Source organism: Cupriavidus alkaliphilus (assembly GCF_014191175.1).
In the GTDB taxonomy this organism is placed as follows: Bacteria; Pseudomonadota; Gammaproteobacteria; order Burkholderiales; family Burkholderiaceae; genus Cupriavidus; species Cupriavidus alkaliphilus.
In genome coordinates, this window is record NZ_JACHWE010000002.1 from 111,309 (window position 1) to 222,975 (window position 111,667).

Annotated in this window: 105 protein-coding genes and 1 pseudogene (1 of these 106 running past the window's edge); 56 read left to right on the forward strand and 50 right to left on the reverse strand. The window is 68.0% G+C overall.

Features of this window, described 5'->3' with window-relative positions:
• The 9 genes from FHX60_RS07145 to FHX60_RS07185 form a co-directional block, all read left to right on the forward strand.
• Positions 1-976, forward strand: partial view of a tripartite tricarboxylate transporter substrate binding protein gene (locus FHX60_RS07145; protein ID WP_260163643.1) — the 3' portion only. Its footprint begins 32 nt before the window's first position; only the last 976 of its 1,008 coding nucleotides appear in the window; the start codon falls outside the window, past its left edge; the stop codon is at positions 974-976.
• A 202-nt stretch (positions 977-1,178) separates the two neighbouring features.
• Complete coding sequence (locus tag FHX60_RS07150; protein ID WP_116297966.1) at positions 1,179-1,502, forward strand: hypothetical protein; 324 nt, start codon at positions 1,179-1,181, stop codon at positions 1,500-1,502.
• Between the two features lie 2 nt (positions 1,503-1,504).
• Positions 1,505-2,299, forward strand: a complete 795-nt coding sequence (locus FHX60_RS07155; protein ID WP_183282913.1) for an AadA family aminoglycoside 3''-O-nucleotidyltransferase — start codon at positions 1,505-1,507, stop codon at positions 2,297-2,299.
• Positions 2,300-2,406: 107 nt separating this feature from the next.
• On the forward strand, positions 2,407-3,294 hold the full coding sequence (locus tag FHX60_RS07160; protein ID WP_183282914.1) for a LysR substrate-binding domain-containing protein: 888 nt from the start codon (positions 2,407-2,409) through the stop codon (positions 3,292-3,294).
• Positions 3,295-3,463: 169 nt separating this feature from the next.
• The gene (locus FHX60_RS07165; RefSeq protein ID WP_183282915.1) at positions 3,464-4,213 is read left to right on the forward strand and encodes an SDR family NAD(P)-dependent oxidoreductase; all 750 of its coding nucleotides are present in this window, start codon (positions 3,464-3,466) and stop codon (positions 4,211-4,213) included.
• Between the two features lie 84 nt (positions 4,214-4,297).
• On the forward strand, positions 4,298-5,626 hold the full coding sequence (locus tag FHX60_RS07170; protein ID WP_112775075.1) for an MFS transporter: 1,329 nt from the start codon (positions 4,298-4,300) through the stop codon (positions 5,624-5,626).
• 50 nt (positions 5,627-5,676) lie between these two features.
• Positions 5,677-6,522, forward strand: a complete 846-nt coding sequence (locus FHX60_RS07175; RefSeq protein ID WP_183282916.1) for a transketolase — start codon at positions 5,677-5,679, stop codon at positions 6,520-6,522.
• Positions 6,519-7,535: a transketolase family protein gene (locus FHX60_RS07180; protein WP_183282917.1), complete on the forward strand. Its 1,017-nt coding sequence runs from the start codon at positions 6,519-6,521 to the stop codon at positions 7,533-7,535. The genes FHX60_RS07175 and FHX60_RS07180 overlap by 4 nt, the downstream gene beginning before the upstream one ends.
• Positions 7,536-7,654: 119 nt before the next feature.
• Positions 7,655-8,251, forward strand: coding sequence for a hypothetical protein (locus tag FHX60_RS07185; protein WP_183282918.1), 597 nt, complete (start codon positions 7,655-7,657; stop codon positions 8,249-8,251).
• A gap of 18 nt (positions 8,252-8,269) precedes the next feature.
• Here the strand turns inward: FHX60_RS07185 and FHX60_RS07190 are convergent, their stop codons facing one another.
• Genes FHX60_RS07190 through FHX60_RS07205 form a run of 4 tightly spaced genes read right to left on the reverse strand, consistent with a single transcriptional unit; the run spans position 8,270 to position 12,273 of the window.
• On the reverse strand, positions 8,270-9,340 hold the full coding sequence (locus FHX60_RS07190; RefSeq protein WP_183282919.1) for a VWA domain-containing protein: 1,071 nt from the start codon (positions 9,338-9,340) through the stop codon (positions 8,270-8,272).
• Positions 9,337-10,350 (reverse strand): DUF58 domain-containing protein, encoded by a 1,014-nt coding sequence (locus FHX60_RS07195; RefSeq protein WP_112775080.1) that lies wholly within the window; start codon positions 10,348-10,350, stop codon positions 9,337-9,339. Before FHX60_RS07195 ends, FHX60_RS07190 begins: the two co-directional genes overlap by 4 nt.
• Positions 10,331-11,341, reverse strand: coding sequence for an AAA family ATPase (locus FHX60_RS07200; RefSeq protein ID WP_092312951.1), 1,011 nt, complete (start codon positions 11,339-11,341; stop codon positions 10,331-10,333). Before FHX60_RS07200 ends, FHX60_RS07195 begins: the two co-directional genes overlap by 20 nt.
• Positions 11,342-11,352: 11 nt before the next feature.
• Positions 11,353-12,273 carry a S1C family serine protease gene (locus FHX60_RS07205; protein WP_112775081.1) on the reverse strand — a complete coding sequence of 307 codons (921 nt, stop codon included), beginning with the start codon at positions 12,271-12,273 and terminating at the stop codon, positions 11,353-11,355.
• A gap of 74 nt (positions 12,274-12,347) precedes the next feature.
• Between FHX60_RS07205 and FHX60_RS07210 the strand changes: the two genes are divergently transcribed.
• A complete protein-coding gene (locus FHX60_RS07210; protein WP_183282920.1) occupies positions 12,348-13,409 on the forward strand; it encodes a vWA domain-containing protein in 1,062 nt (353 codons plus the stop codon).
• Positions 13,410-13,550: 141 nt separating this feature from the next.
• Here the strand turns inward: FHX60_RS07210 and FHX60_RS07215 are convergent, their stop codons facing one another.
• Together FHX60_RS07215 and FHX60_RS07220 are read right to left on the reverse strand one after the other, a co-directional pair.
• Positions 13,551-14,525, reverse strand: a complete 975-nt coding sequence (locus FHX60_RS07215; RefSeq protein ID WP_112775083.1) for a Bug family tripartite tricarboxylate transporter substrate binding protein — start codon at positions 14,523-14,525, stop codon at positions 13,551-13,553.
• Between the two features lie 73 nt (positions 14,526-14,598).
• Positions 14,599-15,588, reverse strand: coding sequence for a LacI family DNA-binding transcriptional regulator (locus FHX60_RS07220; protein ID WP_311728075.1), 990 nt, complete (start codon positions 15,586-15,588; stop codon positions 14,599-14,601).
• Between the two features lie 268 nt (positions 15,589-15,856).
• On the opposite strand from FHX60_RS07220, the gene hpsN reads away from it, so the two are divergent.
• The 10 genes from hpsN to FHX60_RS07270 all read left to right on the forward strand — a co-directional run bounded on the left by hpsN (position 15,857) and on the right by FHX60_RS07270 (position 26,091).
• A complete protein-coding gene (gene hpsN, locus FHX60_RS07225) occupies positions 15,857-17,167 on the forward strand; it encodes a sulfopropanediol 3-dehydrogenase (protein WP_183282921.1) in 1,311 nt (436 codons plus the stop codon).
• Positions 17,168-17,178: 11 nt separating this feature from the next.
• Positions 17,179-17,955 (forward strand): (S)-sulfopropanediol 2-dehydrogenase HpsO, encoded by a 777-nt coding sequence (gene hpsO / locus FHX60_RS07230; RefSeq protein ID WP_183283408.1) that lies wholly within the window; start codon positions 17,179-17,181, stop codon positions 17,953-17,955.
• Between the two features lie 97 nt (positions 17,956-18,052).
• Positions 18,053-19,417, forward strand: coding sequence for an MFS transporter (locus tag FHX60_RS07235; RefSeq protein ID WP_183282922.1), 1,365 nt, complete (start codon positions 18,053-18,055; stop codon positions 19,415-19,417).
• Between the two features lie 106 nt (positions 19,418-19,523).
• Positions 19,524-20,537 (forward strand): alcohol dehydrogenase catalytic domain-containing protein, encoded by a 1,014-nt coding sequence (locus tag FHX60_RS07240; RefSeq protein WP_183282923.1) that lies wholly within the window; start codon positions 19,524-19,526, stop codon positions 20,535-20,537.
• A 117-nt stretch (positions 20,538-20,654) separates the two neighbouring features.
• Positions 20,655-20,936: a UxaA family hydrolase gene (locus tag FHX60_RS07245; RefSeq protein WP_092312927.1), complete on the forward strand. Its 282-nt coding sequence runs from the start codon at positions 20,655-20,657 to the stop codon at positions 20,934-20,936.
• A gap of 71 nt (positions 20,937-21,007) precedes the next feature.
• Positions 21,008-22,183, forward strand: a complete 1,176-nt coding sequence (locus FHX60_RS07250; protein WP_183282924.1) for a UxaA family hydrolase — start codon at positions 21,008-21,010, stop codon at positions 22,181-22,183.
• Positions 22,183-23,118 carry a hydroxyacid dehydrogenase gene (locus FHX60_RS07255; RefSeq protein ID WP_183283409.1) on the forward strand — a complete coding sequence of 312 codons (936 nt, stop codon included), beginning with the start codon at positions 22,183-22,185 and terminating at the stop codon, positions 23,116-23,118. Before FHX60_RS07250 ends, FHX60_RS07255 begins: the two co-directional genes overlap by 1 nt.
• Positions 23,115-24,137, forward strand: a complete 1,023-nt coding sequence (locus FHX60_RS07260) for an Ldh family oxidoreductase (RefSeq protein ID WP_183282925.1) — start codon at positions 23,115-23,117, stop codon at positions 24,135-24,137. The genes FHX60_RS07255 and FHX60_RS07260 overlap by 4 nt, the downstream gene beginning before the upstream one ends.
• Positions 24,138-24,194: 57 nt before the next feature.
• The gene (locus tag FHX60_RS07265; protein WP_183282926.1) at positions 24,195-25,217 is read left to right on the forward strand and encodes a Bug family tripartite tricarboxylate transporter substrate binding protein; all 1,023 of its coding nucleotides are present in this window, start codon (positions 24,195-24,197) and stop codon (positions 25,215-25,217) included.
• Between the two features lie 133 nt (positions 25,218-25,350).
• A complete protein-coding gene (locus FHX60_RS07270) occupies positions 25,351-26,091 on the forward strand; it encodes a GntR family transcriptional regulator (protein WP_183282927.1) in 741 nt (246 codons plus the stop codon).
• 50 nt (positions 26,092-26,141) lie between these two features.
• Here the strand turns inward: FHX60_RS07270 and FHX60_RS07275 are convergent, their stop codons facing one another.
• A complete protein-coding gene (locus FHX60_RS07275; protein ID WP_183282928.1) occupies positions 26,142-26,999 on the reverse strand; it encodes an alpha/beta hydrolase in 858 nt (285 codons plus the stop codon).
• A 138-nt stretch (positions 27,000-27,137) separates the two neighbouring features.
• Here FHX60_RS07275 and FHX60_RS07280 point away from each other — a divergent pair, with 138 nt between their 5' ends.
• The 6 genes and pseudogenes from FHX60_RS07280 to FHX60_RS27670 all read left to right on the forward strand — a co-directional run.
• On the forward strand, positions 27,138-27,923 hold the full coding sequence (locus FHX60_RS07280) for an AraC family transcriptional regulator (RefSeq protein ID WP_183282929.1): 786 nt from the start codon (positions 27,138-27,140) through the stop codon (positions 27,921-27,923).
• A gap of 149 nt (positions 27,924-28,072) precedes the next feature.
• Positions 28,073-28,537 (forward strand): RidA family protein, encoded by a 465-nt coding sequence (locus FHX60_RS07285; protein WP_183282930.1) that lies wholly within the window; start codon positions 28,073-28,075, stop codon positions 28,535-28,537.
• Positions 28,538-28,540: 3 nt separating this feature from the next.
• Positions 28,541-29,917: an adenylosuccinate synthetase gene (locus FHX60_RS07290; protein ID WP_183282931.1), complete on the forward strand. Its 1,377-nt coding sequence runs from the start codon at positions 28,541-28,543 to the stop codon at positions 29,915-29,917.
• A complete protein-coding gene (locus FHX60_RS07295; RefSeq protein WP_181486993.1) occupies positions 29,914-30,540 on the forward strand; it encodes a pyridoxamine 5'-phosphate oxidase family protein in 627 nt (208 codons plus the stop codon). Before FHX60_RS07290 ends, FHX60_RS07295 begins: the two co-directional genes overlap by 4 nt.
• 295 nt (positions 30,541-30,835) lie before the next feature.
• Positions 30,836-32,209: an MFS transporter gene (locus tag FHX60_RS07300; RefSeq protein ID WP_183282932.1), complete on the forward strand. Its 1,374-nt coding sequence runs from the start codon at positions 30,836-30,838 to the stop codon at positions 32,207-32,209.
• Positions 32,210-32,266: 57 nt separating this feature from the next.
• Positions 32,267-32,459 (forward strand): annotated as a pseudogene (locus FHX60_RS27670) (cupin domain-containing protein); the annotation flags it as partial.
• Here the strand turns inward: FHX60_RS27670 and FHX60_RS07305 are convergent.
• The 3 genes from FHX60_RS07305 to FHX60_RS07315 form a co-directional block, all read right to left on the reverse strand.
• Positions 32,460-32,960 (reverse strand): Ohr family peroxiredoxin, encoded by a 501-nt coding sequence (locus FHX60_RS07305; protein ID WP_112775096.1) that lies wholly within the window; start codon positions 32,958-32,960, stop codon positions 32,460-32,462.
• A 15-nt stretch (positions 32,961-32,975) separates the two neighbouring features.
• Entirely contained in the window at positions 32,976-33,734 is a 759-nt protein-coding gene (locus FHX60_RS07310; protein ID WP_092312897.1) for an SDR family oxidoreductase, read from the reverse strand.
• Positions 33,735-34,099: 365 nt separating this feature from the next.
• On the reverse strand, positions 34,100-36,076 hold the full coding sequence (locus FHX60_RS07315) for an aconitase family protein (protein ID WP_183282933.1): 1,977 nt from the start codon (positions 36,074-36,076) through the stop codon (positions 34,100-34,102).
• 183 nt (positions 36,077-36,259) lie between these two features.
• Between FHX60_RS07315 and FHX60_RS07320 the strand changes: the two genes are divergently transcribed.
• Both FHX60_RS07320 and FHX60_RS07325 read left to right on the forward strand, forming a co-directional pair.
• Positions 36,260-37,171: a LysR family transcriptional regulator gene (locus tag FHX60_RS07320; RefSeq protein ID WP_183282934.1), complete on the forward strand. Its 912-nt coding sequence runs from the start codon at positions 36,260-36,262 to the stop codon at positions 37,169-37,171.
• Between the two features lie 106 nt (positions 37,172-37,277).
• Positions 37,278-38,264, forward strand: coding sequence for a Bug family tripartite tricarboxylate transporter substrate binding protein (locus FHX60_RS07325; RefSeq protein ID WP_183282935.1), 987 nt, complete (start codon positions 37,278-37,280; stop codon positions 38,262-38,264).
• A 29-nt stretch (positions 38,265-38,293) separates the two neighbouring features.
• On the opposite strand, the gene FHX60_RS07330 is transcribed toward FHX60_RS07325, so the two are convergent.
• The 6 genes from FHX60_RS07330 to FHX60_RS07350 all read right to left on the reverse strand — a co-directional run bounded on the left by FHX60_RS07330 (position 38,294) and on the right by FHX60_RS07350 (position 42,883).
• Positions 38,294-38,452: an RraA family protein gene (locus FHX60_RS07330; RefSeq protein WP_183282936.1), complete on the reverse strand. Its 159-nt coding sequence runs from the start codon at positions 38,450-38,452 to the stop codon at positions 38,294-38,296.
• 76 nt (positions 38,453-38,528) lie between these two features.
• Positions 38,529-38,666, reverse strand: a complete 138-nt coding sequence (locus tag FHX60_RS07335; RefSeq protein WP_183282937.1) for an RraA family protein — start codon at positions 38,664-38,666, stop codon at positions 38,529-38,531.
• 9 nt (positions 38,667-38,675) lie between these two features.
• The gene (locus tag FHX60_RS27675; RefSeq protein ID WP_260163660.1) at positions 38,676-38,798 is read right to left on the reverse strand and encodes a hypothetical protein; all 123 of its coding nucleotides are present in this window, start codon (positions 38,796-38,798) and stop codon (positions 38,676-38,678) included.
• Between the two features lie 71 nt (positions 38,799-38,869).
• Positions 38,870-39,403: a nuclear transport factor 2 family protein gene (locus FHX60_RS07340; RefSeq protein WP_221209943.1), complete on the reverse strand. Its 534-nt coding sequence runs from the start codon at positions 39,401-39,403 to the stop codon at positions 38,870-38,872.
• Between the two features lie 175 nt (positions 39,404-39,578).
• A complete protein-coding gene (locus tag FHX60_RS07345; protein WP_260163662.1) occupies positions 39,579-40,481 on the reverse strand; it encodes an alpha/beta hydrolase in 903 nt (300 codons plus the stop codon).
• 518 nt (positions 40,482-40,999) lie between these two features.
• Positions 41,000-42,883, reverse strand: coding sequence for a CocE/NonD family hydrolase (locus FHX60_RS07350; RefSeq protein ID WP_183282938.1), 1,884 nt, complete (start codon positions 42,881-42,883; stop codon positions 41,000-41,002).
• 587 nt (positions 42,884-43,470) lie between these two features.
• On the opposite strand from FHX60_RS07350, the gene FHX60_RS07355 reads away from it, so the two are divergent.
• Positions 43,471-44,340: a helix-turn-helix domain-containing protein gene (locus FHX60_RS07355; protein ID WP_183282939.1), complete on the forward strand. Its 870-nt coding sequence runs from the start codon at positions 43,471-43,473 to the stop codon at positions 44,338-44,340.
• A 257-nt stretch (positions 44,341-44,597) separates the two neighbouring features.
• On the opposite strand, the gene FHX60_RS07360 is transcribed toward FHX60_RS07355, so the two are convergent.
• A complete protein-coding gene (locus FHX60_RS07360) occupies positions 44,598-45,533 on the reverse strand; it encodes a LysR substrate-binding domain-containing protein (protein ID WP_092312884.1) in 936 nt (311 codons plus the stop codon).
• Positions 45,534-45,667: 134 nt separating this feature from the next.
• Between FHX60_RS07360 and FHX60_RS07365 the strand changes: the two genes are divergently transcribed.
• The 5 genes from FHX60_RS07365 (at position 45,668) to FHX60_RS07385 (ending at position 53,156) form a co-directional block, all read left to right on the forward strand.
• A complete protein-coding gene (locus tag FHX60_RS07365) occupies positions 45,668-49,237 on the forward strand; it encodes an indolepyruvate ferredoxin oxidoreductase family protein (protein ID WP_183282940.1) in 3,570 nt (1,189 codons plus the stop codon).
• A 146-nt stretch (positions 49,238-49,383) separates the two neighbouring features.
• Complete coding sequence (locus tag FHX60_RS07370; RefSeq protein ID WP_183282941.1) at positions 49,384-50,277, forward strand: LysR family transcriptional regulator; 894 nt, start codon at positions 49,384-49,386, stop codon at positions 50,275-50,277.
• Between the two features lie 115 nt (positions 50,278-50,392).
• Positions 50,393-51,172, forward strand: coding sequence for an aldolase (locus FHX60_RS07375; RefSeq protein ID WP_112775101.1), 780 nt, complete (start codon positions 50,393-50,395; stop codon positions 51,170-51,172).
• A 41-nt stretch (positions 51,173-51,213) separates the two neighbouring features.
• Entirely contained in the window at positions 51,214-52,536 is a 1,323-nt protein-coding gene (locus FHX60_RS07380; RefSeq protein WP_183282942.1) for an MFS transporter, read from the forward strand.
• Positions 52,533-53,156, forward strand: coding sequence for a 2-hydroxychromene-2-carboxylate isomerase (locus FHX60_RS07385; protein ID WP_183282943.1), 624 nt, complete (start codon positions 52,533-52,535; stop codon positions 53,154-53,156). The genes FHX60_RS07380 and FHX60_RS07385 overlap by 4 nt, the downstream gene beginning before the upstream one ends.
• A gap of 34 nt (positions 53,157-53,190) precedes the next feature.
• Here the strand turns inward: FHX60_RS07385 and FHX60_RS07390 are convergent, their stop codons facing one another.
• The 4 genes from FHX60_RS07390 to FHX60_RS07405 are packed head-to-tail and all read right to left on the reverse strand — an operon-like array spanning position 53,191 to position 56,063.
• Complete coding sequence (locus FHX60_RS07390; protein WP_260163664.1) at positions 53,191-54,189, reverse strand: NADP-dependent oxidoreductase; 999 nt, start codon at positions 54,187-54,189, stop codon at positions 53,191-53,193.
• Positions 54,190-54,194: 5 nt separating this feature from the next.
• Positions 54,195-55,073 (reverse strand): SDR family NAD(P)-dependent oxidoreductase, encoded by an 879-nt coding sequence (locus FHX60_RS07395; protein WP_183282944.1) that lies wholly within the window; start codon positions 55,071-55,073, stop codon positions 54,195-54,197.
• Positions 55,070-55,729: a Dabb family protein gene (locus tag FHX60_RS07400; RefSeq protein WP_183282945.1), complete on the reverse strand. Its 660-nt coding sequence runs from the start codon at positions 55,727-55,729 to the stop codon at positions 55,070-55,072. Before FHX60_RS07400 ends, FHX60_RS07395 begins: the two co-directional genes overlap by 4 nt.
• Positions 55,719-56,063 (reverse strand): hypothetical protein, encoded by a 345-nt coding sequence (locus tag FHX60_RS07405; RefSeq protein WP_183283413.1) that lies wholly within the window; start codon positions 56,061-56,063, stop codon positions 55,719-55,721. Before FHX60_RS07405 ends, FHX60_RS07400 begins: the two co-directional genes overlap by 11 nt.
• 203 nt (positions 56,064-56,266) lie before the next feature.
• Between FHX60_RS07405 and FHX60_RS07410 the strand changes: the two genes are divergently transcribed.
• The 4 genes from FHX60_RS07410 to FHX60_RS07425 all read left to right on the forward strand — a co-directional run bounded on the left by FHX60_RS07410 (position 56,267) and on the right by FHX60_RS07425 (position 61,329).
• A complete protein-coding gene (locus FHX60_RS07410; protein WP_112775107.1) occupies positions 56,267-57,235 on the forward strand; it encodes an AraC family transcriptional regulator in 969 nt (322 codons plus the stop codon).
• Positions 57,236-57,413: 178 nt separating this feature from the next.
• Entirely contained in the window at positions 57,414-57,956 is a 543-nt protein-coding gene (locus tag FHX60_RS07415) for a (2Fe-2S)-binding protein (RefSeq protein WP_112775108.1), read from the forward strand.
• Positions 57,953-59,053 carry an FAD binding domain-containing protein gene (locus FHX60_RS07420; protein WP_183282946.1) on the forward strand — a complete coding sequence of 367 codons (1,101 nt, stop codon included), beginning with the start codon at positions 57,953-57,955 and terminating at the stop codon, positions 59,051-59,053. The genes FHX60_RS07415 and FHX60_RS07420 overlap by 4 nt, the downstream gene beginning before the upstream one ends.
• Positions 59,050-61,329: a xanthine dehydrogenase family protein molybdopterin-binding subunit gene (locus FHX60_RS07425; RefSeq protein ID WP_183282947.1), complete on the forward strand. Its 2,280-nt coding sequence runs from the start codon at positions 59,050-59,052 to the stop codon at positions 61,327-61,329. The genes FHX60_RS07420 and FHX60_RS07425 overlap by 4 nt, the downstream gene beginning before the upstream one ends.
• A 15-nt stretch (positions 61,330-61,344) precedes the next feature.
• Here the strand turns inward: FHX60_RS07425 and FHX60_RS07430 are convergent, their stop codons facing one another.
• From FHX60_RS07430 to FHX60_RS07440, 3 genes are all read right to left on the reverse strand, one after another.
• Positions 61,345-62,253 carry a DMT family transporter gene (locus tag FHX60_RS07430; protein ID WP_183282948.1) on the reverse strand — a complete coding sequence of 303 codons (909 nt, stop codon included), beginning with the start codon at positions 62,251-62,253 and terminating at the stop codon, positions 61,345-61,347.
• Between the two features lie 75 nt (positions 62,254-62,328).
• Positions 62,329-63,648 carry a type II toxin-antitoxin system HipA family toxin gene (locus FHX60_RS07435; RefSeq protein ID WP_183282949.1) on the reverse strand — a complete coding sequence of 440 codons (1,320 nt, stop codon included), beginning with the start codon at positions 63,646-63,648 and terminating at the stop codon, positions 62,329-62,331.
• Positions 63,645-63,932 (reverse strand): helix-turn-helix domain-containing protein, encoded by a 288-nt coding sequence (locus FHX60_RS07440; RefSeq protein ID WP_181486995.1) that lies wholly within the window; start codon positions 63,930-63,932, stop codon positions 63,645-63,647. Before FHX60_RS07440 ends, FHX60_RS07435 begins: the two co-directional genes overlap by 4 nt.
• Positions 63,933-64,232: 300 nt before the next feature.
• On the opposite strand from FHX60_RS07440, the gene imuA reads away from it, so the two are divergent.
• The 5 genes from imuA (at position 64,233) to FHX60_RS07465 (ending at position 71,996) form a co-directional block, all read left to right on the forward strand.
• Positions 64,233-65,153, forward strand: a complete 921-nt coding sequence (imuA, locus tag FHX60_RS07445; RefSeq protein ID WP_183282950.1) for a translesion DNA synthesis-associated protein ImuA — start codon at positions 64,233-64,235, stop codon at positions 65,151-65,153.
• Entirely contained in the window at positions 65,086-66,648 is a 1,563-nt protein-coding gene (locus FHX60_RS07450; RefSeq protein WP_183282951.1) for a Y-family DNA polymerase, read from the forward strand. Before imuA ends, FHX60_RS07450 begins: the two co-directional genes overlap by 68 nt.
• Positions 66,645-70,106 (forward strand): error-prone DNA polymerase, encoded by a 3,462-nt coding sequence (locus FHX60_RS07455; protein ID WP_183282952.1) that lies wholly within the window; start codon positions 66,645-66,647, stop codon positions 70,104-70,106. The genes FHX60_RS07450 and FHX60_RS07455 overlap by 4 nt, the downstream gene beginning before the upstream one ends.
• Before the next feature lie 271 nt (positions 70,107-70,377).
• Positions 70,378-71,331: a 5'/3'-nucleotidase SurE gene (locus tag FHX60_RS07460; protein ID WP_092312820.1), complete on the forward strand. Its 954-nt coding sequence runs from the start codon at positions 70,378-70,380 to the stop codon at positions 71,329-71,331.
• Positions 71,332-71,342: 11 nt separating this feature from the next.
• Positions 71,343-71,996, forward strand: coding sequence for a YajG family lipoprotein (locus FHX60_RS07465; protein WP_183282953.1), 654 nt, complete (start codon positions 71,343-71,345; stop codon positions 71,994-71,996).
• An 18-nt stretch (positions 71,997-72,014) separates the two neighbouring features.
• Here the strand turns inward: FHX60_RS07465 and FHX60_RS07470 are convergent, their stop codons facing one another.
• Positions 72,015-72,494 (reverse strand): hypothetical protein, encoded by a 480-nt coding sequence (locus FHX60_RS07470; protein WP_112775118.1) that lies wholly within the window; start codon positions 72,492-72,494, stop codon positions 72,015-72,017.
• 2 nt (positions 72,495-72,496) lie between these two features.
• Positions 72,497-72,673, reverse strand: coding sequence for a hypothetical protein (locus FHX60_RS07475; protein WP_183282954.1), 177 nt, complete (start codon positions 72,671-72,673; stop codon positions 72,497-72,499).
• Between the two features lie 225 nt (positions 72,674-72,898).
• Here FHX60_RS07475 and FHX60_RS07480 point away from each other — a divergent pair, with 225 nt between their 5' ends.
• A complete protein-coding gene (locus FHX60_RS07480) occupies positions 72,899-73,339 on the forward strand; it encodes a helix-turn-helix transcriptional regulator (protein ID WP_183282955.1) in 441 nt (146 codons plus the stop codon).
• A gap of 69 nt (positions 73,340-73,408) precedes the next feature.
• Positions 73,409-73,819, forward strand: a complete 411-nt coding sequence (locus tag FHX60_RS07485) for a VOC family protein (RefSeq protein ID WP_183282956.1) — start codon at positions 73,409-73,411, stop codon at positions 73,817-73,819.
• 110 nt (positions 73,820-73,929) lie between these two features.
• On the opposite strand, the gene FHX60_RS07490 is transcribed toward FHX60_RS07485, so the two are convergent.
• The 7 genes from FHX60_RS07490 to FHX60_RS07520 all read right to left on the reverse strand — a co-directional run bounded on the left by FHX60_RS07490 (position 73,930) and on the right by FHX60_RS07520 (position 78,543).
• Positions 73,930-74,808, reverse strand: a complete 879-nt coding sequence (locus FHX60_RS07490) for an NAD(P)-dependent oxidoreductase (protein WP_183282957.1) — start codon at positions 74,806-74,808, stop codon at positions 73,930-73,932.
• A 57-nt stretch (positions 74,809-74,865) separates the two neighbouring features.
• Positions 74,866-75,489 carry a TetR/AcrR family transcriptional regulator gene (locus tag FHX60_RS07495; RefSeq protein ID WP_112775122.1) on the reverse strand — a complete coding sequence of 208 codons (624 nt, stop codon included), beginning with the start codon at positions 75,487-75,489 and terminating at the stop codon, positions 74,866-74,868.
• A gap of 117 nt (positions 75,490-75,606) precedes the next feature.
• On the reverse strand, positions 75,607-76,527 hold the full coding sequence (gene rocF, locus FHX60_RS07500) for an arginase (RefSeq protein WP_112775123.1): 921 nt from the start codon (positions 76,525-76,527) through the stop codon (positions 75,607-75,609).
• Between the two features lie 126 nt (positions 76,528-76,653).
• Positions 76,654-76,872, reverse strand: a complete 219-nt coding sequence (locus FHX60_RS07505; protein ID WP_092312796.1) for a DUF2188 domain-containing protein — start codon at positions 76,870-76,872, stop codon at positions 76,654-76,656.
• Between the two features lie 38 nt (positions 76,873-76,910).
• On the reverse strand, positions 76,911-77,366 hold the full coding sequence (locus tag FHX60_RS07510; protein ID WP_183282958.1) for a universal stress protein: 456 nt from the start codon (positions 77,364-77,366) through the stop codon (positions 76,911-76,913).
• Between the two features lie 172 nt (positions 77,367-77,538).
• Positions 77,539-77,913, reverse strand: coding sequence for a VOC family protein (locus FHX60_RS07515; RefSeq protein ID WP_112775125.1), 375 nt, complete (start codon positions 77,911-77,913; stop codon positions 77,539-77,541).
• 54 nt (positions 77,914-77,967) lie between these two features.
• Entirely contained in the window at positions 77,968-78,543 is a 576-nt protein-coding gene (locus FHX60_RS07520) for a cysteine hydrolase family protein (RefSeq protein WP_183282959.1), read from the reverse strand.
• Positions 78,544-78,739: 196 nt separating this feature from the next.
• Between FHX60_RS07520 and FHX60_RS07525 the strand changes: the two genes are divergently transcribed.
• Positions 78,740-80,971, forward strand: a complete 2,232-nt coding sequence (locus FHX60_RS07525; RefSeq protein ID WP_183282960.1) for a TonB-dependent receptor — start codon at positions 78,740-78,742, stop codon at positions 80,969-80,971.
• 46 nt (positions 80,972-81,017) lie between these two features.
• On the opposite strand, the gene FHX60_RS07530 is transcribed toward FHX60_RS07525, so the two are convergent.
• From FHX60_RS07530 to hppD, 8 genes are all read right to left on the reverse strand, one after another.
• On the reverse strand, positions 81,018-82,019 hold the full coding sequence (locus FHX60_RS07530; RefSeq protein WP_092312782.1) for a Bug family tripartite tricarboxylate transporter substrate binding protein: 1,002 nt from the start codon (positions 82,017-82,019) through the stop codon (positions 81,018-81,020).
• A gap of 173 nt (positions 82,020-82,192) precedes the next feature.
• Complete coding sequence (locus FHX60_RS07535) at positions 82,193-83,065, reverse strand: MipA/OmpV family protein (protein WP_183282961.1); 873 nt, start codon at positions 83,063-83,065, stop codon at positions 82,193-82,195.
• 134 nt (positions 83,066-83,199) lie between these two features.
• Positions 83,200-85,407, reverse strand: a complete 2,208-nt coding sequence (locus FHX60_RS07540; protein ID WP_183282962.1) for a xanthine dehydrogenase family protein molybdopterin-binding subunit — start codon at positions 85,405-85,407, stop codon at positions 83,200-83,202.
• The gene (locus FHX60_RS07545) at positions 85,404-86,402 is read right to left on the reverse strand and encodes an FAD binding domain-containing protein (protein WP_112775130.1); all 999 of its coding nucleotides are present in this window, start codon (positions 86,400-86,402) and stop codon (positions 85,404-85,406) included. The genes FHX60_RS07540 and FHX60_RS07545 overlap by 4 nt, the downstream gene beginning before the upstream one ends.
• 8 nt (positions 86,403-86,410) lie before the next feature.
• A complete protein-coding gene (locus FHX60_RS07550; RefSeq protein WP_112775131.1) occupies positions 86,411-86,983 on the reverse strand; it encodes a 2Fe-2S iron-sulfur cluster-binding protein in 573 nt (190 codons plus the stop codon).
• Between the two features lie 275 nt (positions 86,984-87,258).
• Positions 87,259-88,455 (reverse strand): amino acid aminotransferase, encoded by a 1,197-nt coding sequence (locus tag FHX60_RS07555; RefSeq protein WP_112775132.1) that lies wholly within the window; start codon positions 88,453-88,455, stop codon positions 87,259-87,261.
• Positions 88,456-88,561: 106 nt separating this feature from the next.
• Positions 88,562-89,956 carry an amino acid permease gene (locus tag FHX60_RS07560; protein ID WP_092312764.1) on the reverse strand — a complete coding sequence of 465 codons (1,395 nt, stop codon included), beginning with the start codon at positions 89,954-89,956 and terminating at the stop codon, positions 88,562-88,564.
• 182 nt (positions 89,957-90,138) lie between these two features.
• Positions 90,139-91,218, reverse strand: coding sequence for a 4-hydroxyphenylpyruvate dioxygenase (hppD, locus tag FHX60_RS07565; protein WP_183282963.1), 1,080 nt, complete (start codon positions 91,216-91,218; stop codon positions 90,139-90,141).
• Positions 91,219-91,455: 237 nt separating this feature from the next.
• On the opposite strand from hppD, the gene FHX60_RS07570 reads away from it, so the two are divergent.
• Complete coding sequence (locus FHX60_RS07570) at positions 91,456-91,929, forward strand: Lrp/AsnC family transcriptional regulator (protein WP_025581629.1); 474 nt, start codon at positions 91,456-91,458, stop codon at positions 91,927-91,929.
• 10 nt (positions 91,930-91,939) lie between these two features.
• Here FHX60_RS07570 and FHX60_RS07575 read toward each other — a convergent pair whose 3' ends face one another.
• Positions 91,940-93,898: a PAS domain-containing hybrid sensor histidine kinase/response regulator gene (locus FHX60_RS07575; RefSeq protein ID WP_183282964.1), complete on the reverse strand. Its 1,959-nt coding sequence runs from the start codon at positions 93,896-93,898 to the stop codon at positions 91,940-91,942.
• 493 nt (positions 93,899-94,391) lie between these two features.
• Between FHX60_RS07575 and FHX60_RS07580 the strand changes: the two genes are divergently transcribed.
• From FHX60_RS07580 to FHX60_RS07590, 3 genes are all read left to right on the forward strand, one after another.
• Positions 94,392-95,015: a response regulator transcription factor gene (locus FHX60_RS07580; protein WP_092312752.1), complete on the forward strand. Its 624-nt coding sequence runs from the start codon at positions 94,392-94,394 to the stop codon at positions 95,013-95,015.
• Between the two features lies 1 nt (position 95,016).
• Complete coding sequence (locus FHX60_RS07585; RefSeq protein WP_311728128.1) at positions 95,017-95,745, forward strand: Hpt domain-containing protein; 729 nt, start codon at positions 95,017-95,019, stop codon at positions 95,743-95,745.
• A gap of 195 nt (positions 95,746-95,940) precedes the next feature.
• On the forward strand, positions 95,941-96,447 hold the full coding sequence (locus FHX60_RS07590) for a hypothetical protein (RefSeq protein ID WP_183282966.1): 507 nt from the start codon (positions 95,941-95,943) through the stop codon (positions 96,445-96,447).
• Between the two features lie 25 nt (positions 96,448-96,472).
• Here FHX60_RS07590 and FHX60_RS07595 read toward each other — a convergent pair whose 3' ends face one another.
• From FHX60_RS07595 to FHX60_RS07605, 3 genes are all read right to left on the reverse strand, one after another.
• Positions 96,473-97,072: a TetR/AcrR family transcriptional regulator gene (locus tag FHX60_RS07595; RefSeq protein ID WP_183282967.1), complete on the reverse strand. Its 600-nt coding sequence runs from the start codon at positions 97,070-97,072 to the stop codon at positions 96,473-96,475.
• A gap of 116 nt (positions 97,073-97,188) precedes the next feature.
• On the reverse strand, positions 97,189-98,091 hold the full coding sequence (locus FHX60_RS07600) for a patatin-like phospholipase family protein (RefSeq protein ID WP_183282968.1): 903 nt from the start codon (positions 98,089-98,091) through the stop codon (positions 97,189-97,191).
• Positions 98,092-98,296: 205 nt separating this feature from the next.
• Positions 98,297-99,028, reverse strand: a complete 732-nt coding sequence (locus tag FHX60_RS07605; protein WP_183282969.1) for a YceH family protein — start codon at positions 99,026-99,028, stop codon at positions 98,297-98,299.
• Between the two features lie 207 nt (positions 99,029-99,235).
• Here FHX60_RS07605 and FHX60_RS07610 point away from each other — a divergent pair, with 207 nt between their 5' ends.
• Positions 99,236-100,972 carry an FAD-dependent oxidoreductase gene (locus tag FHX60_RS07610; RefSeq protein WP_183282970.1) on the forward strand — a complete coding sequence of 579 codons (1,737 nt, stop codon included), beginning with the start codon at positions 99,236-99,238 and terminating at the stop codon, positions 100,970-100,972.
• A 13-nt stretch (positions 100,973-100,985) separates the two neighbouring features.
• Here the strand turns inward: FHX60_RS07610 and ada are convergent, their stop codons facing one another.
• Both ada and FHX60_RS07620 read right to left on the reverse strand, forming a co-directional pair.
• A complete protein-coding gene (ada, locus tag FHX60_RS07615) occupies positions 100,986-102,068 on the reverse strand; it encodes a bifunctional DNA-binding transcriptional regulator/O6-methylguanine-DNA methyltransferase Ada (protein WP_183282971.1) in 1,083 nt (360 codons plus the stop codon).
• A 7-nt stretch (positions 102,069-102,075) separates the two neighbouring features.
• A complete protein-coding gene (locus FHX60_RS07620; protein WP_260163686.1) occupies positions 102,076-102,852 on the reverse strand; it encodes a 2OG-Fe(II) oxygenase in 777 nt (258 codons plus the stop codon).
• A 222-nt stretch (positions 102,853-103,074) separates the two neighbouring features.
• On the opposite strand from FHX60_RS07620, the gene FHX60_RS07625 reads away from it, so the two are divergent.
• Positions 103,075-103,554, forward strand: coding sequence for a nuclear transport factor 2 family protein (locus tag FHX60_RS07625; protein ID WP_183282972.1), 480 nt, complete (start codon positions 103,075-103,077; stop codon positions 103,552-103,554).
• A 55-nt stretch (positions 103,555-103,609) separates the two neighbouring features.
• Here the strand turns inward: FHX60_RS07625 and FHX60_RS07630 are convergent, their stop codons facing one another.
• Entirely contained in the window at positions 103,610-105,382 is a 1,773-nt protein-coding gene (locus FHX60_RS07630) for a dipeptidase (RefSeq protein WP_183282973.1), read from the reverse strand.
• Between the two features lie 254 nt (positions 105,383-105,636).
• On the opposite strand from FHX60_RS07630, the gene FHX60_RS07635 reads away from it, so the two are divergent.
• The 3 genes from FHX60_RS07635 (at position 105,637) to FHX60_RS07645 (ending at position 108,581) form a co-directional block, all read left to right on the forward strand.
• Positions 105,637-106,368: a glutathione peroxidase gene (locus tag FHX60_RS07635; RefSeq protein WP_112775142.1), complete on the forward strand. Its 732-nt coding sequence runs from the start codon at positions 105,637-105,639 to the stop codon at positions 106,366-106,368.
• A 154-nt stretch (positions 106,369-106,522) separates the two neighbouring features.
• Positions 106,523-107,923, forward strand: a complete 1,401-nt coding sequence (locus tag FHX60_RS07640) for a dihydrolipoyl dehydrogenase (RefSeq protein ID WP_183282974.1) — start codon at positions 106,523-106,525, stop codon at positions 107,921-107,923.
• A 109-nt stretch (positions 107,924-108,032) separates the two neighbouring features.
• Positions 108,033-108,581: a TetR/AcrR family transcriptional regulator gene (locus FHX60_RS07645; RefSeq protein WP_183282975.1), complete on the forward strand. Its 549-nt coding sequence runs from the start codon at positions 108,033-108,035 to the stop codon at positions 108,579-108,581.
• A 15-nt stretch (positions 108,582-108,596) separates the two neighbouring features.
• Here FHX60_RS07645 and FHX60_RS07650 read toward each other — a convergent pair whose 3' ends face one another.
• Both FHX60_RS07650 and FHX60_RS07655 read right to left on the reverse strand, forming a co-directional pair.
• Positions 108,597-108,938, reverse strand: a complete 342-nt coding sequence (locus tag FHX60_RS07650) for a BrnA antitoxin family protein (protein ID WP_116310626.1) — start codon at positions 108,936-108,938, stop codon at positions 108,597-108,599.
• A complete protein-coding gene (locus tag FHX60_RS07655; RefSeq protein ID WP_260163691.1) occupies positions 108,922-109,173 on the reverse strand; it encodes a BrnT family toxin in 252 nt (83 codons plus the stop codon). The genes FHX60_RS07650 and FHX60_RS07655 overlap by 17 nt, the downstream gene beginning before the upstream one ends.
• Before the next feature lie 275 nt (positions 109,174-109,448).
• On the opposite strand from FHX60_RS07655, the gene FHX60_RS07660 reads away from it, so the two are divergent.
• Positions 109,449-111,659, forward strand: a complete 2,211-nt coding sequence (locus FHX60_RS07660; protein ID WP_183283415.1) for a TonB-dependent siderophore receptor — start codon at positions 109,449-109,451, stop codon at positions 111,657-111,659.
• Positions 111,660-111,667 lie beyond the last annotated feature (8 nt).

Sequence of the window (111,667 nt, forward strand, 5' to 3'; positions counted from 1 at the left end):
TTTGCTATCGGTCGTGGCGAGGGCCATGGCGGCACTGGCGGTCTGCGCGGCGGCAGCGCCGGTCGCGATGGCGGCGACATCGGCGGGCGATTTCCCGGCCAAGCCCATCGAGTTCTGGATTCCGTTCCCGCCCGGCGGTCCCACCGACGGCTCGCTGCGCACGCTGCTGGCAGCCGCCGGCAAGGAACTGGACCAGCGCGTGGTGCCAATCAACAAGCCGGGTGCGGGCGCCACGCTCGCGGCCCAGGTGATGTCCCAGACGGCGGCGCCGAATGGCTACACGCTGTCGATGGTCGCGGCCAATATCTTCCGCATGCCGCACCTGCAAAAGACGCCATACGACCCGCTCAAGGACTTTACCTACATCATCGGCCTGACCAACTACCGCTATGGCCTGGTGGTCCGCGCCGACGCGCGCTGGAAGACGCTGGAAGAATTCCTTGCCTACGCCAAGGCGAACCCGGGCAAAGTGACCTACGGTGCGGTCGGCATCGGCAGCTCGGGGCATATCTCGATGGAAAAGCTCGGCCGTGCCGCCGGCGCCAGATTCACCTTCGTGCCCTACAAGGGCGGCGCCGAGGAAATGATGGCGTTGATGGGCGGCGACATCGACGCAGTGCTGGACCCGGGCTGGGGACAATTCGCCGTCGCCGGCAAGGTGCGGCCACTGGCCATCGTCGGCGACGCGCGCTTTGCGCGCTTCAAGGATGTGCCGACCCTGAAGGAGCGGGGCTACGACATCACCGCCAGCTCGCTGGTGGGCATCGTCGGCCCGCGCGGCATGGATCCGGCGGTGGTCAGGAAGCTGCACGACGCGTTCTTCCGCGCCGCGCAGGACCCGGCCTACCTGCGCTCGCTCGAGGCCATCGACCTGGAGCCGGTCCACCTCAACAGCGCGGACTACACCAGGTTCGCGGCCGAACAGTTCGAGCGCGAAAAGCGCGTGGTGCAGCAGCTCGATATCAGCCTGCAGTGATCAGCGCGCGATCACCGCGCGCTATTGGCTGCACTGGGCTGCACTGTCTTAGTGCGGCCAGGCATGCAGGGGCATCCTCGGCTCGGGTTAGCGCCGCTTCTTTGGTACGCTGGTGGTATGCCTGCCGCTGCCATCGCCGCTTGCGCCCCGAGCGTGGGTGAATTCCGCACTCCCCCGGCTGGCAGCGGCCAAAGGAGTGATCATGCAAGAGCTGAGCTTTAGCGCCCTGCTGTACCGCTATTTCTTCTTCGGCTGGCTGTTCCGGGACGCCAGCCGCGGCAACCGCGCCGAACGCACGCGCGCCTGGCACTTCAACCAGGCGCGCGCGCATTGGCTGCTGACCTACATGCGGCGCTGGCTCTGGTGCGGCGTGTTTTTCTACGGGCTGGGCGGCGCGGTCGAGCTGGTGCTGTCCGCGCCGGCGCTGTCGGCGCTGTTCTACGTGCCCGGCGCGCTGTGCGTGCCGGTCAACGTTGTCATCGGCGTATTGTGGCTGGGCCTGAAGACGCTGCCGGGGCCGCTGTGAGCATGGCGGCCCCATCCCTGCCCGCCGACATCGCGCAGCAGGTCCGCGTGGCCCAGGCCGTGATCGCACGGCACCTGGCCGGGACACTGCTGGGCGTCCACCTGTTCGGCTCGGCGCGCGATGGCGGGCTGCGGCCGCTCAGTGATATCGATTTGCTGGTGACCACGCGCGACCTGCCCGGCGACGCCGCGCGGCGAGCGCTGCTGCGCGACCTGCTGGAGGTCTCGGCCCCGCCAGGCAGCGGTGGGCCCTGGCGGCCGCTGGAGGTCACCGTGGTGGCGCACGGCGAAGTGGTGCCCTGGCGCTATCCGGCCACGCGCGAACTGCAGTTTGGCGAATGGCTGCGCCAGGACATCGAGGCCGGCGTGTTCGAGGGCCGGATGCCGGACCACGATCTCGCCATCCTGGTGACCCAGGTGCGCCAGCACGGTATCGCGCTGCTTGGCCCGCCGGCCACGGCCTGCTTCGAACCCGTGCCCCGGCCAGACTTCATCGCCGCGCTTACCGATACCGTCGCGCAATGGCGGATCGAAAGCGACTGGGCCGGCGACGAGCGCAACGTGGTGCTGGCAATGGCGCGGGTCTGGTACAGCGCCGCCAGCGGCCGGATCGCGCCGAAAGACGTGGCCGCGGCGTGGGCGCTGGAACGCCTGCCTGGCTCGCACCGGCCGCTGATGGCAGCGGCGCGGGCGGCGTACCTGTCGGGGGGGCCGGATGATCCGGCGCTGGGTGGCGCGGCGGTCGGGGCGTTCATGCAATACGCGCGCACCGCGGTCAGTAAGCTGTTGACGGAGTAGCGGAACGTCGGCGCCCGCGGGCCGCCGAAGTAGAATCCGGGCATGTTCCTGACCGCGATCGGGAGGGAGGGTGTCCCGGCGCGCTCCCGCGCCGATCCTTGCCGCCCATGCGAATTCCACCGGTGAAGGCGATCATCGCCTTCGAGAGCGTTGCCCGAACCAAGAGCGTCAGCCGCGCCGCCGGGGAGCTGGGTTTGACCGCATCCGCGGTCAGCCACCAGATCAGCAACCTGGAAGAGGCGCTGGGGCAGGCGCTGTTTTTCCGCCAGGGTCGCGGGCTGGCGCTGACGCCGGTGGGGCAGCAATACCTGCGCGATATCACCGGCGTGCTGGCGGACCTGAACCGCGCCACCGAGCGCGCTTCCAGCCCGGCCAGCATCGAGATCCTGCGGGTGCATTCCAGTCCCAGCTTCGGCCTGATGTGGCTGCTGCCGCGGCTGGAATCGTTCCAGGCCGACAATGGCGACATCCAGCTCAACCTGTCGTGCTCGTATGAAGACGTGTCGTTCACCAGCGGCTACTACGACGTCGATATCCGGCATGGCTATGCGCACTGGCGCGACCTGCAGGTGAAAACGCTGCGGCGCGAGACGATCGCGCCGCTGGCCTCTCCCGCCTATCTCGAAAAGCATCCGATCCGAACACCGGAGGATTTGCTCGCGCAGCGGCTGATCTATTCCGAAACGCCGCTGGTGCAGTGGCAACAATGGTTCGCGCGCTTCGGCGTGCCGGCGTCGCACAAGACCTTCGACTTCAGCTTCGACCGCTCCTACATGTCGCTGGAGACGGCCGCACTGGGGCTGGGCGTGGCGCTGGAAAGCACGCTGCTGGCATCGGTGCAGATCCGCAAGGGCGCGCTGGTGCCGGTGTTCGACGACAGCCACGCGCTGGAGGTGGGCAGCCACCACGTGGTCTGCCCGGCGCAGAACGCCGGACTGCCGCGCGTGGCGCGCTTCCTGGCCTGGCTCGAGCGCCAGTTGCCGGCTTCGCCCTGAACGCGCGCCACCCGGGCATGGCCGGCAAAGTGACCGGGGCGGCGCCCGTTGAGGCGCCCGTCGCCGACGTTTGAAAATTTCTCAGCAATAGCTGAGGCAGACCGCGTTGATCGCCAGGCCGCCAGCGACAACACTCGACACATCCCAAGTCCAATTGCAGGAGACAAAGATGCTGGTCGAGAACAACGTAGTCATCATCACCGGCGCCGCCTCGGCGCGCGGCATCGGCAAGGCCACCGCCAGGGCCTTCGCCGCGCAGGGCGCCAGCGTGGTCATCCTGGACTTGCGCCTGGAAGAGGCGCAGGCCGCCGCCGGCGAACTGGGCGACCGGCACCTCGGCCTGGCCTGCGATGTGACCGACAAGGCCGCCTGCGAGCGCGCGGCGCGGGCCGTGCTGCAGCGCTATGGGCGCATCGACGCGCTGGTCAACAATGCCGGCATCACCCAGCCCGTGCGCACGCTCGATATCCAGGCCGCCAACTACGATGCCGTGCTCGACGTCAACCTGCGCGGCACGCTGTACATGTCGCAGGCGGTGCTGCCGCAGATGCGCGAGCAGAAGCGCGGCAGCATCGTGTGCATGTCGTCGGTGTCGGCGCAGCGCGGCGGCGGCATCTTCGGCGGGCCGCACTACAGCGCCGCCAAGGCCGGCGTGCTGGGCCTGGCGCGCGCCATGGCGCGCGAGTTCGGGCCCGACGGCATCCGCGTCAATTCAATCACGCCGGGCCTGATCCAGACCGACATCACCGGCGACAAGCTCACCCCCGAGATGCGCGCCGACATCATCAAGGGCATCCCGCTGGGCCGCCTGGGTAACGCCGCCGACGTCGCCAATGCCTGCGTGTTCCTGGCCAGCGACATGTCCGCCTACCTGACCGGCATCACGCTCGACGTCAACGGCGGCATGCTGATCCACTAAATTCGAACCAAGCCGCCCGACCGAGGCGGGACCCGAGAACAGCCGGTGCGCCGCCGCGCGGCGCCGCCAGGCAGGAGACAACAGATGAAGACCAAATACGCGGCTTCGCCCATTGGCGGCGAAGCGACGCTGCACGCCGATTCCGCCACCTTCGAGACCCGCACCTACGCCAAGGTGGTGAAGCGGCTGATCCCGTTCCTGATGCTGTGCTACCTCGGCGCCTACCTGGACCGGGTCAATGTCGGCTTCGCCAAGCTGCAGATGCTGAGCGACCTGCAGTTCAGCGAAACCGTCTACGGCCTCGGTGCCGGCATCTTCTTCCTCGGCTATTTCATCTTCGAAGTGCCGAGCAACGTGATCCTGCACCGGGTCGGCGCCAAGCGCTGGCTGGCGCGCATCATGCTGACCTGGGCGGTGATCTCGGCGTGCTTCGCCTTTGTCACCACGCCGACCCAGTTCTACGTGCTGCGCTTCCTGCTGGGCGTGGCCGAGGCCGGCTTCGCGCCTGGCGTGATCCTCTACATGACGTACTGGTTCCCGTCGGAGCGGCGCGCCAAGGCCTTGTCGATGTTCTTCATGGCGATCCCGCTGGCCGGCATCGTGGGCGGGCCGCTGTCGGGCTGGATCATGCATGCCTTCCACGGCGTGGGCGACCTGGCCGGCTGGAAGTGGCTGTTCCTGATCGAGGCGCTGCCGTCGCTGTGCCTGGGCGTGGCGATCCTGTACTACCTCGACAACGGCATCGACCAGGCGCATTGGCTTACCGACGCCGAGAAGGCGCTGCTCAAGCGCAATATCGAAGGCGACAACGCGCAGAAGATGGAGCACATGTCGATCCGCTCCTTCATGGCCGACCGCCGCCTGTGGCTGATGGCAGCGATCTACTTCTGCGTGGTGCTGGGCCAGTACGGGCTGACCTTCTGGCTGCCGACGATCATCCGCAAGGCCGGCGTGGCGGACCCGCTGTGGGTCGGCATCTATACCGCGCTGCCATACCTGTGCGCCATCGTGGCGCTGCCGCTGGTGGGCATGAGCGCCGACCGCCGCCGCGAGCGCCGCTTCCACCTGATCGTGCCGATGGTGGTCGCCGCCGCCGGCTTTGCCACCTTGCCGCTGCTGGGCAGCGTGAGCGCCTCGCTGGTATGCCTGTGCATCGCCGCCGCCGGCATCCTGGCCTCATCCTCGCAGTTCTGGGCGCTGCCCACCGCGCTGCTGGGCGGCATGTCCGCCGCCGCCGGCATCGCCGCGGTGAACTGCGTGGCCAACCTGGCCGGTTTCTTCTCGCCCGCCATCGTCGGCTGGCTCAACGACCTGACCGGAAAGTCCACCGCGGGGCTGGCGTTCATCTCGGCCACCGTGGTCTTCGGTGCCGTGCTGGTGCTGATGGTGCCGGCCAGGTCCGTGAACCGCTGAAGCCGCTTCCTTTTCCTGAAATGCTGATCCAACCGATTGCTGGAGACACCATGCAACAAGCCACCACCGACAAGGACGTGTCCTTGCGGGAACGCGCCTGCCGCATCCGCCGCAACGCCTTGCTGATGGGCGAGGTCCAGGGCCAGGGCTATATCGGCCAGGCGCTCGATATCGCCGACGTGCTTGCCGTGGCCTACTTCGACGCCATGCGCTACCGCCCCGCAGACCCGCAATGGGAAGGGCGCGACCGCTTCCTGCTGTCCAACGGCCATTACGCCATCGCGCTGTACGCGGCGCTGCTGGAAGCCGGCATCCTGCCCGCCGAAGAGCTGGAGACCTATGGCAGCGACGACAGCCGCCTGCCGATGTCGGGCATGGCCAGCTACACGCCCGGCATGGAAATGTCCGGCGGCTCGCTGGGGCAGGGCCTGACCATCGCCGTGGGCCGCTGCCTGGGCCTCAAGCGCAAGGGCTCCGGCAACTTTGTCTATACGCTGTTCTCGGACGGCGAGCTGGACGAGGGCGCGGTCTGGGAGGGCATCCTGTCGGCCGCGCACTGGAAGCTGGACAACCTGATCGCCATCGTCGACGTCAACAACCAGCAGGCCGACGGCCCGTCCACGCAGATCATGGCGTTCGAGCCGCTGGTGCCCAAGCTGGAAGCGTTCGGCTGGTTCACCCAGCGCGTCGACGGCAACGACATCGACGCCGTCGCCGCGGCCTTCCGCGCGGCGCGCGAGCACCGCGGCGCGCAGCCGCGCATGATCATCTGCGATACGCGCATGGGGTGCGGCGTGCCGTTCCTCGAGCAGCGCGAGAAGAACCACTTTATCCGCGTCGATGCCGACGAATGGCAACTCGCACTGCAGGCCCTGGAAGCCGGGAGACAAGCATGAGCAATACCATCGCCACCGCCACCACCGCTGCCAAGCCGAAGCTGAAGACCTCGGCGATGATCGCCTCCATCGCCGGCGAAGGGCAGGCCACCCGTTCCGCCCCGTTCGGCCACGCGCTGGCCGAGCTGGGCCGCCACAAGCAGAACGTGATCGGCATGACCGCCGACCTCGGCAAGTACACCGACCTGCATATCTTTGCGCAGGCGTTCCCGGAGCGCTATTACCAGATGGGCATGGCCGAGCAGTTGCTGATGGGCGCCGCCGCCGGCTTCGCGCATGAAGGGGCGCAGCCCTTTGTCACCACCTACGCGGTGTTCGCGACCCGGCGGGCCTACGACTTCATGCACCAGGCCATCGCCGAGGACAACCTCGACGTGAAGATCGTGTGCGCGCTGCCCGGGCTGACTACCGGCTACGGCCCCAGCCACCAGGCCGCCGAAGACCTGGCGCTGATGCGCGCCATGCCGAACATGACCGTGATCGACCCGTGCGATGCGGTCGAGATCGAGCAGATGGTGCCGGCCATCGCCGCGCACACCGGCCCGGTTTACGCGCGTCTGCTGCGCGGCAACGTGCCGGTGGTGCTGGACCGGTACGACTACCAGTTCGAGCTCGGCAAGGCCAGGCTGCTGCGCGACGGCGCCGAGGTGCTGGTGATCTCGTCGGGCATCATGACCATGCGCGCGCTGGAAGTGGCCAAGGCGCTGGAGCAGGACCGCATCGGCGTGGCGGTGCTGCACGTGCCGACCATCAAGCCGCTGGATACCGATGCCATCCTGCGCGAGGCCCGGCGCACGGGCCGCCTGGTGGTGGTGGCCGAGAACCATAGCGTCATCGGCGGCCTTGGAGAAGCCGTGGCAACCACGCTGATGCGCGCCGGCGCGTGCGTGCCCTTCCGCCAGGTCGGGCTGCCGGATGCGTTCCTGGATGCCGGGGCGCTGCCTACGCTGCACGATCGCTACGGTATTTCAGCGAACGTGATGGCGGACACCATCAGGGGCTGGCTCGCCTAGCCCGGGGGCGCGGCCGACAGACTGCCTTTCCCTCTGCTATGGTTAACAGGCCTTTCCGTCACGCGCGCCGGCCCCTTGCCGGCATCGCGCACGGCAACCTTGGAACCAGGGAGAACGGCATGAAACCCGGCAAGCTCATCGTGGCGGCGGCGCTTGCCGCCGCGTCCCTCGCGCCCGGCATGGCGATGGCGCAACCCGAGACCCGCGTCGACTCGGTTTCCGGCGTGGGCGCGTCGCGCACCACCGGCACGGTCAAGGCCACGGCCACGGTGGCGGCCATCGATACGGCCACGCGCACCATCACCCTCAAGGACGAGCAAGGCAAGCTCACCAACGTGCAGGTCGGCGACGATGTGCGCAATTTCGCGCAGCTGCGCGTGGGCGATGCGGTCACGGCGGAATACACGCAGGCCTTGTCGGTGAGCCTGAACCGCCAGAGCGGCATCCGCTCCAGCAGCGAGCGCGAGATCACGCAGCGCGCCGCGCCCGGCGCCAAGCCGGGCGGCATGGTCGGGCGCGAAGTCACGGTCACCGCGGACGTGGTGGCGGTCGACACCAAGACCGGCATGGTGACGCTGAAGGGCCCGCAGGGCCGGATGGTGGACGTGCATGTCGCGGATCCGAAGCAGCTGAAGGCGGTCCGCGCCGGCGAACAGGTACAGGCGGTCTATACCGAGGCGATCGCGATCTCGGTCACGCCGCGCAATGCGCGCTGAGTTGCCGGCCGCTGCCCGCTACATCACGCGTCCGAACCACCACAGCGACAACAGCCCCGCGCCGGCCGCCAGCAGCGCGCCCAGCGCGGCGAACAGCGCGGTGATCTCGACCTGGCTGCGCTTGTCGAACGCCAGCCGCGCGTTGAGCGCCCGGTACACCCGCTTCAGTTGGGTGGCATCCTCCAGCCGGAAGTATTCGGCACTGGTGGCGTCGGCGACTTCCTTCAGCACCTTCTCGTCCAGCCTGACGCGGGCCGACCAGCCGTCGACCGAGAGCACCACGCCTGCGGGGGTGCCCACGCCCACGGTATAGATGCGCACGCCGTGCTCGGCGGCAAGCTGCGCCGCGCGCATCGCGGCCGGGCCGGCGTTGCTTTCGCCGTCGGAGAACACCACGATCGCGCCGGCGGTATAGGAGCCCGGCTGCACCGGCTCGCTGTCGCCGGACGGATTGGCCAGGGCCCGTGGTCGTCTTGGCGGCGGAGTGTCGTCGTTCATCAGCCGCTCGGCATCGGGCGTGAGCTGCGGCAGCAGCGTGGTCAGCGCAATCAGCATGCCGTTGCCCAGCGCGGTGCCGCCCTGCGGCTGCAGGCGCTCGATCGCGGTGGCAACGGCCTCCCTGGAGCGGGTGGGCGCCTGCGCCACGGCGGCGGTGCCGGCCATGGCCACCACGCCGACGCTGACGCCCGCGGGTTGCGCCTCCAGCAGGGTGGTGGCCGCCCGCTGGGCGGCGCCCAGGCGGCTGGGCTTGACATCCTGGGCCCGCATGCTGCCCGACAGGTCCATCACCAGCACCACCGTCTCGATGCGCGAAGGCAGCATCATCACGGCCTGGGGCCGCGCGATCGCCGCGATCAGCGCGGCCAGCGCCAGCAGGATCAGCACCGGCGCGACGTGGCGGCGCCAGCCGCCGCCGCCACGGGTGGCAATGCCCGCCGTCTTCAGCGCCGGGTAATGCACGGCCGCGTGCCGCCTGCGCCGGTCGAGCCAGACATAGACCGCCGCCAGCCCCCCGACCAGAGCGAACAGCCACAGCATGCCCGGCCACAGGAAGCTGAACACTGGCAGGCGGCTGATGGCATCGATCATGCGGCCCCCCTGGCGATGTTGGCGGCCCTGGCGCTGCCTTGCTGGCGCCGGCGCTGGCGCGCGAAGCTCAGCAGCGCCAGGTCGAGCCGGGCGTAGGTCGACAGCGTCAGGCACGCCACCCCGGCGCGCGCGAAGGCCTGGCGCAGCTCCGCCTCGCGCGCCTCGGCGGCGGCGGCGAAGCGCTTGCGGAAGGACGGGTCATGCGTATCGACGAACAACTGCTCGCCGGTCTCCGCATCCTGCAGCACCACCAGTCCCAGGTCCGGCAACGCGGTTTCCAGCGGATCGACCAGCCGCACCGCGACCACTTCATGCCGCCGCGCCAGCATGCCCAGCGATGCCTGCCAGCCCGGCGCGCTGATGAAATCCGATACCACGAACACCACCGAGCGCCGCCTTGCCACCGCGCGGGCGCGTTCGAGCAGGTCGCGCAGGCGGGTGTCGCCCGGCGATGCGGCCGGCGTGGCGCGCATGCGGTGCAGCAGGTGCAGCAGCTGCCGGCGCCCGGCGCGCGCCGGCACCACCGTGGCGTCCGTGTCGGCTGCGCCGCCATAGAGCACGGCACCCACCCGGTTGCCATAGCGCGTCAGCAGCAGCGCCATCACGGTGGTGAAGTCGCTCAGCAGGTCGCGCTTGCGCACGCTGCCCGAGCCGAAGTCGATCGAGCCGCTCAGGTCCAGCAAGAACCAGGCGGCGACTTCGCGGTCTTCCTGGTATTCGCGCACATGCGGCGTCTGCAGCCGCGCGGTCACGTTCCAGTCGATGTGGCGCACGTCGTCGCCGGGGTGGTATTCGCGCAGGTCGGCCAGGTCCAGGCCGAAGCCGCGGAACAGTGTGCGGTAGTCGCCTTGCAGCAGCCCGTCGAGGCGGCGCACCACGGTCCATTCCAGGCGCCGCAGCAGGGCGTCGGTCTGGCCTGCGCCGACGCCGGCAAGCGCGACAGCGGGGGCGCCAGGCGTGGCGCCGGGCGCGCTGTCTGGCTCGCGCCGCCTAGTCCGCCGCCCGAACATGGGATTCCATGGGCCGCTCGGGAACCGGCAGCGCCTGCGAGATGCGGGTGATGAGCTGGTCGGCCGTCACGCCGTCGGACATGGCCTCGTAGGATAGCGACAGGCGATGGCGCAACACGTCCGGCACCAGGTCGGCCAGGTCCTCGGGCAGGGCGTAGTGGCGGCCGCGCAGGTAGGCCAGCGCGCGCGCGCCTTCGACCAGGCCGATGGTGGCGCGCGGGCTGGCGCCGAATGACACGTAGCGGTCCAGGTCAGCCAGGCCATAGTCGCCCGGCTTGCGCGTGGCCGCGACCACGCGCACCGCGTACTGGACCAGGCTGGGATCGACATACACCTTGCGGCAGGCCTCCTGCAGCGCGGTCAGGTGCTCGGGCGTGGCCACCGCGCTCACGCTGATGCGCGGGCCGGTGACACGGTTGACGATGACCACTTCTTCCTCTTCCGACGGATAGCCCACCAGCACCTTCATCATGAAGCGGTCGACCTGCGCCTCGGGCAGCGGGTAGGTGCCCTCGGTCTCGATCGGGTTCTGCGTCGCCATGACCAGGAACGGGGCGGGCACGCGATGGGTCTCGCCGGCGATGGTGACCTGCTTTTCCTGCATGACTTCGAGCAGCGCACTCTGCACCTTGGCCGGCGCGCGGTTGATCTCGTCGGCCAGCAGCAGGTTGGCAAAGACCGGGCCGCGCACCGTGGAGAACTCGCCCGTGCCCTGGTTGTACATGCGCGTGCCGACCAGGTCGGCCGGCAGCAGGTCAGGGGTGAACTGGATGCGCTTGAAGGTGCCGCTCATGGTCCGCGCCAGCGTGTTGACGGTCAGGGTCTTGGCCAGCCCCGGCACGCCCTCCACCAGCAGGTGGCCGCCGGACAGGATGGCCACCAGCACCCGCTCGAGAAAGTGGTCCTGCCCGACCACCACGCGTTTCACCTCGTACAGCAGGCGTTCCATCAAGTTGGCGCTGTCGGCTGCGCCCCTGGCTTGGTCGTTCATAGGTCCCCGCGTCAGAAAGGAGAAGTTCCGATGGATACGCCGGCGCTTTCGATCGTGGTGGCGAAGCCGATGCCGATGAAAGTGCCGCTGTTGCCCGGATTGAGGATGGCGGTGACGATGCCCACCACCTCGCCATTCATGTTCACCAGCGGGCCGCCCGAGTTGCCCGGATTGACCGCTGCGTCGAACTGGATCAGCTTGTCCAGGGTCCGCTTGTTGTCCGACGCGACGAACTCGCGGTCCAGCCCTGACACCACGCCGGCGGACACCGACGGCCCGATGCCGAACGGAAAGCCCACCGCGACCACTTCGGAGCCGGGCATCAGGTCCCGGCTGGAACCCAGCGTTGCCGCGGGCAGGTCGTCGGGTATCGACCTGGCCTGGATTACCGCCAGGTCCTTTTCGGGAATCGTCTGCAGCACGGTGGCCTCGGACGTGTGCCCGTCGTGGAAGGTCAGTTCCAGGCGCCGCGCCCCCGCAATCACGTGGAGGCTGGTAAGGATCACGCCGCGCTCGGTCACCACCACGCCCGAGCCGATGTGGCGGGATTCGGGCTTGTTCTCGGCGCTGTTGCCGGGCGGACGTTCGTTGGGCAGGGGCGGGGCGGTCGGGCCGGAGGGCGTCGAGGGCGAGGCTTCGGGCGAGGGGGCCGGGGCGTCACGCCCGGCCTGCGGCGCGGAAGCCGCATCGGCGGTTTTTTCGGGCGCGGGGTAGTTGCGGATCTCGACTACCGATTCGCGCACCGCCTCGGCCGCCATGGCGGTGCGCGACGGCAGGGGCTTGGTCTCGAGCGTGTGCAGCACGGCCGCGTCGATGTCCTTCTGCGTCAGCGCGCGCGCCTTCGGCTGCAACAGCCACGCCGAGCCCACGCCGGCGGCAAGAACCAGCGCGACGGCCGCCGAGACCCACCCGTAGATCGTCACCCGTTTCATCGCAGCCCCCGAGGTCCCGTCCCGCCGTGGAAAATACAGTACCATCCTCTTACCCACGCGCCAAGGAGCAGGGCATGCAGTTTCTCTGGCCGCAGATGCTCTGGTTGCTGCTTGCGCTGCCGGTGCTGGCAGCCGCTTACCTGTACCTGCTCGCGCGGCGCAAGAAGGCCGCGCTGCTGTATGCAAGCCTTGCATTGCCGCGCGCCGCGCTCGGCCCGCGCCAACGCCTGCGGCGCCACATTCCGCCGTTGCTGTTCTTCCTCGCGCTGGCCGCGGCACTGCTGGCCTGCGCGCGCCCCAGCGCCACCATCACGCTGCCGGCCGACACCGTGACCCTGGTGCTGGCGATGGACACCTCGCGCAGCATGGAGGCCGCCGACGTGCCGCCCAACCGCATCAGCGCCGCCCAGCAGGCCGCGCGCGACCTTGTCGTGGGGCTGCCGGCCAGCGTGCGGCTGGGCATCGTCTCCTTCGCCGGCACCGCGGCGGTGGTGCTGCCCCCCACCGACAACCGGCAAGACATGCTCGACGCGATCGATCGCTTCCAGCTGCAGCGCGGCACCGCCACCGGCAGCGGCCTGTTCCAGGCGCTGGCGGTGCTGTTTCCCGAAGACGGCATCGACCTCGAAGTGATCCTGTTCGGCAGCCGCTCTGACCGCGCCGGGCGCGGCGCCTCGCTCGACGAGGCCGCCGCGGCCGATGCCGCGCGCCGGCGCGAACAGAACCAGCAGGCCGCGCAGCCCGGCTCGTACCCGCACGGCGCGGTGATCCTGCTCAGCGACGGCCGGCGCACCACCGGGCCGGATCCGCTCGACGCCGCCCGCATGGCCGCCCAGCGTGGCGTGCGCGTCTACACCGTCGGCTTCGGCTCGCAGCAGGTCACGACCGCGCCGGAGTCCAGCCTGGCCTACTTCATGCAACTGGATGAACCGGCGCTGCGCGCGGTCGCCGCCATCACCGGCGGCGAGTACTTCCACGCGGGCTCGGCGGCCGACCTGAGCCAGGTCTACCGCCAGCTCAGCGCGCGCTTTGCGCTGGAGCGCAGGGAAACCGAGCTGGGTGCCTTGTTCGCCGCAGCGGCGGTGGTGTTGCTGGCGGTGGCGTGCGGGTTGTCGATGTTGTGGTTCCGGCGGTAAGGGCGGCAGCAAGCGGCGGCGATGGCGGCATCACGCACCTCGACGAGCGTGGAAGGGCTTGTCAGCACCTGGAGCGGCAGGCCGAGAACCGGGGCCGCCGCAAAGTCCCCCCGCCCAGCCGTGGCAAGGCGGCAACCCCGCCTACTTCTCCTGCATCTTCGCCGCCTTGACGATCTCGCCCAGGCGCCGGCGTTCCGCGTCGACGAACTTGATGAAGTCCGCGCGCGTGCCGCCGACCGGCTCGATGCCCACCTGCTTGAGCTTGGCCGCTGCGGCAGGGTCTTTCATGGCCTTGTCGACCGCCGCGGCGACCTTGTCGAGGATCGCGTCTGGCGTGCCCTGGGGCGCATGGACGCCGGCCCAGTGCGCAATCTGCAGGTCGGCGAAGCCCTGCTCCACCGCGGTGGACAGTTGCGGGTAGGCCGAAATGCGCTGCGTCCACGTGGTGGCCAACGGCTTGAACTTGCCGTCGTGCACGATATGCGGCAAGGCGATGATGCTGGCCTCGGAAGTGCCTTCCACCTGGCCGCCCAGCACCGCCGTGGTGCTTTCCGAGCCGCTCTTGTAAGGCACGGGCTGCAACCTTGCGCCGTACTTCACGTTGAGGAGTTCCGCGACGAAATGCGGGGTGCTGCCGGTGCCCGCAGTGGCGAAATTGAAGCCGGTGCCCTTCTTCGAGGCCTCGACGAAGTCGCGCAGATCCTTGTAGGGCGCGTTCTTCGGCACCACGATGACCGACGGCGCCAGCCCGATCATCGCCACCGGCACCAGCGCGTCGTCCTTGAACGGCATCGACTTCTTGATCATGCTGTTGGAAATCACGCCGGCGGCGCTGATCAGGAAGGTGTAACCATCCGGCGCGCTGCGGGCCACCAGGTCGGCGCCCACGGTGCCGCCCGCACCGGGCCGGTTCTCGACCAGCACGGTCTGGCCCAGCGCCTTGCTGGCGCCTTCGGCGGCCGCGCGCGCCATCAGGTCATTGGCGCCGCCCGCGGCGAACGGCACGACGAAGCGTATGGTTTTCGCGGGCCATGGGTCTTGTGCGCCGGCCGGGCCGGCAGCGACCAGGGCTGCCGTGGCAAGCAGGCCCAGCGTGAATCGGTATGGGCTTGTCAAGTCATGTCTCCTCAGGGTTGTGCGAAGGCCGGCGCTGGCTCGCCGCGCCGGCCCGGGTGAAGCCGCGGGCATCCTAGCCTGGCTCGCCCGGCGGCGCGGTGGTGCCGCGCTGCACCAGCGCGACCGGCATTTCCATCCGGCCCGGCTCGACTCCGTCCTGCAGCCAGCGCAGCAGCGCGAGCGCGGTCTGCCGGCCCAGTTCGCTGCTTTCCAGCGCGATGGTCGTCAGCGCGGGCGTGACTTCGGCGGAGATCGGCAGGTCGTCGCAGCCGACGATGGACAACTGGCGCGGCACGTCCAGGCCCATGGCCGTGGCCTCGAACAGGCAGCCGAGCGCGAGCACGTCGTTGCCGCAGAAGATCGCCGTCGGCGTTGCCGGGGCCTGGGCAAGGACGGCGCGCAACCCGACGCGGCCGCCGGCGAAGGTGTAGGGTTGCTCGCAGACGGCGCCGGGGTGCAGCGGCGCGCGCAGCGCACGCAGCGTGCCGAGGAAGCCTTCGGTGCGAAGCCGCGCGCGGTCGTTATGGGCGCCGATGCCTGAGATCATGCCCAGGCGGCGGTGGCCCAGGTCGTACAGATGTCGCGCGGCCTGCGCGCCGATGTCGAAATTGTCGAAGCCGATGCACGGGTACTGGCTGGACAGTGACCAGGTCAGGATGGTGCGCGTGCCGGATTGCCGCAGCAGCGCCAGCGTGTCAGGGGCATGGTCGGCACCGACCAGGACCATGGCATCGACCGCGCGCTCGGACAGGGCCCGCACCACGTCGGTCTCGGTGTCGGGATCGTAGTTGTGCGAGCCCAGCAGCAACTGGTAGCCGCCGGCCGCCAGCACCTGCTGCATGCCCTGGATCGCATGGGAAAAGATGGCGTTGTCCAGGGTCGGCACCACCGCGGCGACGGTGCGCGAACGCCCGGATGCCAGCGTGCGCGCCGACGCATCGGGGACATAGCCGAGCGCGTCGATCGCCTGGCGCACCCGCTGCAGGGTGTCTTCCCGCACCAGCGAGGGCGATGACAGGGCCCGCGACACCGTCGCCATCGATACTCCCGCTAGTTTCGCCACGTCTTCAAGTCTGGTCCGCCGCACGTTTGCTGTCCTCGTTGCCGTTGCGCCATTGTCGCCGATCTGTGCGCTACACACGACTAGGGCCCGGGACGGTGGCTTGCCCTGCGCGGCTGCGGGAAAACCCTGCCTTGCACTTCGCCGTTCGCCGGCTAGTCTTTTATGAAAGCGCTTTCATTTGCAAATTGGCGGAGATTTCGCCCATGCAGTTTTTGTCTTCCCCATAAATGATAGCGCTTACATTCGCAATTAAAGCCGAGGACCCCCGATGATCACGTACCTGAAGCAAGCCGAGAAAACGCCGCAGACAGAGACCGCCACCGCGCAGAAAGTGGTGGCCGACATGCTGGCCGAGATCCAGGCGCATGGCGAAGCTGCCGTGCGCCAGTACGCCAGCAAGCTCGATGGCTGGAACGGCGAGATCGTGTTGTCCCCGGACCAGGTCCGCGAGCAGACCCGCGACGTGCCCGCGTCGGTGCGCGCCGATATCGACTTTGCCATCCGCCAGGTGCGGGAGTTCGCGCTGGCGCAGCGCGAATCGCTGCGCGAGTTCTCGGTCGAGCTGCACCCGGGCGTGACGGCGGGGCAGCGCGTGATCCCGGTCAACGTGGTGGGCTGCTACGCCCCGGCCGGGCGCTATGCGCATATCGCCTCGGCCTACATGGGGGTGGCTACGGCGAAGGCCGCGGGGGTCGGCACCGTGGTGGCGTGCTCGAGCCCGTTCCGCGGCCAGGGGATCCATCCGCACGTGCTCTATGCCTTCCAGGCGGCCGGCGCGGACGTGATCATGACGCTCGGCGGCGTGCAGGCGATCGCTGCGATGGCCTATGGACTGTTCAGCGGCAAGCCTGCCGACGTGGTGGTCGGCCCCGGCAACAAGTTCGTCGCCGAGGCCAAGCGGTCGCTGTACGGGCAGGTGGGCATCGACGTGTTCGCGGGGCCGTCCGAAGTTGCCGTGATCGCCGACGACAGCGCCGACCCGGCCATCGTGGCCAGCGACCTGGTGGGGCAGGCCGAGCACGGCCACGAGTCGCCGGCCTGGCTCTTCACCACCTCGCGCGCGCTGGCGGAACAGGTCATGGCGCTGGTGCCGGCGCTGATTGCCGCATTGCCGCCGACCGCGCGCGACGCGGCCACCGCGGCATGGCGCGACTATGGCGAGGTCATCGCCTGCGACCGCCGCGAGGAAGTGGCCGCGGTGTCGGACCGCTATGCCTCCGAGCATCTGGAGGTGCACGCGCAGGACCTGGACTGGTGGCTGGCCAACCTGACCTGCTATGGTTCGCTGTTCCTTGGCGAAGAGACCACCGTGGCCTTCGGCGACAAGACCAGCGGCCCCAACCACGTGCTGCCGACCAAGGGCGCGGCGCGCTATTCCGGCGGGCTCTCGGTGCACAAGTTCATGAAGACCCTGACCTGGCAGAAGATGACGCGCGAGGCGACGCGGCAGATCGGGCAGGTGACCGCGCGCATCTCGCGCCTGGAGGGCATGGAGGCGCACGCGCGCACCGCGGACGACCGCATGGCAAAGTACTTTCCGAACGCCCGCTTCGAGATGGGCGCTCCGGTGGAGGTGTGACGATGGCGCCCATGCACAACGCGGCCGGCGATGCTGGACCGGACCTGCGCGGCAGGCAGGCGCTGGTGACCGGCGGCAGTTCCGGTATCGGCGAAAGCCTTGCCGAGGCACTGGGCCGGGCCGGCGCCAGGGTGGTGCTGGCGGCGCGCCGCCAGCCGCAACTCGATGCCGCGGCGTCGCGGCTCGATGCGATGGGCATCGCGGTCGACACGCAGGCGCTGGACGTGTCCGACCTCGATGCGATTCCCGCCGCCGCAGCGGCCTTGCAGCGCCGCTGCGGCACCATCGATATCCTGGTGAATGCCGCGGGCATGAACCTGCGCGAGCCCTTCGACCGCGTCACGCCGGCGTCATGGCGGCTGCAACTGGACACGCATCTGGGCGCGCCGTTCTTCCTGACGCAGGCGCTGGCGCCGGCGATGCAGGCGCAAGGATGGGGGCGGGTGCTCAATCTTGCATCGCTGCAGTCTTACCGCGCCTTCGCCGACAGCGCGCCCTACGGCGCGGCGAAGGGCGGCATCGTGCAGCTGACGCGCGCCATCGCCGAGGCGTGGTCGCGGCACGGCATCACCTGCAATGCGATCGGGCCGGGCTTTTTCCCCACCGCGCTGACCGGGCCCGTGTTCGCCGATGCCGCGCTGGCTGGCCACCATGCCGGGCGCACCTGCATCGGCCGCAACGGCGCGTTGCCGGACCTGCATGGGCTGGCCGCGTTCCTGGCCAGCGACATGGCCGCGTATATCACCGGCCAGACCTTCATGGTCGACGGTGGCTACACGGCAAGATGATTCCCCGCCGCGGGGCGCATCGATTCGCCCCGCGCGTTGACCGATATCCAGAGCGCCATACGCGCCGCCTCGGGACCAGACCCGACAGGAGACAAGCATGACGAAACAGGTAGCGGCGCAGCCGCCGGCACAAGGCCCCGGACGCAAGCTGAGGAAGATCGTGACCTCGAGCACGATCGGCGCGATGGTGGAGTGGTACGACTTCTTCCTGTACGGCGTGGTCGCCGGCCTGGTGTTCAACAAGCTGTACTTCCCCTCGACCGACCCGGTGGTCGGCACCCTGCTGGCCTACGCCACCTTCGCCGCCGGGTTTGTCGCGCGCCCCCTGGGCGGCGTGATCTTCGGCCATTTCGGCGATACCCTGGGACGCAAGCGCATGCTGGTGCTGACGCTGATGATCATGGGCATCGCCACCACGGCCATCGGCCTGATCCCGACCTATGACCAGATCGGCATCTGGGCACCGGTGCTGCTGCTGTTGTGCCGCATAGCGCAGGGCATCGGCCTCGGCGGCGAATGGGGCGGCGCCGTGCTGATGACGTTCGAGAGCGCGCCGGCGGGCCGCCGCGGCTTCTTCGCCAGCCTGCCGCAGACCGGCATGTCGCTGGGCCTGGTGCTGGCCAGCGGCATGATTGCGTTGTTGTCGGCGCTGCTGTCGGACCGGGACTTCCTGGCCTGGGGCTGGCGCATCGCCTTCCTGCTGAGTGCGGTGATGGTGTTCATCGGCTCCTACATGCGCACGCATGTCGAAGAGTCGCCGGAATTTGCCGCGGCACAGCGTCATCCGCCGAGCCGGCAGCCGCAGGCCAGCGCCTTGCCGTTCCTGGCCATGCTGCGCCAGTACCCCCGCGTGGTGCTGGCATGCATGGGCGCGCGCTTTATCGACGGCGTCTTCTTCAACGTGTTCGGGGTGTTCTCGCTCGCTTACCTGACCCAGACCCTGAAGCTGTCGCGCAACGAGGCGTTGCTGGGCGTGCTGCTGGGCGCCGGCGTGATGACGCTGTTCATCCCGCTGTGGGGCGCCGTGTCCGACCGCTTCGGCCGGCCGCTGGTCTATGGCACTGGCGCGCTGCTGGCCGGCCTGTCGGCGTTTCCCGCGTTCTGGCTGATGCAGCATTCGGGCGGCAACGTGCTGCTGGTATGGGCGGCGATCATCATTCCCTTCGGCATCTTCCATGCCGCCGTGTTCGGCACCATGTCGTCGATGTTCTCCGAGGTATTCGATGCGCGCGTGCGCTATACCGGGATTTCCTTCGTCTACCAGTTCGCGGGCGTGTTCGCCGGCGGCCTGACGCCGATCATCGCCACCTGGCTGAACGCGCAGGGCGGCGGCGAGCCCTGGTACCTGTGCGGCTACGTGCTGGCGATCGGCGTGCTCAGCGCGGCCTGCACGCTGTGGATCGGCCGGCGCCCGGGCCCGGCCGGCGCGAGCGCGCTGGCACCGTCCGAAGCCGGCGCCTGAAGCCGGCGCCCCCGGCGCTGGAGCCCCGCGCCCCATTCCTTCTTGCGGGCGGCATTGCGCCGCCCGTCCGTGTGGTTCCCCTCCCATCTTGACTACTGGCAAGGCCATGAAAGCGATCGTCTATACCGAACCCAACGCCGTCGCGGTCCTGGAGCGCGACATGCCGGCCCTGGCCCCCGGCGAAGCCCTGCTGCGCATCGATGCCAGCGGCATCTGCGGCTCCGACCTGCACGCGTATCACGGCCATGATCCGCGGCGCAAGCCGGGGCTGGTGCTTGGCCACGAGTTTGCCGGCACGGTGGTGGCCTCGTCGGACGAGAGCCGGCTGGCCGTCGGGCAGCGCGTGACCGCCAACCCGCTGGTGACCTGCGGCCATTGCGACTATTGCCTGCAAGGGCGCGACAACCTGTGCGCCAACCGCGGCATGGTCGGCATGAGCCGCCCCGGCGCCTTGTCCGAGTACCTGGCGATCCCGATCCGTTGCGCGATTCCCATCCCCGACGCGCTTGCCAGCGTCAGTGCCGCGCTGGCCGAGCCCGCCGCCACCGCGCTGCACGCGGTCAACCTGACCATGCGCGCGCTGGCCAGGCCGCTGCCGGAGGCGCGCGTGCTGGTCATCGGCGGCGGCGCGATCGGCATGCTGGCCGCCGCGCTGGTGCGGTCATATGGCTGCGGCGAGGTCCGGGTGGCCGAGACCAATGCGCTGCGCCGGGCTTCGGTGACGCGGCATCTCGGCTGCGACGCGGTCGACCCGCTGGCCGGTCCGCTGCCGGAGTCGGCCTGCGACGTGGTGATCGATGCGGTGGGCGCGGGCGCGACGCGCAAGCTCGCCATCGCCGCCGCGCGGCCCGGCGGCGTGGTCATGCATATCGGCCTGCAGGACTGGGCCAGCGAGATCGACATGCGCAAGCTGACCCTGTCCGAGCTGACGCTGCTGGGCACCTATACCTACACCATGGCCGACCTGCGTGCCACCGTGGCCGCGCTGGAGCGCGGCAGCTTCGGCACGCTGGAGTGGGTCGAGACGCGCGCGCTGAGCGATGGCCCGGCGGCCTTTGCCGACCTGGCCGCGGGCCGCGTCGCCGCCGGCAAGGTGGTGCTGATTCCCGAAACCGTCTGACTGCGCCGCGGCACGCGGCCTGCACGTCAGTCAAAATTCATATATATGATTTGGTTGACATGGATGAATCCAGCGCCTAACATGATTTCACGCACGACCCACAGAGAGGAGACAACGATGATTCACGTAGTGCTTCATGACGCCAAGGACACCGTCGCGGTGGCCGTGGTGGAAGGGATTCAGCCCGGCACCCAGCTCAACGCCTGGATCATGGACGAAGACAAGGTCGTGACGGTGACCGCACTGCAGCCGATTCCCATCGGCCACAAGGTGGCGCTGCGCGACATGGATGTGAACGAGACGGTCTACAAGTACGGCATCGACATCGGCAAGGTGGTCGCCCCGATCAAGGCCGGCGAACACGCCCACGTCCACAACATCAAGACCAAGCGCTGGTAAGCCAGGCGCGCCGCGCCTGTGTCCCCCCACGCTTCCCATCCGCTTCCATCCCGCTTCCGAGGATCCCCGTCATGTCCGTGATCGATCAAAACACCACCTTCTGGGGCTACCGCCGCGACAATGGCCGCGTCGGTGTCCGCAACCACGTCATCATCCTGCCGCTGGACGACTTGTCCAACGCTGCCGCCGAGGCCGTCGCCGCCGCCATCAAGGGCACCATGGCGATTCCCCACCCGTACGGCCGCCTGCAGTTCGGGCCGGACCTGGACCTGCATTTCCGCACGCTGATCGGCGCCGGCAGCAATCCCAACGTCGCCGCGGTGGTGGTGATCGGCATCGAGGACGGCTGGACCAAGAAGGTCGTCGACGGCATCGCCCAGACCGGCAAGCCGGTGGTCGGCTTCGGCATCGAGGGCCATGGCGATCACGACACCATCATGCGCGCCTCGAAGGCGGCGCGCGAGTTCGTGCAGTACGCAACCGCGCTGCATCGCGTCGAGTGCCCCATCAGCGAACTGTGGGTCTCGACCAAGTGCGGCGAGTCGGACACCACTTCGGGCTGCGGCGCCAACCCCACCGTCGGCAACGCCTTCGACAAGCTGCATCCGCTGGGCACCACGCTGGTGTTCGGCGAGACCTCAGAGCTGACCGGCGGCGAGCATATCGTCGCGGCGCGCTGCGCCAACGACGACGTGCGCCACCAGTTCATGGCGATGTTCGAGCGCTACCAGGGCATGATCGACCGCTGGAAGACCTCCGACCTGTCCGAGTCGCAGCCGACCAAGGGCAATATCGCCGGCGGCCTGACCACGATCGAAGAGAAGGCGTTGGGCAATATCCAGAAGATCGGCAAGAAATGCACCGTCGACGGCGTGCTCGACAAGGCCGAGGCGCCGACGCATCCGGGGCTGTGGTTCATGGACTCGTCTTCCGCCGCGGCGGAGATGGTCACGCTGTGCGCGGCTGCCGGCTACGTGGTCCATTTCTTCCCGACCGGGCAGGGCAACGTGATCGGCAACCCGATCGTCCCGGTGATCAAGCTGTGCGCCAACCCGCGTACGGTGCGCCTGATGAGCGAGCACATGGACGTGGATTGCTCGGGGCTGCTGCAACGCGAGCAGACGCTCGACCAGACTGGCGACAAGCTGCTCGAGTGCATGCTGGCGACCGTCAATGGCCGCTGGACCGCGGCCGAGGCGCTCGGCCATCGTGAATTCGTGCTGACCCGCATCCACGAGTCGGCATGATGAAGCGCATCTGCATCAGCGAGTTCATGGACCCGGCCGCGGTGCAGGCGCTGACCCCCGGCTTCGACCTGCGCTACGAGCCGGGCTGGGTGGATCGCCGCGCCGACCTGCTCGAGGTCCTGGACGGGGCGCACGCGCTGGTGGTGCGCAACCGCACCCAGGTGGACGCGGCCCTGCTCGCGCGCGCGCCGGCCTTGCGGGTGGTGGGGCGGCTCGGCGTGGGGCTGGACAACATCGACGTCGCCGCCTGCCGCGATCGCGGCATCCGCGTGATTCCCGCGGCCGGCGCCAATGCGCGCTCGGTGGCGGAGTACGTGGTGACCACCGCCGCCGTGCTGCTGCGCGGCGCCTACCTGTCCAGTGCCGAGGTGGCGGATGGCCAGTGGCCGCGGGCCAGGCTGTCGGAGGGCAGGGAGGCGCTCGGCAAGACGCTCGGCCTGATCGGGTTTGGCGATATCGGCCGCCAGACCGCGGCGCTGGCCCGCGCCTTCGGCATGGATGTCATGGCGTGCGATCCGATGCTGCCGGCCGACGATCCGGTCTGGTCCGCCACCGGCGTGGCCTGCGTGCCGCTCGATGCGCTGCTGGCGCAGGCCGACGCGGTCAGCCTGCACGTGCCGCTGGTGGCGGCTACCCGCAACCTGATCGATGTCGGCCGCCTGGCGGCGATGAAGTCCGGCGCGGTGCTGGTCAACACCGCGCGCGGCGGCGTGGTCGATGAAGCGGCGCTGGCCGACGCGCTGCGGGCCGGGCATCTGGGCGGCGCGGCACTGGATGTGTTTGCCAGTGAGCCGTTGCCGGCCGGCAGCGCGCTGCGCGGCGTCCCTAACCTGATCCTGACACCGCATGTCGGCGGCGTGACGCGCGAAGCCAATGCGCGCGTGTCGATGATGATCGCGCGCGAGGTGCGCCAGTCGCTGGAGCAGATGCCATGAGCCGGATTGCGTTGCAGGAACTGGAGCGCGTGGCCGCCGCGGGCTTGCGCCGGGCCGGGGCCAGCGCGTTGCAGGCGCAGGCCACGGCGGCTGCGCTGGTGCGGGCCGATGCCGCGGGGCTGCCGTCGCACGGGGTCTCGCGCGTGCCGATGTACGTGGCGCACCTGCGCCATGAGCGGGTCGACGGCAACGCCGAGCCGGCGGTGCACGGCACGCGCGCCAGCGCGGTGCTGGTCGATGCCGGCTGCGGCTTTGCCTTCGCCGCGTGCGACCTGGCCATCGCCGAGGCGATGGCGCGCGCGCGGGCATCCGGCGTCGGCGTGGCCGCGGTCACCAACAGCCACCACTTCGGCGCCGCCGCGCTGCCGCTGGAAGCGGTGGCGCGCGCCGGCATGGTCGGCATCGCCATGGGCAATTCGCCCGCGGCCATGCCGGCGTGGGGCGGCAAGCGGCCGCTGTTCGGCACCAACCCCATTGCAGCGGTGTTCCCGTGGCAGGGCCATGCGCCGGTGGTGATCGACCTGTCGCTGTCGGAGGTCGCGCGCGGCAAGATCATGGTGGCGGCGAAGCAGGGCAAGCCGATTCCGGCCGGATGGGCGCTGGACGAGGCCGGCCAGCCGACCACCGACGCCCAGGCCGCGCTGCGCGGCTCGATGCTGCCGGCGGGCGGCGTCAAGGGCGCGATGCTGGCGCTGCTGGTCGAACTGCTGGTGACGTCGCTGGCCGGGGCGCAGTTCGGCGCCGAGGCCGATTCCTTCTTCAGCGACGCGGGCAACCGTCCGCGCATCGGCCAGCTGTTCTTCGTGCTGGACCCCGGCGCGTTCGCCGGCTCGCAGGTCTACGCCGCGCGCGTGGAAGCGCTGCTGGCGGCGATGCTGGACGACGAAGGCACGCGCGTGCCGGGCGCCCGCCGCGAAACCGCGCAGGCGCAGGCGGCAGCGCACGGCGTCGACGTGCCCGACGCGCTCTGGCGCGAACTGCAATCGCTTGCGGGCGAGGAGGCTGGCGCGCCGCATTGATTTCCTCACAACGGACCCACGTTTAGATGGGCCGGCCACAACTACCGGAGACAAACCATGGATCGACGCTTGATGTGCGGCGCGCACAGGCACCTGAACCGCGTGCTGCTTGCCTTGTCAGTTGTATCGGCCCTCGCTGCATTGGCGCCGCGGCCTGCCGCCGCGCAGGGCGGCAGCGATGCCGCGGCCGCGGACTATCCGAGCAAGCCGGTCCGGTACGTGGTGCCGTTCGCGGCCGGCGGCCTGACCGACATCATGGCGCGCATGGTGGGCCACCAGCTCTCCGAAGAGTGGAAGAAGCCCATCGTGGTGGAAAACCGGCCGGGCGGCAATGCCAACATCGGCGCCGAGCAGGTCGCCAAGGCGCCCCCCGACGGCTACACCTGGCTGGCGGTTACGCTGACGCATGCGTCCAACGTGACCTTGTTTCCCAAGCTGCCGTTCAGCATGCAGAAAGACCTGGTGCCGGTGGCGCGCATTGCCTCCTCGCCGATGATGGTGGTGGTACCGGCCAGCTCGCCGATCAAGTCGATGAAAGACCTGGCCGCTGCGGCGCAGAAATCCAAGCTGAACGCCGGCTCCAGCGGCAACGGCACGCCGCCGCACCTGACCCTGGCGCTGTTCGAAAGCCAGACCCGCACCAGCTTCACCCATGTGCCGTACAAGGGCGGCGCGCCGTCGATGACCGACCTGATCGGCGGCCAGATCGACGTGGTGTTCTCCAACTTTCCTGAATCGCTCGCCTATGTGAAAGGAGGCAAGCTGCGTGCGCTGGCCGTGACCACGCGCGAGCGCCATCCGTTGCTGCCCGACGTGCCCACCGTGGCCGAGGCCGGCTATCCGGAGCTGATCGTCGAGAACTGGACCGGCCTGATGATGCCGGCCGGCACGCCCCGGCCCATCGTCGACAAGGTGGCCGCCTCGGTGTCGCGCATGCTGGCCGCCGAGTCGGTGCGCGGGCGCATCGTTGCCGCCGGGTTCAGTCCCGCGGCCGGCGGGACGCCCTTCGCCGATTACTTCAGCGGCGAGGTGACGCGCTGGGCCCGGCTGATCGAGGAGAAGCACATCCGGGTCGAATAGCGGCGCGTCGCGCCGCCGCGCCGGCGGGCCGGCCGGGGGGCGGCGGCCGTCTTTAGTATGATTCGTCTTATCCATATGAGTCAGTCATGGATCGGCCGGCCGCGCCGCAGGCGGCATTGCAAAGGACACTAACGTGGGTTCCAGATTCGATGCCGGCGCAGCCATCGGCGGCGTGCTGTACAAGGACGTCAAGCAAGCCATCCTGGCCGCCCTGGCCGAGGGTGAGTGGAAGCCGGGCGAGGCGATTCCGTCGGAGCGCAAGCTGATCGAGCGCTTTGGCGTATCCATCGGCACGCTGCGCAAGGCCATTGACGAACTGGTGGCCGAGAACATCATGATCCGCCACCAGGGGCGGGGCACCTTCGTCGCGACGCACCGGCAGGAAGACCATTTCTTCCGCTTCTTCCGCATCGTGCGCCAGGACGGGTACCGCGAGTTCCCGACGGTGCAGCTGGCAAAGTTCCGCCGCGCCAAGGCCGACAAGGAAGAAGCCGCGGCGCTGGGCCTGCCGCTCGGCGAGGCCGTGTTCCGCTTCACCAACGTGCTGTCGCTGGAAGGTCGCGCGGTCATGATCGACGCCATCACCGTCCCGGCGGAACGCTTCAGGACGCTGACCGAGAAGCTGCTGCGCGAGCGGCCGAACACGCTCTACAACTTCTACCAGGACGTCTTCGGCATCAACATCATCCGCACCGAAGAGCGCCTGCGCGCCGCGCTGGCCGACGAGGAAGACCATGAGCTGCTGGGCGTCCCGGTCGGCACCGCGATGCTGAAGATACTGCGGGTGGCGTCTTCCTACCAGAACGAGCGCATCGAGTACCGCGTCTCCCGGCTGGATACGTCGGATTACGAGTTCGCGCTGTCGCAGCCGTGACGGCGTGAGGCGTCACCCGCGCATGGCGCCGGGACCGTGCGCCCGATGGGTCAGGCGCCGGCGATCATGCGCAGCACCGCGGCCGCCAGGGCGCCATTGGGGTCGCCCAGCAGGTCCACTGCATCGAAATGATGGCCGCGCTCCTGCACCACCACCTGCACGTCGAAGCCGCATTCGCCCAGCAGCGCCTGGTATTCGCGCTGCAGCCGGTGGTACTCCGGCGATTCATCGCCGCCGACGGTCAGGATCATGGGCAGCTTGATTTTGGGGACATGGTGGACCGGACTGTAGCGGGCGACGTCCGCCGTGGTCAGCCCGACCACCTGGTTCAGATAGCACAGCCGGATGGGCTCCAGGTCATACAAGCCGCTGATCGCGCATCCACCCTTGAGGATATCCGCCGGTACGCCAAAGGACGCCCAGTCCGTTCCCGCCAGCGTGGCGGTGAGATGACCGCCGGCCGAATGGCCGGACACGAAGATGCTGTGCGGGTCGAATCCCAGTTCGGCAGCATGGCGGTAGAGCCAGGCCACCGCCTCCTGATTGTCGCGGACGATCTCCGCCATGCCCACCTCCGGCGCGAGGCGGTAGTTCACCACTGCGACGTTGATATCGCGCTGCAGGTACGGCGCTGCAACGAAGCTGAAGTCGGATTTATCTAGCGATTGCCAGTAGCCGCCGTGAATGAAGACCAGCAGCGGGCGCTCGCGGCTGGCCGCGGGGAAGAAGTCCAGTGACTGCTTGGCGTGCCCGCCATAGGCGAGATCCGGCTTGACCGGATGCTGGCGACGGAACGCGGCGCTGGTGTCTTCCCAGCGCTTGAAGATGTCCTGGAATTCGGGGATTCCCGCCCGGACGTTGTACTGTTTGTCCAGTTCTTCCTGATTGAAGTTTCGATACATTGACATTACATTTGGCTCCAGACTGTGGGATCGAGGCTTCGATTCCGTGGGGGTCGTTGCGACGCTTGTCGCGTCCGGCCAAAGATACGCATCCGCGTCTTGCTGCGCGCGCCGCCAGATGACAACCCCTATCGCAAAGACGCCATGTACGGAAAGAGCGAGAACCGCGACGACTACCAGGCGATAGACCGGCCGGTCGGTGGGATGGCGCGCAAGCTGAAGGATGGCTTCTATATCGCCGCGCATTCCCATCCGCGCGGCCAGCTGATCTATGCCTATGTGGGGGCCATCCTGGTCACCACCGACTTCGGCTCCTGGGTGGTGCCGCCCCAGCGCGCGGTCTGGGTGCCGAGCAACGTCGAGCACGCCATGCAGGCGTGCGGCGACGTCGAGATGCGGACGGTCTATGTCCGCGAAGATGCCGTTCCACCAGAGTTGCACGGCTGTTGCGTGGTGGCGGTGCCGCCGCTGCTGCGCGAGCTCATCTCGGCCACCGTGCGCATGCCGATGGCGTATGAGGAAGGCAGCCGCGATGGCCTGGTGGTGCAGCTACTGCTGCAGGAGCTGCGTCCGCTTTCGGTGGTCCCGCTGCATCTGCCGATGCCCAGGGATCCACGGCTGGGCAAGATCTGCGCGAAGATCCTCGAGGACCCCGCGGACGAGACCTCGGTGCAGGCGTGGAGCCGCTCGGTTGGCGCCAGCGAACGGACCATCATCCGCCTGTTTCCGGAAGAAACTGGCATGACCTACAGCCGCTGGAAGCAGCAGGCCCGCCTGATGGCCGCGGTCCGCCTGCTTGCCGAGGGGTGCCATGTCACCGACATCGCACTGCAACTCGGATACGAAAGTCCAAGCGCATTCAGCGCCATGTTCAGACGCGCGCTTGGCATGACGCCCACCGAATATTTCCGGGACCGGACCGGCGATTAGGCGTCTTCCCCTTCGGGTTGGCATCTGCGCGACAGCAACTGGCGTCAAGGCGCGAACCGGGGGCAGGACCGTGCGGCACAGTCTGGAGGCCGCCGGATGGCCAGCACCGCGCTCGCTCCGTCGGCATTTGTCCAAGTCGAGGAGTGAATATGTCAGTGATGGATCGTATCCAGGCGGCAGGCATCGTCCTGCCCGCCGCTGAAATGCCCAGGGCGCTCTATGTGCCATACACGCTGCACCATGGTTTGCTGACGATCTCAGGCCAGCTGCCGCTGCAGGACGGCAAGCCAATGTTCATCGGCAAGGTGCCCGGCACGGTCAGCGTCGAGGCGGCCCAGGCGGCGGCGCGGCTTTGCCTGGCCAATCTGCTGGGCTGGGCGTGCGCCGCGACCGATGGCAATCTGGAGCGCATCCGGGGCATCGTGCGCGTGGGCGGCTATGTTGCAGCCGAGCCCGGTTTCGACGATGCGCCGCTGGTGATCAATGCTGCGTCGGAACTGCTCAACCGGATCTTTGCCGAGCGGGGGCGCCATGCCCGCCTGGCGCTCGGCGTTGCGAGTCTTCCGTTCGGTGCCCCGGTGGAGATCGAGGCAACCTTTGCGCTGGACGCCTAGGCGATGGGCGCCGCGACAAAGGCCGGCTACGCCGACGTGCTGGTGGGCCTGCAATATGGCGACGAGGGCAAGGCCCGGGTTGTCGACCACCTCGCCGCCGGGTATGACGTGATTGCGCGCTTTAACGGCGGGGCCAACGCCGGGCATACCATCGCAACGCCTGCCGGTGCGCTGCGGCTTCGGCAAGTGCCTTCCGGCGTGCTGCACCCCGGCGTTGCGCTCTACATCGGCTCGGGCTGCGTGGTCGGGTTGCAGCAGTTGGCGTCCGAGATCGCGATGCTGGCGGCGCAAGGCATCAGCCTGGACGGGCGCCTGACAATCAGCGACCGGTGCCCGCTGGTTCAGCCCCGTCATGTGCTGACGGACCGCCGCTATGGCGCAGGGATCGGCACCACCGGCAACGGTATCGGTCCGTGCTACGCCGATCTGGCAGCGCGGATGCGGGGCGCCGAGCGCGTTGCGTTCCAGTTGCGCGACCTGTGGTGTGACGAGGACTGTGTGTTCGAAATGATGACCCGTCTGGCGGCGCAGTCCGATGACGATGACGAGCGCATCACGGCGATGATGGACGAGATGCGTCGTGCGTGGACAGTGGTCCGGCCGTTCGTGACCGCCGATGCTGTCACGCTGTTGCGGCGGGTGGAGGCCGGTGCAAGGGTGCTGTACGAGGGCGCGCAGTCGGTAATGCTGGACGTGGTGCATGGCGCCCAGCCGTGGGTCACGTCCAGCCATACGCTGCCCGCCTACGCCTACGTGGGCGGAGATCTGCCGTGCCGGTATCACCGCAAGACCATCGGCGTGGCCAAGGCCATCGTTTCCCGGGTCGGCGGTGGTCCGCTGCCGACCGAGCTGGGCGGGCAGCGTTCCGAGGCCTACTGCGCCGCGGCAGCACACGCGGGCCGCGGACGCGCCGACGAAGCGGCCAGCCACGATCCGCTGGCCTTGCTTGCCGAAGGGGATGCGTTCGCGACGGGCGTGGCCATCAGGATGCTGGCGAACGAGTACGGTACCGGCACCGGCCGGCCACGGCGCGTGGGCCTGCTCGACGTTGCGCAGCTGCGGCTCGCGATACAGCAGGCCGGCGTCGACGAGGTGTATCTCAACAAATGCGACAGCCTGGCCGCCTTTTCCCACACTCCCGAACGTCGCATCCCGGTCGTGGTCGGCGAGGCCGGCAGCGTACGCCAGCGCGTGTTGCGATTTCCGGCGTTTGCGCAGGAGGCCATGCCGACCGATGCCGGCTCGCCGCTGCCCCCGCAACTTGAAGCGCTGCTCGCATGGCTGGCGCAGGCCATCGGCCGGCCCTTGCGCGGTATCGGACTAGGACCGGAACGCGCGCAGATGCGGCTTCTTGAACCCATCCAGCAGACCACACCATGACAAGTACCACCCCTGCCTACCTGCGCAGCGAGATGCGCCGGACCGACCTGGCCTGGACCGACTGGCCGGCCATCGAAGCCTTCTTGAGGAATGAGCTGATCTGCCGGGTCGCGGTGCATGACGCACCGTATCCCTATATCACGGCGCAGAGTTTTACCTTCACCGGCGACGCGTTCCTGATCCACAGTTCGAGATTCGGCAAGCTTGCCGCTGCGATCCGGGCGAACCCGTTGGTTACGATCGAGGTCGACCGGCCCGTGGCCTTGCTGAAGGCGCCCAAGGGCCAGAACACCAGCCTTGAGTATTTCAGCGTCATCGCGCGCTGTGCAGTCCGGCTGCGTGACAGTACCGACGAGGTGCGTGCCCACCAGTACCAGGCGCTGGACAAGTTCCGCCCGGAAAAGGACTACACGCCGATCGAGGATGGCGCGGCCAGCCAGATCGTCGCCTATCGCTGCGAGATCCGCGAGATGAGCGCGAAGAAGCGCATCCTGGCTGACGGCCAGTACTCGCCGCCAGGGCAGCCGCGCGCGCCGTACCTGCGCTATCCGTTTCAGTCCGGTGCGACGCTGTCCGGTCTGCCGCCGGAAGCGTTCGATCCCCATCGGTTCGAGGCGAAGTAGGGCTCGCCAGCGCAAGACATGAAGAGGTGCTTCGGCACCTCTTTTTTTTTGGGGGCTTCATCGCCGAACTTCGGGAGGGTGATGCAGCTCCGGGGAAGGCAGCCTTGGATCTTCACGGCCACCGGATACGCAACGAGCCACCGCCGCTGACTTGGCGCCTGCGAGACAGAGCTTGGCGTTCGGGCGCGCGTCGTGCAAGCGGCCGCAAGCGACAGTAGTGAGCGATAGCGCAACCACGTGTTATCGCTTGCCGCCAGTGCCATAGAGCACCGGCACTAAAACGACTGGAGACAAGATGAAGCATACCTCTCTCGAGCTGATGCGCGTGCGCACCGGCGACCGGCTGGAACGGCTGCCCGTATGCGGGTATCACCGCCTTCTGTTTGCCATCATTGCGCTGGCCTTCTTTTTCGACAATCTCGACCTGGCCATGATGACGTATCTGCTGGGCTCGATCCGGGCGGAATTCGGATTGTCCGCTGCGCAGGCGGGCATGCTGGGGAGTGCCAGCTTTGTCGGCATGGCCGTCGGCGCGCTCAGTTCGGGGATGCTTGCCGACAGGTTCGGGCGCAAGCCCGTGTTCCAGGTCAGCATGATCATCTGGGGTGTGGGCAGCTATCTCTGTTCCACCGCGAGCAACCCCATGGAACTGGGCGCATATCGGCTTTTGCTCGGCATCGGCATGGGCATGGAGCTGCCGTTGGCACAGACGCTGATGTCGGAGTTCATCCCGGCGCGGCAGCGCGGCAAGTATCTAGCATTGATGGACGGCAACTGGCCGATCGCGTTTATCTGCGCTGGCCTGATGTCGTACTACGTGCTGAGTGCCTATACCTGGCGCACGATGTTCCTGCTCGGCGCAGTGCCGGCGCTCTTCCTGATCGTGGTTCGGCGCTTCGTGCCCGAGTCTCCGCGCTGGCTTGAATCGCGGGGGCGCCATGCGGAAGCGGGCGCGATCGTCGAACGTATCGAGCAGTCGGTGATGCGGCGGATGAAACTTGAGGCATTGCCGGAGGTCACCCCGTCGGTTGCCGCGGCGGAGCCGGACGCATCGGGGCTGCGCGTGCTGTGGTCGCGCTCGTACCGCAGCCGGACCCTGACCGTATGGGGTCTGTGGTTTTTCGCTCTGCTGGGGTTCTATGGCCTGAATACATGGATCGGCGCGTTGCTGCAGCAGTCCGGACTGGGCGTGACCAAGTCCGTGCTGTACACGGTGTATATCTCGATCGGCGGGATTCCGGGCTTTCTGTGGGCGGCGTGGGCGGTGGAGCGCTGGGGGCGCAAGCCTGCCTGCGTGGCGACGCTGGTCGGCGGAGCCTGCATGGTCTTCATCTATGGCCGGGTCGCCGGCTCGTCGCCGGAGCCGCTGGCGTTGTTCCTTTCCGGCGGCATGATGCAGTTCTTCATGTTCGGCATGTGGGCGGTGCTTTATACCTACACGCCGGAGCTATATCCCACGCGTGCGCGTGCCTCGGGCTGCGGCATGGCTTCGACCGTCGGACGCATCGGCTCGCTGCTGGGACCGGCGCTGGTGGGACTGGTGCTTCCCGTCGCGGGGCAGGCTGGCGTGTTCTGTCTTGGCGCGCTGTGTTTCCTTGCGGCGGCGGCGATCGTATTCCGCTTCGGCATCGAGACCCGCGGCAGGGCGCTGGAAAACATCGCCGACTAGGAGCGTCGTGCGCTGCAACGCGCCCATGGCGCCGATCGGTGTCGATGCGGTGACAGTGTGGAGAACCTTGGCGCGCCTGCCGCGGCGTGCCGTCTGTCGACCGAAGCCTTGCCGGACTACTCCGGCAAGGAGGTGCAGAAGATCGTGATGGAATACCCGCCCGGACGGTTCCGACCCGGCCCACCGGCATGACGCGCATGGCTTTGTCTATGTGCTGGAGGGCAGCATCGTGGTGGCCGCCGGAGGCGGATCAGTCCACCACCGCCACGACGCTGGCAATGCCTTGCCGGGTCATCTTCACATAGGGGCAGAAGCGCTCGGTATTGCGCACCAGTTCTTCGGCCAGCGCCCGGGCCACGCCCGGCATCCTGACGCGGACATCCGCGGACAGCGCATAGGCGCCGTCTACGGGGTCGCGGCCGAAAGCGACTTCGACTTCCACGGCGATGTTGTCGATAGGGACGCGGGCGCGCTGGGCCAGCAGGTGCAGCGCGCCATGGAAGCACGCGGCATAGCTCGCGGCGAACAGCTGCTCCGGGTTGGTGCCGTTGCCCGGACCTCCCAGCGCGGCCGGCAGCCGCAGGTCGATGACGAGGTTGCCGTCATCGGAGCGGGCCACGCCGGAGGCGCGCCCGTGCCCGGTTTCGCCACCCGTGACGGTGACGGCCGTGGTGTAGAGCGGATCGAAGTCAGGCCCGCGATATTTGTCGAGCAGGCTCAACGGCGGGGGTTGCAGTTTCTGGTTCGCCATGGGCCGGCACTGGGGTCAGGTCCGCGCCGGCTGGCGCTGTCGCAGCCATGCCTCGAAGCTGGTCTTGCCCAGCCGCGCGGGGCCGTCCGGAACCAGCGTGCCATCTTCCAGCTCGGCGCCGAAATAGGGGGCCTTGGCGTCGACGACCACCTTGCGCGGATCATTGGTGGCTGCGAGATAGCGTTGCACCAGCTCGCTCAGTGCAAAGCGCTGCGGCCCGGCGATATCGACGATGCCGTTGGCGGGATCGGCAAGCGCCTGGTCGGCCACGGCCTCGGCCACGTCGTCGGAGGCGATCGGCTGGATCGATGCGGACGACAGGCGGATCGCATCGCCGTCGGCACCCGATTCGGCGATGCCGCCGAGGAACTCGAGGAACTGCGTGGATCGAACGATGGTGTAGGGGATGCCGGCATTGCGGATCAGCGCTTCCTGCGCGATCTTGCCGCGGAAGTAGCCGCTCTGGGCAAGCTTGTCGGTGCCGACCACCGACAGCGCGACATGGTGTGCAATCCCGGCCGCCTTCTCCGCCGCCGCCAGGTTGCGACCCGAGGTTTCGAAGAAATGCAGCACGGCATCGTCGGCGAACGATGGAGAATTGGCCACGTCCACGACCACCTGCGCGCCGGCGAGCGCCTGCCCGAGACCTTCTCCGGTGAGCGCATTCACGCCCGTCTGTGGCGATGCCGCCACCACTTCATGGCCTTGCGCGGCAAGCCGGGCCACGACCTTGCTGCCGATCAGTCCGGTACCGCCAATCACAACGATCTTCATCACGCACCTCGGTTCGGTTGGTAGGGAAGGGCTGTCGACCCATGCCCCCATGCTAGGTGAACCAGGGTCGACGCGGTAGCGCCGCGGGCGGATGCACGCTGTTTCCCGTTAGGCACCAATCGTCAAGCTGCGGCAAGGCGGCTTTCAGCCGGTGGCCAGGTAAATCTGGTAGCCGGCCAGGCCGCGTTCGCGCGCGTGGCGCGACCCCGCCCAGAACGCGGCTTGCGGCCCGGTGAGGTCACGACTTCATGACGGAGGCGATCCGGGGGCAGAACCTGCACTGCCTGGCGGACTACGGCATGGGCTATGCGAAAGCCGGTCCGGGGGGCTGATGCCGGCAGCCGTGCCGCCCGGCAGATGCCTGCCTACGCCGCGCCCGCGACATAGCGCCGCTGCAAGTCCCCGAACGACGCCAGTTCCCCGCAGATCGCACTGGCGGCCACCGTTGGCGGGCTGGCCAGCCAGACCTGCCCCGGACCGGAGCGCCCGGGGAAGTTGCGGTTGATCGAACTGACCGTCACCTGCTCTGGCCGCTCGGAAGACCCCGGGCCGCAGTTGGCGCAGGCGCCGCAGGACGGCTGGAGGATGCGCGCGCCGATGGCCTGGAACGTCTCCAGGTAGCCCTGGCGGATGCAATAGTCGCGCACGTCGGTGGTGCCGAACTGCAGGTAGAGCGTGACCTGCGGCGCCAGGCGCAAGCCGCGCTGCACGGCCCAGTGCAGCACTTCGTGGTACCAGTCGAAGTCCTCGCGCTTGCCGGCCGTGCAGGAGCCGCCGTAGGCAATGTCGACGGGAACGCGCTGGGCCAGCGCCGCCAGCGGCATGCCGTTGCCCGGATCGCCGGGGCGGGCCACCATCGGCACGAGCGTGCCGCAGTCGATGACCAGCGTGGCGGCGAACGCGGCGCCGTCATCGCTGCGCATCCAGGGCTCGATCTCGAAATCGATGCCGCGCCGCTCCCTGAGGAAGCGCACGGTCTGCGCATCGGGGGCGACGATGCCGGTGAAGCCGCCCAGCTCGGCACACATATTGGTCAGCGTGGCGCGCTCGTCGATCGACATCGCGCCGACCACCGGGCCGGTGAACTCGAACACCTTGCCGACGCCGGCGCCGGCCTTGATGTCGGCCCGGGCCAGCAGGTGCAGCACCACGTCCTTGGCCGTGACGCCCGGCGCCAGCACGCCGTCCAGGCGCACCCGGATGCATTGCGGCAGGGTCATGCGCACCGCGCCGGTCACGAAGGCATTGGCCATGTCGGTGGTGCCGACGCCGAACGCCACGCAGCCCAGCGCGCCGCTGTGCGGGGTGTGGGAATCGGTGCCCACCACCACTTGCCCGGGCAAGGCATAGCGCTCGGCCATCATCGCGTGCGAGATGCCGGCCGCACGCGCGACCGCGGCGCCGCGGGACTCGTCCTCGGTCAGCGTGCGATGGCATCGGAGCTGGTAGTCGCGCACGAAGTCTCGCTGCGCCGCGCACATGCGGGCGACGTTGTCGACCAGGCCGCCGCGCACGTGAGCCGGGCTTTCGCCGACATAGGAGGTGTGGTCCTCGAACACCACGATGCGATCCGCATCCCTGAGCTGCAGCGGCTTGCCGAACGCCGCGTGCAGCATGTGGGCGCACATGCCGGTGTAGTACTCGTGGATAAAGCGCCAGTCGGCCCGCACGAAAATGCCGTCGCCCGGAACCGGTCGGGCCGGCGTCACCGGCGTTGCCAGCAGATGCCGCTGCACGATTTTCTCGAACAGGGTCTGCGGGCCGGTGGGGGCGCCGGTGGGGGCGGGTTCCACGTCGCTCAGGTGCGCCTGGCCGAACCTGAGCAGGCCGCCATGCCGCAGGATGGCTGCGGCGAGGGCATCGCGCCCGGCCACCAGCGTGTCGGTGTCGATGGGTTCGCCTTGCTCCAGCCGCGTGAGCAGGCTGAAGTCGGTCGAGGTGAACAGGCCGATGTTGTCGGCATTCTGGCGGTAGATGCGCTCGAAGCTGCGGGCGATGACGAGACGGATGCCGGCCAGCTTCTCCGCCGCCGGACTATGCTCGCGCGACGAGCCCTTGCCGTAGCGGTTGCCGGCGACGGTCACGGCGAAGCCGCCGTCGCGGATCGCGCCGGCCGGGACCGGGCAGACACCCTCAACCTTGTAGCCGGTATAGGGGAAGCGGCCGAGCGCGTCGTCGTAGTGCGTCAGGATCGGCACCGGCGTGATCTCGTCCGTCGAGACGTCGTCGCGCAGCGCGCCGGCGGTGGCCAGCGTCATCGGCTGCCCGTGCAGCTGTGCCGTCATGGCCGGCGCCGAGTCGGCAAGGAACAGGATGCGGGCCGTGGCCCCGATGGCGCTCATGCAGGTCTCCGATGGCATTTCGGCGCAACTCTACCGGCGCTGGCGCGCGCGCATGAAGCGCTGATGCGGCATCGCGGCTATCTGCGCCAGACATATCAGGGTAAACCCGGGGATCATGCGCGGCGCGCGCGGCAAGGTTAGTATCGGGCGACATTCCGGCCTGCCCACCCGGGCGCAATGACCATGCACCGCATCGATCCCGTCAACATCCAGCTGTTCCTGGCCGCGGCCCGCGAGGGCTCGATCAAGCGCGCGGCTGAAACCGAGCATATCGCCCAGTCGGCGCTGAGCCGGCGCATCGCCGAACTGGAGCGCAGCCTGGGGGTGGTGCTGTTCGTGCGCTCGCCCGCCGGCGTGGTGCTGACCGATGCCGGCGCCCGCGCGCTGGAACTGGGGCGCAAGCTGAACGAAGACATCGCCAGCTTTGCACGCGAGGTGCAGGACCTGGGAGACCGGGTCGCCGGCGTGGTGCGGGTGTCGGCCAGCCCGTCGGCCATCATCGGTTTCCTGCCGGAGCGCCTGCATGCGTTCAAGACGGCGCATCCGCTGGTCGAGATCGCGCTGTACGAGCGCTCCACCGCGGAAACGCTGCGTGCCTGCCTCGATGACCGGGCCGACGTCGGCATCGGCGTCGCGGCCAAGACCCCGGGCGGGCTGGAATCATGGGCCTTTGGCAGCGATCCGCTCAATGTGGTGGTGCCGTCGTCGCATGCGCTGGCCCGGCGCAAGCGCATGCGTTACGCCGAGGTGCTCGCGCATCCGCTGGTGGTGGTGCAGCCGGGCGGCGCGCTCGACCAGGACCTGCGCGAGCAGGCGGCCAACCTGCGGCTGCCGTTCAACCAGGGCGTGGCGGTCTCCAGTTTCGAGGCCGCCTGCCGCATGGTGGAGGCGGGGCTGGGCATCGCCGTGCTGCCGGCCAGTGCCGGCGCGGCCTATGCGGGAACGCGGCGCTTTGTGCGCGTGCCGCTGGATGAACCGTGGCGCCAGCGCCAGCTGTGCATCTATGCCCCGTACAAGCAACCGCGGCTGCGGGCGATTGCCGCGATGATCGCGGCGCTGCAGCCACAGGGCGGAACGGAAGCTATGCCGGGCTGAGATACCCGGTCCAGCGGATTAGCACTCGGCCACCGCGGCGTCGCAACCCTACACTCCGTGCCAAAGCCACCGTCCACGGTGCGATTCGACCCACGGAGACAAAACCATGCAGACCTCGCTGTTTCGACAGGCGTGCAAGGCGCTTGCGGCCCTCACCACGCTGGCAATGCTTGGCGGCCAGGCCGTTCCGGCCCATGCGCAGGATGGCAAGCCGCTCAGGCTGATCGTGCCGACCCAGCCCGGCTCGCAGGCCGACGCCGTGGCCCGCGCGCTGAGCCAGCCGCTGGGCAAGCAGCTGGGCCAGTCGGTGGTGGTCGAGAATATCGCCGGCGCCGGCGGTGTGCCGGGCACCCAGCAGATCGTGCGCGCGCCGAAAGACGGCTCGACGCTGGGCCTGATCTCGTCGAACCACGTCATCAACCCGTTTATCTACAAGAGCCTGCCGTATGACGCGCTGCAGGACATCACGCCCATCACCGTGATCGGCACGCTGCCGCTGGTGCTGGTGGTCAATCCCGCGGTGAGCGCGCACAACACCAGGGAACTGCTCGCGCTGCTGAAGTCGAAGCCGGGCGAACTGAACTACGGCTCGTCGGGCAACGGCACGGTGCTGCACCTGGCCGGCCAGCTCCTGGCCAGCGAGGCCAGGGTGGACATCCGCCATGTGCCGTACAAGGGCGCCGGCAATTACACCACCGACCTGGTCGGCGGCCAGGTGCAGATGGGCTTCCTCACCGTGCAGGCGGTGCTGCCGCTGATCAAGGCGGGCAAGCTGCGGGCGATCGCCGTGTCCACGGCGCAGCGGGTGCCGGCGCTGCCCGAGGTGCCTACCCTGGCGGAATCCGGGGTGCCGCGCTACAGCTTCGATGCGTGGCTGGCGATCGTCGGGCCCGCGGGCATGCCGAAGCCGGGTGTGCAGGACCTCCAGGCGAAGATCCAGGCCACGCTGCGCGAACGCGAGGTGCAGGAGCAACTGGCGGCGCAAGGACTGGTGGTGACGGGCACCGGCGCCGATGCGGCGGTGCCGTTCTTCAAGAGCGAGCTGGACAAGCACGCGCGCATCGTCAAGCAGGCAGGGGCGACGCTGAACTGAGGCGCGGCCGGGGCCAGGGCCCGACAAGCCTAGATCCGTCCAAACTTGTTCAGCAGGCTCTGGAGTGCCTTGCCTTCAAGGATCAGAGCGCGCATGGCCTCCTCATTGCGCGCGATTGTCGTGGCGCGCAGGTACACATCGGCCATGCTGGCTTGCGGTACTACCGCAACGGCGATCTCGTCTGCCACGACCAGGTCGCCGGGATTGACAAGCACGCCTGCGCACGGGGCGGAACATTGATCGCGAGTTGCTCACGGCGCCCGCTCAGCGCCGTGTAGGCCTGGCGCAGACCGGAGGCTTGGCTGAGATCGGAAAGCCGAGGAACGTCGCTTCATCGGTATCGCGGCAGCTGCCGTCGAAGATGGCGCCGACGACGCCGGCTTTCCTGGCCAGCCCGGTCATCAGCCCGCCTCAGATCGAGGTTTCGGTTTCGCCAAAGGCGTCGATGACGATGACATCGCAGGGCCTGGCGACATTGAAGACTTCGAGGCAATCGACGATGTCGCCGGCGTGAACCAACCTGACGCCTGCCAAGCCGTCGCCCACGCGGCGCCGGCAGCTACACGGTGCGCGCCGCGGGCCAGCCTACGGTGCTGTTCGCGACGTCAGACGTCGACTTTCGAGCCGTCCGGATTTGCTGCGATGCGGTAGGTACCGCTCTCGCGGAAGGTCCGTACGGTGGCGAAGGTGTCTTCCATGAACTGCACAAAGCTCAGCTTGTCGTTCTTGGCGCGAGCCAGGATCGAGAGCGGCGATGTCACGGTCTTGCCCAGAACATTCGAGCGATATGTGAAGTAACCGAAGGCGGCCGCGCCATCAGCATTCTCGAATGTGTCTTGTAGTTCGAACGCAACCGTAGACCAGTATGCGGACACGTCCTTGAAGGTCTGAACCAAGCCCTCGGTTCCAGCCGTCGTACCGGCCCAAGGCATGATCTGCTTCAATTCCGGATGCGAGTAGTTGAGCGAAACATAGATGAAGTCGTCGGTGGTGTATTGACGGACATGTTCCAGGTCTGTCGGATTCCGCAATACGGCCTGCAGGAGCGCCAGAGGACTATTGGACGCGGCCGGCGTGACTACGCTCGGGGCCTGTGCATCCTCTACATTTGCAGTCTTGGTGTATACATTATTTGCCATTGCGATATTTCCTTTGTGTGGTGACGTCGTTGATAAAACGTGCAGCATCTAGATGCGGTCTTATTCATGGCGAATCTTTCCTGACTCGCCCTGCCCGTAAACTGAACGTCGGGCTGGTTGATGTGACCACGCTCAGGAGAGGGACATCGTTAGCCCCGCCGTTATTGCGTATGCCCTATTTTCCCTTTCCTTTCTCCAGTGAGCCGAATCTGGTAATGAGAAAATCAATTCCCTCCTTCAGCGCATGCTCCCCTTGGGGATGGGTTGCCTTGTCCTTGAAGAACTGAATGAAGCCATGCGCAGAGGACGGGTACGAGGTGCTTCTTGCCTCGTTGCCGGCCTGGTCCAGCAGGTCGGCATAGGCGAGACCCTCGTCATGCAGCGGATCCAACTCCGCAACTTGGACAAGCGCTGGTGGAAGATTTTCGTGACGACCCCGGAGCGGGGCCACCAGAGGATTCGAAGCATCGGCTCCCGTTGGCACGTAGCTCGCCAAGAGCTGTTCGGTTTCGCGGCGCGTTGGGAAATTGGATGCGCCGAGGCGCTGCCAAGAATGCGTTTCCATCTTGTTGCTCAGCATGGGATACATCAGCCACTGCGCGATGATTGCGGGGCCGCCTCGGTCACGTGCGAGGAGGGCCAGCGCCGCGACCAGATTGCCGCCTGCGCTGTCACCAGCAACTGCAATGCGGTCGGCGTCACCGCCGATTTCGGCTGCATTGCCAACTGCCCAAACCAACGTCGCATAGGTGTCGTCGAGGCCAGCCGGGAAGGGATGCTCGGGGCTGAGCCGGTAGTCAACGGACAACACCAGTGCACCCGCGCCGTTGGCAATGGCCCGTACCAACACATCGTGAGTGTCGAGGTCGCCTGAGACCCAGCCACCTCCGTGCACGAAAACGACGATGGGCAAGCCGCACACTCCCGCAGATCCGTTTGGCACGTAGATCCGGATCGGAATCTCTCGCACCGGATACTCTCCGGGGATGGCAATGGTGCGAATCTCCGCGACAGGATCGGGAGTTCCTGCACTCGGTATCAGCGCCCGATACGTCCTGCGCAATTCGTCGGCAAACATGGATAGCTTCTCGTTCATTGGGTCACACTCACTCGGATGATCATCGCGCCGTGACGGCGCCCGGTTGGAGCACGATGTGCTTGTATTCAAGGAAGTCGTCGAGCCGTGCGATCGCGCGAAGCCATCTGCATCCACTTTGCTTTTGGCCGCCTTCTTCGAACTCATCACGCATCGCGCTCTGTCGTTGATCCAGACCGTCCCTACTTCAAGTTCACGGGCAATACGCAGCGGTCGCCATCTGGACAAGTCATTGTGCTGCCGCAACACGCGACTCAAACCGCGCGTTGAAACGCATCCGGCGAGAATCAAGCCGATAACTTCGGTGGCAGGAGTCGTTCAATAATGGACCTGAGCTTGCGCCGGTGCGGAAGGCAGCACGGCCGCAGCGCCGATCGCGCCAGAAGCAATGCTGAATCCGCGGCGGCTCGGCAGCGTGGCGGCGGCAATGATTTGGTTTTGCACGCGATTCGCGAGATGGCGACAGTGGAGATGGGCATGGAGCTACTGCTTGGTGCGCCCTACTGTGGGGGAGCGACGCCAGGTACGACGGGCAGGAAGAGCACCGATGGATGTTCCGTGTCGTGTAGGATCGTCTGCCGCGCCGTCACCGCAGTCGACGTTGTTTCATTGGAGTCGCCGGTGTTGAGATTTCTCTGATAGTGCGGGAAGTTGGATGAGCTAATCTCTAGTCGAATGCGGTGACCCGGCTTGAATAGAGTAGCCGTATGCCCCAGCTTAAGTTCGTATTCGTAAGGGGTGTTCGGGGTGATCGGATCCGGAAGTGATTTTGATCCATGCCGATACCTCGCGCGAACGATGCTGTCCACGACGTTGTGCGCATAGCCATCGGGATGCACATCGACAAGTTTCGCTGTGAAATCTGTATCGGCGGCCGTTGTTTTAGCCCAAAAACGTACCTTGACGGCGCCAATTACCGCCATGGGTTCCGTTAGCAGATCGCTCGTATATACGAGCACGTCCATGCGCTTTTCGATCTCGGACTGATCGAACGCCTGGCTGGCGTCTTTCCCACCACGGGTGGGCACGGGGTCCAGTGGATCGTAGGTGAACGAGTCGGCGGGGCCTTGTGAGCCGATCGTTGCGCTGAGCGAGCCGTCGCCCGATGAGGTGTTCGCATTGCCGCCGCTCGACAGGAAGAACGCCCTGTTCACAGTGCCTGGAACGGGATATGCCGTCGTCCTGAACATGAAATTGTCACCGGAAGTTCCGCTGTCTGGAGGAACTAGCACGCTAAGCTGAACCCGCGGTTCATTGTCCAGCCCGTTGTCATTACCTTGCAGGTACTTGTCTAGGAATTTCGTGGTCAGGGCCTCCACGTTGGTTTTGTTTTGGCCCCAGGTCACCTGACCAGGGTCCGCCTTGGCGAGACCGTGACCACAGCAATCCATGACAAGCATTGTTCCGTCGCGGGCCTCAGGTGTGCCGCCCGATTGCTTGAGCCCTAAAAACCCATCGATCGTTCCGTTCGCTAGGATGTCGTACCAACCGCCGCTCACGAGCGCCGGCACCTTCACCTGGGAGAACTGGCGTTGGACGTCTATCTTGGCCCAAAAGTCATCGTACGTGGGATGCGAGTACCAGTCCCAGATGTACGGGGCTAGCGATTTCGCTGTGGCATTCCATTCACCGGTGAGAGGAAGTGCGCTATTCCAGTTCATGTTGGCGGTCTGGGTCGCCTGCCACTCGTTAACTCTTGCAGTGATCGCTTCGTCGGAAAGACCCTGGGCAGCTAACTGCCTCGCCATTGCATCCGGAACGAAAATTAGCCCCCAGCGATGAGCTAATTCCACATCGAAGACACCATTTCTCCCAACAAAGTCGTCGTGATAATCGGTCGCAGTGATTGCTGGCGTAAATGCGAAGAGGTTCGGCGGGGACGTAATGGCTGCCTGCCATTGCGTCACCCCGAGATATGACCCGCCCGTGAGTCCGACCTTACCGTTTGACCAAGGTTGAGCTGCCGCCCACTGGACCGCGTCGTATCCATCGTTTTGTTCTTGGACGAACGGCGTAAACGTCCCTTCGGATTTGTTTGTGCCGCGAACCTCCTGACCAATGACCACGTAGCCGCGGCTGGCCTGAGCTGCCGCGGTGCTACCCAAGAATCCTGAAAAGCATCCATCTCCAAGCAGTCTCCCGTAAGGATTGCGGGCCATGATGACGGGATACTTGCCATTCCCCACCGGTTTATAGACCTCCGTGTACAACTTCACTCCATCGCGGGTCGGCATCATCTCCACGGTACAGCTGATGCCGTCCTTCACGACCGGTGGCGGAGCGGTCGCGACAGAGCTGTTGCCGTCTGAACTGCCGCCGCACCCCACGAGGACGTGCGCAGCGAAAGCTGCCACGGGTGCCGCTAAGCGAACCGGAACTTGCATGGAAGTCTCCTAAGATTCTTAATTGCATTGAAGTCTTACGAAGCTTGCCACCCGGTGCTCACAGCCGCTTTGGCATCCTTGCAAGTTGTCAAGCTCGCTCAAGGAACAACGCACGTTCTCCAAACGTTGAGGGTTTTCCCCTAGCGCTCGCGCGTTGCGCTCGAAGCTGATCGAACGGTTGGCCAGGCCGTCTATCTCCACCGTGAAGCAACCTTGAATGGGGTGCCGAAGGCGCCTAGCGTGTTGGCCCCACTGCCGTGGAGGCCGGCCTCGGATAAAGGCGAGTTCGCCCCCCGCACGCAGCTGGATCAGGCCGCCGATGTCGGGAGTCGGAAGCCGGGCTGAAAAGACGCCGGCATCGAGCTCTCCTGCACCACCTTCGAGGTGGCGAGCTTTTTGCCAACTAGGTGTTCACCGTGCGCAACGCCATCAGCGCAGCCAATGGTCACGCGCTACACATGTCCCTGGGCGGAAGGGGGCATCCGCGCTCTCCCGGGGCAAACCATCAAGGTGATATGAGTTTGAGGAGTTTGCTATCATCGAACAGGGTGCCACCGAATCTGAACAGCGCGAGCGAGGTACATCACATGGACAGCTCAGACCATGGCAAGCATCCAAAGCAAGGCGTGGAATCGTGGGTCCAGTTGGCCAAACCGACGTTGAGCGACTCCCTTGAGGTCACGAGATACAAGGGTGGCGACAGTGAAATCGAGTCCTTCCTTGATTCGAAACTGTGCATCTCCCTCGTGCTCAAAGCGCCATTACGTGGTGAAAATCGTCAGCAAGGTAGGTCTTGGCAGCGCACGGCTAGCGTCGGAGGCGGAATTGTCTACCTGCCGCGTGACCATTCGGCCCAATATTGGTGGACCGGCGCATCAGAAGCGATTAACGTCATGGTGGACGCGGATTGGCTGCGGGCCAGGAGTTCCGCCGAAGCACGGCTGCTTCCAGATCGACCGATATATGGCTTGCGCGATCCGATACTTGCTCAGTTGGTGCAGTACCTCTTCAAGGAGAACGTCGAAGGGTCGCCTCATGGGGCCGCGTATTCGGAGTACTTGGCGCTGGCGGCTATCTCGCGCCTCGGACCTCTTATGTCTCGGAGAAGTCTTGAGAACAAGGCAGTACGCGGAGAATTTCTGGTCGCCAGGGCTCTAGACTATATCCACGCCAACCTCGATAGCAACTTGTCGGTTCGGGAAATCATCGACGCCTGCGAGTTTGAAGGCGACCTTTTCGCCTTCACGCGGTTGTTCAAACGTTACTGTGGGACGGCGCCGCACCGGTACATATTAGACGCGCGCCTGGAGCGCGCGAAGAAATTGCTTCTGCTCGCTGATCGACGCATGACCGTGACGCAGGTGGCACTGATGTGCGGCTTTGTCAATCTCAGCCACTTTTCGAGCGCGTTCAAGTCCAAGTGGGGGATTCAGCCCTCTAGGATCCTGGGCGTATAGCTTGCACTTCGTTGCCCGCTCTCAAGAAACGAAACTGAAGGCGGCCGAGGTCAGGCGGCCACCTCCACAAAGTTGAGCTGGAAGGCCAGCGCGGGGGCACGCCGTTTAAGGGTGGCGATGCTGCGCTGGCGCTGTTGCTGGCGGCCCTTCGCTCTCTGCGGGTGGGGCGCTGGCGGCTGTTGCAGGATATTGGGAGCGGGCTTTTCCTCGCCAAGGTGGCCGGCCCGAGCAACTCCCCGCCACGCCCTTTGCGCGCTTCAGCTGCCGCAAGCGTGGATCAGGAATTCGCGCAGCGCATCGGCCGGCTTGCCCAGCTTGCGGCCGGGCTGCCACAGCATGCCGACCTCCATGTCGGGCACCGCATTGGCAATCGGCCGGGCTTCGATCTGCTTGCCTTCCAGCGACCAGGGCCGATACACCATGTCGGACAGCACGGTGACGCCGAAGCCATGCGCCACCAGTCCGCGCAGTGCTTCCATCGAACCGGTGCGGAAGGCGATGTTGGGCGCGAGCCGGTGGCTGCGCCAGTAGCGCAGCGTCGAGTCCTCGGCCTCGTCGACGGTGATGAGCAGGTACGGATACGCCGCGATATCGCGCAGCGAAGGCCGCTCCACCTCCAGCAGCGGATGGCTGGCCGAGGTCCATAGCTGGCGCCGCGACCGCATCAGCGTATGGCGCTGGAAGCGCTGGGGCTTCTCCAGGTTCGACAACAGCGCGATGCCCAGCTCGATCTCGCCCGCCAGTACGGCGCGCTCGATGTCGGGGCGGTCCATGTCGAGCAGGTCCAGCTCGATATCCGGATAGTTGGTGCGGAAGCGCGCCAGCAGTCCCGGCAGGAAGTATCCCAGCACGGTGTAGGACGCCGCCAGCCGCACGCTGCCCTGCAGCCCGTGCACCTGGAAGCGCGGCTCGCGCAGCGCGTCTTCGACCGAATCCAGGATCTGGCGCGCATGCTGGAAGAACAGGTGGCCTTCGGCCGTCAGCGTCACGCCGTGCGGCCGGCGCTCGAACAGGCGCACGCCCAGGCGCTGCTCCAGCGCCAGCACGGCATTGGTCACGGCCGACTGCGACACGTGCTCGGCGGTCGCCGCCATCGAGAACTGCCCGGTTTCCGCCGCCGCGACGAAATAGCGGAACTGCCGCAGCGTGACTTCCTTGGCCAGTCTTTCCGAACCTTCGCGCGCTTTGAACATGGTGTCTCCGAGGTATCCGTTTTTCGGATATCAGGTGTTGGAATTGATGATTTTACGATGAACGCAGCCATTCCTACACTGCTCCGGACAGCAAAAAAAGAAGCACCCAGAACAAAGCACCGGAGACCCACATCGTGAATGCCCCGCTCAATCCCGCCCTGCTCGAAGCCCTGGCCAGCGCCAGCCTGGACGACAAGTACACCCTGGACCAGGGCCGCGTCTACCTGAGCGGCGTGCAGGCGCTGGTGCGCCTGCCGATGCTGCAGAAGGCGCGCGACCGCGCCGCCGGGCTCAATACCGCCGGCTTTATCTCGGGCTACCGCGGCTCGCCGCTGGGCGGCGTTGACCAGGCGCTGTGGAAGGCCAAGCAGCATCTCGCGGCCAGCGACGTGGTGTTCCAGCCGGGCGTCAACGAAGATCTGGCCGCCACCGCGGTATGGGGCAGCCAGCAGGTCAACCTGTTCCCCGGCGCCAGGCGCGATGGCGTGTTCTCGATGTGGTATGGCAAGGGGCCCGGCGTCGACCGCTCCATCGACGTGCTCAAGCATGCCAACTCCGCCGGCTCGTCGCGCCATGGCGGCGTGCTGCTGCTGGCCGGCGACGACCATGCCGCCAAGTCCTCCACCGTGGCGCACCAGTCCGAGCACGTGCTGCAGGCGGCCGGCATCCCGGTGCTGTACCCCGCCAACGTGCAGGAATACCTGGACTACGGCCTGCACGGCTGGGCCATGAGCCGCTATTCGGGGCTGTGGGTGGCGATGAAGTGCGTCACCGACGTGGTCGAGTCGACCGCCTCGGTCGAGATCGACCCGGACCGCGTGCAGGTCGTGCTGCCGCAGGACTTTGCCATGCCGGCGGGCGGCCTCAATATCCGCTGGCCCGATTCCCCGCTGGAGCAGGAAGCGCGGCTGCTCGACCACAAGTGGTATGCGGCGCTCGCCTACGTGCGCGCCAACCGCCTGAACCGCGTGGTGCTCGATTCGCCCAACGCGCGCTTCGGCATCATGACCGCCGGCAAGGCGTACCTGGACGTGCGCCAGGCGCTGGCGGACCTGGGCCTGGATGACGACACCTGTGCCCGCATCGGCATCCGGGTCTACAAGGTCGGCTGCGTGTGGCCGCTGGAGGCGCACGGCGCGCGCGAGTTCGCCACCGGCCTGGAAGAGATCCTGGTGGTCGAAGAGAAGCGCCAGATCCTCGAATACGCGCTCAAGGAAGAACTGTACAACTGGCGCGAGGATGTGCGGCCGAAGGTCTTCGGCAAGTTCGACCAGCGCGGCAACGACGGCGGCGAGTGGTCGGTGCCGCGCGGCGACTGGCTGCTGCCGGCGCACTACGAGCTGTCGCCGGCGCTGATCGCCAAGGCCATCGCGCGCCGGCTGGAACGCTTCGACCTGCCGGCCGAGGTGCGCGCGCGCATTGCCGCGCGCGTGGCGCTGATCGAGGCCAAGGAGCGCGAAGCGGCGCAGCCGCGCATCGCGGTGGAACGCAAGCCGTGGTTCTGCTCGGGCTGCCCGCACAACACCTCGACACGCGTGCCGGAAGGCTCGCGCGCGCTGGCCGGCATCGGCTGCCACTACATGACCTTGTGGATGGACCGCAATACCGAGACCTTCAGCCAGATGGGCGGCGAGGGCGTGGCGTGGACCGGCCAGATGCATTTCACCGACGACAAGCACGTGTTCGCCAACCTGGGCGACGGCACGTACTTCCACTCGGGGCTGCTGGCGATCCGCGCGTCGATCGCGGCCAGGGCCAACATCACCTACAAGATCCTGTTCAACGATGCGGTGGCGATGACCGGCGGGCAGCCCATTGACGGCGTGCTGACGGTGCCGCAGATCGCGCACCAGGTGCTGGCCGAGGGCGCGAAGAAGCTGGTGGTGGTCACCGACGAGCCCGCCAAGTATGGGGATGGTGCGATGCTGCCGTCCGGCGTCGCGGTGCTGCATCGCGACCAGCTCGATGCCGTGCAGCTGGAGCTGCGCGACACCGAAGGCGTCACCATCCTGATCTACGACCAGACCTGCGCCACCGAGAAGCGCCGCCGCCGCAAGCGCGGCACCTATCCGGATCCGGCCAAACGCGCCTTTATCAACGATGCGGTCTGCGAAGGCTGCGGCGATTGCTCGGCCAAGTCCAACTGCCTGTCGGTCGAGCCGCTCGAGACCGAGCTTGGCACCAAGCGCCGGATCAACCAGTCGTCGTGCAACAAGGACTTCTCCTGCGTCAACGGCTTCTGCCCGAGCTTTGTCACCGCCGAGGGCGCGCAGGTGCGCAAGCCCGCTGCGGCTGCCGGCAAGGGCGCCGGCGCCGACTTCGCGGCGCTGCCGCAGCCGCGGCTGCCGGCCTTGGAGCGGTCGTACGGCGTGCTGGTCACCGGCGTCGGCGGCACCGGCGTGGTCACCATCGGCGGGCTGCTGGGCATGGCCTCGCACCTGGAGCGCAAGGGCGTGACCGTGCTCGACATGGCCGGCCTGGCGCAGAAGGGCGGGGCGGTGATCAGCCACGTGCAGATCGCGCCGGCCCCGGCCGACCTGCATGCGACCCGCATCGCCACCGGCGAGGCGCGCCTGGTGATCGGCGGCGACGCCATCGTCTCGGCCTCGGCCGAAGTGCTGTCCAAGGTCCGACATGGCCTGACCGCCGCGGTGGTCAACAGCGCCAACACTCCCACCGCGGAGTTCATCAAGAACCCGAAGTGGAAGTTCCCCGGCGCCAGCGCCGAGCAGGACCTGCGCGCCAGCGTGGGCGATGCCTGCGCCTTCTTCGACGCCAGCGCCTGGGCCGTGACCCTGCTGGCCGACGCCATCTACTCCAACCCGCTGCTGCTGGGCTTTGCCTGGCAGAAGGGCTGGATCCCGCTGCAGCACGCCAGCCTGGTGCGCGCGATCGAACTCAATGGGGTCTCGGTCGACAAGAACCGCCTCGCCTTCGAATGGGGCCGATATCTCGCCCACCACGGCGAGGCCGCGGTCAAGGCGCTGCTGCCGGCCGCGCCGGCCGCCGCCAGCGCGCAGGTCGTGTCGATGCCGCAGACGCTCGATTCGCTGATCCGCAAGCGCGAGGCGTTGTTGACCGACTACCAGAACGCCGCCTATGCCGCGCGCTATCGCGACGCCGTCGCGCGCATCCGCGCCGCGGAGCAGCAGCTGGGCATCGACCGCAAGCTGCCGCTGACCGAGGCCGTGGCCCGCAACCTGGCCAAGCTGATGGCGTACAAGGACGAGTACGAGGTGGCGCGCCTGTACACCGACCCCGCTTTCCTCGACAAGCTGCGCACGCAGTTCGAAGGCGAGCCCGGGCGCGACTACCAGCTCAATTTCTGGCTGGCGCCTCCGCTGCTGGCCAAGACCGACGCAAAGGGCCAGCTGGTCAAGCGCCGCTTCGGCCCGCGCACGATGACGGCATTCCGCCTGCTGGCGCGCCTGAAGGGTCTGCGCGGCACCGCGCTGGATGTGTTCGGCAAGACCGCCGAACGCCGCGCCGAGCGCGCGCTGGTCAGCGGCTACCTGGCCATGGTCGAAGAGTTCGCGGCTTCACTGAGCGCGGACAACCTCGACACCGCGCTGGCCCTGGCCGCGCTGCCGGACGATATCCGTGGCTACGGTCACGTGAAGGAAGCCAGCATGGCAGCGGCGGCGGTGCGGCGCGAGGCACTGCTGGCGCAGTATCGGGGGGCGGCGCGGCGGGATGCGGCCTGACGCGGCAGCGCCCGCGGTGGTCCCGCCGCGACGTGAGGTATCAAGGGGGCAGGAAATCCTGCATGGGTGGCGCACCGGCGCCGGGGCGTGGTTGCGGCCAGGGCCACGCCCCATGCAGAATGGCGGCAAAACTACCTGCCCCCGACATGGAAACGCCAGACCGCCTGCTGCGAAGCTTTCTGCGTATCGCCTCGCTGAAATCGCTGTCCAAGGCTGCGGATGACCTGAACCAGACCCAATCCGGCGTCAGCAAGCAACTGGCCGCGCTCGAAGCCCACCTTGGCAAGGCCTTGTTTACGCGAACGGGGCGTGGCGTTGCCCTGACGGAAGCGGGGCAAAAGCTGCAGGAAGCGATCGAAGCGCCCTATCGCGCCATCGATCACGCCGTGGACATGATCCGCGACGCGCATGGCAGTACCGAGGGAACGGTAAGGCTGGCCCTGGTCCACACCGTCAGCTACTACTTTATCGGCGATGTGGTGGCGAGTTTCGTCAGTGCGCATCCCGGGGTCAACCTGTCGATGATGGGGCGCAGTTCGCCGGAGGTCGTGGCCCTGGTGGAAAGCGGCAAGGCGGATCTGGGCGTGGCCTACGATACCGCGGTGGACACCGCCTCGCTGGCGGTTTATCCGCTCTTCGACGATACGATGTGCCTGGTGGAGCAGGGCAGCATTGCCCCGGCTGCGGACGATCCCGGCGTCGACCTGCGCGGCCGCGACCTTCGCCTGGTTACCTTCCCGCATGGCTATGCGCTGCGACGGATGCTCGATAGCGCGGGCCTGAAGGGCGCTTATGTGGCGGAGGCGGAAACGGTGGATGCCATGCTCAAGCTGGTTTCCGCCGGAGTAGGGTCATGCATCCTGCCGAGCCGCCTGCCAGACAAGCTGCTGGCCGAGTATGGCCTGTGCAAGGTGAAGATCCATGCACCGCTGTTGAAACGGCGCATGGTGGCGGTGGCGCATCCCGAGCGCCAGCCTTTTCCGCTGGCCGCGGCCTTGCTCTCCTGTGCGCTCCAGGTTGCCAAGGCGCTGGACACTTGAAGGCATGACATAGCTGCTATGAAGCCGGCTCCGTAGCTCGCCCGAACCCCCCATCCCATACTGGATCCCGATCCTTTCGACCTCTCGTCGCAGGGAAAACCCGGAGAAAACCAGTATGAACGCCCCCCTGAGAGACAAGTCGTATTTCGACCAGCGAGCGTCCAGCGACATGGCGAAGCATCTGCCGAGCCAGTCGCGCACCACGCAGGAAACCATGGCCTATGCCTGCCGGATCCTGGCCATGACGGAGCAGGAGGCCGGCCTGGCGGGCCAGATCAGTGTCCGGTCCGAACGTCCGGGCGCTTACTGGACGCTGCGTTTCGGGCTCGGCTTCGACGAAGCGACGCCGGCGGACTTTATCGAGGTCGACCGCGATCTCAACACGCTCAGCGGCGGCGGCATGGCCAACCCGGCGACGCGTTTCCACCTGTGGGTCTACGACGCCCGGCCCGACGTCAACGCCATCATCCATACCCATTCGCCGTGGGCGAGCGCCCTCGCTGCCGCGCGCCAGCCCCTGGTGATCGCGCAGATGGACATGACTCCCCTGCACAACGACTGCGCGTTCCTCGGCGACTGGCCGGGGGTGCCGATTGCAGACCAGGAGGGCGTGATCATCTCGGAAGCGCTGGGCGACAAGCGCGCGATCATCCTTGCGCACCACGGCTACCTGACCGCGGGCAGGACTTGTGAAGAGGCCACCTACCTGTCCGTCTATCTCGAGCGCGCTGCCCGCATGCAGATCCGCGCCCAGGCATTCGGCCCGCTCACGCCGGTCGATGACGACCTGGCCAGGGAGGCTCACGACTACCTGCTGAAGCCGTCCATCGTCAACTCCACGTTCGCGTACTGGGCCCGCCAGACGCACGGCATCGCGCCGTACCGCAAACCGTGACGCGCCGGCAGCACGCATCAGACAGACAAGGAGACAAGACGATGACCCCGCAACAAGGCACGCGTTCGCGCCGCCACTACATCACGGCCGGCCTGGCCAGCATGATGGGCACGACGATCGAATGGTATGACTTCTTCCTCTACGGCACCGCCGCGGCGCTGATCTTCAACAAGATCTTCTTTCCCTCGTTCGATCCGCTGACCGGGACCCTGGCGGCCTTCGCCACCTACTCGGTCGGCTTCTTCGCGCGCCCGCTGGGTGGCATCGTCTTTGGCCATTTCGGCGACCGGGTCGGACGCAAGTCCATGCTGCTGATCACGCTGTTCATGATGGGCATCCCGACTATCCTCATCGGCCTGATCCCGTCCTATGACAGCATCGGCTACTGGGCCGCCGTGGCGCTCGTGCTGCTGCGTTTCCTGCAGGGCGTTGCCGTCGGGGGCGAGTGGGGCGGCGCGGTGCTGATGGCTGTCGAGCACGCACCCGAAGGCAAGAAGGGCTTCTTTGGCAGCCTGCCGCAGGCGGGGGTGGCACCGGGCCTGATCCTGTCCTCGCTGGCGATGAGCATGGTCGCGACCCTGCCGGAGCAGGACATGCTGACGTGGGGATGGCGCGTGCCGTTCCTGGCGAGCGTGGTGCTGCTGGCGGTAGGCTGGTTCATCCGTGCGCAAGTGAGCGAATCCCCGGACTTCGAGCAGATGAAAAAGTCTGGCGACAAGGTCGAGATGCCGGCCCTGGTGGTGTTGCGCCGCTATCCGCGCCAGGTCCTGACCGTGGTCGGTGGCCGGCTGGCGGAAGTCACGTGGTTCTACACCGTGGTGACCTTTGCCCTGGCCTACGCCACGGGCACGCTGGGCATAGCCAAGACCGTGATGCTCGATGCCACGGTGTGGGGCGCCGCGGTCGCGATGTTCACCATGCCGCTGTTCGGCATCCTGGGCGACCGCTTCAGCTTCAAGTGGGTATTCATGGCCGGTACCGTGGGGATCCTGGTCTTTGCGCCGCAGTTCTTCGCGCTGCTGCAAACGCTCGATGCGGGCAATGTCACGATGGCCATGGCGATTGCGATCGGTCTCGTCTACGCCTGCCTGTACGGACCTGAAGGCAGCCTGTTCTCCGCCCAGTTTCCGCCCGAGGTCCGCTATAGCGGCATCTCGATCGCGGTGCAGGTGTCCGGTGCGATCGGCGGGGGCCTGGCGCCCATCGTGGCCACGTCGCTGTTGAATCACGGCGGCGGCGACCCCTCATATATCGTCTGGTACCTGGGCGCGCTCAGCGTGATCGCCTTTGTCAGTACGGCACTGATGCGCGACGTGAACGGGGCCCGGCACGCGGTCCCGCTGGCAAAGGGGGAGCGGGTATGAACGCCGGTGCGCATATCGACTACTACTTCTGGCTCAATTCCGACTGGGCGTACCTGGGCGCCGACAGGCTGGATGCCCTGGCACGCCGCACGGGGGTGGAAATCCGGCACAAGCCCGTCGATCTTCCCGAGGTGTATGCGCGCACGGGAGGCGTGCTGCTGGGGCAGCGTTCAGCGCAGCGGCAGCGCTATCGGATTGTCGAGCTGGAACGATGGTGCAGGAAGCTGGGGATCCACGTGAACCCCACGCCCAGGTACATGTGTCCGGACGCGGAGCTCGCCTCTCGTATCGTGATCGCTGCCGATGAGCTGGGCTTGCCCGTGCTTGCGCTGTACAAGGCAATCCTGCGCGCCGAATGGTGCGAGGACCTGGACATCTCTGCCGAGCCGACGCTGCAAGCCATCCTTGCACGCCTCGGCCTGGATGGCAGCGGCGTCATGGAGCTGGCGCGCGCCAGGGAAACCGGGATGCGCTACCGGCGCTACACCGACGAGGCCGTCGGCGCAGGCGTGTTCGGATCGCCGGCCTATGTGTTCGAAGGCGAATTGTTCTGGGGGCAGGACCGCCTCGACATGCTCGAGGAGGCGATCCGGGCACGCAGGCCCGCGCGGACCGGATAAGCGGCCAGGCGGCCACCCGGCCCGCGCGCGACCTTTACGCGTTTGGCGGCCCGGCGACCTGCAGCACCAGTTTGCTCGCCGCCTTGGCTGACCGGACCAGCTCGAGCGCGTGACCGGCCTGTTCCAGCGGCAGGCATTGAATGCGCGGTGGCCGCAAGCGCCCGCTGTGCAGCAGCGCGGCGATTTCGCCCAGGCGCGCGCCGCTTGGCATCTTGCTGAACGCCACCGCGCTGCGCACGCCGCGGCGCGCGGCCTCGGCGGGATCGGGGCCGTGGTCGCCGCTGACCAGCGTCAGGATGGCGACGAGGATGCCACCGGGCCGCAGCAGGTCCAGCCCCATCGGCAGGGTGCCGCATCCCACCGCATCGAGGACCAGGTCGACGCCGGCCGGCGCCCAGGCCCGCACGGCGCGACCGATATCGCTTGCGCGGTAGTCGATGGTCAGGTCGCAGCCGAGCGCCAGCAGCGCGTCGCGGCGGGCCGCGCTGCAGGTGGCGGCGACGGTGGCGCCGGCGGCCCTCGCCATTTGCACGGCGAACGTGCCGACCGCTCCCGCGCCGCCGTGCACCAGCACGGTCTGGCCCGGGCGCAGTCCGCCGTCGTCGAACAGTCCGGTCCAGGCCGCCAGTGCCGGCGTCGGCACCGCCGCGGCCTCGGCGAATCCCACGTTGTCGGGAATCGGCACCACGCAATCCTGGCCGACGGCAACGTATTCCGCGTACGATCCCCATTGGCCGGCGCCGACCCCGGTTTGCGCGAACACGCGCTGTCCGCGCACGAAGCCCGTGACGCCGGCGCCGACCGCGGCCACCACGCCGCTGGCATCGAAGCCGAGCACGAAGGGAAAGCTGGCCTGCATGAAGGCGCTCAGAAAACCCTCGCGGCACTTCCAGTCCGCGGGATTCACGCCGGCGCAGGCGACGCGGATAAGCACTTCGCCGGCGGCCGGCTCCGGCCTTGCGACCTCGCCAAGCCGGATCACATCGGACCCGCCGTGACGGTCGATCAGGACCGCGCGCATGTTCTGTTCCATGACGCTTACCTCGCCGGCAGTTCGGGCTGGCCCAGCGCCGGATGCGCCCAGGCCGGGATCACGGGCGGCGGCAGCACGCCTTTGCCGTCGAGCGCGCGGACCTGCAGTCCCTGCGCAAGCGGGAAGTGCAGGCTATGCGCGATCTGGCCGGTGTGCCGTCGTGCCGGCACGCTGCATAGCGCCAGCGCGGTTTCCACCAGGTATTCCACGGGCTCGGTGGGATAGCCCTCCGGGATATAGCGCTCGCTGCCCGGCGTGCGGATCGCGGTGCTTGGGGCCACGGAGTTGACGGCGATACCGTCGGCCTCCAGTTCCGCGGCCAGGCCTTCGGTGAACCGGTTGATGGCCGCCTTGACGGCAGCGTAGGCGGTGACGCCGCCGGCGCGGTCAAAGTCCTGGTAGGGGCGTGCCGGCGACAGCGCCGTGACCGAGCCCAGGTTCAGGATCCAGCCCGCGCCGCGCGCGCGCAGCAGCGGTATCGCGGCGCGGCTCAGCACGAACGGGATGCGCAGGTAGTGGTCCACCGTCCGCTCGAAGGTATCCAGCGGCATCGCCTCGATGGGGCTGTATTCGGCCAGGCCGGCATTGTTGACCAGGATGTCCAGGCCCCCCGCCGCCGCGGCGGCCCGCGACACAAGATGGTCGCGCTGCGCGGGATCCTCCAGGTCCGCCGCCAGCGCCATGGCGCGGCCGCCTTGCTGGCTGATCAGCGCAACGGTCTCGGCCAGCGTACCAGGATCTTCCGCGCAGCTGCCGATGCGCCGTGCGCTGGCCACCACCAGCGCGCCTTCCGCCGCGAAGCGCTGCGCAATGGCGCGGCCGATGCCGCGGCTGGCGCCGGTCACCAGTGCGATCTTTCCTGTCAGTTTTCCGTGTGCGGTCATGGTGCGGTTTCCTCGTCAGGGTTGTGGCTGGCAATCAGGCTGCTCGCGAGCGGGCAGAAGGCATGGGAGATCGCCTCGACCGTCCATTCCGGAAACTCCGGGTCGAACCAGCGGTCGACCCGTCCCCAATGGAACGGGTGCATCAGGTATTCGCCCAGCAGATCGCCGGTGCCGGCGAATTCCTGCTGCCAGACATGGGTCCATGTGCCCGGCGACAACACGCGGGCCAGCCGCCAGTTGCGGATGCCGGGCATGTACGCCGGCATCCGCAGCAGATCGTGCTCCAGCGCGTGTACCTGCCAGGGCGGCGCGTCAGGGCGGACCCGGAACATCAGCGTGCGCCAGACGCCATCGCGCAGTAGCGGGGCACGCATGCCGCCCGCGATCGCGCGATAGGCGACGTGATCGAGCGTTGCGATGCCGTCCAGCGCCGCGGCGAGGCCGGCGGCATCGGCCTGCGCGCCGGACGAGCCGGTGTTGAATTGCAGGTCGAGCGTGTAGTCGCCGGCGCCCCAGCTTCCCGTCAGGTTGCGGCCGAGCGCCACCCGGTGCAGGCCCGGCAGCCTTTCAACACGGTCGAGCAGGGCTGGTCCCGGGTCAGGCATCCCGTCGCGAATGCCGGTGTGCAAGCGCAGTTGCGCAGTCTCAAGGCGCATCGCAATGCTCCTTCGGCTGCGGCAGCTCGGGTGTCGCTGCGGCCATCACATGGCGGCGGCGGGATTGGCACAGGGAGCCCACCGTCGACCAGAAGGCAAGGGCGGGACCGTCAATGCCCGCGCGCAGGGCGTAATAGGCGGGCGCATCCGGCACTTGCCATAGCAGCCACAGCGTATTGGGCGCATCTTGCAGCGCCACGGGTGGCGAGATCCAGCGATGCAGCAGCGTCAGGCCCCTCGCGGCGCTGCCAGGCAGGTAGCGGGATTCCAGCAGGTCAAGCACCGCGGGCAGGTGGCCCGGCGCGAGCACGATTTCATCGAGTATGTGGATCATGGCGGTGTGGCGTCCTCTCATGGGTTGTCCCGTATAGGCATGGCGCTGCGCGCATGGCAACCTCCATGGCCGCCGGGACGATTATGGAAGGCCCGTTGGCCGCGCACCCCTACCCGGACGATCAATCACCGCTACCGAAGCAATCACGACCAGCGCCCATGAACGCCCACATCCCGGGGAATCCCGTCCCCGCTCCGCACGGCATGGTGCAGCGCTTGCTGGATGAGCTGAAACGGCAGGGCGTCGAGGTACCGGCTGCCGGCACAGAACCGCCGCGGCCCGCACAGTTCACCGCGCTCTATCGCGCCGCGATCGAGCGGCTGGAAGCGCTGGTCGCCAAAGGCGACGGCCACCCGCCCATGTGCAAGCAGGAAGTGGATTTGCTGTGCCGCTGCGCGTTGAGCTGCCAGACGCTGCGCGAGGCGATCCACTGCGCGGCCGATTTCTGCGCGATGCTGTATCCGCGCGCCGGCGCGCTGAGCCTGGGCGAGCGCGCGGGCCAGGCGGTTTTTCAGATGGATTCGCTGCGACGGGTGAAATCCTCGGCGGCCTGCCTGGTCGACCTGACCGGACTCTTCTTTTATCTGCTGCTGTTCGGCTGGCTGGTGGGCCAGCCGATACGCCCGACCCGTGTCAGCCTGGCGCATCCGCGGCGCGAGGACGCCTTGCCGTTCCTCGGCCTGTTCCATGCGCCGGTGACGTCAGGCAACCCGGCCTACGGCTTCGAGTTCGACCGGGCCTTGCTCGACCGTCCGGTGGTGCGCCAGGCGGCGGAGCTTCAGGCTTTCCTGAAGGACCTGCCTTACCGGCTGGTCGGGGCGCCGGTTGAAGTGGTGTCGCTGAGCCAGCAAGTGCGCGGCACGCTGCACGCGGCGCTGGTGCATGGCGCGCGGCTGCCGACGCTGGCCGAGCTGGCAGTGCGCTTCGATGTCAGCGAACCGACGCTGCGCCGCAGGCTCGCGGCGGACGGCAGCAGCTATCGGCAATTGCGCGAGCACAGCCTGCAGGAATACGCCGAGCAATGCTTGCGGACCACCCGCTGGAGCGTCGGCAGGATCGCCGAGCAGCTTGGCTTTGCCAGCGAGGAAGCCTTTCGCCGCGCCTTCCAGCGCTGGACCGGGCATGCGCCAACGCAGTTCAGGCGCGCCAGCCAGGGCAAAGCCACAGGGTAAGCCCACGACACTGCGGTAATTCGTGCATGGCCCGGGCGGCAATATATGCAAAGCCGGCCGGCATGGCGGCACGCACCGCTCGCCGGATGCAACGTGGTGAAGCCGGGCAAGCCTGATGGCATGACGCTTGCTGCCTTTGTTCCATTCCCCCAGGGAACATGAACCGGCGGAGGCGCCCATGGCACTGGAAGACCCGCTTGCTCCGCCGGCATCCGAGGCCGGCGCGCTGCAACAGATCCCTACCACGCTGCACATCAACGGCATCACCCACGAGCTGCTGCTGGCGCCGTGGGTAATCCTGCTTGACCTGCTGCGCGAGCAACTGCAACTCACCGGCACCAAGAAGGGCTGCGACCACGGCCAATGCGGCGCCTGCACGGTGCTGGTCGGCGGCAGGCGCATCAAGTCGTGCCTGTGCCTGGCCGTGTCCTATGACGGCGCCGACATCACCACCGTGGAGGGGCTGGCCGATCGCGACACGGGCGCGCTGCATCCGCTGCAGCAGGCCTTTATCGACCACGACGCGTTCCAGTGCGGCTATTGCACGCCGGGACAGCTGTGCTCGGCCGTGGGCCTGCTGAACGAGCATCCGCCGGCAAGCCGGCAGGAGATCCGCGAGCGCATGAGCGGCAACCTGTGCCGCTGCGGCGCGTATGCGCAGATCGTCGAGGCGATCGCCGAAGTCGCCGGGCTGGCGGACCGCGACCAGGAGCCATCATGAACCCGTTCCGGTATGAGCGCGCGGCCACGGTGGAAGCGGCGCTGCAGTCGATCGCCGCGGCGCAGCGGGACGCCGGCGTGCAAAGCCTTGGCGACGACCACGCGCCGCACTTCCTGGCGTCCGGCACCAACCTGATCGACCTGGTGAAAGGCGGCATGATGCATCCGGCCGCGCTGGTCGATGTCAGGCAACTGCCGCTGCGGATGATCGAGGCCACGGCGGATGGCGGGCTCAGGCTCGGCGCGCTGGCCAGCAACGCCGATACCGCGCAACACCCGCTGGTGCGCGCGCAGTATCCGTTGCTGCGCGCGGCGATCCTGGCCGGGGCCTCGGCGCAGATCCGCAATATGGCGACCAACGGCGGCAACCTGCTGCAGCGCACGCGCTGCTATTACTTCTACGATCCGGGCGTGCCCTGCAACAAGCGCGAGCCCGGCAGCGGCTGCCCGGCGGCGACCGGGCTGGCGCGCCAGCATGCCATCCTAGGCGCGAGCGAGCATTGCGTTGCTACTCACCCATCGGATATGTGCGTGGCGCTGGCGGCGCTGGACGCGGTGGTGCACGTGGCGTCGGCCAGCGGGCGCCGCGAGATTCCGTTTCATGAATTCCATCGCCTGCCGGAGGATCGGCCGCACATCGACACCACGCTGCGCCCTGATGAACTGATTACCCACATCGTGCTGCCGCCCGCCGCCGAGTTTGCGCGCCATGCCTGTTACCTGAAGATCCGCGAGCGCGCGTCGTTTGCGTTCGCGCTGGTGTCGGTGGCCGCCGCGCTGGACCTCGCCGGCGATGGCACCGTGCGCGCCGCGCGGCTGGCGCTGGGTGGCGTGGCCCACAAGCCGTGGCGCGATACCGAGGCCGAGGCGCACCTGCAGGGACGGCCCGCCACGGCCGAGCACTTTGCCTCCGTGGCCCGCTTTCTGCTGCGCGATGCGCGCGCCTGGGGCGGCCCGGCCGTGCCCGAGAGCCTGCCCGGCAACAGCTTCAAGATTGCGCTGGCCGAGCGCGCGATCGTGCGCGCGCTGGAAATGGCGGTTGCCGGCCTGCTGAGCAATACCGGCGAAGACGCCTTCAGCGAGGAGGAGCAGCCATGAACGATCCGATCCCGCAATGTACGCCGCGCGCACGGCCCGGCACGGGTCCGGTCGGCATCGGCACGCCGGTCCCGCGCCTCGATGGCGTGGCCAAGGTCACCGGCACGGCGCGCTATGCCGCCGAGCATCCGGCCTTCGACCTCGCGCACGGAGTGGTGGTGAACAGCACCATCGCGCGCGGCCGCATCGTGTCGATCGATTGCAGCGCGGCGCTGGCGGTGCCGGGCGTGCTCGAGGTGCTGACGCATGAGCGCCGCCCGCGCGTGCGTTCGCTCGACCTGTTCTACAAGGACATGGTCGCGCCCGCCGGTTCGCCGTTCAAGCCGCTGCACGACGCGCGCATCTGGTATAGCGGCCAGCCGGTCGCGCTGGTGGTGGCCGAGACCTTCGAGGCGGCGCGCCATGCCGCCACGCTGGTGCGCGTGCGCTACCAGGCGTGGCAGCACGAGACCAGCCTGCTGGACCACCTGGGCCGCGCCGGCAAGCCGATGCGCTTCAAGGCGGGATATTCCGGCCCGCCCAGGGCGCGCGGCGACGCCGACGCCGCCTTCGCGCGCGCGCCTTTTCACGTCGACGCGGAGTTCTACAGCGGCGTGGAGCACCACAACCCGATGGAGATGCACGCCACCACGGTGATCCGCGGCGGCGACGGCCACCTGACCATCTACGACAAGACCCAGGGCTCGCAGAATTCGCGCTGGATGGTGTCGCGGGTGTTCGGGCTGCCCAAGCGCAAGGTCACGGTACGCAATGAATACGTGGGCGGCGCCTTCGGCTCGGGGCTGCGGCCGCAGTACCAGCTGATCCTGGCGGTGATGGCAGCGCTGGCGCTGGAGCGCTCGGTGCGCGTGGTGCTGACGCGGCCGCAGATGTTCACGTTCTGCCACCGGCCCGAGACCTGGCAACGCGTGCGGCTGGGTGCCGACGCCGATGGCAGGCTGGTGAGCCTGATCCATGAAGCCGTGGCCGAGACCTCGCGCATGGAGCACTACGTCGAAGTGGTGGTCAACTGGTCCACCCAGCTCTATGCGTCCGAGCACAGCCGGCAGGACTACAAGGTGGTCGACCTCGACCAGCCCACGCCGGCCGACATGCGCGCGCCGGGCGCCGCGCACGGCGTGCATGCGATCGAGGTGGCGATGGATGAGTTGTCCTATGCGGTGGGGATGGACCCGCTGGCGCTGCGGCTCAAAAACTACGCCGAGCGCGACGGCGCCAGCGGCCTGCCGTTCTCGAGCAAGGCCCTGCGCGAATGCTACGCGCAGGGCGCGCAACGGTTCGGCTGGGCCGGCCGGCCGCCGCAGCCTCGTTCGATGCGCGATGGCCACGAGCTGATCGGCTGGGGCATGGCCAGCGGCACCTGGGACGCGCTGCAGATGTTCAGCCGCGCCCGCGCGGTATTCCGCGCCGACGGCCGGCTCGAGGTCGCCAGCGCCGCCAGCGATATCGGCACCGGCACGCTGACGGTGATGAGCCAGATCGCCGCCGCGTCGCTGGGCCTGCCGCTGGAGCAGGTGACGTTCGTGCTGGGCGATTCGGACCTGCCGGTGGCGCCCGTCGAAGGCGGCTCGGCGCATGTGGCCACGGTCGGCACGGCGGTCGACGGCGTGTGCGACAAGCTGCGCCGGATGCTGTGGCACATGGCGCGGCGCATGCAGGGTGCCGGCTTCGAGCGGGCGCGCTACGAGGACCTGGTGTTCGAGCACGGCCGGGTCAGCCTGCGCCCCAGCCCCGGCGTGTCGTTGCCGCTGACCGGCATCCTGGCAGCGGCCCGGCGCGAGCAGATCGAGGCATCGTTCCTGCAATTGCCCAACCTGTTCAAGCAGAAGCAATACACGCGCGCCGCGCACTCGGCGGTGTTCTGCGAAGTGCGCGTGGACGAGGCGCTGGGCACCGTGCGCGTGACGCGCGTGGTCAGCGCGGTGGCGGCGGGCCGCATCATCAACCCGAAGACCGCGCGCAGCCAGATCCTGGGCGGCATGGTGTGGGGCATCGGCCAGGCGCTGCACGAGGAAACGCACAGCGACCATGCGCTCGGCCGCTTCATGAACCGCAATATTGCGGAGTACCACATCGCCTCGCACGCCGATATCCAGGACCTGGACGTGATCTTCGTCGACGAGGACGACCGCGTGGTCAGCAGCCTGGGCGCCAAGGGTGTGGGCGAAATCGGGCTGGTGGGGGTCGCTGCCGCGATCAGCAATGCGATCTATCACGCCACCGGCAGGCGGCTGCGCAGCACGCCGATGACGCCGGACAAGGTCATGGCCCGCTGATCCGGCCGGCCGCCGTCAACGCCGCTGCGCCAGCCAGATCCCGGCCGCGATCGCGGCCAGCCCGACACCGTGGTACCAGCGCGGCCAGTCGCCCAGCAGCACCGTCGACAGCAGCGCGGCGAAGACCGGCGTCAGCGTGATGAAGAATACCGGCAGCTGCGCGCCCGCGCGCGCGATGGCGCGGTCCCAGGCAAAGTAGGCCAGCAGCGACGGGATGGTCGCGACATAGAGCAGGATGCCCGCGACCTTGCCGTTCCATTGCAGCGGCTGCTCCAGCGTCAGCAGTTCCCATGCCGTCACCGGCGCGCTGGCCAGCACGCCGGTGACGATCTGCGCGAACAGCAGCACCGGCAGGGGCAGCGCGGGACGCTGCTTGCGCAGCAGCCAGGTGTAGGCGCTCCACGCGATGGTGGCCGCCAGCATGTACAGGTCGCCCGGCACCAGGTCCAGTTGCGCCAGCCGCGCCAGTTCGCCGCGCACCAGCACGAAGGTCACGCCGACCATGCACAGCAGCGCGCCGGCGACATGCCAGGGCCGGATCCGTTCGCCGAAGCACAGCGCGCCGATCACGATCAGAAACAGCGGCGTGGACGCGCCGATCAGCGTCACGTTGATCGGCGTCGAGCTGGTCAGCGCCAGGTACTGCAGCGCGTTATAGCTGGCAATCGACAGGATGCCCATGGCGGTGATCACGCCCGCGTGCCGGCGCAGCACCGCGCGGTGCTCGACCACGCCGCGCCACGCAAACGGTGCCAGCAGCATGCCGGCCAGCACCCAGCGCGCCCAGTTCAGCGTGACCGGCGGCACCGTGCCGGCGGCAAGCCGGCCCACGATGGCGTTGCCGGCCCAGCTCAGCGGCGGAAAGGTCAGCAGGAACAGGGTGGTCCAGTCGAGGCGTCGGGGGCTGGGGCTGCTGGCGGACATGGGGCGAGGTCGATGGGTGGATGGCGCATTATCCGCGATGGCGATGCTTCAGGTGCCGCTACGCGGCGCGGGCACTCACCGGCCGGAACGCGCGGCGCGCGCCAGCGGCAGCGTCGCCAGGCGCCCGGTGACGACCTCGCGGATGGCCGGCGGTGCGTCGAGTTCGTCCAGCAGGCGCGGCCAGCGGGCATGCGCCAGCGCCACCGCTTCCCTGACCGCGGCGGTGGCGATGCGGCGCGGCACGCCGGCTTGCTCGGCAATCGCCTCGTACACGGCCAGGGTTTCCTCGCGCTGCAGCCGGTCGATGGCAACGTTCTGGCCGTACGAGGCGAAGCCGGGCAGCGCCGCCACGCAGACGATGTCGTACGCCGGCGACAGCACCGGCAGCACGCCGTTGGGGTAGATCACCGAGAAGTTCTTCAGGTGCGCGTCGCTGTTGCCGATCAGCGTATTGACCGCCTGGCGCAGGAAGAACTGCCGCACATGCTCGACCCCGCCCGGGCTCAGGCGGTACAGCGTGGCAACCAGCTGCACGTAGCCGTCGATGCTGGCGTACTTGCGGGCCGGCATCCGGCCCAGCATCTGGCAGCCGTCCTCGGCATGGACGCGCCCGGACGGGGTGCGGTCGAAGCGGTCGACGGCAAGGTAGTGCAGGTCCTCGCCCAGGGCCTCGGCCAGTCCTTCCACCGCGATGGTCGACATGGGCAGCACGCGCGTGGCCGCGACATGCACGCCGGCGGCGGCGGCGAGCTGCATCGAGACCGATTCGTTGAACACCTGCGCGTCGTCGTTCCTGGCCGGCAGCTTGGCGATGATGTCGGACAGCTTGCCGTGGCTCGGCAGCGTGTAGCGCTTGCCGTCCTGCACCGTCGACAGGGCCAGCTTGTTCTGCACCCCGGACACCGACGCGGCCCCCTGCGTGGCGCCCTCGACCACGGCGATCTCCAGGTTGTCGGCGCCGCCGGTCACGCCATAGGCGCGGGCATAGGCGGGCAGGGCGCCGATGTCCGCCGGCCGCACCACCACGGCTCCGGGCAGGTCGTTGCCGGCCGAGGCCAGGATGCCGAAGTCGTCCTTGTCTTCGGGGTGGCTGCGGGTGGCTTCCAGCCGCTTGCGCAACTCGCCTTCGGGCAGCAGCCCGGCAAAGTAGGGCGGCAGTTCATGGCCGGTGTTGTAGACCGCGGGATGGAAGGGGTTGTCCAGCACCTCGGCGGTGGCGCGGCGGCCGGCTTCGGTCGGCACCGTGATCGACAGGCTCAGCGTGGGGCGGTCGGTGTCGCCGCGGAATTCATCGCCCGGCACGAAGCGGACATTGCCGCCGGCCTCGCACAGGTAGCCGCACAGCCGGTCATATAGCCGGACCTCCAGGAAACGGGGATGCAGGGCGTAGCTCATTCCTGGTCCAGGAAGATGTCGAGCGCGGCGCGGGCGCCGCGGTCGGGGCCGCTGCCCTTGCCCTCCAGCACCTGGCGGACTTCGGCGAGGCGTTCGTTGGGCACCAGGACCCACTGCGCGTCGAGCGCGGCGGCCAGCGCGTCCAGCGTGGAAGCGCGGCTGTCCTTCTTTCCGAGCAGGATGGCCGACAGGTTTTGCGCCGCCATGCCGAGGATCCGGCCGAGCTCGCCCAGGCTCTTGCCCCGGGCTTCCCGCAACTCGCGGCATTGGGAGATTAATGACATGGCATTAGTCAATGGTAAAAATCATGCTTTGGAATGATACCTTTCTTGACAAGCCTCGTGCTTATCATTCGATAGAAGCTTTTTTCACAAAATATCATTCTATGGAATGATAGTGCATGGCAGCCTCCGTAGCCAAAGGCCGGCGGGCGCGAGAGGGCCGGCGCGTTGTCGAGACGCTGCGCAGTGCCGCTGCCTCCACCTCCTTGCGTTACCCCTTGCCTTGTCACCGATACTGTATAAATATACAGTTATTGTAAATATCCTAAATCCTCGCCTGCCGGCGAGCGACGCTAACTTCACATGACTGCGCCATTGCACGCAGCCTCGCCAAGGGCGGCGGAGGGTCTGCCTTTCCCTGCGCCGGCGGCGTCAGGGCCTGCCTGGCCTGCCGCGGCCGAGCGCCAGCAGGCGCTGTCGGCGCTTGAGCAGCGCTATCCCGGGTTGTGGCGGGCCGGCCAGCTGGGCCGCGCCGGCGGGGCCGCGGTGTGCCCGACCGGGTATGACGCGTTGTCGGCGGAATTGCCCGGCGGCGGCTGGCCGGCCGGCGGCCTGACCGAACTGCTGACCACGCAGGGCGGCGCGGGGGAAATGCGCCTGCTGCTGCCGGCCCTGCGCACCCTGGCCGGGGCAGGGCGGCGCATTGCGCTGGTGGCGCCGCCTTACCTGCCCAATGCGATGGGGCTGGCCGCGGCCGGGCTGCCGGCGCGGCAGTGTTACTGGGTGCGTGCTCCGGCCGAAGCGGCCAGGGCCGCGCAGCAGGCCGACATGCTGTGGGCCGCCGAACAGGTGCTGCGCAGCCAGGCCTTTGGCGGCGTGCTGGTGTGGCTGCCCGCGGCGCGCCCCGAGGCGCTGCGGCGGCTGCAGGTGCTGGCGCAGGCCGGCGACGCGGTGGCATGGGCACTGCGCCCTGCCGCGGCGCTGCGCGAGTCGTCGCCCGCGGTGCTGCGGCTGCTGCTGGCGCCGCTGCCCGGCAACATGCTGTCGATCACCTTCCACAAGCGCCGCGGGCCGGTGCGGGACACGCCGCTGCTGCTGCGCCTGGACGGCATGGCGGCGGCCACGCGCGCGGCCGCCTGGCCGGCCCCGGCAGGGGCAACTGCGGGGGCGCCGCCCGGGCCCGAACCGCTGGCGCAGTCTTCTCAGCTTTCTTCCGATGCCGTACTGGATCGCGGTGCACCTGCCGCGCCTGCCCCTGGACGCCCTGCAGCCCAACTGGCCTGAGCCGGCGCCCGCCGCGAGCGTGTCCGCCGCCACCCTGCACCATGCGCTGCCGGTGGCGGTGATGGCGCGCGAGCAGGTGGTGCTGGCCAATGGCCCGGCCATGCAGCTGGGCGTGCGCTATGGCATGCGCCGCGGCGGCGTGCAGGCCCTGTCGGCCGATATCGTGCAGCTGGAGCGCGACCCGGCCGCCGAAGCCGCGCTGATGGAAGCGGCGGCGCTGGCGCTGCTGCGTTTCACGCCGGGCGTGACCGTCGACGAGGAGCCGGAGTCGGCCACGCTGATGCTCGATGTCAGCGCCAGCCTGCGCCTGTTCGGCGGCCATCGCGCGCTGTGCCGCGCGGTGCGTGCCTGCGTGCGCCAGCTGGGCACCGTGGCCCAGGTGGGTTGCGGCCCGACCGCGCACGGTGCCGCATGGCTGGCGCGCCAGCCGCTGCGGCGCACGCGGCGCGGCGTGGTGCGGCCCGGCCGCCGGGCGGTGGGCATGGCGCGCCTGCACCGGCTGCTCGACCGCCTGCCGGTGGAGGCGCTGCACACGCTGGCCGATCCGGCCTGGCTGGACGGCATCGGCTGCCGCACGCTGGGCGAGGTGCGGCGCCTGCCGCGCGCGGGCCTGACGCGCCGGCTGGGCCCGGCGCTGCTGGCGCGGCTGGACCAGGCCTATGGCGAGGCGCCGGCGCGCTTCGTCTGGTTTGTGGCGCCGCCCGCGTTTGCGCAGCGCATGGACCTGCCGGGCCGGATCGAATCCGTCGAAGCCGTGCTGGCCGGCGCGCAGCGGCTGCTGCTGGCGCTGGCGGGCTGGCTGGCAGCGCAGCAGGCCGGCGTCACGCGCTGCGTGCTGGTGCTGGAGCATGAGCGCTACCGGCGCGGCGCGGCGACCGAAGGCACCCCGGTGCCCCTGGGCCTGGCCCAGCCCAGCCGCGATCCCGCGCACCTGTCGCGGCTGCTGCGCGAAAAGCTCGACAAGCTCAGCTTCCATGCTCCCGTGACCGGCCTGGCGCTGCGCGTGGAGGCCATGGCCGCGTGCGTGCCGCAAAGCGAGGCGCTGTTCCCCGAGCCCGGCGGCACGCCGGAAGACCTGGGCCGCCTGCTCGACACGCTGATGGCGCGGCTGGGCCGCGACAACGTGCTGCAGCCGCGGCCGCTGGCCGACCACCGGCCCGAGCGCGCCAACCGCTGGAGCCCGGTCGACGAGCCCGGCGGCAAGCCCGCCAGCCTGCCGGCGCCGCAGCCGGAGCGCCCGCTGTGGCTGCTGCCGCAGCCGCTGCCGCTGCCGGTGCAGCGCCACCGGCCCTGCCACGGCGGCCCGCTGGCGCTGCTGAGCCGGCCCGAGCGCATCGAGGCCGGCTGGTGGGACGGGGCCCTGGCCACGCGCGACTACTTTATCGCCGAGCGCGCCGACGGCCTGCGCTGCTGGATCTTCCGCGAGCGTCCGGGCCATGCCGCGCAGGACGATGGCGGCGAGTACCGCTGGTTCCTGCATGGGTTGTTCGCATGAGCGCGCCGCCTTTGCCCACCTCGCTGTCCGCCTCGTTGCCGGGTTTGCTGCCGGCGTTGCCGGATTACGTGGAGCTGCACTGCATCTCCAACTTCACCTTCCTGAGCGGGGCCTCGCACCCGGGCGAGCTGATCGAGCGCGCCTTCGGCCTGGGCTACAGCGGGCTGGCGCTGACCGATGAATGCTCGGTGGCCGGCACCGCGCGCGCGCACGATGCCATCGAGACCCTGCGCAAGCGCCTGCACGACGCGGTGGCGCGCAGCGCGGCACGGGGCGCCGAGGGTGTCGATGAGGGTGCCGATGATGGCATCGATGAACCGCTGCTCGACGACGCCGAAGCCTTCGGCAGCGGCGACGACGATCCCGGCTTCCACGCCAGCCGTCACCGGCGCCTGCAGGCGCTGGCCCGCGCCGCCGATGCCTTCTCGCTGCTGATCGGCAGCCGCTTCAGCCTGACCCCGGCCGCTGGCCCGGAGCAGGCGCCGCTGCGGCTGGTGCTGATCGCGCAGCATCGCGAGGGCTTCGGCAACCTGAGCGAGCTGATCACGCTGGGCCGCCGGCGCGCGCAGAAGGGCAGCTACCGGCTGCATCCAGAAGACCTCGCCGCGCCGGCCGGCGACGTCGCCCACCTGCGCGGCATGCCCGGCTGCGTGGCGCTGCTGCTGCCCGACTATTGCGCCGAGCCTGAGCAACTGCTGGAGCAGGCCGAGTGGTGCCGCGCAGTGTTCGGCGAACGTGCCTGGATCGCGCTGGAACAGTTGCAGGGCCACGCCGATGCCTTGCACCGCGCGCGCCTGGAAGCGGTATCGGCGCAGACCGGCGTGCCGCTGGCCGCGGCCGGCGCGGTCACCATGCATGTGCGCTCGCGCAAGCCGCTGTCCGACGTGCTGACCGCGATCCGGCTGGGCCAGCCGCTGGCCGAATGCGGCATGGCGCTGGCGCCCAATGCCGAGCAGCACCTGCGCATGCGCCAGGTGCTGTCGCGCCTGTACCCGCGCGAGGCGCTGGCGCAGACGCTCAAGATTGCCGAGACCTGCGATTTCTCGCTGGGCACGCTGCGTTACGAGTACCCCGAGGAACTGGTGCCGCCCGGCGAGACCCCGATCTCCTATCTGCGCAAGGAAGTCGAGCGTGGCAAGGGCGAGCGCTTTCCCAACGGCCTCAAGCTGGAGTGGGAGGCGCAGTTGAAAGAAGAGCTCGAACTGATCGAGGAAAAGCACTACGAGCCGTTCTTCCTCACGGTGCACGACATCGTGCGCTTTGCGCGCTCGCGCGGCATCCTGTGCCAGGGGCGCGGCTCCGCCGCCAATTCGCTGGTGTGCTTCTGCCTGTATGTGACCGAGGTCAGCCCCGAGCAGGCCAACCTGCTGTTCGGCCGCTTCCTGTCGCGCGAGCGCGATGAGCCGCCCGATATCGACGTGGATTTCGAGCACCAGCGGCGCGAAGAGGTGATCCAGTACATCTACGACAAATACGGCCGCCACCGCGCCGCGCTGGCGGCGTCGCTGATCACCTACCGTTCGCGCAGCGCCCTGCGCGACGTGGGGCGCGCGCTGGGCATCGACGCCAGCGTGGTCGAGCAGGTGGTGAAGGGCCAGGCATGGTGGGACGGCGGCCCGGGCTTTGTCGACAAGATCGCCCGCTACGGGCTCGATCCCGAGTCCCCGGCGGTGCAGCAGTGGGCCAGCCTGACCGCGCAGCTGCGCGGCTTTCCGCGCCACCTGTCGCAGCACGTGGGCGGTTTCGTGATCGCGCGGCACAAGCTGTCGCGGCTGGTACCGATCGAGAACGCGGCCATGGCCGACCGCAGCGTGATCCAGTGGGACAAGGACGACCTGGAGTCGCTGGGCCTGCTCAAGGTCGACGTGCTGGCGCTGGGCATGCTGTCGGCGATCCGGCGCGCGCTGGAGATGATCCCCAACCCCAGCCTTGATCCGGCGCGAGCTGGGCTGCCGGCGCGCATGGAGGACATCCCGAAGGAGGACAAGCCGACCTACGACATGATCTGCAAGGCCGACACCATCGGCGTGTTCCAGATCGAGTCGCGCGCGCAGCAATCGATGCTGCCGCGGCTGCAGCCGCGCGAGTACTACGACCTGGTGGTGGAAGTGGCCATCGTGCGGCCCGGCCCGATCCAGGGCGGCATGGTCCATCCGTACCTGAAGCGGCGCGAGGCCTTCCGCCGCACGCGCAAGCCGCCGGTCTACTTCAACCAGGTGATCGAGAAAGTGCTGGGCCGCACCCTGGGCGTGCCGATCTTCCAGGAGCAAGTGATGCAGCTGGCCATCGACGCGGCGGGTTTTTCGCCCGGGCAGGCCGACCAGTTGCGCCGCTCGATGGCGGCGTGGCGGCGGCGCGGCGACCTGCGCAAATACCAGGACGCGCTGGTGCGCGCGCTTACCGGCAAGGGCTATCCGGAATCCTTCGCGCTGGCGATCTGCAAGCAGATCGAGGGGTTTGGCGAGTACGGCTTCCCGGAAAGCCATGCGGCCAGCTTCGCCAAGCTGGTGTACGTGAGTTCGTGGCTCAAGTGCCACCACCCGGCGGCCTTCCTGTGCGCGCTGCTCAACAGCCAGCCGATGGGGTTCTATTCGCCTTCGCAGCTGGTGCAGGACGCGCGCCGCCATGATGTGCAGGTGCTGCCGGTGGATGTCACCATCAGCCGCTGGGACAGCACGCTGGAACCGGCACCGGAGTCCGATGCTGTCAACGCGGCCCGCATGCGGCAGGATCGGCCGCCGCATCCGCGCGTGCGCCTGGGCCTGGGCCGGGTCAAGGGCATGCGCGAAGCCGCCGCGCTGCGCATCGAGGCCGCGCGGGCGCAGCGTGCCTTCGACAGCGTCGAAGACCTGGCCCTGCGCGCCGGCCTGGACCGCCACGACATCGACGTGCTGGCCGCCGCCGACGCGCTGGCGCCGCTCGCCGGCAACCGCCGCCAGGCCCGCTGGCAGGCGCGCGCCGCGGCCGCGCATGCCGCGCACCGCGACCTGCTGTATGAAGCGCCGCCCGCCGAAGCCGCGCTGGCGCTGCCCCCGCCACGCCTGGGCGAAGACGTGACCGCGGACTATGCCAGCCTGGGCCTGTCGCTCAAGTCGCACCCGCTGGCGCTGCTGCGGCACAAGCTGGCGGCGATGCGCTTTGTCACTGCCAGCCAGCTCGAACGCTGCGCCAACGGCCGCCGCGTGCGCGCCTGCGGCATCGTCACCGTGCGCCAGCGCCCGTCCACCGCCAGCGGCACCATCTTCGCCACCATCGAGGACGAGACCGGCAGCATCAACCTGATCCTGTGGCCAGACCTGGTCGAGCGCCAGCGCAAGGAGGTGCTGGGGGCCACGCTGCTGGGCGTGGTCGGCACCTGGCAGCGCCAGGGCGACGTGCGCCACCTGGTGGCCAAGGAACTGGTGGACCTGAGTCCGATGCTGGGACGGTTGATGGTGGGAAGCCGGGATTTTCATTGACGTGCTGCCGGTGCGGGCCTTGGCGCTGAACCGCGCATTCGCCAAGCCTCGGCGCGGCGTCCTTTGTTGTTCACGCAACTGTCATGAAGCGCGGTTAAGGTAGCGTCCGTCCACCACGGACGACAGAGGGCGCTGCGCCCGGCCCGCGCCACCTACATCGGCGCTGCCGGCGCGTGCGCCCCGCCAGCCTCACCGGGCTGCCCGCAGTAACTTGCCTGCCGCGCGGGCACGCCTCGCCCGCATTCCTGAACCACCCAGACCTACCGCCGACATGAAATCCCGCCTGATCGCCGCGGCCTTGCTGGCCGCCACGGCGAGCCCTGCCTTCGCCCTCAACATCCTGCTGACCAACGACGACGGCCTGACCAGCAACCTGAAGGCGCTGTACGACGCCCTCAAGGGCGCCGGCCACAACGTCATCGTCAGCGTACCCTGCACCGGCCAGAGCGGCCGCGGCGCCGGCATCGTGATGTACAGCACCACGGTCATCGTGCCGGACAACGACAAGACCCAGGTCGAGGCCGAAGGCGGTTGCCACAACGGCGCGGCCAAGACCGGCGAGCCGGCGGTGGGCCCCTTCACCAAGGCGGGCTACACCAACGGCGATTACCACTACGCCCATGGCACGCCGGTGATGGCGACCATGTACGGCCTGGACGTGCTGGCGCCGGCACGCTGGGGCAAGGCCCCGGACCTGGTGCTGTCCGGTCCCAACGAAGGCCAGAACGTCGGCCGCATCGTCAACAGTTCGGGCACCGTCAGCAATGCGCAGTTCGGCGCAGCGCGCGGCATTCCGTCGATCGCGCTGAGCGCGGGCACGGACTCGGTCGACAATGCCGGCCTGGCGAGCCCGGTGTCCGGCGTGGTGGCGCAGCTGACCATCAAGCTGCTCGGCACGCTGCAGGCCAAGGCCAACGGTGGCCCGCTGCTGCCGGCGGGGCTGGCGCTGAACGTCAACTTCCCGAACGCGCCGACGGCGGCCACGCCGTTCGCGTTCTCGCGACATGGCACTTTCGACGCGTATGCGCTGAAATTCAGCGGCACGGCGCCGTACGGGCTCGGCATCGGCGCCGGCAGCGGCACGCCGACCGCCGCGCAGGCCGAGGACGAGTCGGTCGTGTACAAGACCAAGACCGCCGTCACTGCCATGCAGATCGGCTTCGACCAGCGTCCCGCGGGCCAGCAATGGCTGCGCCTGCGCCTGGGTGAACTGTTCGGCCAGTGAGGCAGGTCCCGATGAAACGCCTCATTTCCCTGATTCCCCTGGCAGCCGTGCTGGGGCTGGCCGCGTGCGGCGGCAACGACGCGCCCGACAACGGCGCACCGCCCGCCACCGCGACCTTGTCGGTCACCGACCTGGACCCCGGCGCCTACGTCGTCAGCGTCGGCGATGCCGACAACCCGACCGTCGGCAAGTACTACGCCGGCACGGACGGCAGCCGCTACCTGGCCCTGGCCGATGCCGAGGACATGGCCACCGCTATCTACCGGCGCGACAAGGGCGGCAGCTGGGTCGCCGCACCGGGCGCGGACGCGTCCGCCAGCGTCAAGCTGCTGAGCCGGGCGGCGGTGCCCGCCGCGAGCGTCGACCTTGCCAGCGTGGCCGGCACCTACACCACGGTGCTGCCTGCCGGCGCCAGTGCCACCTTCACCGTCACCGCAGAAGGCAAGATCGCGCCCGGCGCTTCGGCGTGCCAGCTGTCGGGAACGCTCGCCGCGCAGGCCATGCCGAATACCCTGGGCCTGAAGCTGTCGACGTCGGCCTGCGGCACGCTGCCCGCCAGCGCCACCGGGGTGCTGGCCATCGATGCCGACTACCTGCCGGCCGCGTTCCGCCTGATTGCCGACGATGGCGGCCGCGTGGTGGACCTGTGGGCGTATCGCGACTGAGCGATGCAGCCTGGCGTGCTAGCGCATGGCCAGGCTGCCGGCCAGCATTTGCTGCTCTGCGGAGAGGTCGCGAATGGCCTGGTTCAGCGTCGCGGTGGTGGTGGTGATGGCGGCGCCCAGGCTGGCGATTTCCTGCTGCAGCACCGCGATGCGGATGCGCTTCTGGTCCGGCGTGCCGGTGGTGGCGTTCTTAGCCGCCTCCAGCTCCTGCAGCTTGCGCGCCAGCTGCGCACGCAGTTCGCGCAGGCGCTTGATCGCATCCTTGGCCTGATCGGGCAGGCCGCTGTCGTCGACATCGCTGTGGTCGCGCACCGACGCGGCCTGGTTGCCACCAGCCAGTGCGTGGCCAGGGGCCGAGATATGGATTTCGGTACTGGCCGCGGGGCGGGAGCGAATCCCCGGCGCGTCGCTGGCGCTTGCGCTGGTGGAGGCGGGTGGTGCCGCAGGTGTATCCATCGACACGGCAGCCGCTGCGTTGGCTGCAATCGGTTCGATCATTGTCACGGTGGTGCTTCTCCTGGTTCGCCGGCGATCGGCAATTCGTCATCGGAATCTGCCGGCTCCAGGCGGATATCGGCTGTTTCGAGCGCCGGCTTGAGCTTGCCGCACGGCCATTGCGAGGATTTTGCGCCGGTCACCCTGGGGTGGCGGTGCCCAAGCGAGCGCTGGGCGCGCATGGTCAAGGACACCGGCATTGCGCAGCATTGAGGCCCAGACATGATCGACAAGGCCGTGGCATCCTGGGACAGGCAGCCTGTGAATTCGTGACCAGGCACCTTGGTGTGGGAGATAATCGCAGGCCGGGAAGCTGGCGGCGGCGCCCTTGCCATGCGTGCGCTATTTCCCGCCAGGATCACCGATGAGCAGTCGAACGCGCACTACCAGCCCCGCCACACCTGCCGATGCCCGCCGCGACCCCCGACACCGTCCTGCGTGACCTGGCCCGCCTGCGCCGGGTCCGCGACCGCATTGACCGCGACTACGCCCAGCCGCTGGACGTCGAGGCGCTTGCACGGAGCGTGCATATGTCCGCGGGTCATCTCAGCCGGCAGTTCCGGCTGGCCTATGGCGAGTCGGTCTACGCCTACCTGATGACCCGGCGCATCGAGCGCGCCATGGCGCTGCTGCGGCGGGGCGACCTGAGTGTCACCGAGGTTTGCTTCGAGGTGGGGTGCTCGTCCCTGGGGTCCTTCAGTTCACGGTTCACCGAGCTGGTCGGCGTCTCGCCCAGCATTTACCGGCGCGATTGCGCGCGCGAGGCCGAGGGCATCCCGGCCTGCATCGCCAGGCAGGTGACGCGACCGATCAGGAATCGAGAAGCGCCGGAACAGTCGTCCGGCTAGACTGGCTTCCATGCATTCCGGGCCAACGCCGCGACGGCCACCGCTTCCTCACCCTTACGGAGACTGATCTTGGACCTCACCATTCACTCGACCTTCCTGCCTCATTCCGATCCGGAGGTCTCGCTGGCGTTCTACCGGGACGCCCTGGATTTCGAGATCCGCAAGGATGTCGCCTTTGGCGGCCACCGCTGGATCACCGTCGGCCCGAAGGACAAGCCCGACACTTCCATCGTCCTGTACCCGCCAAGCGCGACACCGGGCGTTACCGACGAGGAGAAGCGCACCATCGCCGAGATGATGGCCAAGGGTACCTTCGCCATGCTGCTGCTTGGCGCGAGGGACCTGGACGCCGTCTTCCAGCGCCTGCAGGACCGCGACGCCGAGATCGTGCAGGAGCCGACAGACCAGCCTTACGGGGTGCGCGATTTCGCGGTGCGCGATCCGGCCGGCAACATGATCCGGATCCAGCAACTCAAATGAGGGCGGCGGCCGTGCGCCGGCCCCCGGGTTCGCGCCGCACGTACTGAGTCCGCTAAGAAGAAGATCAAAAGCTGCAAGCATCTTCGCAGCGGTCGCTGTGCGGCAGTTGTTCAGGCCTGCCCGGCACGGCGTGCGGACGTGCGCGACAGTGCCGCCCAATCCAGGTGGCCTTCGCCATGGGCCAGGCTTTCGATATGGGTATCGCGCAGGGTACTAGCCAGGGGAAGGGGAACATTGGCCTGTTCCGCCGCTTCCAACGCCAGGCGCACGTCCTTGAGGCCGAGCGCCAGCTTGAATCCTGCTGGCTCGAAGCGCTCTTCGGCGATGGCCTGGCCATAGCCCTTGTAGACAGGCGCAGCGAAGGCCGTAGACATGACCAGTTCCAGAAAGCCGGCCTTGTCGACCCCATGGCCGTGCGCCAGTGCCACGGCTTCGCCCATCGTACCGATGGCGCTGGCGATCATGAAGTTCACGGCAAGCTTGGCAGCGTTGGCCTGTTCTGGCCGTTCGCCCAGGCGCCAGGTCTTTTGGCCGAGTACATCCAGCAGCGGCTGCACGGTTGCAATGGCGTCGGCATTGCCGGCGGCCAGGATGTTCAGCTGGCCCGCTTCAGCAACGTTTACCCGGCCCAGCACCGGTGCGGCGACATAGCCCACGCCTTGCGCCTGGTGTAACGCAGCCAGTTCGGCTGCCATGGCCACCGACACGGTGGCCATGTTGACATGAATGGCTCCCCGCTTGAGCGCGGACAGTGTCTGTGCATCCACTATCGTGGCACGGGTGGCGGCATCGTCGGCCAGCATCGAGATCAGCACGTCCGCATCGGTGACCGCCTCGACGGGTGTGGCCGCGCCTTGCGCGCCGAGCGCTGCCAGCGTCGCCACCGGCGCGGGCGAGCGATTCCAGCCGCGCACTGCATAGCCGGCCTTGAGCAAGTTTGCCGCCATTGGCAGGCCCATGGTGCCCAGGCCAAGAAAAGCGATCTTCATCGGTGTTCTCCTCGGTCAAAAATGGAATCGATTGTTTCCTAAATAGGGAAAAAATTTTCAGGCTAATACCTTGAGTGCAGCGGTCGCCACGGCTTGCATCTGTTCGCGGCTGCGTCCGGTCTTGCCGACCACCCGCATGCCTTGCGTCAGGCACAACAGCATCCGCGCGGTCGCTTCGACGTTCACATGGGCCGGGATCGAGCCGTCTTGCTGGCCCTGGCGGATCAGGTCGGCCAGTAACGCCTCGTTGCGCGACATCGCGGCGGCGATGTGGCTGGCCACTGGCTTGTCGAATGCCGACAGTTCCACCGCGCTGCCGACGACCAGGCAACCTTGCCGGCCAGCGGCGCCCTGGGCGGAGTCGGCATAGAAGTCCAGCGTGGCGCGCAGGCGGTCCAGCCCGCTGCCGGCGTTGTCGATGGCCCGGTGCAGCTTTTCTGCCCGCTGGGCGCGGTAGCGATCGAACGCCGCCATGAACAGCGATTGCTTGTCCTTGAACGCCTTGTAGAGACTGCCCTGCGCGAGACGCATGGCGCGGGTGAGGTCGGAGATCGAAGCGCCGTGGTAACCGCGTTCGCTGAACACGCGCACGGCCCGGTCCAGCGCCTGGTCGACGTTGAACTCGCGCGGGCGGCCCCGGCCGCGTGTGCGCGTGGGGACTTGGGGCTGGGTTGCGGTCATGCTGCCAGATTGGCCAATTAGGAAACGATGGCTCCCAATATAGCACCTCATCGGCGCTTCGTCATGGCGGCGCCCGTGCACGGCTTTGAAGTATCGACAGGCACGCCGTGCAACTTTTTAACCGGCCGGCGGACGCCATAGCGTCGATTTGCCGAACAGGCTTTCCACCAGGTCCACGGCCAGTTGCGCGGTCTGGTTGCGCACGTCGCAGGCCGGGTTCAGTTCCATCACGTCGAGCGATGCCAGCTGGCCGGTATCGGCGATCATTTCCATGCACAGCTGGGTTTCGCGATAGGTCGGCCCGCCCGGCACGGTCGTGCCCACGCCGGGCGCAATCACGCAGTCGAGGAAATCCACGTCAAAGCTGACGTGCAGGTGCGTCTGCGCGTCGATGCCCGCCAGCGCCTGCTGCATGGTGTGGCGCATGCCGTTCTCGTCGATGTAGCGCATGTCGTACACCGCCAGATGTAATTCGTGCAGGCGGCGCTTCTCCTCCGCATCGACGCTGCGGATGCCGATCTGCCGGATCGCGCTGCGCTGCACCGCCGGCGCCGCGCCGGCCAGCGTGGTCAGCGGTGCGGGACCGTCTCCGCACAGGCAGGCCACCGGCATGCCATGCATGTTGCCGGTAGGCGTGGTGGTGCCGATATTGGCGTCGGCGTGCGCGTCGAGCCACAGCACCATCAGGGTCTTGCCGGTGTCACGGCAATGGCGCGCCGCGGCGCTGATCGAGCCGATCGCCAGGCAATGGTCGCCGCCCATCAGCAACGGCAGCCGACCGGCTTGCAGGGTGCCGAGGCAGGCGTCATAGACCGCACGGTTCCACGCCAGGACTTCGTCGAGGTGGCGCAGGCCGTCCCGGGGCGGCTGCCACGGATTGGCCGGACCGTCCAGGTTGCCGGCGTCCTCGACCTGCAGTTTGTTGCGTGACAGCGCCTGCGCCAGGCCGGCGACGCGCAGCGCCTCCGGGCCCATCGAGGCGCCGCGCGTGCCGGCCCCGATGTCGGTGGGGGCGCCAATCAGCGTGACGGGTTTCATGGCAAGGATGCGGTGAGTGCGGATGCCAGCATGCGTTTGCAGGTTTCGTACCCGCCGCGGCCGGCACCCTCCCGCCTTGACGCAAAGGGTCGCCGGCGAGGGCGGTGTCCCGCACCGCGTCGACGCCTACCGCCTGACGTCTCGGGCGTCATTACCAAAGGAATTCCGGATGCGAATCGCCCCGTCCGCCCCGTGTACGAGCAGTTCACCCTGCAGCTTCCTGGCGAGCGCCGTCGCGGCGACGATTGCTGCGTCCTCGCTGTCATAAGTCGGCGTGTCTTGTGTGCCACGCTCCACTTCGACCTTCCATTTACCCCCGCTGGGTACCACATGAACGTTCGGCATGATTGCTCCTGGTCAGCCACATGCCTGCAGTCTAGGACCTAGCCTTCGATTTCGCTGCGAACCAGCAGCACGGGCTTGCTGGTCTTGGCCAGGACGCCTTCCGATACGCTGCCCATCAGCAAGCGCCGTACGCCGCGGCGTCCATGCGTGCCAAGCACGATCAGGTCGGCATTCCAGGCATCGGCCTCGGCAACGATGGTCGACGAGACCTGGCCAGGCGCCACCGGCTTTTCATCCAGTTGCATCAGGTTCGGCACGCCTGCCTCGCTGAGCTTGACGGAGGCCGCATCGAGTGCCTTGCGGCCATGCGCGATCATGCTGTCGACCAGTTCTTTCGGGTTGAAGTAGCTGGCTTCGAAGAAGACATCGGTGTCGTCCGCCACGAACAGGGCCTTGACCTCGGCGCCGGTCGCCCTGGCGATGATGATGGCCTGGCTCAGGGCCAGGTCCGAAGAACGGCTGCCATCGACGGCGAGCAGGATGCGCTGGTACATGATGAGTCTCCTGGCGAAGGGGATGCGGAATCAAGGAGCGGGGCGCTTTACTCAGCGTAGATGCCGGCGTGGATGCACGCTTGACGAGCATCAATCCGAAGCGGCAGGCTGGCGCCTCCCCTTGGTTGCGACCAGGAGCGCGGTGATGACGACAGGTGCTTTGCCTGGAGGGTTACGCGCCGGGCGCCTGGCAAACCACCTCGATGTTGTGCCCGTCAGGACCAATGACGAACGCCGCATAGTAGTTCGCGTGGTAGTGCGGCCGCAGCCCCGGGCCGCCATTGTCCCTGGCCCCGGCCGCCAATGCTGCGCGATGGAAGGCGTCGACCTGCTGCCGTGTCTCGGCGGTAAACGCCAGGTGCAGGTGCGCGGGCTTCTCGTCGGTCTGGAACAGGCATAACGAAGCCTTGCCCTTTGCGCTGAGTTCGACACCGTAGGCCGGCGGCCCTTCCGACACCACCGCTACACCGAGCGGCTCCAGCGCTTTGAGGAAGAACGCCTTGCTTGCTGCATAGTCGCTGACTCCGAATTTGACGTGGTCAAACATGGGTTCTCCTCAGTCGTTGGTGTGCCCGCGTTGCGCCCCGGGCTGCCGGAGGGCTCAGCCAAGCAGTGCCAGGGCGTCAGCGAGCGACAGCACCGTGGTGCGCGAATCGAATGCCGTGGCAAACAGATGGTCGTGCACGACCTGGTCCGGGTCGTAGCAGCAATCCTTGACCGTGAACAGGCGAAAATCCGCATCGCTCGCATACGCCACCGATGACAGCACCACGCCGGTCGAGGCAATGCCCACCATCAGCAGGGTATCGATGCCCTGGGCGGACAGGCGTACCTGCAGGTCGGTACCAAAGAACACGCTCGCGCGATGGGCGACGATCAGCGGCTCACCGTCCCGCCGCTCAAGTTCGGGCGAGATCTGGTCGTCGACGAACAGGCCAAGCCGCTTGATTCCCTGCCCATTGCGGTTCAGCGCGCTGACTTCCGGATAGCCCGGGCTGAAGTGGATCTTGGCGAAATAGACGCTGACCCCCCGGGACCGCGCTGCGTCGCACAGCTTGCGCGTATTGGAAAGCAAGGTGGGGGCGACGGAGGGAAAGAGGGCCAGGATGTCGGTCTGGTAGTGCATGACTACCAGGGCGGTTTGCGCCGGGACGATAGGCGGGATCGGGTCGGTCATGCTGTGCGTACCGGCGTGAATGAAGACCGACTCTATCACGGCAACCAGGGCCGGTTCGGATCGCTTCCTGCGCTGCCATATGCCTTGCCAAACATAACCACGGCCACACCAGCGCTTGCTAACACAATCGGGAATCATTATCATTCCCGGTTTTGTTACAAATCATTAAATCCCTCCGCGCGCGCCTGCAGCCACCATGCAAAAACTTCCGGCCACCTCTATCCGTTTCGCCCTTCGTCCTCGCCCGCTGTCCCTGCTGATCTGCGCCATAGCGGGCACGATGCCGCTTGTCTCCGCCGCCCAGGCCCAGGCCCAGGCCCAGGCCGCGTCGGTGGAAGCGGGTAGCCTGAATGCCGTGGAGGTGCGGGTCGACCGTATCAAGAGCGACCTGGTCAACCCGATGCGGCAGGTCACGGTGATCGAGCGCGAGGAACTGGACGAGTTGCGCACGGGCTCGACCAACCTTGCCACCATGCTGAGCAAGGTCATTCCGGGCATGGCCGATTCCAGCCGCACGGTGACGGATTTCGGCCAGACGCTGCGCGGGCGCAGCGCGCTGGTGCTGGTCGACGGCATCCCGCTGAACACCAACCGCGATTCGGCGCGCAACCTGGCCACCATCGACCCCAGCAATATCGAGCGCATCGAGGTGCTGCGCGGCAGCAGCGCGCTCTACGGGGCGGGTGCCAGCGGCGGCATCATCTCGATCACCACGCGCCAGGCCGGCGGGCCGCCGAGCGCGGACACCACGGTCACGCTGGGCACGCCGCTGACGCGGCTGAGCAAGGAAGGGCTGAGCGCCAACGTGCAGCAGCACTTCTCCGGCAGCCAGGGGCCGATCGACTATGCCTTCCACCTGGGCGCGCAGCGCATCGGCAGCCCCTACGATGCCGAAGGCCACCGCATTGCGCCGGAGCCCAGCCAGGGCGATCTGTTCGATTCCAACGTCTATAACCTGAGCGGCAAGCTGGGCTGGCGCATCGACGGCCAGCAGCGGCTGCAGCTGAGCGTCAGCCGGTACCAGGCGAAGCAGAACACCGACTATGCGTCCGATCCGTCGGTGGCCCGTGCGCCGGCCGGCTCCACCGCCGCGCGCGCGATCCGCGGCCTGCAGCTGGACAACCAGAATGAGCTGCGCAATACCGTGGTCAACCTGGATTACCAGCACCAGGACCTGTTCGGCAGCACGGTATCGAGCCAGTTCTACTACCGCGACTACTTCACGCGTTTCCCGCCCTTCGATGCGCGCGCGGTGGCCACGCGCGGCGGCAATGTCGACCAGATCAGCCAGAACAGCGACGTGTTCGGCGGGCGCCTGACCATCAGCACACCGCTGGGCCAGGCCAAGGCCACCAAGCTGCTGTGGGGCGCCGACTACAACCAGGAGCGCAGCGACATGCCGCTGGACCTGTTCGATCCGCGCTCCTACGACAGCAGCGGCGGGCTGGTCTTCAACCGCATCGGCACGGCCACCTACATGCCGCCGCTGACCACGCGCAGTGGCGGCATCTTCGGCCAGCTGCAGCACAAGTTCAGCGAGCAGTGGTCGGCCGAGGGCGGCCTGCGCTATGAGCGCGCCAGCGCCAGCTTCGATGACTTCGTGCCGCTGTCGCAATCGCGCGTGAGCAACCCGGCCACGGTCAAGGGCGGCACGGTCAACTATGGCGCCTGGCTGTTCAACCTGGGCGCGGCCTATGCGCCGGTCAAGGGCCAGGAGTTCTATGCCTCGTTCAGCCAGGGCTTCCAGCTGCCGGACATCGGCCTGCAGATCCGCAATGCGCGTGCCGGCTTCGACATCAATTCGTCCAGCCTGGATCCGGTCAAGACCAACAACTATGAACTGGGCTGGCGCGGCGCGCTGGGCAATACGCTGGCGAGCGTGGCGCTGTTCTACACCACGTCCAAGCTTGGCGACGTGCAGAGCTTCAACAACGGCCTGATCCTGACCCGCACCGAAGAGCGCATCGCGGGCGTGGAAGCGGCGGCCGACTACCGTTCGGACGACGAGCGCTGGGGCGCGGGCGGCACCATCACCTGGATCAACGGGCGCGAACGGCCGCAGGGCAGCGCCAGCATGCAGGACATGACCGGTTACCGCATCCCGCCGCTCAAGGTCACGGCGTACCTGCAGTTCCGTCCCGTGAGCCAGTGGAGCAACCGCGTGCAGCTGAGCTACTACGCCAGCCGCGACTACCGGCTCAACGGCCAGAACAGCTTCGGCCGGCGCGAGGTCAGCAGCTATACCACCGTCGACCTGATCAGCCGCTATGAACTGACGCGCAAGGATACGATCACGGTCGGCATCGAGAACCTGTTCAACCGCAACTACTACCCGCTGTACAGCCAGCTGCTGCGCAACAGCAACAACACCAGCCGGCTGCCGGCAGCGGGCATCACGCTGACGGCGATGTACCAGCACCGCTGGTAAGCAGTGCAGCGTGGCTGGCGGCGCTCGGCGCCGCCGGCCCATGGCCTTAGTCGAGGGTGATCTTGCCCGCCTTGACGATCTCCGCATACCGCCTGGTATCGCGCTCGATCAGCTTGCGGAATTCCTCGGGCGTACCGCCCACCGGCACAAAGCCGAGGTCGGTCAGCTTCTTCGTGACTTCCGGGCTGCGCGTGGCCGCGGCGATTTCCCGGGCCATGCGCGCGACGATCGGCTGCGGCGTGCCGGCCGGTGCCAGCAGGCCGGTCCATGAGCTCATGACGAAGCCGGGGAAGCCGGCTTCTTCCATGGTCGGGATATTGGGCTCGCCCGGCCAGCGTTTGGCCGAGGCGACGGCCAGCACGTTGATCTTGCCGGACTTGACGTGCGGCATCGGCACCAGCAGCGGGTCGAACGCCACCGAGACCTCGCCGGACACCAGCGCCGGCAGGATCGGCGCGCTGCCGTTGTAGGGCACGTGGGTGAGCTTGAGCTTCGATTCCATCGCCAGGCGCTCGCCGGTCAGGTGCGCGGAACTGCCGACGCCGCTGGAGCCGAAGGTCAACGTGTCGGGATGCTTCTTGCCGTAGTCGACCAGTTCGGCCACGGTCCTGGCCGGCACCTTCTTGCTGGCGAACAGGAACAGCGGCAGCTCGGCCATTTCCGCCACCGGCACCAGGTCGGCGGGCTTGTAGCTGAGCTTCGAATACAGCGACATGTTGGCGCTGTAGGCGGCCAGCACCGAGACAAAGGTGTAGCCGTCCGGCGCCGAGCGCGCGGCGACGCCGACGCCCAGGGTGCTGTTGGCACCGGGCTTGTTCTCGATGATGATGGGCTGGCCCAGCCGTTGCGAGACCTGCTCGAACACGACCCGCGAGACCGTGTCGGTGGAGCCGCCCGGGGTGTAGGGCACGATAACCTTGATCGGCTTGGCCGGCCATGCGTCGGCGGCAAGGGCAGTGGGAGCGGTGTGGGCGGCGGCCACGCCGGCAACGGCGATGGCGATGGAACGCGCGCTGCGCGCGACGCGATGCTTGATGCTGGACTTCAACTACGTCTCCTTCTTTTGCATGCTTGGCAATCCCCTGGCGGGGCCTGCGGCCGGAGATCCGGCCGGCCAATTATGCGGGACGCAGTCTGCGCGGTGCCGCACCGGGTGCGGCTGAATCACCGGAGCTGGCCATCCAATGTGCGATAGCCGAACCAGGCCGGCCGCGACGATGGTCAGAATTCGTAGTTGACCGACAGGTCGAACACCGCGTTGGTCCGCTTGCGCGTGATCGGGCTGTCGGCCGCATCGCCGGCCAGTTGCGACACGGCCACGTCAGAGCTGGCAAACCAGTGTCTGGCGAAGTACCACACGGAGGTCACGCCGAAGCCGTATGACTTGATCCCGCCGCGCGCGTGGTACTGCGGCCGGCCGGCGCGCGCCTGCGCGGCGCTGACGCCGTACCAGGCGTTCATGTAGCGCGAGTCGGCCAGCGTGACGGTGGGGCCGGCGAACCAGAAGAATCTTTCCGAGCTGCCGGGCAGCGGCATATAGGCTCCGATGTCGCCGATCCAGCCGTCGCTGCCGCCCAGGCTGCGGCGCGCGTCGATGCGCAGCACCAGCGGGAATGCTTTCGAGACCGCGTATTCGGCGAACAGCTTGCCTTCCGGCGCCGGGTTGATATTGCCCATGCCGTCCAGGTGCGGCGAGTCTTCCTGGCCGCGCCGACCCAGGTTGTAGGTGAGCGCGATGCCGGCGCGCCAGTTCTTGCCGCGCAACAGGTTCACGCCCAGCCCTTCGCCGATCGACGCAAAGGCGAGGTCGCGGTAGCGGATATCGATGCTGGGGCCGCCGATCACGATGTACTCGGACGAGCCGTCGTAGCGCGGCCGCAGCATGGCGGCGGCGCCAAGCCGGACCTGCCAGTCGGGGATGTCGTCCTGGAACAGCTTCTGCAGCGGAATGCCGGCGGAGAACTGCCATTCGGCCAGCGGTGCCGGCGTCTGGGCGCTGGCCCGGCCCGCGGCCAGCAGCGCGCCGGTGGCCAGCAGCAGGGCGATGCACGAGGAAGTACGCGGTGGAATTCGCTCGGTCACGGCAGCCTCCATGCCCGCATGGCGGGCAGCCAGGTTGCGGGCGCGGGGCCCGTGGCGACATCTTTCCACTGGATCGCGGCCTGCGCAACCACTGGCGCGGCGCCGGCGTGAATGCCTGTGGGGCCCGCCTGGTGCCGGGGCGGCGTTCAGTCCAGCAGCTTGTCCAGGGTGATCGGCAAGTCGCGCACGCGCCGGCCGGTGGCGTGGTACACGGCATTGGCAATGGCCGCGGCCACGCCCACGATGCCGATCTCGCCGATGCCCTTGGTGCCCAGCGCATTGATATGCGGATCGTCCTCGTCCACCACCGAGACCTCGATGGTGCCGACGTCGGCATTGACCGGGATGTGGTATTCGGCCAGGTTGGCATTGGCAACGCGCCCGGTGGCCAGGTCCAGTTCGGTCTTCTCGTGCAGCGCCATGCCGATGCCCCAGACAATGCCGCCCATCAGCTGGCTGTGCGCGGTCTTGCGGTTGAGCAGCCGGCCGGCGCCGTAGCGGGCAACGACGCGGTGGACGCGGATCTCGCCCAGTTCCGGGTCGACGCGGACTTCGGCAAAGACCGCGCCGAAGGCGTGCATGGAATACGCCTGGCGCTCCTTGCCGGGCCGGGTGCTGGCGCGGGCTTCGATCGCACGGCCCCCGGCGCGCCGGATCGGCGCGGAGACGGGTTCGCGCTGCGCCGGATCCGAGCGGCGTTGCAGCCAGCCATCGACGATCTCGACGTCCTCCACCGGCGCGCCAGCCAGCGGCGAAGCCGTATCGGCCACGGCCTGGCGGATCAGGCGCTGCCGTGCCGCTTCGGCCGCCTGCTGCACGGCGGGTGCGACGCTGGCCACCGACTGCGAGCCGCCCGACACCGGCGCCTCGGGGAAGGCCGTGTCGCCGAGTTCAAAGCGCACGCGCCCCGGCGGCAGGCCCAGCGCATCGGCGGCGACCTGCGTCATGACGGTATACGTGCCGGTGCCAAGGTCCTGCGAGCCTGAGCGCACCAGCGCCGTGCCGTCCGCCAGCAGGCGCACCATCGCGCTGGCCGGGGAGCGGTAGGTCGGATAGGTGGCGGTCGCCATGCCCAGGCCCACCAGCTTGCCGTCGGCATGCATCGAGCGTGGGGTGGGGTCGCGGCGTGCCCAGCCAAAGCACTCGGCGGCGTCGCGATAGCATTCGCGCAGCGACTTGCTCGAGAACGGCAGCTGCTTTTCCGGATCGGTGTCGGCGTGGTTGCGCAGGCGCAATGCGACCGGATCGATGCCCAGCCGTTCCGCCAGTTCGTCCAGCGCGCATTCCAGCGCAAAGCTGCCGGGGACTTCGCCGGGCGCGCGCATGAAGGTGGGCGTGCCGATATCCAGCTCGACCAGCCGGTGGCTGGTCTGCACGTTGGGGCAGGCATAGAGCCGGCGCGTGATCAGCGCGGCGGATTCCAGCCATTCCTCGATCGTGGAAGTGCATGTGGTCACGTCATGGCGGAGCGCGTGCAGCCCGCCGTCGGCCGCCGCGGCGGCGACCACATGCTGCTCGGTAAGGGGCCGCCCGCCCACCGGGCCGAACATCTGGGTCCGTTCCAACACCAGCCTGACCGGCCGGCTGACCTGCCGCGCCGCCATCGCGGCCAGCACCACGTGCGACCACACCGAGCCCTTGCAGCCAAAGCCACCGCCCACATAGGGGCAGATCACGCGCACCTTGTCGGCGGCGATGCCGAACGCGGCCGCGACCGCCTTGCGCACGCCGGTGACGTATTGCGTCGCGTCGTACAGGGTCAGCTGGTCGCCGTCCCACGCGGCAAGGGTGGCATGCGGCTCCATCGGGTTGTGGGTTTCCATCGGCGTGGTATAGACCGCGTCGATCACGGCAGCGGCGCCGCGCAGGCCCGCGTCGGGATCGCCGCGGCGGCTGTCGGCGGATTCGTCCTCGTCGGGCTTGCGGGCCCGCGTGCGCGCCTGCGCGAAGTCGAGCACGGCATCGGCCTGCCGGTATTGCACCGGCAGGCAGCGCGCGGCGTCGCGGGCCTGTTCGAGCGTATCAGCCACCACTACGGCGATGGGCTGGTTGTTGTAGTGGACCGCGGTGTCCTGCAGCAGGCTCATCACGTGGCCGGCGGTGGGGATGTCGGCGGCCGCCTTGCCGCCCCTGGGCAGGTGCGGGGCGTTGAACGGCGTCAGCACCAGCCGCACGCCCGGCATGCGTTCGCACGCGGCGGTGTCGATGGCGACGATCTCGCCGCGGGCAATGGCGCTGGTCACCATCACCGCGTGGACCAGCCCCGGCAAGGTCTGGTCGGCGCTGTAGCGGGCGCGGCCGGTGACCTTCGGGATGCCGTCGACGCGATCGAGCGGGGTGCCGGTCACGCTCATGCCGAAGCTCCTGGCGGGCCGCTGGCAACCTTCAGCGCCAGGGCGACGGCGCGCTGCGCCAGGCCGATCTTGAACGCGTTATGCGCATACGGGTGCGCGCCGTCTAGCAGCAGCCGCGCCGCGTCGGCCGCGCTGTGCGCGCTCAGCGGCCGGCCGGCCAGGGCGCGTTCCGCCGCGGGCACGCGCCAGGGCTTGTGCGCCACGCCGCCCAGCGCGAGCCGGGCGCTGCGCACGAGCTTGCCGTCGAGTTCGAGCGCCGCGGCGACCGAAACCAGGGCGAAGGCAAAGCTGGAGCGGTCGCGCACCTTCAGGTAGTGCGCGTGGGCGGCGTAGGGCGAGGGCGGCAGGTCGATGGCGACGATCAGCTCGCCGGGCGCCAGCATGGTGTCGCATTGCGGGGTGTCGCCGGGCAGGCGGTGGAAGTCGCCGATCGGGATGCGGCGCTCGCCGGTGGTGGCCCGCACCACGATCACGGCCTCGAGCGCGGCCAGCGCCACGCACATGTCGGACGGATGCACGGCAATGCAATGTTCGCTGGCGCCCAGGATGGCGTGGATGCGGTTGATGCCGTCGCGGGCGCCGCAGCCCGAGCCGGGCTTGCGCTTGTTGCAGGCCGGGAAGCCCAGGTCATAGAAGTAATGGCAACGAGTGCGCTGCAGCAGGTTGCCGCCCACCGTGGCCATATTGCGCAGCTGCCCGGAGGCGCCCGACAGCAGCGCCTGCGCCAGCAGCGGATAGCGTTCGCGCACCAGCGCATGGTTGGCCGCATCGGTGTTGCTGGCCATCGCGCCCAGGCGCAGGCCGCCTTCGGGCAGCGCCGTTATCTGGTCCAGTGGCAGCCGGCTGACGTCGACCAGCAGCCGCGGCGCTTCCACGCCGGCCTTGACCAGGTCCAGCAGGTTGGTGCCGCCCGCCACATAGCGCGCGCCCGGCTGGCTCCCCAGGCGCATGGCCTCGTCGACCGAACCCGGCCGTTCATAAGCGAAAGGATTCATGGTCGGCCTTAGCTGCCGCCGCCCGTGCCGCAGGCTGCGCGGACCGCGGCAACGATATTGGGGTAGGCGCCGCAGCGGCACAGGTTGCCGCTCATGCGCTCGCGGATCTCATCGTCGCCGAGCGGCAACGGCGGCGGGCTCAGCGGCTGCACCGCGCTGGCATGGCCGGCCTGAGCCTCGGCCAGCATGCCCACCGCCGAGCAGATCTGGCCGGGGGTGCAGAAGCCGCACTGCAGCGCGTCGTGGGTGACGAAGGCCTGCTGCATCGGATGGAGGGTGTCGCCGTTGGCCAGGCCTTCGATGGTGGTGATGTGGCGGCCTTCCTGCATCACCGCGAGCGTCAGGCAGGCGTTGATGCGGCGGCCGTCGACCAGCACCGTGCACGCGCCGCACTGGCCGCGGTCGCAGCCCTTCTTGGCGCCGGTCAGCTGGAGGATTTCACGCAGCGCGTCGAGCAGCGTGCAGCGCGGCTCCAGTTGCAGCGTGCAGGGCTTGCCGTTGACATGGAGCGTGACCGCGCGGGTGGCCGCGCCTGGCGGGGCAGTGGCATTGCAATGGGCCGGAACATTGTCTTCGGACATGGGCGAGCCTTCTGTCTGCGTCCCGGCAGGCCGTCAGAGGGCGCCGGGAATACCGGAAGGCTGCAAGTTCAGTGCCGGGCAGCGCCCCGGCCATGGCGCCGCGGGCGGTACGGCAACGCGGTGCGGCAAGCGTCAAAAACGCCACGCGGTGCGTGTAGAAATTACGCTGGAAAATACGTACCGCGATACGTGCGGCGGTACGTGGCAGCGAAACCTGGCGCCGCAAACAAAAAACGGCGCCCGGAGGCGCCGCCATGAGGCTATGCAGGCCGGGTTCAGCCCTTCAGCACGCTGCCGATGGCCTTGGCCACGATGCCGACATTGCGCTCGTTCAGGCCGGCCACGCACATGCGGCCCGAGCGCAGCAGGTACACGCCATGCTGCTCGCGCAGCCTTTCGGCCTGGTCGGCGGTAAGGCCGGTGTAGGTGAACATGCCGCGCTGGGTCAGGTAGCGCGACAGCGCCTCGCCGCTGACATGGTCGCGCAGGTGGTGGTGGATGGCCTCGCGCATGCGCGCGATGCGGCCGCACATCTCGGCCAGTTCCTGTTCCCACAGCTGGCGCAGTTCGGGCGTGGTCAGCACCTTGGCCACCACGCGCGCGCCGTGCGTGGGCGGGTTGCTGTAGTTGGCGCGCACCGCGCCGGTCAGCTGGCCCAGCACGTTCGATGCCTCGGCCGCGGTGTTGCAGAACACGCTCAGGCCGCCGCAGCGCTCGCCGTACAGCGAGAAGTTCTTCGAGAACGAGTTGGCCACCAGGCAGGGCACGTCCTGCGCCACCAGTTCGCGGATGGCGAAGGCGTCGTCTTCCAGGCCGGCGCCGAAGCCCTGGTAGGCCATGTCGACGAACGGCAGCAACTGATTGGCCTTGAGCAGCGCGATCAGCTGGCGCCACTGGTCCTGGTTCAGGTCCACGCCGGTCGGGTTGTGGCAGCAGGCATGCAGCAGCACGATGCTGCCGGCCGGGATCGCGCGCAGCGCGTCGATCATGGCGTCGAACTTCAGGCCGCCGGTGGCGTCGTCATAGTACGGGTAGGTATTGACGGTGAAGCCGGCGCGCTCGAACACCACGCGGTGGTTTTCCCAGCTAGGGTCGCTGATCCACACCTGCGCCTGCGGGTAGTAGCGCTTGAGGAAATCGGCGCCCACGCGCAGCGCGCCCGATCCGCCCAGCGTCTGCAGCGTGGCGATGCGGCCGGCGGCGCGCGCCGGCGAGTCCTCGCCGAACACCAGTGCCTGCACGGCGTTGCGGTAGGCCGCCAGGCCCGACATCGGCAGGTAGGGGCGCGGACCCATGTCGGCCAGCAGCGCGGCCTCGGCCTGTGCCACGGCCTGCATCACCGGCAGGCGGCCGTCGTCGTCAAAGTAGATGCCGATGCTCAGGTTGACCTTGTCGGTGCGCGGGTCGCGCTGGAAGTCCTCGTTGAGCGAGAGGATCGGATCGCCGGGAAAGGCCTCGATGTGTGCGAACATGGGATGCGATGGAGTTGGGTCGGGGGCGGCTGCCGCGGCGCAAGACGCCGCGCAGCCCGGGATTTTAACCGGCGGCGCCCGCCGCCTGCGGGCGCCGCCTGGCGGCTCAGCGCAGCTGCTGCGCGGCCACGCCGGCTTGCAGCGCGGCGCCGGCCTTCTTCTGGCGCACCAGGTAGCTTACGCCGAGCACCACCAGCCACACCGGGATCAGGTACACCGAGAGGCGCAGGCCTTCGGTCAGGTACATCACCACCAGGATGCCGGCCAGGAACACCAGGCACAGGTAGTTGGTCAGCGGATAGCCCCAGCTCTGGAACGCCGTGGCCTGGCCGGCCTTGCGCTTGTCGGCGCGGAACTTCAGATGGATCAGGCTGATCATGGCCCAGTTGATGATCAGCGCCGACACCACCAGCCCCATCAGCATCTCGAATGCCTTGCCCGGCATGAAGTAGTTGATCACCACGCAGGCCGCGGTCGCCACCGCCGAAAACGCCAGTGCTGTCAGCGGGATGCCGCGCTGGTTGACCTTGAGCAGCGCCTTGGGCGCGTTGCCCTGTTTGGCCAGGCCATACAGCATGCGGCTGTTGCAGTACACGCCGCTGTTGTAGACCGACAGCGCCGCGGTCAGCACCACCACGTTCAGCACGTTGGCCACCCAGTTGCTGTTCAGCGCATGGAAGATCAGCACGAACGGGCTGCCGCCGGTGACCACGTTCTCCCACGGGTACAGCGACAGCAGCACTGCCAGCGCGCCCACGTAGAAGATCAGGATGCGGTAGATCACCTGGTTGGTGGCCTTGGGAATGGTTTTCTCGGGCGAGTCCGCCTCGGCCGCGGTGATACCCACCAGCTCCAGGCCGCCGAACGAGAACATGATCACCGCCATGGCCATCACCAGGCCGCCCATGCCGTTGGGGAAGAAGCCGCCGTGCTGCCACAGGTTGGCCACGCTGGCCTGCGGGCCGGCGTTGCCGGACAGCAGCAGGTAGCCGCCGAAGCCGATCATGCCGATGATCGCCGCGACCTTGATGATCGAGAACCAGAATTCCATCTCGCCGAAGGACTTCACGCTCGCCAGGTTGATCGCGTTGATGATGACGAAGAACGCCAGCGCCGAGACCCAGGTGGGAATCTCCGGCCACCAGTACTGCACGTAGATGCCGACGGCGGAGAGTTCCGCCATGCTCACCAGGATGTACAGCACCCAGTAGTTCCAGCCCGACAGGAAGCCGGCGAAGTGGCCGCAGTACTTGTCGGCAAAGTAGCTGAACGAGCCGGCGACGGGCTCGTCCACCACCATCTCGCCGAGCTGGCGCATGATGAAGAAGGCCACGATGCCGGCGATGGCATAGCCCAGCAGGACCGAGGGCCCCGCCATCTTGATGGTCTGGGCGATGCCCAGGAAAAGTCCGGTGCCGATGGCGCCGCCCAGCGCGATCAGCTGGATGTGCCGGTTCTTCAGCCCGCGCTTGAGCGAGCCGTCGTTGTTGCTGGAATGCATGCAGTGTTTCCTCTACCCATTCTCATGGAATGCGGGCCCGCGTCTCTGGCTTTTGTCGGAGTCGGACGCTTGGGCCTGGGGGTCGTCGCCGCGCGCGCGGCAGGGTGTCTGCCGCGCGGGGCGTGCGCGTTGCCGGACCGGCGCGCCGACGAAGGCGGCCGGTCAGGGCAGGCCGATGCCGGTCAGGCCTCGACCTTGAGCGTGCCGCGTTCGATCTGGTCGCGTTCCAGCGACTCGAACAGTGCCTTGAAGTTGCCTTCGCCGAAGCCTTCGTCGCCCTGGCGCTGGATGAACTCGAAGAACACCGGGCCGAGCGCAGTCTTGGAGAAGATCTGCAGCAGCAGACGGGGCTTGCCGCCTTCGGTGGTGCCGTCCAGCAGGATGCCGCGCGACTTCAGTTGCTCGACCGGCTGGCCGTGGCCGGGCAGGCGGGTGTCGAGCGCCTCATAGTAGTAGTCGTTCGGCGCGGTCATCAGCGGCACGCCGGCCAGCTGCAGGCGGTCGATGACCTCGATCAGGTTGTCGGTCAGGAAGGCGATGTGCTGGATGCCCTCGCCGTTGAAGGCCATCAGGAACTCTTCGATCTGGCCGGCGCCCTTGGACGATTCCTCGTTCAGCGGAATGCGGATCTTACCATCCGGCGCGGTCATGGCCTTGGAGGCCAGGCCGGTGTACTCGCCCTGGATGTCGAAGTAGCGGATTTCGCGGAAGTTGAACAGCTTTTCGTAGAAATTGGCCCAATAAGCCATGCGGCCACGGTAGACGTTGTGGGTCAGGTGGTCGATCAGCTTGAGGCCGTGGCCGATCGGGTGGCGGTCGACGCCCTCGATGAACTCGAAGTCGATGTCATAGATCGACTTGCCTTCCTCGAAGCGGTCGATCAGGTACAGCGGCGCGCCGCCGATGCCCTTGATCGCCGGCAGGCGCAGCTCCATCGGACCGGTCGGGATTTCCACCGGCTGCGCGCCCAGTTCCAGAGCGCGGGCGTAGGCCTTGTGCGAATCCTTCACGCGAAAAGCCATGCCGCAGGCGCTCGGGCCGTGCTCGGCGGCAAAGTAGGCGGCGTGGCTGTGCGGCTCGCGGTTGACGATGAAGTTCACTTCGCCCTGGCGGTACAGCACCACGTCCTTGGAGCGGTGCTTTGCCACCAGCGTGAAGCCCATCTGCTCGAACAGCGGCTCAAGCAGGTTGGGGGTGGGCGAGGCGAATTCCACGAATTCGAAGCCCATCAGCTGCATCGGATTGTCAAACAGGTCGGCCATGGCTTTCTCGGTAAGAACGTAGGGGCGGGAAATAATATTGTGGCTTCAGCACTTGCTTGCGCAGTCGCGCCGGGGCCAGCCGGCTCGGCACCAGACCCGTGATGGCATGGGTTTGCGGTGCGCTTGCTTGGGATGCAGTGTATATTCGGGGCGGCAAAATTGGATTTCGTAAAACAGGCAGGGAAACCCTAGATTATGAAATTTGATTTCCTGAATACCTGAAATGAGGAAACCGAAGTGCAATCAATCGAGCTGGACCGCACCGATCGCCGCTTGCTCGGGGTGCTGCAGGAGAACGGGCGGGCATCCAACCTGGAACTGGCCGAGGCCATCGCGCTGTCGCCGGCGCAGACCTTGCGGCGCCACCGCCGGCTGGAAGAAGCCGGGCTGGTCAAGCGCTACGAGGCGCGGCTGGATGCCGCGGCGCTGGGCTTCGGCGTGGTGGCCTTTATCCACGTGACGATGGAGCGCGGACATATCCGCGACCTTTCCAACTTCAAGCGCCTGGTGGCGGAACTGGCGCAGATCCAGGAGTGCTTCTCGGTGACCGGCGATATCGACTACGTGCTGAAGGTGGTCGCGCGCGACCTGAAGTCTTTGTCCGATTTCCTGCTGGATACCCTGATGCGTATTCCCGGCGTCAGCGGCGTGAAGTCGAGCGTGTGCCTGGACGAGATCAAGTGCACCAGCGCGGTGCCGATGGAGCCCTGAAGCGGGCCGGTCAGTCCTCGGGCAGATCAATGCGGTCGCACTGCACGTTCATCGCGCGGCAGACCGCGCACCACGATGCCCGCGCGCCCGGGGCGGCTTCGCAGCGGGAGTTGCCGCCGGTCACCGTGCCGCCGGGCGGCGCCGGGTCTTGCCCATGGGCGGGGCCGGCGGGTTCCGGCTGCGGCGCCCTGGACGGCGGCGGCCGGCCGCCACAGGCCTGCGCCACGGCGGCATCGAGCGCCTGCAGGCCCACCGGCTTGACCACCACGGCGTTCATGCCCGCGGCCAGGGCCGCGGCGTGGTCGCCCGCCATGGCACTGGCGGTGCAGCCTACGATGGGGATGCAGCGGTGGGCGTCGTCGCGGGCTCGCACCGCGCGCGTGAAGGCCAGGCCGTCCATCACCGGCATGGCGCAGTCGCACACGATTACATCGAAGCTGCCGCGATCCAGCGCGGCCAGGGCTTCGCGGCCATCGTGCGCCGTGCTGACGCGGTGGCCCAGGTGTTCCAGCTGGCGTTGCAGCAGCAGGCGGTTGGGGGCGTGATCGTCGATCACCAGGATGCCGGCGTTGCGTCGCGGGCAACCGGCCATGGGCAACGGCGGCGCCGGCTCGGCCGCTTCGGCCGGCTGCGGCGCGCTGGCGATGGCCAGCGGCAGCGACACCGCCATGCGTGTGCCCCGGCCCGGCTGGCTGGTCAGCGTGATGCGGCCGCCCATGGCCGTGGCCAGGCGCCGGCAGATCGCCAGCCCCAGCCCGGTGCCGCAGGCATGGGTGCGCGCGCAGCCGTGCGCCTGCTCGAACGGCTGGAACAGCCGGGCCTGGGCCTCGAGGGGAATGCCGACGCCGGTGTCGGAAACGGTCAGCACGACGTGCTGGACGCCGTCGCAGGGCGCCTGCGCATCCAGGCGGACGTGGACCGTGCCGCGGTCGGTAAAGCGCACCGCATTGGACACCAGGTTGGCCAGGATCTGCCGCAAGCGCAGCGCGTCGACCTGATGCAGCGGCGCCAGAGCGGCGCTGACGCCGCTGGTCAGGGGCAGGCCTTTTTGCGCGGCCACGGGCCCGAAGATCAGCAGGGTATCGTCGACCAGCGCTGACAGCGACGCGGGCGCCGGATGGATGCTGAACTTGCCCGCCTCCAGCTTGGACAGGTCGAGGATGTCATCGATCAACGCCAGCAGCCCCAGTGCCGACTTGTGCGCGGTGACCAGCTGCAGCCGCTGCTCGTGCGGCAGATGGCTTTGGGCCAGCGTCAGCTCGAGCATGCCGGTGATGGCATTCATCGGCGTGCGGATCTCGTGGCTGACCGACGCCAGGAAAGCGGACTTGGCGCGGTTGGCGGCTTCGGCCTCGGTCTTGGCCTGGGCCAGCTCGGCCAGCATCTGGTGGCGCTCGGTCAGGTCGACGCAGCCGCCGGCCAGGCCCTTGACGGTGCCGTCGGCGCCGCGCAGCGGGGTCAGCCAGTTCAGCACATGCAGGGTGCGGTCGCCCAGGCGCAGGCATCGGTCCGCGCGCAGCGGCGCGCCGTTGTCGATGACCTGGCGGTAGTCGTGCGCCAGTTCCGCGATGTCGAGGGCAAGGGGGTGTGACGCCTGCAGGGCGTCCAGCGGCTGCCCCAGCAGGGTGCCGCGCGTGGCGCCCAGCAGTTCCTCATAGCTGCGGTTGCAGGCGACGAGCCGCAGCCGGGCATCGCGCAGATAGACCGGCTGGGGAATGCCATCGAGCAGCGCGGTCTGGATCGCGACGTGGTCCTTCAGGGCGGTTTCCGCGGCCCGGCGCCGGCGCACCTCGCGGTACAGCGCGATGATCCACGCCAGCAGGCATGGCGTGAGGACGCACAGCACCCCGGTGGACCAGCCCAGCAATTGCGCATGCGAATCCGGCGCTGGCACCTGGGCCGACGCCGCCACGGTTGCCGCCAGCGCTGGGGTCACCGCGCCCTGCGACAGGACGATGGCCAGGGCCATGGCGCACGCGAGCCGCCGCGCACGCGCGCTCCGGGTCCGTGCCGGGGCCCGGGCGGGTTGGGTGGCATCGACAGCGGCACGAAGCGGGCGCGTGGTGACGGGCGGCGAAACAGAAGAGAGCGGACGGAACGGCAAGCGGGTTGGCGAGGTCGGTGAAGTGTTTTCACTCTAGGGGCGCGGGCCCGCCAACTCATTAGGACGAATCTGAAATTGATACGGAAATTTCGAAATCGCGGGCACTTTGCCGTCGGTCACGCCACATATAGAACACAATCTGGGCCCGCTTGCGGCGCGATGGGGAGCATGACGGCGGCACTGCAATGCCAGCACGTTTGCGGTGCATCACATGAACGGCGCCGCCGCTATGGCAAGCGCGCCCTTTCGGAAGAAACCACCCGTGCCTCGGAAATTTCTGGTTTCGTAAGGCGTAAAGGCTTAGCACAATGATGTGCCCGCTCGCGCGGAAAACGCGATGTTTGCAACGGAGTACAGCTTGACCACAATCCTGATCGTCGATGACCACCCGCCCGTGCGCGCCGTACTCAAGACGCACTTTTCCCAGGTGCTGGGCGTCACCCACGTGCTCGAGGCGGACAATGGCCAGGCGGCCATCGAGATCGTGCGGCAATACCTGCCCGACGTGGTCATCCTGGATCTGGATATTCCCAAGATCAACGGGCTGGACGTGATTCCGCGTCTCAAGGCCAGCCATCCCACGGTGCGCATCCTGGTCATCTCGGGCCAGGACCAGAACGTCTTCGCACCCCGCGCGCGCCATGCCGGCGCCCACGGCTTTGTCAGCAAGACGCAGGAACTCGCCGAAATCGTGCGGTGCACGGAGTCGGTGCTGGCGGGCTATACGGTGATGCCGGAGATCGACCACGGCAAATCCGGGCTGGCTGACGAAGCCGAGCGCCTGGCCTCGCTGTCGGACAAGGAACTGGTGGTCATGCAGATGCTGGCGCGGGGCATGTCGAACAAGGAAATCGGGCAGGTACTGTTTATTTCCAACAAGACCGTGAGCACGCACAAGACCCGGGTGATGGAAAAGCTGGGCGCAAAATCGATTGTCGATGTCATCGATTTTGCGCGGCGCCACCATATTGCGGTGGGATAGCGTGCACGCCGCCGAAGCGCAGTCCCGCCCCCGGGCCCTGTTGCTGGCACCCGCCGGCGACCCGGGCTGGTTGGCGGATGCCGCGCGCATCCTGCGGGACCTCGGCTTCGTGGTGCAGATCGGCGTAAGCGCGCCGGTGGCGGATATGGCCGCCGATGTCGACCTGGTGATGGCGAGTGCCGCTGCCGGCGTGCCATCCCCGCTGCAGGCATGGCGCGCCCGCGGCGCGGTCTGCGCCATGGTGTTGCCGCCGGGCGCGGTGCCGGCGGCTGGCGCAGACGCCGGCGTGGCCACTCTGCCTACGCCGGTCACCGAAGCGACGTTGCTCGCCATGCTGGCCGGCCAGCACTACGTGGCGCTGTCCGCGCGCGAGGCCGCCGGCATCGCCGGGGCCATTGCCGCGCAGACCTTCGGCAATCCGGCATTCGCCAGGGAACTGCTGGATGCGCTGGTGAGCTCGACCCGCGATGACCTGGCGCAACTGCGCCGGGCCGGGCCCGACCTGGAAACATTACGGGGCGTCGCGCACCGGCTCAAGGCCTCTGCCCACTACATCGGCTGCCATGCGCTGCGGCTGACGGCGCAGCGGCTCGAGCATGCCGCCCGCGATGGCGATGCAGCCACGGCCGCGGCGCTGGCAGCGATCGTGGCGCCAACGGCGGCACGGCTGCTCGGGCTGCTGGCCAGCCTGGCTTCCGCAAATCATGCCGATAACGCCCGCGAAAAATAGCACAGCGGGAATACACCGAATTGGCGCGATGCCGGCGCTTGATTATTCTGGTGCATTGAATGGAAATAAGGCGTGCATTATTGATTATCAGGAATAAATCACGCCGATTTATTTTGTCCGGGACTGGTTGAATGCCGGATGCTGCCGGGCCTTTGCCGGCTGTGGCTTCAGGCATTTACGGGGAGGAGGGCAGGGATGGCCCATATCATGGCGTCAATGCCGGAGTCGGCGGTCTATTTCCACCTGGCCGCGGTGGCGCTGCTGCTGCTGGGACTGGCTGCGTTCCGCGCGGTGGCTTATGTCATAGCCTCGCCGCATGGGCGCCCGGCGCGTGCCCGGCGCATGCTGCTGGTCAGCGCCGGCCGCGTGCTGGCGGTCGGCGCGATCTGGACCGCCATCGTCTACGGCCACGGCGTTACCGAGCGGGCCGGCGCGCACAACTGCCGCCGGGTGCCGGCCGTCGATGCCGCGGCCCGCTACGCCGCCGAATACTGCTACCTTGGCGGCGAGCGGATCTTGCTGCGGATCTACGGCGCCGAACGCGACCGGGTGCTGGCCCATCGCACCTTCACCAGTACCGGGCCGGTGCGGCTCAGCTGGGACGGGCAGGCGGTGGTATTCGACCCGGCTGCGCCGGGCCGCAAGGGTCGGCTGGCATTGCCGCCCGCGCTGCACGACCGGCTGCTGGCGCGGCTGCCTTGAGTGTGCAATCGCGCAGGTCAGCGCGCTAGCGCGGCTGCTCCAGCATGCGGGCCAGCACCGCGTCCAGGCCGTCGGGCCGTGGCAGCTGCGCGATCAGCCAGCGCACGGCCTCGGACAATTGCTGCGCGTCATAGTCCGGCGCGAAGCTGTGCAAGGTGGCGCCGTGCAGGAAGCAGCGCAGCGCCAGCCATTCCGGCTGGGGCGGTGCGTCCGGCGGCTGGCCGAACAGCCGTTGCGGCACCGCCGCCAGCGGTTCGTGCACGGCGCGGGCAAGGCGGATGTCGCCGCGCGTTGCCATCCACACCTCCAGGATCGCCAGCGAGGCATGCCGTCGCGGCCGGTTTGCCAGCACATGCAGCATCAGGTGCATGCGCAGTGACGGGCCCAGCGGCCCGAGCGCTGCCAGGCGGTCGGCTTCGCGCTCCAGCAGCGACTTCAGCATGACCGGCAGCAGGTCGTAGCGCCCTTCCGGAAAGTGGTGGCGCAGCGAGCCGCGGCTGGTGCCCGCCAGCTCGCACACGCGCGCTTCGGAAAAGGCCGCGTAGCCTTGCTCGATGAGCAGGGTCGCGGCGGCGTCGATCAGGGACTGGCGGGTACTGGCGCTGCGTTCGGCTTGGCTGGGCATGGGCCGGATTGTAGCAATCGCGCGGGACGGCTTTCCTCGGCCACGGTACGGCGGCGCTTGGGTCCAACGCGAAAATGCAGGCCCGCGCAGCGAACCTTCGGCGCACAGCAGGGGCTTCAGTGCGGCGCTGCCGCCGGAATGTCGGCACTGCAGCTCGGTGCCGTCTCGTCGTGCGAATGCGGGGCGAGGGCGCCGGGAATGCGGGGGGTGTCGAGGCCCTTGCCACGCAGCCACTCGGCCGTGGTAGCGGCGGCGCGGTCGATCAGTTCGCCGCAGCGGGAGTAGTCGTAGGGCGAGATATCGAGCGGGCACAGCGGTGGCACCACGCTGATCTGCGCCTGGCTGGCGAAGTGCTGCAGATCGTGCACCAGCTGGCGCGCCACCAGCAGCGAGAGCGCGTTGAACGCATGCTCCAGCGCGCCGCGCGGCGGGCGGCGCTCGGCGCAGGTAAAGCCCGCCGGCAGCACGATCACGCGGGTGGCGCCGAGGCCGATCGCGGTCGACACCGGCGTATTGTTGGCCACGCCGCCGTCGATCAGGGTACGGCCCGCCAGCCGCACCGGCGGAAACACGCCGGGAATGGCGGCGCTGGCCAGCACCGCGTCGACGATGCTGCCGCTGGACAGCACCACTTCGTCGCCGCTCTGCATGTCGGTTGCCACCACGTGCAGCGGCAGTTCGGCGGCCTCCAGGTTGCGCGGCCCGAAATGCCGCGCCAGCAGGCTGCGCAAACCCGTCGCCTCCACCAGGTGGCCGCGGCCGCCACCGAACATGTTCCAGACACTGCGCCAGCTCCACGGCAGGATGTCCGTGCGCCGGATCGCGCGCCACAGCGCGTCGAGCCGCTGCGCGCCGTCCACGCCCGGGTTGCAGGCAAAGTAGGCGCCGTTGATGGCCCCGGCCGACGCGCCGATCACGATGTCCGGCGTCACGCCCCAGGCCGCCAGTTCACGCAGCATCCCCACCTGGATCGCACCCAGGCTTCCGCCGCCGGCGAATACAAAGGCTGTCTTGTCCATGGCTGCGGCGGTCTCCCCTGGCTTGTCGGCGTCTTGTGCAAAAGGATAGGCGACGTACGGGCCATCCGACAGTCCGGCCTGCCACCGCGGCGGGCGCGTTTTTTGGCTTAATAGTGCAATTAACCGCCATGAGTTAGCCCCGCCCGCGGGCTTGGGCGCCCGCAAGGGCGGGGCAGCGGTTGCGGCGGGGTGGTGGTACCGGGGATCAGTCCAGGAACTCGTCGGCGGAGATGCCGAGCTGAGCGGCCATGTGTTCGACCAGGCCTTGCAGCCTTGCCACTTTCTCGGTCAGCGCCTGTTGCTCGGCGCGCAGCTGTTCCAGTTCGGCCGACGGTGCGGCGTCGCCGTCGGCGCCGCGCCCGCTGTCTTCTGCGGCCGCCGCGGCGCTGGCTTCGCCGCTCAGCAGATGCATCCAGCGGTTCTCACGGGCGCCGGGGGCGCGCGGCAGGCGCACTACGCGCGGCGGCGTCTGGCTGGCCAGCTCGTCGAGGAAGGCCTCGACCGAGGAAATGTCGGCAAAGCTGTGCAGGCGCGCGGTATTCAGGCGCAGTTCGGCGGCCGTTTGCGGCCCGCGCAGCAGCAACATCGCCAGAAGAGCGACCGACTGGCTCGGCACGCCGAGCGCGCGCTGCATGTTGTGCTCGAAGCGCGGCACGCGGCTGCTGCTGCCTTCGAAGACCAGGCTCAGGCCCTTGAGGCCGTCGATGGCCTCAAGGATTTCAGCCTCGCTGACATTCATCACCGGCGCGCGCGCGGTCTTCTGGTTGCAGCCCGAAGCCAGCGCGTTGAGCGACAGCGGGTAGGTATCGGGTACGGTGTGCTGCTTTTCGACCAGCACGCCCAGCACGCGGCCTTCGACTGGCGTGAGGGCGCGCAATGCCGGGCGCGCGGGACGGTCGTTGGGCGGGGTCGGATCGGATTCAGGAGTGGCTGGCATCAAGTCTTCAGTGTTTTGACAGTGGTGGCGCCGGTACCGGCTGGCCGGAGCGCCGAGGCGGACATTCAATCCCAAGCCGGCGCAATACGCAACTGTCGGCGCCCCACGGCCTCGCATTCCCCGTCGCGCCGTCTACTATCGATAGGCCGCGCCGCGGCGGCCGGGATACGCGCGATCCGGCGGGTACCGATGTCATCAGGGGGCAGCATGGCGAACTTGCAGGCGGAGGCAGTGGCGGTCGAAGCGGAGCCGGGCGCAGAGGCCGGTGGCGGCCTGGAGGCACCGTACTCCACGCTGGAATCACGCTGGCACCAGATGTTCCCGCAACTGACCGCCGACGAGATGGAGCGCGTGCGCCGCTTCGGCACGCCGCAGAGCTGGCACGCGGGCGAGAAGCTGTTCGCCATCGGCCAGTCCGGGCGCGGCATGTACCTGGTCACCAGCGGCCGCGTGCGCGTGATGCGGCGCGACGGCCTGGGGCGCGAACACCAGATCACCGAGCAGGGGCCCGGGCACTTCCTGGCCGAGGTCGGCACCCTGGCCGGCCGCCCGGCACTGGTCGACGGCGTCGCCGTCACCGAGACCCATGGCTACGTGATCATGCCGGACCGGCTGCGTGCGCTGCTGGTGGCCGAGGCCGAACTGGGCGAGCGCATCATGCGCGCGCTGATCCTGCGCCGCGTGGGGCTGATCGAGTTCGGCAGCGGCCCGGTGCTGGTGGGCCACGGCACCGAGCCGCAACTGCTGGCGCTGCAGGCCTTCCTGCGGCGCAACGGCTACCCGCATACCGTCATCGATATCGACGCGGACCGCGACTGCTCCTTATTGCTCGACTACGCCAACGCGCCCGCGAGCGACTTTCCGCTGGTGATCTGCGCCGACGGCCGCGTGCTGCGCGCTCCGGACGAGGGGCAGCTGGCGTCGTGCCTGGGCCTGCTGCCGGAGTTCGACCCCGACCATGTCTATGACGTGGTGGTGGTCGGCGCCGGGCCGGCCGGACTGGCGACGGCGGTCTATGCCGCCTCCGAAGGCCTGTCGGTGGCGGTGATCGATTGCCGCTCGCCGGGCGGGCAGGCGGGCGCGAGCGCGCGCATCGAGAACTACCTGGGTTTCCCGACCGGCATCTCCGGACAGGCGCTGGCCGGCCGCGCGTTCGTGCAGGCGCTCAAGTTCGGCGCGCACATCGCGATTCCGCTGGAGGTGAAGGCACTGCACTGTGGGGCCGACCCGATCCGGCTGGAGCTTGCCGACGGCCGCATGGTGCCGACCCATACCGTGGTGATCGCCACCGGCGCGCAGTACCGCCGCCCCGGCATCGCCGGGCTCGAGCATTTCGAAGGCCGCGGGGTCTACTACTGGGCCTCGCCGGTGGAAGCCAAGCTGTGCAAGAACGAGCCGGCGATGCTGGTGGGCGGCGGCAATTCGGCCGGGCAGGCGGCGGTGTTCCTGGCCTCGCATGCGGCGCATGTGCATATGCTGGTGCGCGGCCCGGGCCTGGCCGCCACCATGTCGCGCTACCTGATCGACCGCATCGCCGCGCTGCCGAATATCACGCTGCATACCCATGCCCAGATCAGCGCGCTGGACGGCGACGGCTGGCTCAGCGCGGTGCACTACGATTGCCGCGCCGAGCATCCCGCGCCGGTCACCATGGCGGTGCGGCATCTGTTCCTCTTCATCGGTGCCGACCCGAATGCGACGTGGCTGCGCACCTGCCATGTCGAGGTCGATGACAAGGGCTTCGTGCGCACCGGCGGCGGCGCGCTGGGCTGCGCGTCGGCGGTGCCGTATCCGCTGCAGACCAGCGTGCCGGGGGTGTTTGCCATTGGCGACGTGCGGGCGGGATCGACCAAGCGCGTTGCCGCCGCGGTCGGCGAAGGCGCGGCGGTGGTGGCGCAGATCCACGATTACCTGGCAAAGATCCAGGCACCTGCTTCCCACTGAGCGGCGGGCGGCTTCACCCCTGCGCCTCGCGCTCCAGCAGTTCGCGCTTGCGCGCCACGCCCCAGCGATAGCCTGACAGGTCGCCGTCGCTGCGTACCACGCGATGACAGGGAATCGCCACCGCCAGGTGGTTGGCCGCGCACGCCTGCGCCACCGCGCGCACCGCGCGCGGCGCGCCGATGCGGGCCGCGATCTCGGCGTAGCTGGCGGTGCTGCCGGCGGGGATTTCCCGCAACGCTTGCCATACGCGCTGCTGGAACGCGGTGCCGCGCACGTCCAGCGGCAGCGCCAGGCCGATCGAGGGCGCTTCGATCAGGCCGACCACCTGAGCCACGAGCTGCTCGAAGTGCGCGTCGCCGCCGATCAGGTTGGCGCGCGGGAAGCGGTCCTGCAGGTCTTGCAGCAGTGCTTGCGGATCGTCGCCCAGCAGGATTGCACAGACGCCGCGCTCGCTCTGCGCCACCAGGATCGCGCCCAGCGAGCATTGGCCGATGGCAAAGCGAATATCGATGTCGGCGCCGCCCGCGCGGTAGCGCGATGGGGTCATGCCGAGCACGGCGTCGGAGGTCTCGTAGAAGCGGCTGTTGGAGCCGAACCCGGCATCGTAGATGGCCTCGGTCACGGAGTCGCTGGTTTCCAGTTGCTCGCGCAGTTTCCTGGCCCGATGCGCGGCGGCGTACGCACGCGGGGTCAGGCCGGTGGCGCTCTTGAACAGGCGGTGGAAGTGGTAGGGGCTGATGCCCGCGGCGCCGGCCAGCTCCGGCAGCGTGGGCACGACGTCGGCGGCCTCGATGCGGCGGCAGGCGTCGGCCACCATGGCCGCGTGCCGTGCCGCCAGCGCGGGCGGCGCCGCACGGCGGCTGGGGCGGTAGCCGGCGGCTTCGGCCGCGGCGGCGTTGTCGAAGAACTCGACATTGGCCGGATGCGGCAGCCGCGACGGGCTGCTCGGCAGGCAATACACGCCGGTGGTCCTGACCGCATAGACGAAGTCGCGGTCGGCGCCCGGGTCGCGCGCCAGCACGCGCGCCCAGCGCGGATCCTGTTCGACCAGGGTGGCTTCGGCTGCTTGCGCGGAACGGCGGATGGATCGGGTCATGGATGCCTCACGTAGCGTCGTGGAAGATGATGCCGAGCGTGTAGCGCTGTCCGGCATGCAGCCGGCTGACACCATGCCGCAGGTTGACGCGATAGCTGCCGCGGCTGCCCTGCACCGGCCGCTGGCTGACCGCGAACACCACGGCATCGCCCTGGCGCAGCGCCACCACCTCGGCGCGCGACTGCATGCGCGGACGCTGCTCGGTCAGCACGAACTCGCCGCCGGTGAAGTCGCGGCCCGGCTCCGAGAGCAGGATCGCGACCTGCAGCGGAAACACGTGCTCGCCGTACAGGTCCTGGTGCAGGCAGTTGTAGTCGCCCGGCCCGTAGCGCAGCAGCAAGGGCGTCGGCCGCGACTGGCCGGCATCGTGGCAGCGCGCGATGAAGTCCCGGTGCGCGGCGGGGTAACGGACGTCGATGCCCATGGCGGCATTCCAGCGGTTGGCTACCGGCACCAGGTGCGGGTAGAACGCCGTGCGCAGTCCGGCGACCAGGCCGGGCAGGGGATAGCGGAAGTACTTGTATTCGCCCTGGCCGAAGCCGTGCCGACGCATCTCGATGCGCGAGCGGTACAGCGCGTCATTGCCATAGCCGGCCGCCAGCGCGTCGCATTCGTCGGCGGACAGCAGGCCGGGGATGGCAGCGCAGCCATAGTCATCGAGCTCGCGCGCAACCGCGTCCCAGTCGATGCCGTCGACTCGGGTCGCCACGTCGGCCTCATGCCGGCGCGCCACATCCGCGCCACGCGGCTGCAGGAACGGCCGGCGCGGCCCGGCCACTGCCATTTTCGGCTGCTGAAGGTGGCTGTTGCCCACTGCGAATCTCCTGTCCTGTGCTTGCATGGTGCCAACTTTAGGCCTGGTCCGTGCACGGCACACTCCGGGTCTTGCTTTTGAATTCAGTCGCCATCCTGCCTTGACAAGACAGCTCTGTCTACCAATAATGAGACAGGTCTGTATCATCCGTCGTTAATCCCCACTTCAATGCTTGTCCACCAAGGAGCCTCCATGTCCACACCCGTTGAAACCCGTCCGCCGCTGCCTCCGTTCACCCGCGAAACCGCCATCGCCAAGGTCCGCGCCGCCGAGGACGGCTGGAACAGCCGCGATCCGGAGCGCGTGGCGCTGGCCTATACCGTCGACAGCGCCTGGCGCAACCGCGCCGAGTTCGTCAACGGCCGCCCCGATATCGTCGCGTTCCTGCAGCGCAAATGGCAGAAGGAACTGGATTACCGGCTGATCAAGGAACTATGGGTGCACGAGGAGAACCGCATCGCCGTGCGCTTTGCCTATGAATGGCACGACGATTCCGGCAACTGGTACCGGTCATACGGCAATGAGAACTGGGAATTCGATGAGGCGGGGCTGATGCGCAAGCGCTTTGCCTGCATCAACGATGCGCCGATCCGGCTGGCGGATCGCATGTTCCACTGGCCGCTGGGCCGTCGCCCGGACGGGCATCCGGGCTTGAGCGAGCTGGGCTTGTGATGGGTGTGGCCACCTCTCCCGCGCGGGAGAGGTGAAAAAACAGAAGGCCGGCTTATTACTGCATCTTGTCCAGGTTGCCGATCCGCACCAGCATCTCGGTGAACATCTGCATATCGAGATTGAGGTCGGCCACTTCCTTGTACTCGCGCGCGTTGTGCGCGGTGTATTTCTTGCCCGGCATGGCCGGCCCGAAGTTGATGGCGTTGGGCATCAGCTTGGCCGTGGTACTGCCGGCGGTGGCGACCGGCTTGGCTTCCAGCCCGGTGGTATCGCCGAAGATATTGAGCAGCGTCGACAGCCATGCCCCCTTCGGATCGCGCGCCATCCAGTTGCCCTGGTCGTACTTGATCTCGACCGGCCCATGGGTGGCGGCCCAGCCGAAAATGCGCTTGGTGATCTTGCCGCCCAGTTCGTCCGGCGTGCGCCCGCGCGGCATGCGCACGTTGGTGACCACGTCGACGTATTCGCCGCGCTCGCGCACCAGCGTGGGCGACATGGTCAGCGGGCCCATGAACGGATCGCGGTAGGCCACGTCCATGCGGTTGCCCAGGTAGTCCAGGCCGTACAGGTCGTTCAGGTAGCGGACCGCGTTCAGGTAGTGGTTTTCGGCAAAGCGCACCCCGCTGGCCTGCAGGAACAGCGCCAGCCGCGGCAGCGGGTTTACGCCTTCTTCGGGCCGCGAGCCGTGCGCCGAGGCACCGGTGACCTTTACTTCGACATCGTTGCCGGCTCGCTTGACCTCGATGGAGAACTTGCCGCGCGGCGTGTAGCGGCGCACGAAATCCGCGCGCGCCTGTTCCAGCGCGGCGGCCACCGCGGCCGGATCGCCGCCGGCAATGCGCGCGGTGGCGGTTTCAGGAATCGCATTGGCCGAGGCCGCGCCGCGCATCGCGACAATGGCGTGGCCCTTGTTGTCGGCCTGGCTGGGCGCGCGCTTGTCGTCGGCCGCCTTGATGCCGAACGAGACGGTCAGCGTGCCCGCCCCTTTCTCGGCCACCACGGCCGGGTACTTGCTGTCGAGCACGACGTTGTACTCGGGCAGCGTAGTGTGTTGGCGGTAGTACTTCATGCCGTCGCCACCGGTTTCCTCGGTGGTCTCGATCATCAGCCGGATGCTGCGCTCGAGCGGCACGCCGCTTTCCTTGACGGTTTTCATCGCGTACAGCACCGCGGCGATCGAGCCCTTGTCGTCGATGGTGCCGCGTCCGTACAGCAGGTCGCCGATGCGCGTCATGCGGAACGGGTCAAGCCGGGTGCCGTCGTCCAGCACCCACTCCTCGGCCACCGCCGGCACCACGTCGGCGTGGGTCAGGATGCCGAAGGTGTCCTTGCCGCCGCCGGGCAAGGTCACCTCGAACACGCGGTTGTCGACATTGCGATAGGCCAGCCCGAACTCGCGCGCCATGCCTTCGATCATCTTGCCGAACTCGATGATGGCGGGGTTCTCGTGCTGGGCGATCTTTTCCTCGCGCACGGTGCGCAGCGCCACCATCCTGCCCAGCACATCGATGGCCGCGGCCTCGTTGCGCAGCCGGTTGTAGACCCCCAGCAGCCGGGCGACATTGACCAGGTTGTCGCCCGACAGCGGCGTCTTCGACTGCCACGCCGCCACCGCGGGCGCGACCATCGGCTCGGCCTTGGCCGCCGCCGCCATGAAGGCCGGCAGGTCGGCCTGGGCCGCCTTGGCCGCGGCCGGGCTGTTGCCGGTCAGGGCTTCCAGCGCCGGCTTCTTCAGCGTCTGCGCGTGCGCGGGAAGGGCCAGCGCGAGCGACAGCGCGAGCAGGGATGCCCACCGATGGCGGTACGGCAGGCGGCAAGGTCGGGTCATTGCGAAGAACGGAGTCTGAGGAGATGCCGCATGATAGGGCACTCCCCGGGGTTTTCCCGAAAAAATATGCTTTTTCGTCCGCGCGGGCTGGACAGCTTCCGGGCCGATAGGCGGTGCCTATCCCTCAATCATAGTCTTTGGCAATCATCGCTTTTGAAACGATGAATTGTACAAATCACTTCGCGGTCTACAGAATAGGGCCTTCGCTGCAACCCGCAGCCGAACCAACCCGATCCAGAACCAGGAGTGAATTGATGCTGCAATCCCGCGAAGGCCAACGCGTTCCCAATGTCGCTTTCCGTGTGCGTGAAGACAACGAGTGGAAGACCGTCACCACCGGCGAGCTGTTCGACGGCAAGACCGTGGTGGTGTTCTCGCTGCCGGGCGCCTTCACCCCGACCTGTTCTTCGACCCACCTGCCGCGCTACAACGAACTGGCTCCGGTCTTCGCCAAGCACGGCGTCGACGACATCCTGTGCGTGTCGGTGAATGACACCTTCGTGATGAACGAATGGGCCAAGGACCAGGAGTCCGAAAACATCACGATGATCCCCGATGGCAATGGCGAATTCACCGAAGGCATGGGCATGCTGGTGGACAAGGCCGACCTGGGCTTCGGCAAGCGCAGCTGGCGCTATGCGATGCTGGTCAAGGACGGCGTGGTGCAGAAGATGTTCATCGAGCCGGAAGAGCCGGGCGACCCGTTCAAGGTGTCCGACGCCGACACCATGCTGGCCTACATCGCCCCCGGCGCGCGCAAGCCTGACCAGGTGGTGGTGTTCTCCAAGGTCGGTTGCTCGTTCTGCGCCAAGGCCAAGCAGCTGCTCGACGACAACGGTTTCGACTACATCGACGTGCCGCTCGACAACAAGGTGCGTGGCAAGGTGCTGGGCGCCGTCTCGGGCGAGATGACCGCACCGCAGGTCTTTATCAACGGCAAGCTGATCGGCGGCGCCGAAGCGCTGCAGCAGTACCTGGCCGCCTGAGCCCCGATCAGCCGATTCCCATTCTTGCCCCGATCCACGGGGCCGGCAGTCGCCGGACCCGATGGCGCCGCCTTGCCCGAACCACGCCGGGCAGCGCCATCCAGCCCGCTGATTGACCCAGCCTGACGCTTCAGAACACAAAGGAACCACCGCCATGACCACCATCCAGACCGACGTCGCCGTGATCGGCGCAGGCACCGCCGGCCTTGCCGCCTACCGCGCCGCGATTGCGGCGGGCAAGCGCGCCGTGATCATCGAAGGCGGCCCCTACGGCACCACCTGTGCCCGCGTGGGCTGCATGCCCTCCAAGCTGCTGATCGCCGCCGCCGAGGCCGCGCATGAACTGCGCCACACCGCGCCGTTCGGCGTGCATGTCGATGGCCAGGTCCGCATCGATGGCCGCGAGGTGATGGCGCGCGTGCGCAGCGAGCGCGACCGCTTTGTCGGCTTCGTGGTGCGCGGCGTGGAGAACATCGCGCCGGCCGACCGCATTCGCGGCTATGCCCGCTTTATCGACACCACCACGCTGGAAGTGGACGGGCATACCACCGTGCGTGCCAGCCGCGTGGTCATCGCCACCGGCTCCACGCCGGTGCTGCCGGCGCCGTTCCGGGTATTCGGCGACCGCCTGATCGTCAATGACGATGTGTTCTCGTGGCAGGACCTGCCCGGCAGCGTGGTGGTGTTCGGCCCGGGCGTGATCGGGCTGGAGCTGGGCCAGGCGCTGTCGCGGCTGGGGGTGCGGGTGCGCGTGTTCGGCGTCAGCGGCTCGCTCGGGCCGTTGACCGACCCGGTGATCCGCGCCGACGCGGCACGCACCTTCAACCAGGAGTTCTACCTCGATCCCGACGCCAAGGTGACCGACATGGGCCGCGACGGCGACCAGGTGGTGGTGACCTATCTCGACCGCAAAGGCCGCAGCGTGACCGAGCGCTTCGACTACGCGCTGGCAGCCACCGGCCGCGCCCCCAATGTGCGCGGCCTGGCCCTGGAGAACACCGGGCTGGCGCTGGATGCGCGCGGCGTGCCGCTGTTCGACGCGCACACGCTCCAGTGCGGCAACGCGCCGGTCTTTATCGCCGGCGATGCCAACAACATCCTGCCGCTGCTGCACGAGGCCGCCGACGAAGGCAAGGCCGCCGGCGAGAACGCCGCCAGCTATCCGCAGGTGAAGCCGCTGGCGCGCCGCGCGCCGATCGCGGTGGTGTTCACGGACCCGCAGATCGCGATGGTCGGCCAGCGCTACGCGGACCTGGCGGCGCGCGGGGAGGACAGCTTCGTCACTGGGGAGGTCAGCTTCGAAGACCAGGGCCGCAGCCGCGTCATGCTGAAGAACCGGGGGCTGATGCACGTCTATGCCGACAAGACCACGGGCCGCTTCCTGGGCGCCGAATGGACCGGCCCGCGCGCCGAGAATATCGCCCACCTGCTGGCGTGGTCGTACCAGCAGGGCCTGACCATCGCGCAGATGCTGACGATGCCGTTCTACCACCCGGTGGTGGAAGAGGGCCTGCGCACCGCGCTGCGCGATGCGGCCGCCAGGCTTGAAGGCTGATCGCGCGGCGATTGCTAGACAGGTCTGTCTGTCATAGTATCGAGACACGGCCGGGGCGGCGCGCTGCCCCCGGCTGTTGTCCTGTTCCCGCTACCCAAGCTTTCCCCAAATGGCCACGCCTTCCGCCCGCGACCGCATCCTCGACACCGCCGCCCGCCTGTTCTACCAGGAGGGCTATCGCGCCACCGGCATCGACCGGATCATTGCCGAGTCCGGCGTGGCCAAGATGTCGCTGTATCGCCATTTCGCCTCCAAGAACGCGCTGATTGCCGCGTTCCTGGCGCGCCGGCATGACGAGTGGATGGCGTGGTTCCGACAGGACGTGGAAGCTCGCCTGGCGGCGCGGCCGCGCCTGGATGTGATCGCCGATACGCTGGCCGACTGGTTCGGCAGCGACTTCCGCGGGTGTGCCTTCATCAATGTGGTGGCCGAGGCTGGCGGCGATGCCCAGGCGCAGCAGCAGGCAGCAGCCCACAAGGCCGATCTGGAAGCCTTCATTGCCGACCTCGCGGCGCGCCTGGGCCTGCGTGCGCCACAGGCGGTCGCGGCGGAGGCGATGCTATGCATCGAGGGGATGATCGTGCGCTACCAGACGCAGCCGGATAGCGGGGTGATCGAGGCCGGGAGGCGGTTCCTTGGTCGCCTGCAGGACGATTGAAGAGATCGTCCGGGCCTATCGCCTGGGCAGCAGCATCCGGCGCGCTGCCGCATAGTCGCGCAGCGCCTCGTTCATCAGCGTTTGCCAGCCGCTGCCAGTTGCCTTGTAAGCCGCCAGCACGTCGGGATCGATGCGTAGCGTCTGATTGACCTTGCGTTCGCTGACTGGTTTGGCCGGCCTGCCGCGGCGCTTTGCCAGTGCATCGGCTTTATCCTTGCCGAGCACCTCCCGCGCTGAGCGCATCTCCTTGAACTGTTCTGTCGGCACTGACACCGCATCGCGGTCTTCCGCAATGCCGCGCGCGATGGTGGCGTCCTCTGCGGGGGTAGGGCGGATGAGGTCAGACTTTCTGTTCATAGTCGCGCATCTCTCTTGAGCTGGCCTTACGCAGGCTGATTGCCCTCAGTGTGTCGCCGCGCAGGGTGAATACCAGGCAATACAGGCGCGCACCAATCGGTCCATATGCGATGTAACGGGTTTCGCCGTAAGGTTTGCGGTCATCGATTTTCAGGAGGGCGCAATCAAAGTCCATCAACCCTGCGGCGGCCAGCGGCAACCCGTGATGGCGTTGGTTGATGGCGTCCTTTGCCAAGTCAAACTCGATTCCATTCGGATTTACTGTAGCAGCACAAAATAAGGTAGGCAATATTTTTATGCTACAGCGAAAAAATCGCGGCTGGCATCGCATAAAGCGGAAAATCGATCACTTGGCCGACGACGATTCCATGAAAGGTCGTTGTCCTATGTCTCGCTTCTGACACATTCAGGCTACAATTCTTATGTAATCACGAATCATTCCTATTCGTAATCAGAATTTTCCACTTGTGATGCCCCTTTGTGGCATCGCCACCTTTCGATCCCTGAGTGATGCCTCTGCACCCGACCCCGCGGGCGAAGCGACGCTTTGCCCGCTCCGCGCTTGCCACCCCATGCCGTCTTTCCCTGACCACCCTCGTGCTGAGCCTGCAGGCCGGCGGCGTGTTTGCGCAGTCCGGCGAGAGCCCTGTGCCTGCCGCGCCGGCGGCCGCAGCCGCGGCGGAATTGCCGGCCGTCACGGTGCGCGCCAACAGCGACGATGAAACCGCCACCGGCCCGGTCCACGGCTTTGTCGCCAAACGCAGCGCCACCGCCACCAAGACCGACACGCCCGTGATGGAGACGCCCCAGTCGATCACCGTCATCACGCGCGACCGCATGGAGGCGCAGGGTGCGCAGACCGTGCAGCAGGCCATCGGCTATAGCGCCGGGGTCTACGCCGGTCCCTACGGCAATGACGCGCGTGGTGACTGGGGCAAGTTCCGTGGCACGGACTTCACGCAGTATCGCGATGGCTTGCTGAACCAGGTCGGCTTCTACAACAACGTGCGTCCCGACGTATACGCCCTGGAGCGCATCGACGTGCTGCGCGGGCCGTCGTCGATGCTGTTCGGGCAGGGGGCGGTCGGCGGCATCCTGAACCTCGTCAGCAAGCGTCCGCAACCGGAAGCGGCGCGCGAGATCGGGGTGCAGTTCGGCAACTACAACCGCAAGCAGGTGCAGGCCGACGTGACCGGGCCGCTCGATGCGGACGGCAAGTGGCTGTACCGCCTGGTGGCGCTGGCGCGCGACAGCGACACGCAGGTGGACTACGTACAGGACAACCGCTACCTGCTCGCGCCGTCGCTGACATGGCGGCCGACCCAGGACACCTCGCTGACGCTGCTGGCCAACTTCCAGCGCGACGTGAGCGGGACTTCGGTGGGTTTCTTCCCGTGGCGCGGCACGCTGACTCCGAACCCGGGCGGGCAGATTCCCGACCACCTGTTCATCAGCGAACCCGGCTTCGACCGCTACACCGCGGAGCAGCAGTCGGTCGGCTACGAATTCCAGCACAAGTTCAACGACACCGTGACGGTGCGGCAGAACCTGCGCTACTCGCACAGCTCGGTGGACTACCGCAGCATCTACGCGCGATTCAACGACGCCAATCGTGGCTGGGTGCCAGGCAGCAACACGCTGATGAACCGCACCGTCTACGTGAATCAGCCGACCCTGAATTCGTTCGCGGTAGACACGCAGGCACAGACCAACTTCCGCACCGGCCCGATCCAGCACACGCTGCTGACGGGCGTTGACTACCAGCATGCTGAAATCACCGGGACCACCGGCGTCGGCGGCTCCGCCGCGCCGCTCAATGTTTTTAACCCGGTCTACGGCAATTTCACGCCGCCGGGCACGCGCTCGCTGAATCCCGCCACGCAGGCGCAGACCGGCCTGTACGTGCAAGACCAGCTGGCCTGGAACAAGTGGCTGCTGATGCTGGGGCTGCGCTATGACTGGTCGCGCGCCGCGCAGGACAACACGCCGTCGGCGAGCCGCGACGACAGCGAGCTGACCAAGCGTGCCGGCCTGATGTACCGCTCGGACGTCGGCCTGAACCCGTACGTCAGCTACTCCGAGTCGTTCCAGGGGCTGGCCGGCTTCAACAAGGCCAACCAGGCCTTCAAGCCGCTGCGCGGGTCGCAGTGGGAGGCGGGCATCAAGTACCAGCCGCCGGGCAAGAACGCCACGCTGACCATCGCGGCGTTCGACATGCGCGAGAAGAACCGCAAGACCGCCGGCGTGGTCAACGGCATTCCCGATTCGGTGCAGGTGGGCGAGGCGCGCACGCGCGGCATCGAGGTGGAGGCACTGGCTTCGCTGACGAACCGCCTCGACGTGATCGCCACCTATACCTACCTGGATGCGCGCGTGATCGACGGCACCCCGGCCGAGGTCGGCAAGAAGCTGGCGAGCACGCCGTCGAACATGGCGTCGCTGTGGGCCAACTATCGCTTCAAGCTGTTCGGGATCCCGGGCTTCGTGGCAGGCGGCGGCTTGCGCTACATCGGGCCCAGCTATGACGGCAACGATCAGAACCGGGTGGGCGGCGTGACGCTGTACGACGCCATGATCGCCTATGACCACGGGCCCCTGCGGGTCGCGCTGAACGCCAACAACCTGTTCGACAAGCAGTTCCTGACCACCTGCCTCGCGCGCGGCGATTGCTACTTCGGCGCACGCCGCACGGTGGTGGGCTCGGTCACCTATCGCTTCTGAGCGGGACT

Excerpts from the sequence above, each read along its gene's own strand:
- FHX60_RS07150 (WP_116297966.1), top strand. The coding sequence starts at position 1,179 with ATGCAAGAGCTGAGCTTTAGCGCCCTGCTGTACCGCTATTTCTTCTTC.
- FHX60_RS07155 (WP_183282913.1), top strand. The coding sequence starts at position 1,505 with ATGGCGGCCCCATCCCTGCCCGCCGACATCGCGCAGCAGGTCCGCGTG.
- FHX60_RS07160 (WP_183282914.1), top strand. The coding sequence starts at position 2,407 with ATGCGAATTCCACCGGTGAAGGCGATCATCGCCTTCGAGAGCGTTGCC.
- FHX60_RS07165 (WP_183282915.1), top strand. The coding sequence starts at position 3,464 with ATGCTGGTCGAGAACAACGTAGTCATCATCACCGGCGCCGCCTCGGCG.
- FHX60_RS07170 (WP_112775075.1), top strand. The coding sequence starts at position 4,298 with ATGAAGACCAAATACGCGGCTTCGCCCATTGGCGGCGAAGCGACGCTG.
- FHX60_RS07175 (WP_183282916.1), top strand. The coding sequence starts at position 5,677 with ATGCAACAAGCCACCACCGACAAGGACGTGTCCTTGCGGGAACGCGCC.
- FHX60_RS07180 (WP_183282917.1), top strand. The coding sequence starts at position 6,519 with ATGAGCAATACCATCGCCACCGCCACCACCGCTGCCAAGCCGAAGCTG.
- FHX60_RS07185 (WP_183282918.1), top strand. The coding sequence starts at position 7,655 with ATGAAACCCGGCAAGCTCATCGTGGCGGCGGCGCTTGCCGCCGCGTCC.
- FHX60_RS07190 (WP_183282919.1), bottom strand. The coding sequence starts at position 9,340 with ATGATCGATGCCATCAGCCGCCTGCCAGTGTTCAGCTTCCTGTGGCCG.
- FHX60_RS07195 (WP_112775080.1), bottom strand. The coding sequence starts at position 10,350 with ATGTTCGGGCGGCGGACTAGGCGGCGCGAGCCAGACAGCGCGCCCGGC.
- FHX60_RS07200 (WP_092312951.1), bottom strand. The coding sequence starts at position 11,341 with ATGAACGACCAAGCCAGGGGCGCAGCCGACAGCGCCAACTTGATGGAA.
- FHX60_RS07205 (WP_112775081.1), bottom strand. The coding sequence starts at position 12,273 with ATGAAACGGGTGACGATCTACGGGTGGGTCTCGGCGGCCGTCGCGCTG.
- FHX60_RS07210 (WP_183282920.1), top strand. The coding sequence starts at position 12,348 with ATGCAGTTTCTCTGGCCGCAGATGCTCTGGTTGCTGCTTGCGCTGCCG.
- hpsN (WP_183282921.1), top strand. The coding sequence starts at position 15,857 with ATGATCACGTACCTGAAGCAAGCCGAGAAAACGCCGCAGACAGAGACC.
- hpsO (WP_183283408.1), top strand. The coding sequence starts at position 17,179 with ATGCACAACGCGGCCGGCGATGCTGGACCGGACCTGCGCGGCAGGCAG.
- FHX60_RS07235 (WP_183282922.1), top strand. The coding sequence starts at position 18,053 with ATGACGAAACAGGTAGCGGCGCAGCCGCCGGCACAAGGCCCCGGACGC.
- FHX60_RS07240 (WP_183282923.1), top strand. The coding sequence starts at position 19,524 with ATGAAAGCGATCGTCTATACCGAACCCAACGCCGTCGCGGTCCTGGAG.
- FHX60_RS07245 (WP_092312927.1), top strand. The coding sequence starts at position 20,655 with ATGATTCACGTAGTGCTTCATGACGCCAAGGACACCGTCGCGGTGGCC.
- FHX60_RS07250 (WP_183282924.1), top strand. The coding sequence starts at position 21,008 with ATGTCCGTGATCGATCAAAACACCACCTTCTGGGGCTACCGCCGCGAC.
- FHX60_RS07255 (WP_183283409.1), top strand. The coding sequence starts at position 22,183 with ATGAAGCGCATCTGCATCAGCGAGTTCATGGACCCGGCCGCGGTGCAG.
- FHX60_RS07260 (WP_183282925.1), top strand. The coding sequence starts at position 23,115 with ATGAGCCGGATTGCGTTGCAGGAACTGGAGCGCGTGGCCGCCGCGGGC.
- FHX60_RS07265 (WP_183282926.1), top strand. The coding sequence starts at position 24,195 with ATGGATCGACGCTTGATGTGCGGCGCGCACAGGCACCTGAACCGCGTG.
- FHX60_RS07275 (WP_183282928.1), bottom strand. The coding sequence starts at position 26,999 with ATGTCAATGTATCGAAACTTCAATCAGGAAGAACTGGACAAACAGTAC.
- FHX60_RS07280 (WP_183282929.1), top strand. The coding sequence starts at position 27,138 with ATGTACGGAAAGAGCGAGAACCGCGACGACTACCAGGCGATAGACCGG.
- FHX60_RS07285 (WP_183282930.1), top strand. The coding sequence starts at position 28,073 with ATGTCAGTGATGGATCGTATCCAGGCGGCAGGCATCGTCCTGCCCGCC.
- FHX60_RS07290 (WP_183282931.1), top strand. The coding sequence starts at position 28,541 with ATGGGCGCCGCGACAAAGGCCGGCTACGCCGACGTGCTGGTGGGCCTG.
- FHX60_RS07295 (WP_181486993.1), top strand. The coding sequence starts at position 29,914 with ATGACAAGTACCACCCCTGCCTACCTGCGCAGCGAGATGCGCCGGACC.
- FHX60_RS07300 (WP_183282932.1), top strand. The coding sequence starts at position 30,836 with ATGAAGCATACCTCTCTCGAGCTGATGCGCGTGCGCACCGGCGACCGG.
- FHX60_RS07305 (WP_112775096.1), bottom strand. The coding sequence starts at position 32,960 with ATGGCGAACCAGAAACTGCAACCCCCGCCGTTGAGCCTGCTCGACAAA.
- FHX60_RS07310 (WP_092312897.1), bottom strand. The coding sequence starts at position 33,734 with ATGAAGATCGTTGTGATTGGCGGTACCGGACTGATCGGCAGCAAGGTC.
- FHX60_RS07315 (WP_183282933.1), bottom strand. The coding sequence starts at position 36,076 with ATGAGCGCCATCGGGGCCACGGCCCGCATCCTGTTCCTTGCCGACTCG.
- FHX60_RS07320 (WP_183282934.1), top strand. The coding sequence starts at position 36,260 with ATGCACCGCATCGATCCCGTCAACATCCAGCTGTTCCTGGCCGCGGCC.
- FHX60_RS07325 (WP_183282935.1), top strand. The coding sequence starts at position 37,278 with ATGCAGACCTCGCTGTTTCGACAGGCGTGCAAGGCGCTTGCGGCCCTC.
- FHX60_RS07335 (WP_183282937.1), bottom strand. The coding sequence starts at position 38,666 with ATGACCGGGCTGGCCAGGAAAGCCGGCGTCGTCGGCGCCATCTTCGAC.
- FHX60_RS07340 (WP_221209943.1), bottom strand. The coding sequence starts at position 39,403 with ATGGCAAATAATGTATACACCAAGACTGCAAATGTAGAGGATGCACAG.
- FHX60_RS07345 (WP_260163662.1), bottom strand. The coding sequence starts at position 40,481 with ATGTTTGCCGACGAATTGCGCAGGACGTATCGGGCGCTGATACCGAGT.
- FHX60_RS07350 (WP_183282938.1), bottom strand. The coding sequence starts at position 42,883 with ATGCAAGTTCCGGTTCGCTTAGCGGCACCCGTGGCAGCTTTCGCTGCG.
- FHX60_RS07355 (WP_183282939.1), top strand. The coding sequence starts at position 43,471 with ATGGACAGCTCAGACCATGGCAAGCATCCAAAGCAAGGCGTGGAATCG.
- FHX60_RS07360 (WP_092312884.1), bottom strand. The coding sequence starts at position 45,533 with ATGTTCAAAGCGCGCGAAGGTTCGGAAAGACTGGCCAAGGAAGTCACG.
- FHX60_RS07370 (WP_183282941.1), top strand. The coding sequence starts at position 49,384 with ATGGAAACGCCAGACCGCCTGCTGCGAAGCTTTCTGCGTATCGCCTCG.
- FHX60_RS07375 (WP_112775101.1), top strand. The coding sequence starts at position 50,393 with ATGAACGCCCCCCTGAGAGACAAGTCGTATTTCGACCAGCGAGCGTCC.
- FHX60_RS07380 (WP_183282942.1), top strand. The coding sequence starts at position 51,214 with ATGACCCCGCAACAAGGCACGCGTTCGCGCCGCCACTACATCACGGCC.
- FHX60_RS07385 (WP_183282943.1), top strand. The coding sequence starts at position 52,533 with ATGAACGCCGGTGCGCATATCGACTACTACTTCTGGCTCAATTCCGAC.
- FHX60_RS07390 (WP_260163664.1), bottom strand. The coding sequence starts at position 54,189 with ATGGAACAGAACATGCGCGCGGTCCTGATCGACCGTCACGGCGGGTCC.
- FHX60_RS07395 (WP_183282944.1), bottom strand. The coding sequence starts at position 55,073 with ATGACCGCACACGGAAAACTGACAGGAAAGATCGCACTGGTGACCGGC.
- FHX60_RS07400 (WP_183282945.1), bottom strand. The coding sequence starts at position 55,729 with ATGCGCCTTGAGACTGCGCAACTGCGCTTGCACACCGGCATTCGCGAC.
- FHX60_RS07405 (WP_183283413.1), bottom strand. The coding sequence starts at position 56,063 with ATGATCCACATACTCGATGAAATCGTGCTCGCGCCGGGCCACCTGCCC.
- FHX60_RS07410 (WP_112775107.1), top strand. The coding sequence starts at position 56,267 with ATGGTGCAGCGCTTGCTGGATGAGCTGAAACGGCAGGGCGTCGAGGTA.
- FHX60_RS07415 (WP_112775108.1), top strand. The coding sequence starts at position 57,414 with ATGGCACTGGAAGACCCGCTTGCTCCGCCGGCATCCGAGGCCGGCGCG.
- FHX60_RS07420 (WP_183282946.1), top strand. The coding sequence starts at position 57,953 with ATGAACCCGTTCCGGTATGAGCGCGCGGCCACGGTGGAAGCGGCGCTG.
- FHX60_RS07425 (WP_183282947.1), top strand. The coding sequence starts at position 59,050 with ATGAACGATCCGATCCCGCAATGTACGCCGCGCGCACGGCCCGGCACG.
- FHX60_RS07430 (WP_183282948.1), bottom strand. The coding sequence starts at position 62,253 with ATGTCCGCCAGCAGCCCCAGCCCCCGACGCCTCGACTGGACCACCCTG.
- FHX60_RS07435 (WP_183282949.1), bottom strand. The coding sequence starts at position 63,648 with ATGAGCTACGCCCTGCATCCCCGTTTCCTGGAGGTCCGGCTATATGAC.
- FHX60_RS07440 (WP_181486995.1), bottom strand. The coding sequence starts at position 63,932 with ATGTCATTAATCTCCCAATGCCGCGAGTTGCGGGAAGCCCGGGGCAAG.
- imuA (WP_183282950.1), top strand. The coding sequence starts at position 64,233 with ATGACTGCGCCATTGCACGCAGCCTCGCCAAGGGCGGCGGAGGGTCTG.
- FHX60_RS07450 (WP_183282951.1), top strand. The coding sequence starts at position 65,086 with ATGCCGTACTGGATCGCGGTGCACCTGCCGCGCCTGCCCCTGGACGCC.
- FHX60_RS07455 (WP_183282952.1), top strand. The coding sequence starts at position 66,645 with ATGAGCGCGCCGCCTTTGCCCACCTCGCTGTCCGCCTCGTTGCCGGGT.
- FHX60_RS07460 (WP_092312820.1), top strand. The coding sequence starts at position 70,378 with ATGAAATCCCGCCTGATCGCCGCGGCCTTGCTGGCCGCCACGGCGAGC.
- FHX60_RS07465 (WP_183282953.1), top strand. The coding sequence starts at position 71,343 with ATGAAACGCCTCATTTCCCTGATTCCCCTGGCAGCCGTGCTGGGGCTG.
- FHX60_RS07470 (WP_112775118.1), bottom strand. The coding sequence starts at position 72,494 with ATGATCGAACCGATTGCAGCCAACGCAGCGGCTGCCGTGTCGATGGAT.
- FHX60_RS07475 (WP_183282954.1), bottom strand. The coding sequence starts at position 72,673 with ATGCGCGCCCAGCGCTCGCTTGGGCACCGCCACCCCAGGGTGACCGGC.
- FHX60_RS07480 (WP_183282955.1), top strand. The coding sequence starts at position 72,899 with ATGCCCGCCGCGACCCCCGACACCGTCCTGCGTGACCTGGCCCGCCTG.
- FHX60_RS07490 (WP_183282957.1), bottom strand. The coding sequence starts at position 74,808 with ATGAAGATCGCTTTTCTTGGCCTGGGCACCATGGGCCTGCCAATGGCG.
- FHX60_RS07495 (WP_112775122.1), bottom strand. The coding sequence starts at position 75,489 with ATGACCGCAACCCAGCCCCAAGTCCCCACGCGCACACGCGGCCGGGGC.
- rocF (WP_112775123.1), bottom strand. The coding sequence starts at position 76,527 with ATGAAACCCGTCACGCTGATTGGCGCCCCCACCGACATCGGGGCCGGC.
- FHX60_RS07505 (WP_092312796.1), bottom strand. The coding sequence starts at position 76,872 with ATGCCGAACGTTCATGTGGTACCCAGCGGGGGTAAATGGAAGGTCGAA.
- FHX60_RS07510 (WP_183282958.1), bottom strand. The coding sequence starts at position 77,366 with ATGTACCAGCGCATCCTGCTCGCCGTCGATGGCAGCCGTTCTTCGGAC.
- FHX60_RS07515 (WP_112775125.1), bottom strand. The coding sequence starts at position 77,913 with ATGTTTGACCACGTCAAATTCGGAGTCAGCGACTATGCAGCAAGCAAG.
- FHX60_RS07520 (WP_183282959.1), bottom strand. The coding sequence starts at position 78,543 with ATGACCGACCCGATCCCGCCTATCGTCCCGGCGCAAACCGCCCTGGTA.
- FHX60_RS07525 (WP_183282960.1), top strand. The coding sequence starts at position 78,740 with ATGCAAAAACTTCCGGCCACCTCTATCCGTTTCGCCCTTCGTCCTCGC.
- FHX60_RS07535 (WP_183282961.1), bottom strand. The coding sequence starts at position 83,065 with ATGGAGGCTGCCGTGACCGAGCGAATTCCACCGCGTACTTCCTCGTGC.
- FHX60_RS07540 (WP_183282962.1), bottom strand. The coding sequence starts at position 85,407 with ATGAGCGTGACCGGCACCCCGCTCGATCGCGTCGACGGCATCCCGAAG.
- FHX60_RS07545 (WP_112775130.1), bottom strand. The coding sequence starts at position 86,402 with ATGAATCCTTTCGCTTATGAACGGCCGGGTTCGGTCGACGAGGCCATG.
- FHX60_RS07550 (WP_112775131.1), bottom strand. The coding sequence starts at position 86,983 with ATGTCCGAAGACAATGTTCCGGCCCATTGCAATGCCACTGCCCCGCCA.
- FHX60_RS07555 (WP_112775132.1), bottom strand. The coding sequence starts at position 88,455 with ATGTTCGCACACATCGAGGCCTTTCCCGGCGATCCGATCCTCTCGCTC.
- FHX60_RS07560 (WP_092312764.1), bottom strand. The coding sequence starts at position 89,956 with ATGCATTCCAGCAACAACGACGGCTCGCTCAAGCGCGGGCTGAAGAAC.
- hppD (WP_183282963.1), bottom strand. The coding sequence starts at position 91,218 with ATGGCCGACCTGTTTGACAATCCGATGCAGCTGATGGGCTTCGAATTC.
- FHX60_RS07575 (WP_183282964.1), bottom strand. The coding sequence starts at position 93,898 with ATGGCCCTGGCCATCGTCCTGTCGCAGGGCGCGGTGACCCCAGCGCTG.
- FHX60_RS07590 (WP_183282966.1), top strand. The coding sequence starts at position 95,941 with ATGGCCCATATCATGGCGTCAATGCCGGAGTCGGCGGTCTATTTCCAC.
- FHX60_RS07595 (WP_183282967.1), bottom strand. The coding sequence starts at position 97,072 with ATGCCCAGCCAAGCCGAACGCAGCGCCAGTACCCGCCAGTCCCTGATC.
- FHX60_RS07600 (WP_183282968.1), bottom strand. The coding sequence starts at position 98,091 with ATGGACAAGACAGCCTTTGTATTCGCCGGCGGCGGAAGCCTGGGTGCG.
- FHX60_RS07605 (WP_183282969.1), bottom strand. The coding sequence starts at position 99,028 with ATGCCAGCCACTCCTGAATCCGATCCGACCCCGCCCAACGACCGTCCC.
- FHX60_RS07610 (WP_183282970.1), top strand. The coding sequence starts at position 99,236 with ATGGCGAACTTGCAGGCGGAGGCAGTGGCGGTCGAAGCGGAGCCGGGC.
- ada (WP_183282971.1), bottom strand. The coding sequence starts at position 102,068 with ATGACCCGATCCATCCGCCGTTCCGCGCAAGCAGCCGAAGCCACCCTG.
- FHX60_RS07620 (WP_260163686.1), bottom strand. The coding sequence starts at position 102,852 with ATGGCAGTGGCCGGGCCGCGCCGGCCGTTCCTGCAGCCGCGTGGCGCG.
- FHX60_RS07625 (WP_183282972.1), top strand. The coding sequence starts at position 103,075 with ATGTCCACACCCGTTGAAACCCGTCCGCCGCTGCCTCCGTTCACCCGC.
- FHX60_RS07630 (WP_183282973.1), bottom strand. The coding sequence starts at position 105,382 with ATGACCCGACCTTGCCGCCTGCCGTACCGCCATCGGTGGGCATCCCTG.
- FHX60_RS07635 (WP_112775142.1), top strand. The coding sequence starts at position 105,637 with ATGCTGCAATCCCGCGAAGGCCAACGCGTTCCCAATGTCGCTTTCCGT.
- FHX60_RS07640 (WP_183282974.1), top strand. The coding sequence starts at position 106,523 with ATGACCACCATCCAGACCGACGTCGCCGTGATCGGCGCAGGCACCGCC.
- FHX60_RS07645 (WP_183282975.1), top strand. The coding sequence starts at position 108,033 with ATGGCCACGCCTTCCGCCCGCGACCGCATCCTCGACACCGCCGCCCGC.
- FHX60_RS07650 (WP_116310626.1), bottom strand. The coding sequence starts at position 108,938 with ATGAACAGAAAGTCTGACCTCATCCGCCCTACCCCCGCAGAGGACGCC.
- FHX60_RS07660 (WP_183283415.1), top strand. The coding sequence starts at position 109,449 with ATGCCTCTGCACCCGACCCCGCGGGCGAAGCGACGCTTTGCCCGCTCC.